The organism is Paracoccus aminovorans (assembly GCF_001546115.1).
Lineage (GTDB): Bacteria > Pseudomonadota > Alphaproteobacteria > Rhodobacterales > Rhodobacteraceae > Paracoccus > Paracoccus aminovorans_B.
In genome coordinates, this window is record NZ_KQ955208.1 from 1134655 (window position 1) to 1241819 (window position 107165).

Genomic DNA, 107165 nt, shown 5'->3' on the forward strand with positions numbered 1-107165 from the left:
CGCTGGAACAGGGGCTGCGCCTCGATGCCGGATCGGACCTGGCCGAGACCGTCCGCACCCTCTCCTGCCCGAATTGCGGCGCCAAGGTCGAGATCACCTCCGACCAGCACGCCTCGACCTGCCCGTTCTGCGCCACGCCCGTGGTCACCGATACCGGCGCCACAAGGCAGCTGAAGCCGCAGGGCGTGCTGCCCTTCGTCATCACCGAGGCGCAGGCGAAATCCGCGCTGGACGACTGGATGAAGGGCCTTTGGTTCGCACCCTCGGGCCTGACCGCCTATGCCAGGCGCGGCAAAAGGATGAACGGGGTCTATTCGCCGTTCTGGACCTTCGACGCCGACACGCGCTCGCAATACAGCGGCGCGCGCGGCGACTGGTATTACGAAACCGTCTATGTCACGCAGACGGTCAACGGCCGCCAGCAGCGCGTGGCGCAGCAGGTGCGCCGCACGCGCTGGACGCCGGTCTCGGGGCAAGTGGCGCGGAATTTCGACGACGTGCTGGTGCTGGCCGCCAGCGCCCTGCCGCGCCGCATCACCGATGCGCTGGCGCCCTGGGATCTGTCGCATCTGGTGCCCTACAGCCCGGAATATCTCGCGGGCTTCCTGGCCGAGGGCTATACCATCCCGCTGGCCGCCGGCCATGACATCGCGCGCCAGGAAATGGCCGGGGTGATCGCCATGGACGTGCGCCGCGCCATCGGCGGCAACGAACAGCAGATCGCCGGCATCCAGACCCGCTATGCGGATGAGAGCTTCAAGCATATCCTGCTGCCGGTCTGGACCGCCGCCTATCGCTACAACGGCCAGAGCTACCGCTTCGTGGTCAACGGCCAATCCGGCCGCGTGCAGGGCGAACGGCCCTGGTCGGTCTGGAAGATCGCCCTTGCCGTGCTGCTTGCGCTGGCGCTGCTGGCGGGGCTCCTCTGGCTGAACGAACGCGGCGGCTATGTGCGGATCGGGACCGGCCCGCTCACGCCGGATATTTCCATCAGCGGCAGTTACCGCTATCAGTCGGACAACGGACCTTGAGGGAGGGGGCGTCATGATCCTGTGCGCCGGCGAATCGCTGATCGACATGGTGCCCGAGGGCGCCCATTACCGGCCGCTGCCCGGCGGCGCGGTCTACAACACCGCCATCGCCCTGGGCCGCATCGGCGCGCCGACCGGCTACCTGTGGCCGATCTCGCGCGACGGCTTCGGCGAGATGCTGCTGCGCCCGCTGGCCGAGGCGAACGTCGACACCGGCCTCTGCCCGCGCAGCGACCGGCTGACCACCCTGGCCTTCGTGACCCTGACCGGGGGCGAGGCGCGCTATGCCTTCTACGACGAAGGCTCGGCCGGCCGGATGCTGGCGCCCGAAGACCTGCCCGAGATCCCCGAATCGGTCTCGGCCCTGTTCGTGGGCGGCATCAGCCTGGTGCCCGACCCCTGCGGCGCGGCGATCGAGGCGCTGGTCGAACGGCTGCACCCCCGCGTCCCGGTCATGCTGGACCCGAACATCCGCCCCTTCTTCATCAGCGACGAGACCGCCTATCGCGCCCGGCTGGAGCGCCTGCTCGCCCGGGCCGACCTGGTCAAGCTCTCGGGCGACGATCTGGAATGGCTGATGCCGGGGGCGCGCTTCGAGGAAGCCGCCGCCGCCATCCTCGCCAAGGGGGCGAAGGTGGTGCTGCAGACCGGCGGCTCGGCCGGGGCCCGGGCGCATTGGCAGGGCGCGCCGCTCGACGCCCCGGCCACGCGGGTCGAGGTCGCCGACACCATCGGCGCCGGCGACACCTTCAACGCCGGAGTGCTGGCGGCGCTGCACCAGTCGGGCGCGCTGAGCCGCGAGGGCCTGACGAACCTCACGCCCGAAACCCTGCTTCAGGCCCTGACGCTCGGTACCCGCGCGGCGGCGATCACCGTCTCGCGCCCCGGCGCCAACCCGCCCTGGCGGCACGAGTTGGACGCCCTGCCCGCCTGATGCCGGAACGGCCGCCCCCGGAAAGCGGCCGCGTGGCTTTTCTTCGTTGTTCAAATACCCATGGGACAGCGCCGCTGGAGCCGCCGCATGGGTATTTAAGCAACAAAGAAGATACTTGCGTTACGCATGACGGGCACCGATCCCGCGAATTACAGCGCCGCGAATTCCGCCTTCTGCCGGGCGGTCCAGCGCACCAGCAGGTGCACGCCGGTCTCGGTCATTTCCTCGGAAACGACGATGCCCTGGCGATGCAGCCAGGCGCGGCGGCGGCCGTCCTCGGCGGGCAGGCGCAGCTCGGCCTCCTCGGCCGGTTCGTCCAGTGCCTCGGCCAGGCGCGCATCGACGGCGGCCAGCAGGTCGGCGATACCCTCGCCCGACAGCGCCGAGATCGCCTGCACGCCCTCGGTGCGGGCATCGGTGCGGCGCAGCGCGGCGCGGGTTTCGGGCGACAGGGCGTCGATCTTGTTCCAGACCTCGATCAGCGGCACGTCTTCCTCGACGCCCAGCGATTCGAGGATCTCGCCCACGTCGCCCGCCTGCTCCTCGGTCTCGGGATGCGAGATGTCGCGGACGTGCAGGATCAGGTCGGCGGCCAGCACTTCTTCCAGCGTGGCGCGGAAGGCGGCGACCAGCTCATGCGGCAGGTCGCTGATGAAGCCCACGGTGTCGGACAGGATCACCCGGCGCCCGCCCGGCAGCACCATCTGCCGCATGGTCGGGTCCAGCGTGGCGAAAAGCTGGTCCTGGGCCAGCACCTCGGCCCCGGTCAGCCTGTTGAACAGCGTGGACTTGCCGGCGTTGGTGTAACCCACCAGTGCCACGATGGGATAGGGCACCTTGGCGCGGGCCTTGCGGTGCAGCTCGCGGGTCTTGACCACGCGCTCCAGCTGCCGGCGCAGCCGCACCATCTGCTCGTCGATGGCGCGGCGGTCGGCCTCGATCTGGGTTTCCCCCGGACCGCCGACGAAGCCCAACCCGCCGCGCTGGCGTTCCAGGTGCGTCCAGGCCCGGACCAGCCGGGTGCGCTGATAGGCCAGCGCCGCCAGTTCGACCTGCAACACGCCCTCGCGGGTCTGTGCGCGATCCGCGAAGATTTCCAGGATCAGCCCGGTGCGGTCCAGGATCTTGACGCCCCATGCCTTTTCCAGGTTGCGCTGCTGGACCGGCGTCACCGGCCCGTCGATCAGCACCAGCTCGGCGCCCTCGCCCTCGGCGACGGCCTTCAGGTGCTCGCCGATCTCCTCGCGCTTGCCCTTGGAAAACAGCATCCCGGCATCGGGGTTGCGCAGCCGCGCCACCTCGGCGCCCGTCACCTCGATGGCGGGCAGGGCATGGGCCAGGGCCACGGCCTCTTCCAGCGCCAGCTCGGGCGAGCGGCGGGTGCGTGCATTGCCCAGGTCCGGATGGATCACATAGGCGCGGGTCGGCCGCTCTTGCGTTTCCGACAGCTCGGCCAATCAGTCCTCGCCGTTGTAAAGGCTGATCGGCTGGCCGGGCATGATGGTCGAGATCGCATGCTTGTAGACAAGCTGCGACTGGCCGTCCCGGCGCAGCAGCACGCAGAAATTGTCGAACCAGGTGATGACGCCCTGCAGTTTCACACCATTGATAAGAAAAATCGTCACCGGAACCTTGCCCTTGCGGACATGATTCAGAAAAGCGTCCTGGAGGTTCTGTTTGTCGCCGGCCATTCGATGCACCTTGTTCTTATCGCTGGTTTTCAAGACTTAGGCGAGGCGCGGGGCGCTTGCAAGCCGGTGATCGGCGCTAACGGCGCCAGTATTCGGGCGAGAACAGCGCCAGAATCGCCAGCGTCTCGAGCCGCCCGACGATCATCGCCGCCGCCAGCACCGCCTTGGTCAGCCCGGGCAGGCCGGCCCAGCCCTCCCAGGGTGCGCCCGCCATGCCGGCCGAGCCCTGGAAGGTCGGCGTCAGCGGAATCGCGCCGGCGAGCGGGCCGGTGTTCGTCAGCGCCGCGATGGACAGGATCGTCGCCGTGTCGAATTCGATCTGCTGGAGCGAGATCAGCATGACCGTCACCGCGATGGAACTGGCAAAGAGCATGAAGAAGATGAAGGCGAGATAGGCCCCCTCGCGCCGCAGCCGCCGCGCCATCAGCCCGCCGCCGCCGATGGAGCTGGGGTGGACGATTTTTTCCAGCTCGCGCTCGGAATGCCGGGCCAGGGCATAGACGCGCAAGAGCTTCACCCCGCCGGCCGTGGTGGCGACGCCGCCGCCCATCATCGCCAGCCCCGCCAGCATCAGCCCGGGCGAGCTGAGCCCCGACCAGTTGCGCGCGCCCTGCCATTCGACCGAGTTCCAGCCGGTCGTGGTCAGGTAGCTGAGCCCGTTGAAGATGCCGCCCCAGGCGGCGGACAGCGCGCTGTCCAGCGTCGCGAGCACGCCCTTGGCGCCCTGGGGTGAAACGCCGATGGCGCCGGCGAAATGACGCAGGAACAGCATGGCCGAGACCATCAGCACCACCCCCGCCGCCATCTGCAGCTCGGGGTCGCCGCGCCAGCTATCGCTGACGGTCAGCTCGCCGCCGCCGGGCCAGAAGCGGCGCGACAGCGCCGGGATCAGGAACAGGAAGATCACCATCTCGCCGGCGATGCCGCTGCCCTGCCCCGCCGGGCCATTGACCGGGCTGATGCCGCTGGTCGAGAGCGTGCCCAGCGCCCGGGTCAGCGCGATGAGCCCGGTCTCGCCCAGCATCAACAGCACCGTCCACATCAGCAGCGTCAGCCCGGCGTAAAGCGGAAACACCGCCCGGGCGGCGCGGATCACCCGATGCACCGGGTCGACCAGCTCGGTCTGGAAGGCCGGCGCCGAGAGATGCGTCACCACCGCAGCCGCCTCGGCCGAGCGCGGCAGCCGCTCGAAGCGCTCGCTGCGGCCATAGGGCGAGGACAGGATCTCGAACCCGCCGACACGCAAGGGCGCCAGCAGGGCCACGGCGGCGATCAGCATGAACAGCCCGCCCATCCAGCCGACCAGCGCCCGCCACAGGTGGAGCGGCGGCGCCAGCAGGTCGGCGGCGTAAAGCGAGGCGCCGGTGGTGGTCAGGCAAGAGATCATCTCCCACCAGGCGTTGAAGAAGCCGGTGTCGGGCAGCGCCAGCGCAAAGGGCACCGCCAGCGCCGCCGGCAGCACCGCCATGGTGCCGAGCATGGCCAGAAGCACGCTGCGCGCCTGCGGCCCGGCCGGCCTTTCGGCGGTGGCCAGCCCCAGGATCGCCGACAAGAGCACGACCAGCCCGGCGCAGCCCAGGAAGATCGAGCCGATCTTGTGCTGGTCGGTGGCATGGGCATAAAGCCCGGGCAGCACCATCGCCGCCCCGCCGATCCCGGTCAGGACCACCATCAACGGCAGGCGCGCCAGCCACCCCATGCCCCGGCCTCAGAAGAAATCGATCGAGACCTGAAGCAGGCGCTCGACCTCGGGGACGTCGGATGTCAGGGCAAAGATCACCACGATGTCGCCCTCTTCGATGCGCAGGTCGCCGGTGGGCTTGACCACGCGCTCGCCCTTCTGGACGGCGCCCATCAGCGCGCCCTCGGGGAATTCGATGTCGCGCAAGGCGCGCCCGGCGATGGGCGAGGTGGACAGCACCTGCGCCTCGATCACCTCGGCCTCGGCATCGCCGATGGAATAGATGTCGCGCACCCGGCCGTGCCGGATATGGCGCAGGATGGTCGAGACCGTGCTGGCGCGCGGGTTGATGAAGGCATCGATGTCCAGGGGCTCCATCAGCGACATCAAGGTCGGGTCATTGACCAGCGAGATCGCAAGTTTGGCGCCGGCCTGCTTGGCACGCACGGCGGCCAGGATATTGGTCTTGTCGTCATCGGTAATCGCCAGCACCGCATCGGCGCGCGGCACGGCCGCCTCCTCCAGCAGCTCGGCCGAAAGCCCGTCGCCGTTCAGCACGATGGTGCGGTTCAGCGCGTCGGCGGCATCCTCGGCCCGGCCGCGCGAACGCTCGATCAGCTTGACGCGCACCCGCTCGGGCCGGGCCTCCAGCGCCTGGGCCACGGCAAGGCCGACATTGCCGGCGCCGATGATGACGACGCTTTCCTGCCGCGCGGCGGGCTTGCCGAAGATTTCCAGCGTGCGCGGCACGTCCTCGGTGCGGGTGAAGACATAGACTTGGTCACCGTCGAACAGCTGGTCGCCCGGTTCGGGCGCGAACAGCCGCCCGCCGCGCCGCACCCCCGAGACGATGGCGCTGAGGCTGGTGAACATCTCGTTCAGCTGCCGCAACGGCGTGTTCAGCACCGGGCTGTCGGGGTCGAGCACGATGCCCAGCAGGTGCAGCCGGCCGTCGAGAAAGGTCTCGGCATCGAAGGTCGAGGGCGCCGACAGCCGCTGGATCGCCGCCCGCGCCACCTCGCGCTCGGGGCTGATGACCACGTCGATGGACAGGTGGTCGGTGCGGTAGAGGTCCGACCAGATCGCATCGAGATAGGCCGGGCTGCGCAGCCGCGCGATCTTTCGCGGCACCTGGAAGACGGAATGCGCCACCTGGCAGGTGACCATGTTCACCTCGTCCGAATGCGTGGCGGCGATGATCAGGTCGGCGTCGCGGGCGCCGGCGCGGTCCAGCACGTCGGGATGGCTGGCGAAGCCGGTCACGCCCTGGACGTCCAGCGCATCGGTGGCGCGCCGGATCAGCTCGGCATTGGTGTCGATGATGGTGACATCGTTGCGCTCGCCGGCGAGATGGCGGGCGATGTGCCAGCCGACCTGCCCCGCTCCGCAGATGATGATCTTCATTCCGGCCCCGGTTCATGCCCTTCGTGAAGCGCGATCCTAGCGCGCCCGGGACGCGACGGATACTGGGAAAGCGCCGGGACCAGCTGGGCAAGCCTGGCGATAGTGGAGATGTCGCATGGGTATTTGTGGAGCAAAGAAGCCGTTAACCGCCCCTTCATGTTTTTCAGCCATATTCCACGAGCGGTACAGGCTGGGGAGCCGATGACCGCGAGCGAAGAAGCCGCCCCGGTCATTTGGCCAAAACCTGTCCCGCCTGATCCGCGGGGGTGGCCGGGGCGCAACCTTCCGGCTTCTTTGTTCCACAAATACCCATGCGACCGTGCAACCGGCGCAGGTCCAGGGTCACTTCCCCATCATCTCTTCCTCGACGCGCACGCCGCCGACGACGCCGAGCGACTTCAGCTTGCGATGCAGCGCCGAGCGTTCCATGCCGACGAATTGCGCCGTGCGGCTGATATTGCCGCCGAAGCGGTTGATCTGCGCCAGCAGGTATTCCCGCTCGAACAGCTCGCGCGCCTCGCGCAGCGCCAGGCTGGTGATCTGCGGGCCCAGCGCCAGGGCCTCGCCGGTGCTGGCGCCGCCGTTCTGGGTTTCCAGCTCCGAGGGCAGGATCGGGCCCGGGCCGTCGCCCAGGATCAGCACCCGCTCGATCACGTTGCGCAGCTGGCGGATATTGCCCGGCCAGTTCATCGCCTGCAGCGCCGCGCAGGTTTCCTCGGGCAGGGCGCGCAGCGGCAGGCCCTGACCGGCATGGAAGCTCTCGATGAAATGTTCGGCCAGCATCGGGATGTCGTCGCGGCGGTCGGCCAGCGACGGCACCGGCACCGGCACCACATTCAGCCGGTCGTAGAGCTCCTGGCGGAAGCGGCCGGCGGCGATCTCGGCCGCGAGGTCGCGGTTGGTCGAGGAAATCACCCGCAGGTCGACCCGCACCTTGTCGGTGCCGCCCGCGCGCTGGAACTGCTGCTCGGTCAGCACCCGCAGGATCTTGGGCTGGGTGCCCAGCGGCATGTCCGCCACCTCGTCGAAATAGATCACCCCGCCATGCGCCTGCTCCAGCAGCCCCGGCTCGATGCCGCGCTCGGGGGTCTCGCGGCCGAACAGCACCTCCTCCATGTGGTCGGGCTCGATGGTGGCGCAGGGCACGGTGACGAAGGGTTCGCGGGCGCGCGGGCTGTGGGCGTGGATATAGCGCGCGGCGCTTTCCTTGCCCGCCCCCGGCTCGCCGGTCAGCATGATGCGGCCGTTCGACTTCGACACCTTGTCCAGCTGTTCGCGCAGCCGCCGGAACGGCGCGGAATTGCCCAGCATCTCGGCCGCCCGCGCCTCGACCCGCTTCAGCGTCGCATTCTCGTGGCGCAGGCGCGAGGCTTCCATCGCGCGGCGGATCACCACCAGCAGCTGGTCGATGTTGAAGGGCTTCTCGATGAAGTCATAGGCGCCCTGCTTGATCGCCGCGACCGCGATCTCGATATTGCCATGGCCCGAGATGATGACCACCGGCACGTCCGGGTTGTTGCGCTTGACCTGCTTGAGGATGTCGATCCCGTCCATCTTGCTGTCCTTCAGCCAGATGTCGAGGATCATCAGCGCCGGCTCCGAGAGGTTCAGCTCGGCCACCGCCTGGTCGGAATTGGCGGCGAGGCGGGTCGCATAGCCCTCGTCGCGCAGGATGTCGGAAATCAGTTCGCGGATGTCCCGCTCGTCATCGACAATCAGAATATCGCTCATTTTGTTGTTTCCTGCTCGTGTTTCTGGCGTCGTGTGGACAGGCGCACCGGCTGGCGCTCGCGCGGCAGGCGGATTTCGGCCATGGCGCCCTGTCCGTCGGGGGCGTCGGTCAGGGACAGGCTGCCGCCATGTTCCTCGACGATCTTCTTGACGATGGGCAGGCCGAGGCCGGTGCCGCCGGGTTTCATCGTCACATAGGGCTCGAAGAGCCGGGTGCGGTCCTCGGGCAGGCCCGGGCCGTTGTCGGTGATGCGGATGGTGACCGCATCGGGCGCGGCCAGCATCTGGACCGCGACCCTGGGCTGCCAGCCCGCGGGCGGGGCGGGGCGCAGCTCGTCCAGCGCCTCGCCGGCGTTCTTCAGCAGGTTGGTGAAGACCTGCCCCATCATCCCCGCATCGGCATCGACGATCACCGGCTGCTCGGGGATCTCGGCGACCAGCGCGCCTTGCAGCGCGTCGCGCTGCATCAGCGCGCTGTCGCGCAGCAGCTTCGCCAGGTCGGTTTCCCTGCGGTCGGGTTCGGGCATGCGGGCGAAGCGGCTGAATTCGTCGACGATGCGGCGCAGGTCGCCCGTCTGGCGGATGATGACGCCGGTCAGCTGCTCCAGCGCCTCGGCATCGTCGCCGGCGACGGGGGCGAACTTGCGCTTCAGCCGCTCGGCCGAAAGCTGGATGGGGGTCAGCGGGTTCTTGATCTCATGCGCCACCCGCCGCGCCACGTCGCCCCAGGCCGCCATGCGCTGCGCCGAGACCAGGTCGGTCACGTCGTCCAGCGCCACGACATAGCCTTCCAGGCCGCCCGCCGCGCCGCGCCGGATCGCCATGCGCACCAGCAGGCTTTCGACGCGGCCCTCGCGGGTCAGGCGGATCTCGTCCTGCACCGATTCGGCGACGGAATGCTCCAGCCGCTGAAACAGCGGGGCGAATTCCGGCACCGCATCGGACAGCAGCCGGTCGTGCGCCGCCGCCGGGTCCAGGCCCAGCAGGCGCGTGGCCGAGCGGTTCAGGAAGTCGATCTCGCCCGCCGCGTCCAGGCCGATCACCCCGGCGGTGACCGAGGACAGCACCGAATCGAACAGCCGGCGCTGGTCGTCGGCGGTGCGATAGCTTTCGACCAGTTCCAGCCGCTGCTGCTTCAGCTGCCGGGTCATGCGGTTGAAGGCCTGGCCCAGGGTCTGGATCTCGTCGCCGGTGTCGGGCTCGGGGATCTGCAGGTCCAGGTTGCCCTCGCCCACCTGCTCGGATGCTTCGGCCAGCCGGCCGATCGGGCGCGACAGCCGGTCGGCGAACCACAGCCCCAGCCACATCGCCGCCGCCACCAGCAAAAGCGCGAAGCCCAGATAGACCAGCGAGAATTCCAGCAGGATGCGGCCGCGTTCCTTTTCCAGCCGCTGATAGTCGCCGACGGTCTGGCGGGTGTCGTCCAGAAGGCCCAGCAGCTTGCCGTCCACGTCGCGGGTGACATAGAGATAGCGGTCGGCCAGCGGCGTCAGCGGCACCAGGGCGCGGAATTCGTTGTTCTGCCAGTCCTCGATCAGCACCAGGCCCTTGGCCGCCGCCTCGTCGAACTCGGCGGGCGTGGGCTGTTCGTACCAGAACTGATAGCTGCGCTCGCCGCGGGCGCGGATGGTGCCGCTGCCGTCGATGACATAGGCTTCGCGCAGCCCGCGCTGGATCTTGCTTTGATAATCCGTCAGCAGCAGCCGCAGGTCGCCGTCGTCCAGCAGCGGCTTGCGCCGCACCTCCTGCATCAGCGCGCCGGCCAGCAGCTTGGCGTCATTGGTCAGGTCGCGGCGATGCTCTTCCTGATAGGCCTCGGCGGCGGAAAGCGAGCTGGCCACCACCGACTGCACCTGCCCCGAGAACCAGCCCTCGAGGCCGATGTTCAGCGTCAGCCCGGCGAACAGCGCCACCAGCACCGTGGGCACCAGCGCGATGGTGGCAAAGACGCCGACCAGCCTGGTGTGCAGCCGCGAGCCGGCGGCGGATTTGCGCCGCGCGGCAAAGATGCGCGCCATGCGCGCCACCACCAGCCCCGTCAGCACGATCAGGTAGAGCAGGTCCGCCAACAGTACCAGCCGCAGCGCCGAGCCGCCCGGCTCGGCGGTCGAGAACGGGCCCATGACCGCGAAGGTCAGCGCCGCCAGCACCGGGCCCAGCAGCGCCAGCCCCAGCGTCGCGGCGTTGCGGTAAAGCCGCACCCGCCGCAGACGCGCGACGCGTTCCCATGTGCCTTTGGACAATGTGCCTGCCACTGTGCCCGCCTTCGCCTTCGCCGCTGTGTCGCGGCCTTGCTGTGGCCGTTCAGCGACTAGCGTGCGGCCATCTGTGGCCGTTTTACATCAGCTTGCGGCGCCTTGTCACTTCGATATTCAGGTCGGTGAGCTTCTTGCGCAACGTATTGCGATTTATCCCCAGCAGATCGGCGCATCTCAGCTGATTGCCGCCGGTGGCATCCAGCGCGATCTCCAGCAGTGGCTTCTCGATCTCGCGCAGGATGCGGTCGTAAAGCCCGGGCGGCGGCAGGTCGTCGCCATGCAGGTCGAAATAGCGTTGCAGATGCATCTCGACCGATTGCGCCAGCCGCATGGTCGCCGGCTCGGCCAGCGCCGCCGGCGTGCCGGGCGCGGCGGGGCCGTGTCCGGGCTGGCTCGGCGGCGGCGGCGTGAGGGGCGCGGCCTGTGCCAGCGGCGCCGATTCGCTCAGCGCGGCGCGGGCCTCGGCTTCCGAGATCTCGGCCCCGGCGGCGGTCAGCGCCATGCGGCGCATCATGTTTTCCAGCTCGCGCACATTGCCCGGGAAGGCATAGGCGCGGATCAGCGCGGTCGCGCCTTCGGACAGGCTGCGCGCGGGCAGGCCCTGCGCGGCGGCGCGGGCCAGCAGGTGCCGCGCCAGCGGCGGGATGTCGTCCACCCGCGCCCGCAGCGGCGGCACGGTGACCGTCACCCCCGCCAGCCGGTAATACAGGTCGGCGCGCAGCCGACCGGCCGCGACATCGGCCTGCGGGTCGGGCCCGGTGGTCGAGACCAGGCGCGGCATCTGGTTGCGGCCGGGGCCGACCTCCCAAGCCTCGATCATACCGATCAGCCGGGCCTGCGCCGCGCTGTCGAAGCCGGCCGGATCCTCGATCAGCAGCGTGCCGCCCTGGGCGCGGTCGCCGGCGCGGTGGATCGCCTCCTCGGACAGGTCGGCCGAGGTCAGTACGACGAAGCCCGCCTCGCGCCGGTCCGACAGGTCATGGAACGAGCGCGCGACCACGGTCTTGCCCACCCCGGCCTCGCCCGCGATCATCACCGGCAGGTCGGCGTTCAGCACCCGCGCCACCATGCGGAACAGGTTCTGCATCGCCGGCGCATGGCCGATCAGCGGCAGGGTCGGGTCGGCGGCGCTTTCCGGCGCGGGCGCGGCCGGCGCCGGGTCCGACTTGCGCACCCGCCGGGCCAACGCCTGCCCGGCCCGCGTCATCAGGTCGGGCAGGTCGAAGGGCTTCGGCAGATAGTCGAAGGCCGCGGCCTCGGTGGCGCGGATCGCGGTCACGATGGTGTTCTGGGCCGAGATCACGATCACCGGCAGGTCGGGCCGCGCCTTGCGGATGGCCGGGATCATGTCGATGCCGTTGCCGTCGGGCATCATCACGTCGGTGATGACCAGGTCGCCCCGACCCTCCTCGACCCAGCGCTGCAGCTGCGCCAGCGAGCCGGTGGCATGCACCCGGCAGCCGGCGCGGGTCAGGGCCTGGGTCAGCACCGTGCGGATGGTGCGGTCGTCGTCGGCGATCAGAACGGTGCCGTCCATGGGGAAACCTCAGGCTTTGGGCAGGGAAAGGCGAAAGACGGTGCGACCGGGGCGGGTATCCAGCGCGATCCAGGCGCCATGGTCGGTGATGATCTTCGAGACCAGCGCCAGCCCCAGGCCGGTGCCGTTCTCGCGTCCCGAGACGAAGGGCTCGAAGACCTCGGCGACGATGGTCTCGGGGATGCCGGGGCCGTCGTCCTCGATCTCGATCTGCAGGGGCAGGCTGCGGCCCTGCGGCTCGGCCTCGGTCGGCGCCAGGCGCAGCGTGCCGTCATAGAAGCTGCGGATGCGGATGGTGCCGCCCTGGCCGGCGCGCTGGATCGCCTCGGCGGCGTTCTTGACCAGGTTCAGGCAGACCTGCACCAGCTGGTCGGCATCGATCAGCGCCGGCGGCAGCGAGGGGTCGTATTCCGGCACGATGCGCAGCCCGCGCCCGAAGCCGACCGAGGCCGAGCGGCGCACCCGTTCCAGCACGTCATGCACGTTCACCGCCGACAGCCGCGGCGCCGAGGTGTCGCCGAAGCGTTCGACCTGGTCCAGCAATTCGACGATGCGGCGCGATTCCGCCACGATCAGGTCGGCCAGGTCGCGGTCCTCGGCCGCGAGGTTCATGCCGATCAGCTGCGCGGCGCCCCGGATACCGGCCAGCGGGTTCTTGATCTCATGCGCCAGCATCTCGGCCATGCCGATGGCCGAGCGCGCGGCCGAGCGTGCGGCCTGGCCGTTGCCCAGCCGGCCGCCGCCGTCCTGCGGCGCGATCAGCACGGCGATGCCGCCCGCGGGGCTGGGCGCGGCGCCGGCGTGGATGGTGCCGAAGCGGTCGGTATGCCCGCCCGAGCGGTCGCCGATCTCGAAGCGCACACCGGCGCGGTTCAGCGCGTCATGGCCTTCGCGCACGCGGTCGAGGATCGAGCCCAGCGTCGGCACGATGCGCAGCCGCTTCAGGAGCTCGGGCCCCTCCAGCGCCAGGCCCAGCGACGAGCGGCAGGACAGGTTCAGGAAGGCCTCGGCCAGGTCGTTCATCGCCGCGATGCGACCCTGGGCGTCCAGGATGATCGCGGGCAGAGGCAGCGCCGCCCAGTTGGGGCCAACCTCGGCCGGGATGAAGCCGGCGCCGGTCTCGACCTCGGGGTCGCGGGCCATGTCGGACCTGGGCCGGGCTGTCACGAGGGCACCTCGGTCGCGGGGGAAAACACCGGCGCCGCATCGCCGAAGCCGGCGCGGATCGCGGTCAGCGCCGCCTCGGGACTGGGCGCGCGCAGCAGTTCGGCGCGGTTCGGGGCGCCGTTCGCCTCGGCATACCAGCCCAGGTGCTTGCGCGCGACGCGCAGGCCCAGCTCGCGGCCGTAAAGCGACAGGATGTCGTCGTAATGCTCGGCCACCGCCTCGGCCAGCGCGGCGCCTTGCGGCACCCGCGGCGCGGGCGTGTTCCATAGTTCATGCGCGATCTGGGCCAGCCGCCAGGGCGCGCCCTGGGCGCCGCGGCCGACCATGACCGCCTCGGCGCCCGATCGCGCCAGCGCCAGCCGCGCCGAGGCCGCATCGACCACGTCGCCGTTGGCGACCAGCGGCGGCCGGCCCGGCAGGTTCGCCACCGCCCGGATCGCCGCCCAATCGGCGCTGCCGGTATAGAATTGAGCCCGCGTCCGGCCGTGCACGGTCAGCATCCTGATCCCGGCCCCGGCGGCGCGGGCCGCCAGTTCCGGGGCGTTCAGGCAATCGCCATCCCAGCCCAGCCGCATCTTCAGCGTCACCGGCAGGTCTGGCACGGCGGCGACCACCGCCTCGATCAGCCCCAGCGCGTGGTCGAGGTCGCGCATCAAAGCCGCCCCCGACAGCCCGCCGGTGACCTTCTTGGCCGGGCAGCCCATGTTGATGTCGACGATGCGCGCGCCCATGTCGGCGACGATGCGGGCGGTCTCGGCCATGGCCCCGGCCTCGCGCCCGGCGATCTGGACGCTGACCGGCGCCGCGCCCTCGGTCAGCGCCTTGGCGCGGACGGCGGCGCGGGTGGACGGGCGCGGCGTCACCATCTCGGTCGAGGCGACCATCTCGCTGACCATCAGCCCGGCCCCGCCGTGGCGCTGGACGGCGCGGCGAAAGGCCAGGTCGGTGATGCCCGCCATCGGCGCCAGGAAGACCGGGGCGCCAAGGGCGATATCGCCAAGAAGGATCGGTTCGGGTCGCGTCATGAAAGAACTCGTAGGCCGGGCAGTGGGAATGCGAAAGAAAACGGCTGCTGCCCGATCCGTGGGCGGTCGCATGCCGGGGAGATTTGCCGTGATTTTATGCTTGATGCCGAAATAACGTGCAGGCGGCGACTCGTCAAATGTCGCGACGGTTCCTAAGTGCCGTCGCAGCCGCGCTGGCCGCAGGGGCGCGGTCCGGCTAGACTGGGGCGCTACTGACAACGGGAGCCGGCGCATGTTTCTTTCGGTCTTCGACATCTTCAAGATCGGGGTCGGCCCCTCGTCCTCGCATACCATGGGGCCGATGGTCGCCGGCGGGCGCTTCCTGGATGCGCTGCGGGCGCAGCCGTTCAAGGCGCATGGCCTGCGCGCCAGCCTGCACGGCAGCCTGGCCTTTACCGGCAAGGGCCATGCCACCGACCGCGCCACCATCCTGGGCCTGGCCGGATTCCTGCCCGAGACCATGGATGCCGAGGCCGCCGAGGCCGTGCTGGAGGCGAACCGCCAGAGCCACCTGCTGACGCCGCGGGACCTGGGCGAGCTGCATTTCGACCCAGGCCGCGACCTGGTCTTCGACTTCGACCGGGCGCTGGCCGGCCACGCCAACGGCATGATCCTGATGGCGACCGACGCCCAGGGCGACGTGATCTTCAGCGAGACCTATTATTCCATCGGCGGCGGCTTCGTGCTGACCGAGGCGGAACTGGCCGCGCGCGGCGACGACACCCGCACCGATGCCTCGCCCAAGGTGCCCTATCCCTTCGCCCAGGCCGCCGAGATGCTGGAGATGGCCGCGAAATCGGGCAAGTCCATCGCCCAGATGAAACGCGACAACGAGCGCGTGTTCCGCAACGACGCCGAGATCTCGGCCGGCATCCACCGGATCTGGCAGGTGATGCGCGACTGCATGGACCGGGGCCTGGAGGCGCGCGGCATCCTGCCCGGCGGGCTGTCGATCCGCCGCCGCGCCGCCGGCATCCACGAGGCGCTGAAGGCCGAGGCCGGCATGAACCTGACCGCGCCGCATGTCATCAACGACTGGATGTCGATGTATGCCATGGCGGTGAACGAGGAGAATGCCGCCGGCGGCCAGGTCGTCACCGCGCCGACGAATGGCGCGGCGGGCGTGGTGCCGGCGGTGATCCGCTATTGGCTGGACCATGTCCCGGGCGCCTCGGAACGCCAGCTTGACGATTTCCTGCTGACCGCCTCGGCGGTGGGCGGGCTGATCAAGCACAATGCCTCGATCTCGGGCGCGGAATGCGGCTGCCAGGCCGAGGTGGGCAGCGCCTCCGCCATGGCGGCGGCGGGGCTTTGCGCCGTGCTGGGCGGCAGCGTCGAGCAGGTGGAGAACGCCGCCGAGATCGCGCTGGAGCATCACCTGGGCATGACCTGCGACCCGGTCGCCGGCCTGGTGCAGGTGCCCTGCATCGAAAGGAACGGCCTGGGCGCGATCAAGGCGGTCAGCGCCGCCAGCCTGGCGCTGCGCGGCGACGGCAAGCATTTCGTGCCGCTGGACGCCGCCATCGAGACCATGCGCCAGACCGGCCGCGACATGATGGACAAGTACAAGGAAACCTCGCTGGGCGGGCTGGCGGTCAACGTGCCGAACTGCTGAGGGGCGCGGATCTTTGCTGAAATCCCTGCGCCGGCTGGCCGAAAGCCCTGTCGGCGCTTGCCCAATCCCGGGCCTTCCTGTAGCCAATAAGGCATAAGGAAAACCCATGGAACCGGGACAGAGCAGATGAAATTCCGTTCGGCTTTCGCCGTTCTCTCGATGACTGTTGCCTTGGCCGCTTGCGGAAACCTGCCTTGGCAGCAGGAAGACCGCGCCGCCGACACCCCCGCCCATTCCGGCCCGCCCGGCGTGTCGCCGCTGGAGCAGCCGATCGAAACCGGGGCCGACCAGAAGCCGGTCGCCACGGCCGAGGCCAGCACCATGGGCACCGCGATCTTCCGCGCCGCGGGCGCCGGCTGGACCGCCACCGCCGGCGACAAGACCGCCGTCTATGAGCGTCCGGGCGCCAAGTCGGTGGGCGTGACCGTGCGCCGCATGACCTATGCCAAGGGCGTCGAGTTCATCGGCAACATGAACGGCCAGGTCTTTGCGCTGAACATCCGCGCCGAAGGCTGCGAGGTCGGCGGGCAGAAGACCCCGTTCACCGCCAACCTGCGCGTCGGCAGCCAGCGCCTGACCGGCTGCGCCATGCCGACCGACAGCCTGCCCAAGGCGCAGGTCAAGGCCTCGTCCGCCGCGCCGAAGCCGAAGTCGACGCCGAAGCCCGCCGCCCCGGCCGCAAAGCCGGCCGAGCCGAAGCCCGCGCCGACCACCGCGCCGGCGACGCCGGAAACCCCGGCGACCACGACTCCGGCCACGACCGCGCCGGAAACCGCGCCGACGACGACCCCGGCCACGACGACGCCCGCCACGCCGGCCCCGGCGACCGAGGCGCCGGCGGCCTCGACGCTCCCGGCCACGACCGAGGCCCCGGCCGCAACCACGACCGAGACCCCGGCTCCGGCCGAGACCGCTCCCGCCACCACCGAGACGCCGGCGGCGCCTTCGACCGGCAGCGGCACGACCGACAGCGCCACCACGCCGGCGCCGGTCCTGCCGGTGCCCGAGGCGACGGATTCGACCACGACCACCGAGTAAGCCCGACGATCCCGGCGCCGCGCGGACAGATCCCGCGCGGCGCCGGCCCCTCCGCCAGCACCAGGCTGCGCGCCATGACCTGAAAGGATCCGCCGATGCGCGCCCATTCGCTTCTTACCCGCCGCCTGCTGGCCACGACCGTGCCGGCCCTGCTGCTTCTGGGCCTTGCCGCCGGTCCGGCCCGGACCGATCCGATGATCGGCGACGTGATGAACAGCTACGGCCTGGCCGGCGGCGTCGAGACGCCGACCGCCGAGATGCTGCCCGACGCCACGCTGGGCGGAACCGTGTCCTACAACAAGGCGGCGCGGCGCCATAACGTGATCTTCCAGCTGCATCCGCGGATCACCACCGCGCTCCGCTATTCCCGGGTCGAGGGCATCAACGACCACAACGAGCTGGGCCACCTGTGGGACCGTTCGTTCGATGTGCGCTTCCAGTTCCTCGACGAATCCGGCTGGCGCCCCGCCGTGGCCATCGGCCTGCAGGACTTCCTGGGCACCGGCATCTATTCCGGCGAATACATCGTCGCCACCAAGACCATCACGCCCCGGCTGCGCGCCAGCGTCGGCATCGGCTGGGGCACGCTGGGGGGCGATCCGCGCCTGATCGAGATCGGCGACACCGGCGGCAAGCCGCAGGTCGACGAATGGTTCCGCGGCAAGGCCCGGCCCTTCGGCTCGGTCACCTGGCAGGCGACCGACAAGCTGCGACTGGTGGCGGAATATTCCAACGACAAGTATCTGGTCCGCAACCTGTTCCCCGACGGCCATGTCGAGGAGATCCCGCAGGGCGACGGCGAGCCGGGCAGCAAGCTGAACCTGGGCGCCTATTACACCTTCAGCCCCAGCTATCAGGTCGGGCTCTATACCATCGGCGGCGACATGTTCGGCGCCCAGTTCAGCTTTGCGCTGAATCCGCGCAACGCGCCCTTCCCCTCGGGCCTGGAAAAGGCGCCGGCGCCGGTGAAGCCGCGCCCCGCGCCCTCGGCCGATCCCGAGGGCTGGTCGGGCGCCTGGTCGGCCGATCCGACCGCGCAGCCGGCGATCCAGACCGCGCTGGCCGGGGCGCTGAAGGACGAGGGCCAGATCCTCGAATCCATGTCCCTGTCTGGGAACCGGGCCGAGGTGCGCATCCGCAACACCCGCTATATCCAGCAGTCCGAGGCCGTGGGCCGCACCGCCCGGTTGATGACCCGCGCGCTGCCGCCCTCGGTGGAAACGCTGGTCATCACCTCGAACACCGACGGCATGGCGACCTCGTCCGTGGTGCTGAAGCGTTCGGACGTCGAGCGGCTGGAGAATACCGAGGCCGGCCGCATCGCCGATGCCTCGCAGCTGGTCGATGCCGATCCGCGGCCGGGCGACCTGGTGACGACGCCGGGCCTGTTCCCGCGCTTCCGCTGGAACCTGGCGCCCTATCTGGACATCGGGCTGTTCGATCCGCAGGACCCGCTGCGCTATGAGACCGGCGCGCAGTTGAAGGCGAGCTACGAGTTCATGCCGGGGCTGATCGTCTCGGGCACCATCCGCCAGCGCGCCTTCGGCAGCATGGAGCAGCGCGGCCCCGGCATTCCGCCCGAGCTGAACGGTGGCGTGCGCGGGGACCATTACACGCCCGATGAATATGTCTCGGACCCGGCGAACGAGTATTTCCGTGGCGTGCCGCGGGTCCGCTCCGACACCCGCATGTACACCGGAAACGAGAGCCCGACGGTCCCCGAGCTGACGCTGGCCTGGTATGCCCAGCCGACCGAGGCGATCTATTCCCGCGTCACCGTCGGCCTGCTGGAGCGCGCCTATGGCGGCGTCTCGACCGAGGTGCTGTGGAAGCCGGCGAATTCGCCGCTGGCCTTCGGCGCCGAGGTGAACCGGGTGAAGAAGCGCGACTTCGAGGATGTCTTCGGCTTCCGCGACTACGAGGTCACCACCGGCCATGTCTCGGCCTATTACGAATTCGCCAATGGCTTCACCGCGCAGCTGGACGTCGGCAAATACCTGGCCGGCGACAAGGGCGCGACCTTCACCCTGACCCGCGAATTCGCCAATGGCTGGCGCATCGGCGCGTTTGCCACCAAGACCGACCTCAGCGACGAGGAATTCGGCGAAGGCTCCTTCGACAAGGGGCTGACGATCTCGATCCCGGTGGCCTGGGCCATCGGCACGCCGACCCGCGACCGCGCCGGCAGCACGCTGCGTTCGCTGTCGCGTGACGGCGGCGCGCGGCTGAATGTCGATGGCCGGCTCTACGACAAGGTCCGGGACGCGCAATCGGTCAAACTCTATCAAGGCTGGGGGAGGTTCTGGCGATGATTTCGGCCCGCATGACCAAGGCGGCGCTGTCCGCGGCTCTGATCGCCGGCCTGGCCGCCTGCGGCAACGACGACAGCGGCAACCAGACCAACCCGGTGCTGATCGCCGCCAAGGCGGCCGGCAGCACCGCGGCCCGGATCCGCGGCGACAAGGCCGAGGCCCCGGCCGAAGCCCCGCGCACGCCCGAGCAGATGGCCGCCGAGGCGCTGCGGGTCAACCCGGCGCCGCTGGTCATGGTCGGCTTCGAATCGCTGGGCCGCACCCAGGTCATGGCGATGACCGGGCAGAACGGCGGTTTGCGCACCTATATGGCGCCCTCGAAAGAGGCGCTGATCCTCCGCGACGGCATGGTGGTCGGCACGCGCGGCTTCGGCCACGACCTGTCGGTCGCCGAGCCGCAGACCGAGCCGCTGATCCGCGCCGGCCGGGCCGGCAGTGCGTCGCGCGTCATGCGCTATTTCAGCGGCGACGGGCTGGAGCGGCCGCTGAACTTCGACTGCGCGGTGGCGCCCGGCCCCAAACCGGGCGTGGTGGTGGAAAGCTGCGAGGGCCATGGCGCGCGGTTCCAGAACAATTACGCGCCTCAGGGCGGGCATTTGCCGGTGTCGCGGCAATGGCTGGGCCCGCAACTGGGCTATGTCACCATCCAGACCCTGCGGCCCTGACAAGGGCCGGGCGGCAGCGCAAAACCGGCCTCTTGGGGCCGGTTTTTTCATGGGTGCGGCGTTGCGACGGTGGCACCGCCGGCCGCTGGGGTATCTGGACAACAACGAAGGCACGAGGCCGGGCCTTGCAGTGGCGGGTCCGCGCAAAAAGAAAAGGGGCCGGCACGAGGCCAGCCCCTGTACGCTTACGGAACCGAAGCCCCGTTGAGCGATTAGCTGTCGTCGTCGTCCGAAGCGACGGCGGCGATGACGCCCAGCAGCAGCAGGGCCGGGACGACGAGGCCAGCGTTCGACGAAGCGGGCTTCTCGTCGACGACGACCGGCTCAACTTCCACGACGGGGGCAACGTAACCGCCGGCCAGAGCCGACGAAGCCGTCAGGCCGAGGGCCAGGGCGAGGGTAGCGAATTTGGTCATGATCATGCTCCGTTCAGTACTTTGAAGGCTGCCGTTTCCGGCAACATCATTGGGACAGTCGCATAAACCCAAGGACTTGGAAAGCGGTCTTGATGGGAAGCTTCTGCGCGCCACAGGCAACTGTTGCATAATAGCCAACACCTCGCGCTCTAGGCGAGATGCCGCCGGCCCGCCGGCCGAAACCTGCCGGCCGCCGGGACGGGTCAGCATGGGGTCATTTCCGGCAAAGCACCAGAGTAAAAGCATAAATCAGCGCGGAAATCGCCACGATGGACGGGCCGGCCGGCGTATCGAGCCACAGGCTGGCCCAAAGCCCGCCCAGCACCGCGACGGCACCGATGGCGGTGGCGGAACCGGCCATCTGTTCGGGCGTTGCAGAGAATCCCCGTGCCGCCGCGGCCGGCACGATCAGCATGGCCGAGACCAGCAGCGCCCCCACGATCCGAATCGCGATCGCCACCACCAGCGCCAGCGCGAGCGACAGGATCAGCCGCTCGCGCGCCGGGTCGATGCCGGCGGCCATGGCCAGTTCCTCGTTCACCGAGGCCGTCACCAGCCGCTGCCAGCGCCAGGCCAGCAGCGCGATCACCGCCGCCGCTCCGCCCCAGATCCAGGCCAGGTCCGCCTTGCCCACCGCCAGGATGTCGCCGAACAGGAAGGCGTCGAGCCCGGTGCGCAGCGCGGGCACGAAGCTGACCGCGACCAGCCCCAGCGCCAGCGCGCTATGCGCCAGCACCCCCAGCACCGTGTCCATGGACTGGCCCCGCCCGGTCAGATGCGCCACCGCCAGCGCCATGGCCAGCGCCACGCCCAGCGTGCCGAGATAGACCGGCAGCGAAAAGGCAAAGCTCAGCGCCACGCCCAAGATCGCCGCATGCGCGGTCGAATCGCCGAAATAGGCCATGCGCCGCCAGACCACGAAGGAACCCAGCGCGCCGGTCGCCAGCACAAGGCCAAGCCCGGCCAGCACGGCACGGGTCAGGAAATCGTCAAGCATGGGGCCTCAGTGTTCATGGGCGCAGGCCGGGCCGTGGTGATGGCCCTCTGCGACGTGATCGTGATCGTGATCGTGGTGATGCTGGTAGAGCGCCAGCGTGCCCTGCGCCTCGGCGCCGAAAAGGGCGCGATAGGCGGGCGCGGCGCTGACCGCCTGCGGCGTGCCCTCGCAGCAGACATGGCCGTTCAGGCAGACCACCCGGTCCGAGGCCCGCATCACCACCAGCAGGTCGTGGCTGACCATCAGCACGGCGGCGCCGGTCCGGGCGCGGACCTCTTCGATCAGCTTGTAGAAGGCGACGATGCCGGGCTGGTCCAGCCCCTGCGTCGGCTCGTCCAGCACCAGCAGCTGCGGATCGTTGAGCAGCGCGCGGGCCAGCAGCACGCGCTGGAACTGCCCGCCCGAAAGCTGGGTGATCTGGCGCGATTGCAGGCCCGGCACGCCGGTGCGGTCGAGCACCGCCGCCGCCTCGGCATCACCGACGCGGCGCGGCAGCGACAGGAAGCGGCGCACGGTCATCGGCATGGCGCGCTCGATGTTCACGCGCTGCGGCACGTAGCCGATGCGCAGGCCCGGCGCGCGCTCGACGCGCCCCGAATCCAGCGCCAGATGGCCCAGCAGCGCCCGGATCAGCGTCGACTTGCCCGAGCCGTTCGGGCCGACCACGGTGACGATCTCGGCCGGGGCGATGCGGAAATCGACATGGCTCAGCACCGGCAGGTCGGCGCCGGCATGGCTGACCGACAGGTCGGCGGCGCGGATCAGCGCCGTCACAGCCCGGCCTCGCGGCAGCGGGCGCAAAGCCCCAGCAGCTCGACCGTGCTGCGCTCGATCCCGAAGCCGGCGCTGGCGGCGAGGCCGCTGAGCGCGGCGCGAAGCTCGGCCGAATCGGCCTCGGCCACCTGCTCGCAGCCGCGGCAGATCAGGAAGGCGGGCGAATGGTCGCGCTCGGCCGAGAGGCAGGCGGCATAGGCGTTCAGCCGCTGCACGCGATGGGCAAGCCCTTGTTCGACCAGGAAATCCAGCGCGCGATAGGCGACGGGCGGCTGCTTGCCGAAACCCTCGGCCGAGAGGCGCTCCAGCACCTCATAGGCGCCCATGGCGCGGTGCGATTCCAGCAGGATTTCCAACGCACGCCGGCGCACCGGGGTCAGGCGCACGCCCTCGGCCTTGGTCTGGCTTTCGGCGCGGGCCAGGACGGCGGCGGCGCAATGCGCGTGGTCGTGGTCGTGGAACGGGTCGGCGGGGTCATCCTGCATGATGTGATACTATTACAATTTCACTTGACGAGTTACGATATAACATAAATAACTCTGGCGTTTCCGCAAGAGAGCCCAGACATGACCCGACACGCCCTTCTTCTTTCCGTTGCCCTGGCCGCCCCGGCCCTGCCCGCCCTGGCCGAGGTGCCGCGCGTGCTGGCGGATACGCCGGTCACCGCCGCGCTCGTCCAACAGGTCATGGGCGAGCTGGGCCAGCCCGAGGCGCTGCTGGCGGCGGGCAGCGATCCGCATCACTATCAGCTGCGCCCGAGCCAGGCGCGCAGCCTTCAGGACGCCGACCTGCTGGTCTGGGTCGGCCCGGCGCTGACGCCCTGGCTGGAGCGGCCGGCCGCCGGCCTGGCCGCCAGGGGTGCCGCGCTGGCGCTGCTGGAGCAACCGGGCACGCAGCTGCGGGATTTCGCCGGCGGGGACGAGCATGAGCATGAGCATGAGCATGAGCATGAGCATGAGCATGAGCATGAGGACCATGCCGGGCACCACGGCCATGACCACGGCGACGACGGCCACCATCACAGCGGGCTCGACCCGCATGCCTGGCTTGACCCCTACAATGCCGCGACCTGGGTGCAGGGCATCGCCGCCGCCCTGTCGCAGCGCGACCCCGACCATGCCGAGACCTATGCCGCCAATGCCAGCAAGGCGGCGGCCGAGATCGCCGCGCTGGACGGCGCGCTGAAGGCGCAGCTGGCGCCGGTGCAGGGCAAGCGATTCGTGGTCTTCCACGATGCCTATGGCTATTTCACCGATCATTACGGGCTGCAGCCGGCCATCGCAGTCAGCCTGGGCGATGCCTCGACGCCGTCGGCGGCGCGGCTAAAGACCATTCGCGACCAGATCGCGGCCGAGGGCGCCGCCTGCGCCTTTCCCGAGGCGAATCACGACCCCCGCCTGATCGCCGCCGTGACCGAGGGCAGCGCCACCCGGGCCGGCGCCGCGCTGGACCCCGAGGGCAGCACGGCCGAGCCCGGCGCCGCGCTTTATGCCACGCTGCTGCGCGGCATGGCTGCGGCGCTGGCGGATTGTCTTGGACAGGAATGAATCATTATCTCCGGCCAAACCAAACGGGCGCCGCATCGGCGCCCGTTTTATTTATATAGAACAGCCGGTTACTGAATCCGAAAATTCCCGACTATTTTCCTTTGACATCTCTTAGCGAATTTGTCAGGTTACGCTTACCGCGACAGAAACCAACACGAGGACATGGACATGACCGCGACCCGCCCCGCCGAATTCACGCGTCCCGGCGTCATCGCCCTGCAGCGCCTGCCCGAACATGATGCCGAAGCCCTGACCGCGGGCGGCAACCAGGCGCTGATCGTCCTGGGCGACCAGGTCTATAACCTGCGCATCACCCGCGCCGGCAAGCTGATCCTCACCAAGTAAGCGTCCACGCCGCGCCAGCACCGCAGCCAGCATGCGCCTTGGGTCGCGCGGCCGGCGCCTGCGCAGGGCCGTGAAATTCCGGGCGGCGCGGTTTCCCGACGCCACCCGCCATGCCGATGCGGTCAGCCGCGTCTCGGCCCCTTTCCCTCAGGCCGCGCTCCCTTGCCGGGGGCGCGGCCGCTTTTTGCCGGGCCGCCCGGACGTTGGCCGGTTTTGGGGCCGGGTTTGCCGCCGGGCTTGGGGCCGCGCATCGGCTTGCCCTCGCCCCGCGGCTTGAAGCCACCCTCGGAACGCTCGCCGCGCGGCTTGAAGCCGCGGCCGCCCTCGGCCGGGCGCGGGCCGGATTTGAAACCGGGCTTGCCGGGGCGCTCGGGACGATCCGAATCGTCGCGGCGGGCGAAGGGCTTGCGGTCGGCGTCGCCCCGCTTGGCGAACGGCTTGCGGTCGCCGTCCTCGCGTTTGGCATAGGGCTTGCGGTCACCGTCCTCGCGACGAGCATAGGGTTTGCCGTCACCGTCCTCGCGCTTGGCGAAGGGCTTGCGATCACCGTCGCCGCGCTTGGCGAATGGTTTCCGGTCACCGTCCTCGCGCCGCGCGAACGGCTTGCGGTCGCCATCCTCGCGCTTGGCATAGGGCTTGCGGTCGCCGTCCTCACGACGGGCAAAGGGCTTCCGCTCGCCGTCCTCGCGCCGCGCGAAAGGCTTGCGCGGCCGCTCATCAGCCTCGCCGCGCGCGGCGCCGCGTTCGCGGAAGCTGCGCGGCTTTTCCTCGGTCTCGCCGGTCAGCAGCCCGCCCAGCTGGTCGCGCAGCACCTTGCGCTTGACCTCGCGCACCTCGTTCTCCTCGAGCCCGGTCAGCTTGAACGGCCCATAGCCGATGCGGATCAACCGGTTCACGATCAGCCCGACATGGGACATGGCGCGGCGGATCTCGCGGTTCCTGCCCTCGCGAATGCCGACGGTCAGCCAGGCATTGGCGCCCTGCTGGCTGTCCAGGCTGATCTCCATCGGCGCGAATTCCTCGCCCTCGATGGTCACGCCCCGGCGCAAAGGCGCGAAGGTCAGGTCGTTCGGCGTGCCGTTCACCCGCACGCGGTAGCGGCGCAGCCAGCCGGTGGTCGGCAGTTCCAGCCGCCGCTTCAGCTCGCCGTCGTTGGTCAGCAGCAGCAGCCCCTCGGAATTCAGGTCCAGCCGGCCGACGGTCATCACCCGCGGCAGGTCGCGCGGCAGGGCGTCGAACACGGTCTGGCGGCCCTTCTCGTCGCTTTCGGTCGTGACCAGGCCCAGGGGCTTGTAATAGAGCCACAGCCGCGTCTCCTGCGGCGCCTCCAGCGGCTTGCCGTCGACGCGGATCTTGTCCTGGGGCGTCACGTCCAGCGCCGGGCTGTCGATCTTTTGCCCGTTCACGGTCACGCGGCCCTCGACGATCATGCGCTCGGCCTCGCGGCGGCTGGCGACGCCGGCGCGGGCCATCACCTTGGCGATGCGATCGGATTGCGGATTGGCGGACGGAGTCTGGGCGGTCTCGGGGGTGTCTTCGGTCATGGCGATCTCCTGCGCATCGCTGCGGTGGCAAAGCGGGCAATCTAGGCCGAACGCATGAGGATGGAAAGCAGTTCTTGCACGGGCGCCGCACGCGCGCGAAAAGCACCGCCATGGATTTCGCCTCGCATATGCCCGATGCGCTGGAGGAGGCGCGCGCCGCCGCCCGCCGCGACGAGGTGCCGGTCGGCGCTGTGCTGGTCGGCGCCGATGGCCGCGTGCTGGCGCGGGCCGGCAACCGCACGCGCGAGCTTTGCGACCCGACCGCCCATGCCGAGATCCTGGCCATCCGCGCGGCCTGCGCCGCGCTGGGGTCGCAACGCCTGCCCGGCACGCGGCTGTGGGTGACGCTGGAGCCCTGCCCGATGTGCGCCGCGGCGATTTCCGCCGCCCGCATCGCCGTGCTCTACTACGGCGCCGAGGACCCGCGCATGGGCGGGGTGCGCCATGGCGCCCGGGTCTTCGACCATCCGCAATGCCACCACCGGCCAGAGATCATTGACGGCATTTCGGCAGGAGAATCGCGCATTCTGCTGAGAAACTTCTTTATCGCGCGGCGATCTGACGACATGACCGGCGCATGACACTGCCGAAACAGACTGCTTGCGCTGCAGCGCAGCATCTCTAATGTGCCCGCTCGGGCGAACACAGGGGGGCGATATGTTCCGCAAGATCTTGGTTGCGAACCGTGGCGAGATTGCGATCCGCGTGATGCGGGCGGCGAACGAGCTGGGCAAGAAGACGGTGGCGGTCTATGCCGAGGAGGACAAGCTGGGCCTGCACCGCTTCAAGGCGGACGAGGCTTACCGCATCGGCGAGGGGCTGGGGCCGGTCGCGGCTTATCTGTCGATCCCCGAGATCATCCGCGTCGCGAAGGAATCCGGCGCCGACGCCATCCATCCGGGCTATGGCCTGCTCAGCGAGAACCCCGATTTCGTCGATGCCTGCCAGGCCGCCGGCATCGCCTTCATCGGGCCGAGCGCCGACACCATGCGCGCGCTCGGCGACAAGGCCAGCGCCCGGCGCGTCGCGATCCAGGCCGGCGTGCCGGTGATCCCGGCGACCGAGGTCCTGGGCGAGGACATGGAGGCGATCAAGCGTGAGGCGGCCGAGATCGGCTATCCCTTGATGCTGAAAGCCTCCTGGGGCGGCGGCGGGCGCGGCATGCGCCCGATCATGGGCGAGGGCGAGCTGCCCGAGAAGGTGCGCGAGGGACGGCGCGAGGCCGAGGCCGCCTTCGGCAATGGCGAGGGCTACCTGGAAAAGATGATCCTGCGCGCGCGGCACGTCGAGGTGCAGCTTCTGGGCGACAGCCACGGCGGGCTTTACCATCTTTACGAACGCGACTGCACCGTGCAGCGCCGCAACCAGAAGGTCGTCGAACGCGCGCCCGCGCCCTATCTGACCGAGGACCAGCGCGCCGAGGTCTGCGCGCTGGCGCTGAAGATCGGCCGCGCCGTCGGCTACCAGAACGCCGGCACCGTCGAATTCCTGATGGATATGGACAGCCAGCAGTTCTACTTCATCGAGGTGAACCCGCGCGTCCAGGTCGAGCATACCGTGACCGAGGAGGTCACCGGCATCGACATCGTGCAGTCCCAGATCCTGATCGCCGAGGGCGCGACCCTGGCCGAGGCCACCGGCGCCGCCAGCCAAGCCGATGTGCATCTGAACGGTCACGCCCTGCAATGCCGGGTCACGACCGAGGACCCGCTGAACAACTTCATCCCGGACTACGGCCGCATCACCGCCTATCGCTCGGCCACCGGCAACGGCATCCGGCTCGACGGCGGCACCGCCTATTCCGGGGGCGTCATCACCCGCTTCTACGATTCGCTGCTGGTCAAGGTCACCGCCCATGCCCAGACCCCGGAAAAGGCCATCGCCCGCATGGACCGGGCCTTGCGCGAATTCCGGGTGCGCGGCGTGGCGACGAATATCGAATTCGTCATCAACCTGCTGAAACACCCGACCTTCCTCGACGACAGCTACACGACCAAGTTCATCGACACCACGCCGGACCTGTTCGCGTTCCGCAAGCGCCGCGACCGGGCGACGAAGCTCCTGGTCTATATCGCCGACATCACCGTCAACGGCCATCCCGAGACCGCCGGCCGCCCCCTGCCGCCGGCCGAGGCCCGCGCCCTGGTGCCGCCCGCAGCCAAGGCCGAGCCGGCGCCGGGCACGCGGCAACTGCTGGAGAGCCAGGGCCCGAAGGCCGTCGCCGCCTGGATGCTGGCGCAAAAGCGGCTCTTGATCACCGACACCTCGATGCGCGACGGCCACCAGTCGCTTCTGGCGACGCGGATGCGCTCGATCGACATGATCCGGGTCGCGCCCTCTTACGCCGCGAACTTGGCCGGCCTGTTCTCGGTCGAATGCTGGGGCGGCGCGACCTTCGACGTCGCCTATCGCTTCCTGCAGGAATGCCCCTGGCAGCGGCTGCGCGACCTGCGCGCGCGCATGCCGAACCTGATGACGCAGATGCTGCTGCGGGCCTCGAACGGGGTGGGTTACACCAATTACCCCGACAATGTGGTGCAGGAATTCGTGCGCCAGGCGGCCAAGACCGGCGTGGACGTGTTCCGGGTCTTCGACAGCCTGAACTGGACCCCGAACATGCGCGTCGCCATGGATGCGGTGATCGAGGCCGGCAAGATCTGCGAGGGCACGATCTGCTATACCGGCGACCTGCTGGACCCGGCGCGATCGAAATACGACCTGCAATACTATCTGAAGATGGCACGCGAACTGCGCGACGCCGGCGCGCATGTGCTGGGGCTGAAGGACATGGCGGGGCTGTTGAAGCCGGCCTCGGCGCGGGTCCTAGTCAAGGCGCTGAAGGACGAGATCGGCCTGCCGGTGCATTTCCACACCCATGACACCGGCGGCATCGCCGGGGCGACGATCCTGGCCGCGGCGGCGGCGGGGGTCGATGCGGTCGACTGCGCCATGGACGCGCTGTCGGGCAATACCTCGCAGGTCTGCCTGGGTTCGGTGGTCGAGGCGCTGCGCCACACCGAGCGCGACACCGGGCTCGACATCCGCGCCATCCGCGAGATCTCGAACTACTGGGAGGCGGTGCGCGAGCAATATGCCGCCTTCGAAAGCGGCTTGCAGGCCCCGGCCTCCGAGGTCTGGCTGCACGAGATGCCGGGGGGCCAGTTCACCAATCTCAAGGCGCAGGCGCGTTCGCTGGGGCTGGAGGAACGCTGGCACGAGGTCGCCCAGGCCTATGCCGATGCGAACCGGATGTTCGGCGACATCGTCAAGGTCACGCCCAGTTCCAAGGTGGTGGGCGATATGGCGCTGATGATGGTGGCGCAGGGTCTGTCGCGCCAGCAGGTCGAGGATCCCTCGGTCGAGGTCGCCTTCCCCGACTCGGTCGTCGACATGATGAAGGGCAACCTGGGCCAGCCGCCCGGGGGCTGGCCCGCGGCCTTGCAGAAGAAGGTGCTGAAGGGCGAGGCCCCGCTGACCACCCGCCCCGGCGCCAGCATGCCGCCGGTGGACCTGGAGGCGACCCGGGCCGAGGTCGAGGCGCTTCTGGAAGGCAAGGCGGTCGATGACGAGGACCTGAACGGCTATCTGATGTATCCCAAGGTGTTTTTGGACTACATGGGCCGGCACCGGATGTATGGCCCGGTGCGGACGCTGCCGACGCGGACCTTCTTCTACGGCATGGAGCCGGGCGAGGAGATCGCGGCCGAGATCGACCCCGGCAAGACGCTGGAGATCCGCCTGCAGGCCATCGGCGAGACCGACGAGACCGGCGAGGTCAAGGTGTTCTTCGAGCTGAACGGCCAGCCGCGGGTGATCCGGGTGCCGAACCGTCTGGTCAAGGCGCAGACCGCCGCCCGTCCCAAGGCCGACCCCGCGAACGAGGGCCATATCGGCGCGCCGATGCCCGGCGTCGTCGCCTCGGTCGCGGTCGCGGTCGGGCAAAAGGTCAATGTGGGCGACATGCTCTTGACCATCGAGGCGATGAAGATGGAAACCGGCCTGCACGCCGACCGCGCCGGCACGGTCAAGGCGCTGCACGTCACCCCAGGACAGGCCGTCGACGCAAAGGACCTGCTCGTCGAAATCGAATAGGGCGCCGTTTCGGCGTCAGCAGAACGGGCCGGATGCCGCGCGCATCCGGCCCTTTTTCATGCGCGAGGCCCGCGACCGCGACGAAGCCGCGCAGGTGTCGCGGTCTCTTGCATACATTCGCATAATCGAATATATCACGGATGAAATTCCGTATCCCGCCCGCCAAGCACGAGGTTTTCCCATGAATGCGCATCCGGAAGTGACAGGGTTCTACGAGGCGCGGACCGGCTCGGTGCAATATGTGGTGGCCGACCCCGCGACCGGGGATTGCGCGATCATCGACCCGGTTCTGGACTATGACGAGAAATCCGGCGCCACCGCCACCATCGAGGCGGACCGCATCCTGAACTTCGTCGCCGACAAGGGCTATCGGGTGCAGTGGATCCTGGATACCCATCCCCATGCCGACCATTTCTCGGCCGCCGACTATCTGCGCCGCAAGACCGGCGCGCCGGCCGCCATCGGCGAAAAGGTGGTCGAGGTGCAGAAGCTGTGGAACGGCTTCTACAACCGCGAGATGCCCGCCGACGGCAGCCAGTGGGACCGGCTGTTCGCCGAAGGCGACGGCTTCAGCGTCGGGACCATCCCGGCGCGGGTCATGTTCTCGCCCGGCCATACGCTCGCCTCGGTCACCTATGTCATCGGCGACGCGGCCTTCGTGCATGACACGCTGTTCATGCCCGACAGCGGCACGGCGCGGGCCGATTTCCCCGGCGGCAATGCGGCGGTGCTGTGGCGCTCGATCCAGGCCATTCTGGCCCTGCCGGACGACACCCGCATCTTCACCGGCCACGACTATTGTCCGGGCGGGCGGCCGCCGCGCTGGGAATCGACCGTGGCCGAGCAGAAGCGCCAGAACCCGCATGTCGCCGGCATGGACGAGGCCGGCTTCGTCGCCACGCGCGAGGCGCGCGACAAGACCCTGCCGATGCCCAAGCTGATCCTGCACGCCTTGCAGGTGAACACCAATGCCGGCCGGCTGCCCGAGCCGGAATCGAACGGCCGGCGCTATCTGAAAATCCCGCTCGACCTGCTCGACGCGGCCTGGGACTGAGGAGGGAGACGAGGATGAAGACGAATATCGGCGGTATCGACCGCAGCCTGCGCATCGCCCTTGGCGGCGCGCTGATCCTGCTGGGCCTGCTCGCTGGGCTGACCGGGCTGGCGAAATGGGCGGCGCTGGTCGTCGGCGCCGTGCTGGTGCTGACCGCGCTGGCGCGGGTCTGCCCGGCCTATGCGCTGTTCGGCATCAGCACCTGCGGGCGGCGGTGACGGATTTCACGCCCCTGCACTCGGCGCTGGGGGGCGCGCTGATCGGGCTGGCCGCCGTCCTGCTGATGGCGGCGCTGGGGCGGGTCGCCGGCATGACCGGCATCCTGTCCGGCGCCATCTTCGAGCGCGGGCGCGGCTGGCGGCTGGCCTTCCTGCTGGGCGCCGTGGCGGCGCCGGCCCTGATGCGGGCGGCGGGCGTCGAGATCGCCTTCGACAGCCCGGTGCCGCAACCCTGGCTGGTGGTCGGCGGATTGCTGGTCGGGATCGGCGTCAGCTATGGCGGCGGCTGCACCTCGGGGCATGGCGTCTGCGGCAATGCCCGGCTGTCGCCGCGGTCGCTGGTGGCCACCGGCTGCTTCATGGCGGCGGCCTTCGCCACCGTCTTCGTCATCCGCCACCTGATCGGAGGGTTCTAGGATGCCGATCCTCGCCGCCCTGCTGTCCGGCCTGGTCTTTGGCGCCGGCATCGCGCTTGCCGGCATGATCAACCCGGCCAAGGTGCTGAATTTCTTCGATCTTGCTGGGGCCTGGGATCCGTCGCTGGCCTTTGTCATGGCCGGCGCGCTGCTGGTCACGTTCATCGGCTACCGGCTGGCGCTGCGCCGCCCGCGCCCGGCTCTCGCGCCCGCCTTCCAGCTGCCGGCGCGGCGCGATCTCGACCGCGGGCTGGTCGGCGGCTCGATCCTGTTCGGCATCGGCTGGGGCATCGCCGGCTTCTGTCCCGGAGGCGCGATTCCCGCGCTGGGGCTGGGCCAGCCCGACGCGGTGATCTTCGTCGCGGCGATGCTGGCGGGCATTGCGCTGGCGCGGATCCTGCGCGGATGAGGTTGCCGGCGCTGGACTGGGCGCGGGGCTATGACGGGGCCACGCTGTCCTCGGACCTGCTGGCGGCGGTGATCGTGACCATCATGCTGATCCCGCAGAGCCTGGCCTATGCCATGCTGGCGAACCTGCCGCCCGAGGTCGGGCTTTACGCCTCGATCCTGCCGCTGGTCGCCTATGCCGGCTTCGGCACCTCGCGGGTGCTGGCGGTCGGGCCGGTGGCGGTGGTGTCGCTGATGACCGCCTCGGCCATCGGGCCGGTGGTGGCGCAGGGGTTGGCCGGCCCGCTGGTCGCGGCGGCGGCGCTGGCGCTGATCTCGGGCGCGATGCTGCTGGCGGCGGGGCTGTTCCGGCTGGGGTTCCTGGCGAATTTCCTCAGCCATCCGGTGATTTCCGGCTTCATCACCGCCTCGGGCATCCTGATCGCCGCCGGGCAGGTGAAGCATCTGCTGGGCATCCAGGCCGGCGGCACCACGCTGGTCGAGATCCTGCCCGCGCTGCTGGCCGGGGCCCGCCAGGCGAACGGCTGGACGCTGGCGATCGGCTTCGGCGCGCTGGCCTTCCTTTACGCGGCGCGGCGTTGGGCGCGGCCGGGCCTGGCCGCGCTTGGCCTGCCGGCGCGGCTGGCCGACATGCTGGCACGGTCGGCGCCGATCCTGGCCATCGCGGTCGCGGTCCTGCTGGTCAAGGCTTTCGACCTGGGCGCGCGCGGCGTGGCGCTGGTCGGTGCCATCCCGCAGGGCTTGCCGACGCCCGCCCTGCCCGCCCTGTCGCTGGAGCTGCTGGCCGCGCTGGCGCCGGCGGCGGCGCTGATCTCGGTCGTGGGCTTCGTCGAGTCGGTCTCGGTCGGGCAGACGCTGGCGGCGCGCAGGCGCCAGCGCATCGCCCCGGACCAGGAGCTGATCGGCCTCGGCGCGGCCAATCTCGCCGCCGGGCTCAGCGGCGGCTATCCGGTGACCGGGGCTTTGCCCGCTCGGTGGTGAACGACGATGCCGGCGCGCGGACCCCGGCGGCGGGGATCTTCACCGCCATCGGCATCGCCGGCGCGGCGCTGTTCCTGACGCCGCTTCTGGCCGACCTGCCGCAGGCGGTGCTGGCCGCGACCATCATCCTGGCGGTGCTGTCGCTGGTCGATCTGCGCGCCATCGCTCGCACCCATGCCTATTCCCGCCGCGATTTCGCCGCCATGGCCGCGACTATCCTGGTCACGCTGCTGGTGGGGGTCGAGCAGGGCATCAGCGCCGGCGTCATCCTGTCGCTGGTCATGCAGCTTTATCGCAGCGCGCGCCCGCATATGGCGGTGGTGGGCCAGGTGCCGGGCACCGAGCATTTCCGCAATATCGACCGCCACCGGGTCGAGACCTGCCCCGGCATCCTGTCGCTGCGCGTGGACGAAAGCCTGTATTTCGCCAATTCGCGCTTTCTCGAGGACCGCATCGCCGCGCTGGTGGCGGGCGATCCGCGCATCCGCCATGTCGTGCTGATGTGCCCCTCGGTCAGCGACATCGACGCCAGCGCCCTGGAAAGCCTGCAGGAGATCAACCGCCGGCTGGCCGAAGCCGGGGTCAAGTTCCACCTGTCCGAGGTCAAGGGCCCGGTCATGGACCGGCTGGGCCGCAGCGATTTCCTGCGCCACCTCTCGGGCCGGGTGTTCCTGTCGCAGCACGAGGCGACCTGCGCGCTGCGCGGCGACTGCGCTCAGGCGCAGAAGCTCTCATAAAGCACGGCCATCACCCGCCGCGCCGGCTCGCTTTCGATGCGATACCAGATCACCTGCCCGGCGCGCCGCCCGGCGATGATGCGGTCGCGGCGCAGAAGCGCCAGGTGCTGCGAGACGGTGGAATCGCGGATGCCCAGGAAGGCCGCAAGCTGGCCCACCGATTTCTCGCCCGAGCTCAGCGCGCAGAGGATCATCAGCCGGTGCGGATTGCCCAGCATCTTCAGGAACTCGCCCGCCTCGGCCGCCGCCTGGCGCATGGCTTCGGGGTCGATGCCTTCCGGCAGCGGCAGGGTCTGGGGCAGGGTCTGGGTGGTCATGGCTTCATACCTACAATATTTCGAAGATATCGTCAAGCCACGCCCCGGTTGCCGACGCGGCGCGGCGGGCTATGCTGGGGCGGCAGGCAGCAAGCGGGGGACGGCATGGGACAATTGGTGGACGGCACCTGGCACGACGAATGGTATGACACCGAAAGCACCGGCGGGCGGTTCCAGCGCAGCGTGACGGCCTGGCGCAACTGGATCACCCCGGACGGCAGCCCCGGCCCGACCGGCGAGGGCGGCTTTGCCGCCGAAAGCGGGCGCTATCACCTCTATGTCTCCTATGCCTGCCCCTGGGCGCATCGCGCGCTGATCTTTCGCGCGCTGAAGGGGCTGGCGCCGCATATCGACGTCTCGGTCGTGCATCCCGACATGCTGTCCGAGGGCTGGACCTTCGGCACGGATTTCGCCGGCGCGACCGGGGACCGGCTGTTCGGCCTGCCCTTCCTGCGCGACATCTACCTGAGGGCCGACCCCAAGGCCTCGGGCCGGGTGACGGTGCCGGTGCTGTGGGACAAGGCGCGGAACACCATCGTCAGCAACGAAAGCGCCGAGATCATCCGCATGCTGAACGGCGCCTTCGACGGCCTGACCGGCAACCGCGACGACTATTGCCCGGCCGATCTGCTGCCCCGCATCGACGCGCTCAATGCCCGCATCTACGACCGGGTGAATAACGGCGTCTACAAGGCCGGCTTCGCCACCTCGCAAGCCGCCTATGACGAGGCGGTGTTCCCGCTGTTCGAGACGCTGGACGGGCTGGAAAACCAGCTGGCCGAAAACCGCTATCTGTGCGGCGACCGGGTGACCGAGGCGGATTGGCGGCTGTTCACCACCATGGTCCGGTTCGACCCGGTCTATCACACGCATTTCAAGTGCAATCGCAAATGGTTGCGGGAATATCCCAACCTCTGGGGCTGGACGCGCGAGCTGTATCAATGGCCCGGCGTTTCCGAGACGGTGCATTTCGACCATATCGTGCGGCACTATCACTATAGCCACGCCACGATAAACCCGCATCGCATCATCCCGATCAACCCGCTGATCGACTGGCAGCAGCCGCACGGGCGGGGCTGAGGCACGGCGTCGCGGAACTTTCCTAGCGTTTCGCTCTGGATTGACTTTGCCGATTTCCGTCTTAATGACTCGGGAAAACCGGGCCATGTCGGTCCGGTCCATTGCCGCCAAGCCCGCCCGACTGGCCCTGCCAGCGGACCCGCTGCGTGACAAAGCTGGGAAAGGCCGATGCTCGCACCATTCCTCATCATGCTGCGCGAGGGACTCGAGGCCGCGCTGATCGTCGGCATCATCGCCAGCTACCTGCGCCAGACCGGCCGCCGGCAATGGCTGCCGGCGATCTGGGTCGGCGTGTTCCTGGCGGTGGCGCTGTCGCTGTTCGCCGGCGCCGCGATCCAGCTGCTGGCCAGCGGCTTTCCGCAAAAGATGCAGGAGCTGTTCGAGGCGGTGATCGGCCTGATCGCCGTCTGCGTGCTGGTCGCCATGGTGTTCTGGATGCGCCGCGCCGCCCGCTCGATCAAGGCCGAGCTGCATGCCGGCATCGACGAGGCCTTGGCGCAGCAGGGCAGCGCCGGCACCTGGGCGCTGATCGGCATGGTGTTCCTGGCCGTCGCGCGCGAGGGGCTGGAGTCGGTGTTCTTCCTGCTGGCGATCTTCCAGCAAAGCCGGGACGGCGCGGCGCCGATCGGCGCGGCGCTTGGCGTGCTGGTCGCCGTGGGCGCCGGCTGGGGGCTTTACGCCGGCGCCTTGCGGCTGGACCTGCGCCGCTTCTTCCGCTGGACCGGCATCTTCATCCTGCTGGTCGCGGCGGGGCTCCTGTCCGGCTCGGTCAAGGCGCTGCACGAGGCGGGGCTGTGGAACGGCTTGCAGGACCGGGTCTATGACCTGGGCCGCTTGCTGCCCGAAACCAGCCCGCTGGGCACGGTGCTGTCGGGCCTTCTGGGCTATCGCGAGGCGCCCACGGTCGGCGAGGCGCTGGCCTGGGCGATCTTCCTGACGGTGACGCTGTATCTTTTCCTCAGGCCGATGAACGGCGCCATGCCGGCCCGGCCGCAGACTGCGGGACGTAAATGAGTTCTCCGTCGAAAGGCCTTGCCCTGGCCATCCTGGGCGCGGCGGTGCTGGCCGTGGCCGGGGGCGCCGCCTTCTGGTATGCGACGCAAAAGAATGCCGGCAGCCAGACCGCCGCCGACCAGCTGGTCACCGTCGGCGCCACCACCTGCGATCCGAACGCCATCACCGTCGCCGGCGGCCGGCGCAGCTTCGAGATCGTGAACGCCTCGGACCGTCCCATCGAATGGGAGATCCTGGACGGCGTCATGGTCGTGGCCGAGCGCGAGAACATCGCCCCGGGCTTCCGCGCCACGCTGGAGGTGCAGCTGCAACCGGGCGAATATGCCATCACCTGCGGGCTGCTGTCGAACCCGCGCGGCACGCTCAGCGTCACCGCCTCGGACGAGGCCAGCGCCGCCGCCTCCGAGGTGACGCTGCGCAAGTTCCTGGGGCCGCTGTCGGAATACCGGGTGTTCCTGGTCATGCAGGGCAATGCCGCCGTGAAGGCCGCCGAAACCCTGCGCGAGGCCATCGCGGCGGGCGATGTCAAGGCCGCGCAAGCCGCCTGGCGCGAGGCGCGCCTGCCCTATCGCCGCATCGAGCCCTTGGCCTATCGCTTCTCGGATCTCGAGGACCGGATCGACCCGCGCGCCGCCTATCTGGAAAAGCGCGAGCAGGATCCGGGCTTCACCGGCTATCACCGCCTGGAATACGGGCTTTTCGCGCAAGACAGCACCGAGGGGCTGCTGCCCGTCGCCGATGCGCTGCTGGCCGACCTCAAGGAACTGGCGCAGCGGCTGAAACAGGCGCCGCTGGACCCGGGCCTGCTGATCGAGATGCCGGGCGCCAGCGCCTTGCAGATGGCCCAGGCCCAGGTGCCCGAGGGCGAAAACCTCTATGCCGGAAACGACCTGCAGGATTTCGCGGCCGGGGTCGAGGGCATCGGCAAGCTGGCCGGCCTGCTGCGGCAGGTCGTGGCCGGCGTCGATCCGGCGCTGGACACGGTCATCGGCCAGGACCTGGACGCGCTGGACGCCCGGCTGGCCGCGCTGCGCGACAAGGGCTTTGCCAGCTATGGCGACGTGCCCAAGCCCGAGCGCGAGGCGCTTTCCGCCGACCTGACCCGGCTCTCGGAATCGCTGGGCCGGCTGCAAACCGCCATCGGGATGAACTGACATGGACGACCACCGCACCCTGCCCCGCCGCGCCTTGCTGAAGGCGCTGGCCCTTGGCGCGGCGGCGGGGGCGATGCCCGCCCTGCCCGCCCGCGCCCAGCAACCCGAACAGGCCCGCAACGTCGATGCCGCGCCGCACGGCCATGCGGAATCGGCCAAGCAGAGCGTGCCCTTTCACGGCCCGCACCAGGCCGGCATCACCACCCCGCGCCCGGCGAACGGCATCGTCGCGGCCTTCGACCTGGTGCTGGGCTCGCTCGACGATTTCGAGCGCATGCTGCGGCTGCTGACCGAGCGTGCCGCATTCCTGACCGCCGGCGGCCCGGTGCCGCAGCGCGACCCCAAGCTGCCGCCGGCCGATTCCGGCCTGCTGGGCCCGGTGATCTCGCCCGACAACCTGACCATCACCGTGGCGCTGGGCGACAGCCTGTTCCAGAACCAGCCCTGGCTCGCGGGCCTGAAGCCGGCGCGGCTGCAACGCATGGTGCAGTTCCGCAACGACGCGCTGGACCCGGCGCTGTGCCACGGCGACATGTCGATCCAGTTCTGCGCCAACCTGCAGGACACCTGCCTTTACGCGCTGCGCGACATCCTGAAGAACCTGTCGGAATTCGTGGTGCTGCGCTGGATGGTCGAGGGCTCGGTCCCGCCCGAACTGCCGGGGCCGGACGGCACCACCCCCAGCGCGCGCAATTTCCTGGGCTTCCGCGACGGCTCGGCCAATCCCGACGCCACCGACGCGGCGGCGATGGACCGCATCGTCTGGACCGGCGGCAAGGACGAGCCGCAATGGGCGCATGGCGGCAGCTACCAGGCGGTGCGCATCATCCGCAACCTGGTCGAACGCTGGGACCGCACCCCCCTGCGCGAGCAGGAGCGGATCTTCGGCCGCATGAAGGACAATGGCGCGCCGCTGGACGCGCCCGAGGCGGGCGAGCGCCATGTGCCGGACTATGCCGCCGATCCCGATGGCGATACGACACCGCACAGCGCGCATATCCGGCTGGCCAATCCGCGCACGCCGGACAGCCAGAAGCACCTGATGCTGCGCCGGCCCTTCAACTATTCGCGCGGCGCGCTGAAGAACGGCCAGCTGGACCAGGGCCTGCTGTTCATCGCCTGGCAGGCCGATCTGCAGGCCGGCTTCATAGCCGTGCAGGAAAAGCTGAACGGCGAGCCGCTGGAGGAATACATCAAGCCGATCGGCGGCGGCTATTTCTTCGCCCTGCCCGGCGTGCAGCCCGGGGACTATCTCGGTTCGGCCCTTGTCACCGCAGCCAGGCGGAGCTGATCCGCCCAGCCGTCACCTTGCATCAACGGGAGATCTGAACATGCTTGCAAGACATCTGAGGAGCACGGCGCTGGCGCTGGCCCTGACCGGCTGGGGCGGCGTCGCCCTTGCCGCCGACCCGTCGCTGGACCTGGTCGCGCCGCTGGCGGATTATAAGATCTATGTCGCGGAAAACACGGCGAAACTGGTCGAGGACACCAAGGCCTTCACCGCGGCCGTCAAGGCCGGCGACGTCGAGAAGGCCAAGTCGCTGTTCGCGCCCACCCGCATGAGCTATGAGCGCATCGAGCCGATCGCCGAGTTGTTCTCGGACCTCGACGTGTCGATCGACGCCCGCGCCGACGATTTCGAGAAGGCCGAGGCGGACGACGCCTTCAGCGGCTTCCACCGCATCGAGCACGGGCTCTGGGAAAAGGGCTCGACCGAGGGTCTGGAGGGCTATGCCGACAAGCTGCTGGCGGACGTGACCGACCTCGACGCCCGCATCAACGGCCTGACCTTCCCGCCCGAGGTGGTGGTGGGCGGCGCGGCCGTGCTGATGGAGGAAGTCGCCGCGACCAAGATCTCGGGCGAGGAAGACCGCTATTCGCACACCGACCTGTGGGATTTCGACGCGAACTTCGAGGGCTCGCAAAAGATCTACGAGCTGCTGCGCCCGCTGATCGCCGAGAAGGAGGCCGATTTCGTCGCCAAGGTCGACGGCAATTTCAAGGCGGTGGACGAGGTTCTGGTGAAATACCAGAAGGACGGCGGCTATGTCTCCTACGAGGAGCTGACCGACGCCGACCGCAACCTGCTCTCGACCAAGGTGAACACGCTGGCCGAGGACCTGTCGACGCTGCGCGGCAAGCTGGGCCTGGGCTGATCGCCCGCCGGAGGCGCGCCCGCCGCGCCTCCAGCGCCTGTGGGGGGCGCCTGGAAAAGCGTTGCATTTCAGTTGGAAGCGAGGGTTTTCGGATTTTTTCCGGCGCGGGGTGTTTTTCCGCTTGCACCCCTTCGGCGGCCCTTCTATACGACCCCTCACACGGGCGACGGAGACGCCGCCCGAGACCTCCGGTGGGGCCATAGCTCAGTTGGTAGAGCGCTTGAATGGCATTCAAGAGGTCAGGGGTTCGACTCCCCTTGGCTCCACCAGTTATTTCGCGCATCATATTTTATGAAGAGAAATCAAGGCGCTAGAGCCTGTTCCTACCTTCTCCCCTTCCTTCATTCTGACCAGCCATTCTGACCAGTTTTAGGACGCCTCCTCGGCATCCGGTCGGGCCCCAAAGGAATCACCTCTGGTCATCCTGCGTCGCCGCTGGAAGCGTTGCGGCTGGACCAGCCCCGGTGCCTGACTGAGCCTTTCAGCACCTTCTCGGCCTGTTTCCGCCAAGCATGATTTTGTGATGCAACGGAGTGTGCATCCGCTGGTATATGCCTACGAAACGACCTCGGATTGTGAACGATGAAACTGACAGCAAAATTGACGACTGCACTGGTGCTAGCCGCCCTTGGAGTTAGCCCGGTTGCCGCTGATCCCGGACGCGGTAATGGGAACGGGAAAGGTGCTTTGGCCCACCGCCAACAGAATGAGCACGGTCCCAAGGTCATCCACCGCGTTCAAACGCGCTATGTAAGCAACTGCCCTCCCGGCCTTGCCAAGAAGAACCCGCCCTGCGTTCCGCCGGGGCAGGTCGGCAAGCGGTACGGCACCCGAGTGGGGGACACGCTGCGCATCGGGGATTACCGGATCATCCGCGACTTCGACCGCTATGATTTGGAGCGCCGCCGGGGGTGGGACTATTATCGTGACGAGGATCGGGTCTATCGGGTTGACAGCGGCACCCGGAAGATTCTTGCCGTCCTGAACCTGATCGACGCTTTCTCGCGGTGAGACGACCAGATTGCCACAGGAGGGCTGTGGAGGCGATCCTTCCCCATCCCCTTACCCCACCCTAGCAGAGAACCTTCACGCCCCTGTACGGCCCTCTCCGTGACTCTGTGGGGCTATCGCAGTTAGGGCCTGCCATAGGTTCGGCCAGGGTTCACCAAGGGGAACAGGAGGCGGGAACAACGTGCAGGCCACAGGAGCCCCGGAGAGCGCCGTAGAGAGGCATCTCCGGTCCTTGGCTGGGCTGGTACCTGAACCCCTCTCATCGCCCTGTACGGCTCACCAGTGCAGGCCGGAGAGGGGCATCTGGGGCGGAGCAATTACCCCTCCCTATAGGACAGACAGACTGTTCAACCAGATCCCAGCCATGGCCCGCAGTTACCTTCCCTATAGCACCAGACAGGCTGATTAGGCCGTACTATAGCTCAGCCTGAGGGGCTCAGGAATTAGGGCACCCTATAGGACAGCCCAGGGTTCAGCCATGGTTCTGAGGGGTGAGGGAGGAGGGAGGGAATTATGACCACCTATAGCTCCAGGCTGGGTTGATACAGGACCCCAAGGTGAACTGAGGAGCAACCTAAGGAGCACCTAGGTCATGTTGACAAATGGCGGAGCCAGAGGCGGATCGACGTGATATCGATGAAGCCAAGGAAGCTTTCGGCGGTCTTGTCGTAGCGGGTGGCGACACGGCGAGCGTTCTTGAGCTTGTTGAAGCACCGCTCGACAAGGTTCCGCAGCCGGTAGAGCCTGCGATCGACAGCGACACGGAGCCTGCGAGACTTGCGCATCGGGACCACCGGCAGGATGCTACGCGCCTCCATGGTTTTGCGAACCTTGTCGGAGTCATAGCCGCGATCGGCCAGCAGGATGCAAGGCTCCGGCAGGTTGTCGTCCATGACCAGATCAAAGCCCAGGTAGTCCGATGTCTGGCCCGGCGTGATGTCCGACCTCATTGGCAGCCCGGCAGCATTGACGCGCAGGTGGACCTTGGTCGTGAAACCACCTCTTGAACGGCCAAAACCCTGTCTTGGAGTCCCCCTTTTGCGCCCGCTGCCTGATGATGGGCGCGGATCACGGTGCTGTCGATCATCTGGAGCGCATCCGGCACGATCCGACTTTCGTTCAGCGCTTCGAGGATCTGCTCCCACAACCCCGCCAGGGTCCAGCGCCGGAACTGGCGGTAGACACTGGACCACTTCCCGAACTCTTCTGGGAGGTCGCGCCAAGGAGAGCCGGTCCGCGCGATCCAGAAAATCCCATCAAGAACAAGGCGGTGATTTGCGGGCTTGCGCCCGTTCGGGGCGCGCACGGCCAGAATGAAGCGCTCATGAAACGCCCATTCCTCGTCCGACATCAGGTCTCGTGCCAAGCTGGTCTCCATTGCAGGTACCAGCTTGAATCACGATCAGGCCACCCTGTGAATCCCTTTTGTCAACACCACCTAGCGGAGGCTCATCGACCTGCTGCGCCACGAGAAAGGGCCGGTGGTATGAGAAGAATCCGGCTCGTCTCGGCGCTCACCGGCGCAACCGCAACGAACAGGGCAAGGATAGCGCAGGTTCCGCATGCGAGGACAAATGATCTTCATGCCGGTTGGTGCGCCGAAGCGATTCCCCCTTTGACCGGGAAGAGCAGCTTGCGCCCGGTCCCGTCGCGGTTCCAGCCCGCCGCAGGACGATGGCAAAGCCCTGCCTTACCCCGTCTTCAACCGGCTTTCGATCAGCAGGTCGGCCTCGTCCAGGATCGGATGCGCGACCGACACGATATGCGCGTTCACCCGCTTCAGGTCGCGCAGGATGTCGAGATGCAGCGACGAGGTCTGCTGGCTGTCCTCGCGCCCCTCGCGCAGCCGCATCAGGTGGCGCTGCGCCGACAGGCGCTCCAGCCGGCGGATCTCGACCTTTTCCTCCATCAGCTGCCGCGCCAGGTCGCGGTCGCGGGTCATGAAGACGGTCTGCGCCACGCGCAGGTTCTCGATCGTCATCAGGAACAGCCCGTCGAGTTCGCGATAGCCCTCCTCGGAAAAGCGCAGCGCCAGGCCCGCCTTCTTGCGGATCTCGGGCGCGAGGCCCTTGTCGATGATGTCGCCGACATGCTCCAGGTTGATGACGTAGTCGAGGATGGTGATGGCCTGGCGCCGCTCGTCCTCGCCCGCCTCGCGGCCCAGGCGCGACAGGAAGCCCTTCACCTCCTGCTGCATGCGGTCCACCCGATCCTCGAGCACGCGGACCTCGGCCAGGGGCGCGTCGTCGCCATGCGCGAATGCGGTCCGGGCCTGCTGCAGCATGCGCTCGACCACGTCGCCGATGGCGAGCGCGGCGCGGCTGGCGCGGGCCAGGGCCACGGCGGGCGCATCCAGCGCCGAGCCGTCCAGCAGCTGCACCTCGATCGGCGGGGTCTGCTCGGCCTCGGGCATCAGGATGGCGGTCAGCCGGGTCAGCAGCTCGGCAAAGGGCCAGATTGCCGCCGCCAGCACCAGGTTGAAGGCCAGATGCGCCTCGACCGCCAACCCGGTCTCGGGCAGCGGCAGCGCGGTCAGCAGCGCCGCCGCCTGGCCGGCGAGCGGCAGCGCCAGAAGGCAGCCGATGCCGCGCACGATCAGGTTGCCCAGGGCCACGCGCCGCGCCGCCACCCCCTGCCCCGCGGTCGCCAGCAGCGGCGGGATCGCCCCGCCCAGGTTCGCGCCCAGCACCAGCACCACCGTCAGCGCCGGCGCCATGCCCAGGGACAGCACCAGCATCACCACCGCCAGCGACGAGGAACAGACCACCGCCAGCCCGGCCGCGAAGGCCAGCGCCACCGGCCAGGCATCGCCCAGCATGGCAAGGAACGCGGCCATGGCCGCCGAGTCGCGCAGGGGTTCGGTCGCCCCGGTCAGCAGCGACAGCGACAGCAGCATCAGCCCGATGCCGATCAGCGCCAGCCCCGCCCCCGACCATGTCCGCTGGTCGCGCCGGCGCAGGACATGGCCCAGCAGCAGCAGCGCCGGCACCAGCGCCTCGATCCCCGAGGCGACGATCCAGGCGGTCAGCGCCGTGCCAAGGTTCGCGCCCAGCAGCACGACCTGGGCCATGCGCGGCCGGATCATGCCGCGATCCACGAAAGAGGCCGTCATCAGCGCCGTCGCGGTCGAGCTTTGCAGCCCCAGCGTCGCGAGCAGCCCCGAGACGAAGGCCCGCAGCCCGGTCCCGGTGCCCCGTCCCAGCGCCACCTTCAGCTTCATCCCGAAGGCGCGCAGCATGCCGTCGCGCACCAGCCCCAGGCCGAACAACAACAGCGCCACGGCACCCGCCAACTGAAGGATCACGGATAGGGACTGCACGGCGCCTCACCTCCTGGCGTCGGGCGAAGGGGCCGGCGCCTGAATGTCATGATAACGTCATATTTGGCCCCTGCCCGGCCTGCGTCAATGGATGCCCTTGATTTTAGGGATTTCACGCCTGCGCGATGGCCGCGGCGCCACAGGATCAGGCAGCGGCCAGAGGCCTGCGCCCCTCATCGGTCAGCAGGTGCAGGCCGGTCTCGTCGAAGACCACCACGCTCAGCGGCCCGCCATGGCCGGCGCCGGTGTCGATGGCCAGGCGGTTGCCGAAATGCGTGACCCGCTCGACCACGGTATGGCCATGCACGACCAGCGGGCCATGGTCGCGGGCGTCGTCAAGAAAGCCCTTGCGGATCCAGACCAGGTCCTGCTCGGTCTGCCGCGCCAGGTCGACGCCCGGGCGGATGCCGGCATGGACGAACAGCGCCCGCGGGGTCAGGTGCCACAGCGGCAGCGCCTCGAGCCAACGCAGATGCGCCTGCGGCACCCGGTCCAGCACCGCGGCATGGGTGCCGGCGTGGTCGCGCAGGTCGATGCCGTATGATGCCAGCGTCTCGGCCGCGCCCAGCTTTTCATGGTCCAGCCAGTGCCGCCCCGAGGCCAGCCCGGCGTCGATCCAGCCCGGCTCGGCGGCAAAGCGCGGCAGGAAGCGGTCGTGATTGCCCTTCAGCACGATCCAGGGCCGGCCCTCGGCCTGGCCCTGCATGAGATAGTCGATGACACCGCGCGAATCGGGGCCGCGATCCAGCAGGTCGCCGACATGGACCAGCTGCGAGACGCCGCCCCGCGCCGCCTCGTCGCGGGCGATGCGCGCATGCGCCTGCTTCAGCAGCCCAAGCTGGCCGTGGATGTCCCCGATGGCATAGGTCCGCATGGCGTCTCCTGAAGGTCGAACCCCCGGGAAACATGCCCCGGGGGTTCGCAAGGTTCAAACCTCGAATTGCAGCGGCCGGACCTGCAGGAACTTGCCGGTGGCCCGCAGCGCCTCGACCGTCTCGGGCGCCATGGCCTCGTCCAGGTAGAGAATGGCGATGGCATCGTCGCCGGCATGGGTCCGGCCCAGGGTGAAGTTGGCGATGTTCACGCCCAGGTCGCCCAGGGTCATGCCCAGCGCGCCGATCACGCCCGGCACGTCCTTGTTGCGGGTATAGAGCATATGCGCGCCGATCTCGGCATCGACATTGATGCCGCGGATCTGGATGAAGCGCGGCTTGCCGTCGCTGAACACCGTGCCGGCGATCGAGCGCTCGCGCTTGTCGGTCACCATGGTCACCTTGATATAGCCGTCGAAGACACCGGTCTTGGCCTGGGTCGTGGTCTGCAGCTGCACGCCGCGCTCGGCCGCCATCACCGGCGCCGAGACCATGTTCACGTCCGGGTTTGTCGCCTTCATCACCCCGGCGATCACCGCGGCATTCAGCGCCTTCAGGTTCATCTCGGCGACCGAGCCGTCGTAGAGCACGTTGATCGCCTTGATCGGCTCGTCGGTCATCTGGCCGATGAACGTGCCCAGATGCCCGGCCAGCTTCAGCCACGGCCCCATGGTCGCAGCCTCCTCGGCGGTGACCGAGGGCATGTTCAGCGCGTTCTGCACCGCGCCGGTCAGCAGATAATCCGACATCTGCTCGGCGACCTGCAGGGCCACGTTCTCCTGCGCCTCGGTGGTCGAGGCACCCAGATGCGGCGTCACCACCACATTCGGCAGGCCGAACAGCGGGCTTTCGGTCGCGGGCTCGGTCGCGAAGACGTCCAGCGCCGCGCCGGCGACATGGCCCGACTTCAATAGCTCGGCCAGCGCCTCCTCGTCGATCAGCCCGCCCCGCGCGGCGTTGACGATGCGCACGCCCTTCCTGGTCTTGGCCAGGTTCTCGCGCGACAGGATGTTCTTGGTCTTTTCGGTCAGCGGCACATGCAGGGTGATGAAATCGGCTTTGGCCAGCAGCTCGTCCAGCTCGACCTTCTTCACGCCCAGTTCCTTGGCCCGCTCCTCGGACAGGAAGGGGTCATAGGCCAGCACCTTCATCTTCAGCCCCAGCGCCCGGTCGATGACGATCGAGCCGATGTTGCCGGCGCCGATGATGCCGAGCGTCTTGTTGAAGACCTCGACGCCCATGAAGCGGTTCTTCTCCCACTTGCCCTCATGGGTCGAGACGCTGGCCTCGGGCAGCTGGCGCGCCACCGCGAACATCAGCGCGATGGCATGCTCGGCCGTCGTCACCGAGTTGCCGAAGGGCGTGTTCATCACGATCACGCCCTTTTTCGAGGCGGCCGGGATGTCGACATTGTCAACCCCGATGCCGGCGCGGCCGATCACCTTCAGGTTGGTGGCATGCTCCAGCAGCTTCGCCGTCACCTTGGTGGCCGAGCGAATGGCCAGGCCGTCATACTGACCGATCACCTCGGCCAGCTTCTCCTTGTCCTTGCCGAGATCCGGCAGGTAGTCCACCTCGACGCCGCGATCGCGAAAGATCTGCACGGCGGTTTCCGACAGCTTGTCCGAAACAAGAACCTTGGGCATTTCTCTATCCTCTGGATATGCAGGGGCCGGCAGCGCACCGCACGCGCTGCAACTCGGCTTCTTTCTTGTCAAAATATCCCGGGGTTCGGGGCAGAGCCCCGGTCCGGCAGATCAAGCCTCGACGGCCTGCGCCTCGATCTCGGCCTCGAAGGCATATTCGATCCAAGGCATCAGCGCCGCGACATCACCGGTCTCGACGGTCGAGCCGCACCAGATCCGCAGCCCGGGGGGCGCATCGCGATAGGCGCCGGCGTCCAGCGCCACGCCCTCCTTCTCCAGCCGCTTGGCGACGGCCTTGGCGAAGGCCGCACCGTCCTTGATGCGCGCATCTGTGAACTTCAGGCAGACCGAGGTGGTCGAGGCGGTGGCCGGATCCTCGGCCAGGTCGGCGATCCAGTCGCGGGTGGCGATGAAGTCGCGCACGGCCCTGGCATTGGCCTCGGCCCGCGCGATCAGCGCCTTGCGGCCGCCCAGGGCTTGCGCCCATTTCAGCGCCACCAGGTAATCCTCGACACACAGCATCGAGGGCGTGTTGATGGTCTCGCCCTTGAAGATGCCCTCGATCAGCTTGCCGCCCTTGGTCATGCGGAAGATCTTCGGCAGCGGCCAGGCCGGGGTATGGCTCTCCAGCCGCGCGACGGCGCGCGGGCTCAGGATCAGGATGCCATGCGCACCCTCGCCGCCCAGCACTTTCTGCCAGCTGAAGGTCACCACGTCGAGCTTGTCGAAGGGCAGCTCCATGGCAAAGGCGGCCGAGGTCGCGTCGCAGATGGTCAGCCCGGCGCGGTCGGCCGGAATGGCGTCGCCGTTCGGCACCCGCACGCCCGAGGTGGTGCCGTTCCAGGTGAAGACCACGTCATTGTCGAAATCGACCTGGGCGAAATCCACGATCTTGCCGTAATCGGCCTTGCGCACCACCGCATCCAGCTTCAGCTGCTTGACCACGTCGGTGACCCAGCCCTCGCCGAAGCTTTCCCAGGCCAGCATCTCGACCTTGCGCGGACCCAAGAGCGACCACAGCGCCATCTCGACCGCGCCGGTGTCCGAGGCCGGCACGATGCCGATGCGGTAATCGGCCGGCACGTCCAGGACCGCGCGGGTCAGCTCGATGGCTTCGGCCAGCTTGGCCTTGCCCACGGCGGCACGATGCGAGCGGCCCAGCGGCGCACCCTCCAGCATGTCCAGCGAAAATTGGGGGATCTTGGCACAGGGGCCCGAGGAAAAGCGCGGATTGACCGGACGCGCGGCCGGAGCAGTCATGCTCATTCTGTATAGCCTTCCAGCTAGATAGCGCCGCGTTGGGGCGGCGTGTCCCACGGACGGCTCTACAACCCGGCACGGATTCCCGCAAGAAGAAATTGCAAGCCCCGGATGCGACAGATCCATGGCACGAATCCGACCGATTGATCCGCCGCCGCGCTTTGGCTAGTGCTGCCCGAAACGACCGCCGAAACGAACCGCCGAAGGGGCAGCCATGTTCACCGTTTCCGTCCTTGCCGCCCCCGACCGCGCCGACCTGACCGCGGCCCTGGTCGACGCCCTGCGCAGCCGCTGGGACGCCGGCCACACCATCTGGCTCGATGACCGCATCGCCGCCGAATTCCCGGTCGAGGCACCGCCGGCCGATTTCTGGGACGCTTGGGAAAGCCTGCAGGCGCAGGGCTTCGACCTGGCCATCCAGCCGACGCGCGGCCGGCGCAAGGCGGTGCTGCTGGCCGACATGGATTCGACCATGATCCAGCAGGAATGCATCGACGAACTGGCGGATTTCGCCGGCGTCGGCGAGCGCGTCGCCGCCATCACCGCCGCCGCGATGAACGGAGAGCTGAATTTCCACGAATCCCTGATCGCCCGCGTCGGCCTGCTGGCCGGCCTGCCCGAATCGGTCATCGGCGAGGTGCTGGACAGCCGCATCACCCTGGCCCCGGGCGGGCGCACCCTGGTCGCCACCATGCGGGCGCAGGGCGCGCATAGCGCGCTGGTCTCGGGCGGCTTCACCGTCTTCACCGGCCCGGTCTCGACCGCGCTCGGCTTTGACGAGCATCGCGCCAACACGCTGCTCGCCGAGGACGGCGTGCTGACCGGCCATGTCAGCCTGCCGGTGCTGGGCCGCGAGGCCAAGGTCGAGGCGCTGGAACAGATCACCGCCGCCCGCGGCCTGACCCCCGCCGATGCGCTGGCGGTGGGCGATGGCGCCAACGACCTCGGCATGCTGCAACTGGCGGGCATGGGCGTCGCGCTGCATGCCAAGCCCGTGGTCGCGGCGCAGGTCGACCTGCGCATCAACCACGGCGACCTGACGGCGCTTCTGTATCTGCAAGGCTACGCGGCCGAGGAATTCGTCCGCTGACCACGCCGCTTTCCTGCACCACCCGGGGCGAAATGCGCGGGGCTGCAACCATCACGAACTTGCGATCATGACCGTTCGGTGACAGAAGCATAGGATGAATTCCCGCCTCAAAGCCCTGTCCGTGCACCTCTTGACCGCCACCGGCGCGGTCCTGTCGATGCTTGCCCTACTGGCCGCGGCCAATGCGGAATGGTCGAAGATGTTCTTCTGGCTGGTGATCGCGCTGATCGTCGACGGCGTCGACGGCCCGCTGGCGCGCCGCTACCACGTCAAGAAGAACTGGCCGACCTATGACGGCGTGTTGATGGACCTGATCATCGACTACCTGACCTATGTCTTCATCCCGGCCTATGCGCTCTTCATGTCGGGCCTGCTGCCCGGCTGGACCGGCTGGATCGCCATCATCGCCATCACCTATGGCAGCGTGATCTATTTCGTCGATACCCGCATGAAGACCAAGGACAATTCCTTCGCCGGCTTCCCGGCCTGCTGGAACATGGTGGTGCTGGTGCTTTTCGCGCTCAAGCCGAACTTCTGGGTCATCCTGCTGATCGTGGTGGCGCTGGCCGCGACCATGTTCACCAACGTCAAGTTCATCCATCCGGTGCGGACCGAGCGCTGGCGGCTGGTCTCGCTGCCGGTCTGCGCGGCCTGGGTCGGCTTCGCGGTCTGGGCGGTGCTGGTCGATTTCCACCCGCAAAGCGTGGCGCGCTGGGGGCTTCTCTTGACCTCGCTCTGGCTGATGTTCGCGGGTCTCGCCCAGCAGCTGACCGAGAAGCGGGCTTGATCGCCGGGCGTTTTGCCCGGAATGTGCCCCGGGAAACCGGCCCAGGGGGAAGGATGTTCGCAAGATTGATGCAGGCGGCGGCCACGGCCGCGCTTCTCGCCACGCCGGCCATGGCCGCGCAGGACGCGATCACGCTGGCCATGGTGCTGGAACCGCCGAACCTCGACCCGACCGGCGGCGCCGCCGCCGCCATCGACGAGGTGGTCTATGCCAACCTTTTCGAGGGCCTGACCCGCATCGGCCCCGATGGCAGCGTCAAGCCCGGCCTCGCCGAACGCTGGGACACGGCGGACGGCAGGACCTACACCTTCCACCTGCGCCCGGGCGTCCGCTTCCACGACGGCAGCGCCTTCGACGCGCAGGACGTGATCTTCTCGCTGAACCGCGCCCGCGCCCCCGACAGCACCAACGCCCAGAAAGCCCTGTTCGAGGGCATCGAGACGGTCGAGGCGCTGGACCCGCAAACCGTCCGCATCACCCTGAAGGCCCCGGACGGCGGCTTTCCCTTCAAGCTGGCCTGGGGCGACGCGGTCATGGTGGACGATGCGAGCATCAAGGATATCGCCACCCGCCCCATCGGCACCGGCCCGTTTCAGTTCGGCGAATGGAAACAGGGCGACCATATCCGGCTTGATGCCTTCGACGGCTATTGGGGCGCGAAGCCGGCGCTGAAGACCGCGACCTTCCGCTTCATCGGCGATCCGACGGCAGCCTTCGCGGCGATGATGGCCGGCGACGTGGACGCCTTCCCGATCTATCCGGCGCCCGAAACCTTGGCGCAGTTGCAGGCCGATCCGCGCTTCAAGGTGCTGGTCGGCACCACCGAGGGCGAGACCATCCTCGCCATGAACCACAAGACCGCGGCGCTCTCCGACAGGCGCGTGCGCAAGGCCATCGCCCATGCCATCAACCGCCAGGAACTGATCGACGGCGCCATGTTCGGCTATGGCACCCCGATCGGCACGCATTTCGCGCCGCACAATCCCGATTACCTCGACCTGACGGCGCAATCGCAATACGACCCCGCGCTGTCGAAGACACTGCTGGCCGAGGCCGGGGCGGAAAACCTGACCCTGCGCCTGGCGCTGCCGCCCACGCCCTATGCCCGCCGCGGCGGCGAGATCCTGGCGGCCGAGCTGCGCGCCGTCGGCGTCCAGACCCAGATCACCAATATGGAATGGGCACAGTGGCTGGAGCAGGTGTTCAAGAATGCCGATTACGACCTGACGATCATCAGCCATGTCGAGCCGATGGACATCGGCATCTACGGCCGCGAAAGCTATTACTTCAATTACGCCAATCCCGATTTCAACGCCGCGATGGCGAAACTCGACGCCGCCACCGACCCGGCGGAACGCGCCTCGCTGCTGAAACAGGCGCAAAAGATCATCGCCGAGGACCACGCCAACGCCTACCTGTTCCAGCTGGCGAAAACCGGCGTCGCCAAGGCCGAGATCGAGGGCCTGTGGGAAAACGCCCCGATGCCCGCCAACGACCTCACGGCGGTGCATTGGCGGGACTAGCGCTTCTTTGCTCCCCAAATACCCACAGCAGCCGCGCCACCGGCACTGTCAGTTCTTCAGCACCAGGCAGCGCCCGCCGACGCCGCGCAGCCGGTTGCAGAAGGCATAGGCCTCGGTCTTCGAAGAATAGCCGATCTGCGCGGTATAGACCTTCCTCGGCCCGCCCGAGATCTTGCGGCGCACATAGCTGACCCGCTTGCCGCCCAGGATCGGCCGCAGCTGCCGGTTCAGCCGCGAAACCTGGGCACTCACGCCCGACTGGCTGGGATGGGTGGCCACGATCACGCCCCAGGGCCAGGGATGCTCGGGCGTGTTGAACTCGCGCAGCTTGCGTTTGCCGGCCAGGTCGATGCAGGCCTCGCGAAACGAGCGCTGCTTGTCCAGCCGGATGTCCAGCACCTTGGGCGGGCTTTCGCGCCAGCTGGCGGCGGTCAGGCCGGTGATGGCCTGGACATAGTCCTGCGTCTCCCAGGGCAGGCTGCCGCCCTGGGCCAGGTAGCGCGCGGCGCGGTTCTCGCCGCCGTTATAGGCCACCGCGGCCATGCCGACGCTGCCGAAACCGTCGGTCAGCTTGCGCAGATAGCGGGCGCTGGCCTCGATGGCCTTGGCCGGGTTGAACGGGTCGTCAAGCCCGACCATCTCGGCCGTGCCGGGCATGAACTGGGCGATGCCCATGGCGCCGACCGGACTGATCGCGCCCGGCTCGAACAGGCTTTCCTTCCACAGCAGCCGGGCAAAGAAATGCGGATCGAGCCCGTGCCGCCCCGCCGCCCGCTCGATCGCCATGCAGACATCGGGGACATAGGTCGCGACCGAGATGCAGAAGGCGCCGTCGTCGGTGCAGCGCAGCCGGTCCGAGAGGCGCGGCGCCTTCAGCCCATGCACCGCATCCACCGCCTCATAGGCCAGGGCGGGGCTCAGGGCGGACAGCAGGGCGGCGACAAGGACCGGAACCAGACGGCGCATCGGGAACTCGAAACGAGGAAGGCTGCGCCCCAGATAGCAGGCAAGGCGCGGCTTGGGAACCGCGCCCGCGCGTTCATTCGGCCTTCTTGCCCTTGGCCTTGCCGGGCTTGCCGGAACCCTTCGCCCCGGCCCCTGCCGCAGCCCCCGCCCCGGCAGGCTTCGCGGGCGTGTCCCCGCCCTGCCCGGACAGTTTCGCGGCCTTGCGCGCGGCCTGCTTCTCGGCCTTGCGGGCGGCCTGGCGCTCGGATTTCTCCGCCTCCCTGACGCGCTTCTTCTCGGCCTGCTCGGCCTCCTTCAGGCGCTTCTTCTCGGCCCGGTCCGCCTTGTCAGCGCCCGCGGGTGCCGGGGCTGGCGCGGCCGCGGCGCCGGCCTCGGACCCCGCACCCTCGCGGCGGCGCTTCTCGGCGGCGATGCGCTGCACCGCCTTGGCCAGCGTCTTGCGCATCGGCTCGTCGGCGGCGGCCTCCTTCATGGCGCGCAGCTCGCGCTGCAGCCCGGTCAGCGCCGCCGGCTCCAGCAGGCGCAGCGCGGCGGCCTGGGTCTGGGTCACGATGGCGTCGAGATCCCGCGATACGGCCGGACTCTGATCGGAAACGGTCATGGCATACTCCTGAAACACGCCTTGCGCGCGGAACCTGCCACGCCGCAGCGGCTCTGGCCAGCGCGAAACGCCCCGGCCTTGCGGACCGGGGCGTCGATTGGCGCATCGCGGCGACGGGCGGTTACTGCGCGGCTTCGGCGGTCTCGACCGCGCCGCCGGCCGGGGCCAGATAGCCGTTCGGCTGCTCGACCAACGGCCCTTCCAGTGCCAGGCTTTCGGCGCGGGTGCGCACCTTGACCGGGGTGCCGCTGGGGATCTCGTGGAACAGGTCCATGATGTCCTGGTTGAACAGCCGGATGCAGCCGGCCGAGGTGGCCTTGCCGATCGAGGACGGATCCATGGTGCCGTGGATGCGATACATGGTGTCGCGGCCGCCGCGGTAGAGATAGAGCGCGCGCGAGCCCAGCGGGTTGTCGACCCCGCCCGACAGGCCGCCCTTCAGCGGGCCGTAAAGCTCGGGCTGGGTGCGCACCATATTGGCGGTGGGGGTCCAGCTGGGCCAGGCCTGCTTGCGGCCGATGGTGGCATTGCCCTGGAAGTTCTTGCCGGCCTGGCCGACCGCGACGCCATAGCGCATGGCCTGGCCATTACCCTGCACGTGATAGAGGAAGCGCGCATAGGGATCGACGACGATGGTGCCGGCGGCCTCCGGGCCGTTATAGGCGACCTGCTGGCGGCGGTTGCGGTCGGTCAGATAGGCGGGGCGGACGGCGTGGATCTCGATCGGCTGGCCGCTCGGGCCCTCGTCGGTGCGGGCGCCATAGGGGCCCATGTCGACGGGCGCGGAGGCCGGGGTCTGCGAGGTGGGCGCGCAGGCGGCAAGGCCAAGGCCCAGGGCCAGCATCAGCGGTGCAAGGCGCATCGGTATTTCCCTTCGTAACGAGCCCCGTCCCGGCAGGGACGCGGCCGTGGCAGCGTGACATTGCGTCGCGGTCGCACCGGCACCGAGCAGCAGGCCAGACACGATCTTGACACGATTCGGATCGGTCCATCAGCCTTCGCGACCCGTCCGCCGTCAAGTGGCCGGCCTTTTCGCGGACGCAATCGTTACCGGACTGTTGCCGAATCGCGCGCCATCAGCGGCTTGCGGGCGGGTGGCGGAACCTGTGCGGCGCAATCGGCGTTTTCCCGCCAGACCGGCTTTCCGCCGCCGCGGCGCGAAACCGCAAGCCATGCAAAGGAAGCCTTCCCATGACTTTGACCGCTCTGCTCATCACCCTCATCATCGGCGCGATCGCCGGCTGGCTGGCCGGGCTGATCGTCAAGGGCCACGGCCAGGGCCTGCTGATGAACATCGTCGTCGGCATCGTCGGCGCGGTGATCGCCGGCTGGCTGTTCCCGATGCTGGGCATCGGCATGGCCGCCTCGGCCCCGATCCTGGGCACGATCATCTTCGCCACCATCGGCGCGGTGATCCTCTTGGCCATCATTTCGCTGATCCAGCGCGCCTGACCTGCGGCAGAACAGAAGCAAAGGGGCCCGCGCGGGCCCCTTTTTCATGCGGCGGGATCAGGCGTTGGCCGGTTGCAGCACGCCCGGAGCGGCGGGTTTGCGGCCCTTCAGATAGCGGGCATAGCCCAGGTCCTCGGACTGGATGTCCGGCCGCCGCCCCGAGATCAGGTCGGCCAGCACCCGGCTCGAACCCGCGGACATGGTCCAGCCCAGCGTGCCGTGGCCGGTGTTCAGGAACAGGTTCGGGATCGGCGTCGCGCCGACGATGGGCGTGCCGTCGGGCGTCATCGGCCGCAGCCCGGTCCAGAACTCTGCCTTGTCGGGATCGCCGGCGCCGACGAACATCTCGCCGACCGATTTCGCCAGCGTGGCGCGGCGGCGCGGGTTCAGGCTCAGATCGTAGCCGGCGATCTCGGCCAGCCCGCCGACGCGGATGCGGTCGCCCAGCCGGGTGATCGCGACCTTGTAGGTCTCGTCCATCACGGTCGAGATCGGCGCGCGGCTTTCGTCCTCGATGTCGATGGTCAGCGAATAGCCTTTCAGCGGATAGATCGGCAGCTTGATGCCCAGGGGACGCACCAGCAGCGGCGAATGCGGGCCCAGCGCCAGCACATAGCGGTCGGCCTGCATGCGGCCCCGGTCGGTGCGCACGGCGCTGATCCGGCCGCCCTCGGCTTCCAGCGCCTCGATGCCGACGCCCCAACGGAAGGTCACGCCCGCCGCCGCGGCCATCTCGGCCAGGCGGTTGGTGAACTTGAAGCAGTCGCCGGTCTCGTCACCCGGCAGGCGCAGCCCGCCGACGATGCGGTCGGCGGCCCCGGCCAGCCCCGGCTCGGCGGCGATGCAGCCGGCGCGGTCCAGCACCTCGAAGGGCACGCCGTCGGCCTTCAGCACTTCGATGTCCTTGCCGGCGCCGTCCAGTTGCTCCTGCTTGCGGAACACCTGCAGCGTGCCCTGGGTGCGCTCGTCGTAGTGGATGCCGGTCTCGGCCCGCAGCTCGCCCAGGCAGTCGCGGCTGTATTCGGCGACGCGGACCATGCGGCTTTTGTTCACGGCATAGGCGGCCGAGGTGCAGTTGCCCAGCATCCGCGCCATCCACGAGAGGCGCTGCCAGTCCAGCCGCGGCTGGATCACCAGCGGCGCGTGGCGCTGGAACATCCATTTCAGCGCCTTCATCGGAATGCCGGGCGCCGCCCAGGGCGAGGAATAGCCGGGCGAGATCTCGCCGGCATTGGCAAAGCTCGTCTCCAGCGCCGGGCCGGTCTGGCGGTCGATGACCGTGACCTCATGCCCCGCCTTGGCCAGATACCAGGCCGAGGTGACACCCAGAACGCCGGCCCCCAGAACGATGACTTTCATGTTCGCGCACCCTGTCGAAGAAGATTTCCGCAAAGATAGCAGCAGCGCCGGAAATGAAATCCCGAAGTTGCGGCGAAATGGCGCGGTATGCGCAAGAATCGATGCATCTTGGACCGATTTTCCGCAGCTTCTTCGGCGTATATCGGATATGACACAAGATATGGCGGATGGACGCGGAATCGGCGGCGGCGATTGCGGCCCGGGCTGGGGCTGCCTAAGGTTGGGGCCAAGCGAACCAGGTTACCCCGATGCCAGCGACTGCCCGCAAGAACCCCTTTGCCCCGTTCCGCCACAACGACTTCCGCCTGCTGTGGTCGGCGACGCTGATCTCGAATTTCGGCGCGCTGGTGCAGGCGGTGGGCGCGGCCTGGATGATGACGCAGCTGACCGACTCGGCCACGCTGATCGCGCTGGTGCAGGCCTCGAACACGCTGCCGATCATGCTGTTCGCGCTGCTGTCGGGGGCGCTGGCCGACATTCTGGACCGGCGCACGCTGCTTCTGGGGGCGCAGCTGTTCATGGCGGCGGTCTCGGTGCTGCTGGCGGTGCTGACCTGGCAGGGCTGGATGACGCCGCTGCTGCTCTTGTCGCTGACCTTCCTGATCGGGGTCGGCCAGGCGATCTACAACCCGCCCTGGCAGGCCAGCATGCAGGACCTGGTCCCGCGCGAGGACCTGCCGGCGGCGGTGTCGCTGAACTCGGTCGGCTTCAACCTGATGCGCAGCGTCGGCCCGGCGGTGGGCGGCATCATCACCGCGGCCTTCGGCGCCGCCGCCGCCTTCGCGGTGAACGCGGTCAGCTATATCCCGCTGCTGGGCGCGCTGGCGCGCTGGCATCCGGTCACGCCGCCGCGCACCACCACGCCCGAGCCCTTCGTCGCCGCCGTCGGCGCCGGGCTGCGCTATGTCGCGCTGTCGCCTAACCTGGTCCGGGTGATGTCGCGCGGCGCGCTTTTCGGCTTTTCCGCCATCGTCATCATGGCGCTGCTGCCGCTGGTCGCCAAGCAGAACCCCTCGGGCGGCTCGCTGCTGTTCGGCCTGTTGCTTGGCTGCTTCGGGCTGGGGGCGATCGGCGGCGCGCTGATCAACCCGATGGTGCGCGAGCGGCTGAACAACGAAAACGTCGTGCGCCTGGCCTTCGCGGCCTTTGCCGGCGCGGCGCTGCTGCTGGGGCTGACCGAACAGACCTGGGTCCACGCGCTTGCCATGCTGCCCGCCGGCGCCAGCTGGGTGCTGGCGCTGTCGCTCTTCAACGTCACCGTGCAGCTGTCGACGCCGCGCTGGGTGGTGGCGCGCGGGCTGGCGCTCTATCAGACCGCGGTCTTCGGCGGCATGGCGGCAGGCAGCTGGATCTGGGGCTCGGTCGCGAACAATTACAGCGTGAATACCGCGCTGATCGCCGCCTCGGTGCCGCTGATGCTGGGCGCCGTCGCCGGCTATTGGCTGCGCATCCCCGAGTTCGGCACGCTGGACCTGGACCCGGTGAACCGCTTTCGCGAGCCCGAGCTGGCGCTGGACCTGCGCGGCCGTTCCGGCCCGATCATGGTGATGATCGACTATGAGATCGACCAGCTGGACGTGCCCGAGTTCCTGCGCCTGATGGCGCTGCGCCGCAATATCCGCCGCCGCGACGGCGCGCGCGGCTGGGCGCTGCTGCGCGACCTGGAACACCCCGAGCGCTGGACCGAAAGCTATCACATCGCCACCTGGGACGAATATGTCCGCCACAACCTGCGCCGCACCAAGGCCGATTTCCAGACCTATGAGGACCTGCACCGCCTGCACCGCGGCGCCGAGCCGCCGCAGGTGCATCGCATGATCGAGCGTCACAGTATCAGCCTGGACGACGACGTGCCGTTGATCGGCAAGATCGAGGTTCCTTGAACCTTATAGCCACCTTTACCGCCGCCCGGCCGCGGATTAGCGTTTGGCCATGCTGCGCTATGTGACCAGACGCCTGATCTCGCTTGGCCTGAGCCTGCTCGTGGCCTCGGCGCTGATCTTTGCGGTGGTGGAACTGGTGCCGGGCGACCCGGCCAGCTTCATGCTGGGCACCGGCGCGCAGCCCGAAACCGTCGCCGCGCTGCGCGAACAGCTGGGCCTGGATCTGCCGCTGCCGCTGCGCTACCTGCACTGGCTCGGCGGCGTCGTGACCGGAGACATGGGCCACAGCTTCACCTACAAGACGCCGGTGGCGGGGATGATCCTCGACCGGATGCAGGTCTCGCTGCCCCTGGCGCTGCTGGCGCTGGTGCTGGCGGTGGCGGTGGCGCTGCCCATCGGCATGTTCGCCGCCGCGCGCCGGGGCCGGGCGGCCGAGACGGCGGTGATGGGCGCGACCCAGATCGGCATCGCGCTGCCGAATTTCTGGTTCGCCATGCTCTTGGTGCTGGTCTTTGCGGTGAACCTGCGCCTGCTGCCCGCCGGCGGCTTTCCGGGCTGGAGCCACCCCGGCGCGGCGCTGAAATCGCTGATCCTGCCCGCCGTCGCGCTGGCGCTGCCGCAGGCGGCGATCCTGGCGCGGGTGCTGCGCTCGGCGCTGGTGGAAACGCTGGGCCAGGACTATATCCGCACCGCCCGCGCCAAGGGGCTGACCGCCGGGCAGGCGCTGTCGCGCCACGCGCTGCGCAATGCGCTGATCCCGGTGCTGACCATTCTCGGCATGCAATTCTCGTTCCTGCTGGCCGGGGCGATCATCATCGAGAACGTGTTCTACCTGCCCGGCCTCGGCCGGCTGATCTTTCAGGCCATCACCCAGCGCGACCTGATCGTGGTGCAGGGCGCGGTGCTGGTGCTGGTCGCCGCCGTGATCCTGGTCACCTTCCTCGTGGACCTCAGCTATGCGCTGGTCGACCCCAGGCTGCGCAGATGAGGTGGTCGCTGATCTTCGGCGGCACCTTGGCCGGGCTGGCGCTGGCCGCGGCGCTGCTGTCCTTCGTCTGGACGCCGGGCGACGTGACGCAAATCGCCATTGCGCAGAAGCTGCAACCGCCCTCGGCCGCGCATTGGCTGGGCACCGACCATTTCGGCCGCGACATGCTGGCGATGATCATGGTCGGCGCGCGGACCTCGATCGCGGTGGCGCTGGTCGCCGTCGGCATCGGCATGGGCTTCGGCGTGCCGCTGGGCCTGCTTGCCGCCGCGCGCGCGGGCGGCTGGATCGACGAGGTGGTGATGCGTGGCAACGACCTGGTCTTTGCCTTTCCCAGCCTGGTCATCGCCATCCTGATCACCGCGGCGCTGGGGCCGTCGGCGCTGAACGCGATCATCGCCATCGGCATCTTCAACATCCCGGTCTTTGCCCGGGTGACGCGCGGCGCGGCGCTGCCGATCTGGACGCTGGACTATATCCGCGCCGCGCAGGTGGCCGGCAAGGGCCGGGCCCGCATCAGCACCCAGCACATCCTGCCCAATATCGCCAACCTGCTGATCGTGCAGGCGACGATCCAGTTCAGCCTGGGCATCCTGGCCGAGGCCGGGCTCAGCTATGTCGGGCTTGGCGCACAGCCGCCCACCCCCAGCTGGGGCCGCATGCTGGCCGAGGCGCAGACCATGATCTCGCTGGCGCCGCATGTCGCCATCGTGCCGGGGCTGGCCATCGTGCTGACCGTGCTGGGGCTGAACCTCTTGGGCGATGGCCTGCGCGATGCGCTGGACCCCCGGCTGCGCAGGACCGCGCCATGATCGAGGTGAGCCGCCTGACCCTGCGCATCGGCCGGCACGAGGTCCTGCAAGGCATCGACCTGGCGCTGCCGCCCGGGCAGGTCACCGGGCTGGTCGGCGAATCCGGCTCGGGCAAGTCCATGGCGGCGCTGGCGATCATGGGGCTGCTGCCGCAGGGCGCGCAGGCCGGCGGCCGCGTCGACCTCGATGGCCGCAACCTGCTGGACCTGCCGGAAAGCGCGCTGTGCCGGATCCGCGGCAACCGCCTCGGCATGGTGTTCCAGGAGCCGATGACGGCGCTGAACCCGCTGATGAGCATCGGCGACCAGGTGGCCGAGGCGCTGCGCATCCACCAGTCCCTGCCCCGCGACCAGGCGCTGGCCCGCGCCCGCGACCGGCTGGACCGCGTCGGGCTGGAAGCGCCGCGCTTTCCGCTGACGCTTTATCCGCACGAGCTGTCGGGCGGCCAGCGCCAGCGCGTCGCCATTGCCCTGGCCATCGCCCAGCGCCCCGACCTGCTGATCGCGGACGAGCCGACCACGGCGCTGGACGTGACGACGCAGGCCCGCATCCTCGACCTGCTCAAGGGGCTGGTGCGGGACGAGGGCATGGCGCTGCTGCTGATCACCCACGACCTCGCGGTGCTGGCCGGCATCACCGACCGCGTGGCGGTGATGCAGCGCGGCCAGATCGTCGAGCAGGGCCCGACCGAGACGCTGTTCCGCGCGCCGGCGCACCCCTATACGCAGGCGCTCATTGCCGCCTCGACCCAGCAGGCGCGGCTGGTGCTGCCGCCCGCCCGGCCGCACCGCCTGCTGCAGGTCGAGGATGCGGTGCGTGATTATCCCCTGCCCCGCGCCGGGCTGATGGCGCCGCCGGGGCGCCTGCGGGCCGTGGACGGGGTCAGCTTCGACATCGCCGCCGGGGAATCGGTCGGGCTGGTCGGCGAATCCGGCTGCGGCAAGTCCACCCTGACGCGGGCGATCCTGGGCCTCGATCCCTTGCAGGGCGGCCGCATCCTGCTGGACGGCCAGCCGGTCCAGGCCGGCCGCGCCATGGCGCCCGAGTTGCGGGCACGGATGCAGGTGGTGTTCCAGGACCCTTTCGGCAGCTTCGATCCGCGCTGGCGGGTCGAGCGGCTGGTGGCCGAGCCGTTCCACCTGACCGGCCTGCCGCGCGACTGGCGCGAACAGGTCGCCGAGGCGCTCTATGAGGTCGGCATCCCCGGCGACGCCATGCGCCGCTATATCCACGAATTCAGCGGCGGCCAGCGCCAGCGCATCGCCATCGCCCGCGCCCTGATCATCAGGCCGCGGCTGATCGTGCTGGACGAGGCGGTCAGCGCATTGGACGTGCAGGTCCGGGCGCAGGTGCTGGACCTGCTGGCGCGGCTGCGGGTCAGCCATGGGCTTGCCTATCTGTTCATCAGCCACGACCTGGCGGTGGTGCGCCAGGTCACCGACCGGGTGCTGATCATGCAGCAGGGCCGCATCGTCGAATCCGGCCCGACGCATCAGGTGCTGGAGGCGCCGCAGCACGCCTATACGCAAGGCCTGCTGGCGGCGAGCCCGCGCATCCCGGCGGCATGGCAGGCTCACATTCCCGCCAGCCCCCTTGCGCTGCCCCCGCCCGGCCCATAACTGCTGCGGGCTTGTTCGAAGCGAGACGCAAGATGGAAGCCAAGGCCCCAGACCCCGCGCCCGTTGGCGCCCGGAAAGCATTCCGCGGCGTCGCCGGCACCGGCCTGCCCGCCATGCCCGAATCACCGATTCCCGACCTGGCGCCGCGCAACCGCACCCCGGACCCGGCCCAGCGTCACGCCAGGCCCGAGCCGGTCGAGGGCTGAAGCCCGTCGCAGCCAGCCAAGTATCTGCCGCCGCCGAGCGCATAAATGTATTGAATTTCTATGACAATTTCATGACCCGGCAAGGCCGGTGCCCTGAATGACAACAGGCCCTGCCTGCGGCAGAGCCTGTTGCTCCTCCCCTGTCATGGCGACCAGCCTCCCCGCGTGGTCGCCCAGGTATTCCGTTGTGGTCAGGCGCCGATCAACTCTGCCTGCCGCACGATCACTTGTGCCTGACGGATCGACGCGATGTCAACCAGTCGGCCCTTGTAGACGGTGGCGCCGGCGCCGGTTTTCGTGGCTTCTTCCATCGCGGCCAGGATCTCGCGCGCCTCGGTGACGGCCTTGTCGCTGGGCGAAAACACCTCGTTCGCCAGTGCCACCTGCTTGGGATGGATCGCCCATTTTCCGACCATGCCCAGCGTGGCCGAGCGCCGCGCCTGCGCCCGGAAGCCCTCGTCGTCGCTGAAATCGCCGAAGGGGCCGTCGACCGGCAGCACGCCATGGGTGCGGCAGGCGGCGACGATGGCGGCCTGCGCCCAATGCCAGGGGTCGGACCAGTATTTCGCGCCCTCATGCGCCATGTAGTAGTTTTCCTGCGTCCCGCCGATGCCGGTCGTGGCCATGCCCATGCTGGCGGCGAAATCCGCGGCACCCAGGCTCATCGCCTGCAGGCGCGGGCTGCTGGCCGCGATCTCTTCGACATGGGCGATGCCGGCGGCGGATTCGATGATCACCTCCAGGCTGATGCGTTTCGAGCGGCCCTTGGCGGCCTCGATGGCGGAGACCAGCGCATCCACGGCATAGACATCGGCGGCATTGCCGACCTTGGGGATCATGATCTGGTCCAGCCGCTCGCCCGCCTGTTCCAGCAGGTCAACCACGTCGCGATACCAATAGGGCGTGTCGAGCCCGTTGATGCGCACCGACAGCGTCTTGTCGCCCCAGTCGATGTCGCCGATGGCCTGAATGATGTTGCGGCGCGCCTGCGCCTTGTCGTCCGGCGCCACCGAATCCTCGAGATCCAGGTTGATCACGTCGGCGGCCGAGCCGGCCATCTTCTGGAACAGCGCCTCGCGCGAGCCGGGACCGAACAGCTGGCAGCGGTTCAGGCGGGCGGGAGCGGCGGGTTGCAAACGAAACGACATGGCTTGCCTTTCGGGTAAGGATATTTCAAAGGTGTCCCGCAAACCGATAGATAATTGCTGCGGCTGCATCAAGCCTGTTTTGCAGCCGCGAAAGAGCCAAGGCCGTGCCGCCCATCTTGACGCCCCGCCGCTTTGGGCGCAGGACCGCGCCAGCAGCCGTTGCGAATGGAGAGAATGATGACCCGCACCGTCTATCTGAATGGCGAATATCTGCCGGAAACCGAAGCCCATGTGTCGATCTTCGACCGCGGCTTCGTGATGGGCGACGGCGTCTATGAGGTGACGAGCGTGCTGCAGGGCAAGCTGCTGGATTTCGACGGCCACTGCTTGCGGCTGAACCGCTCGCTGGACGAGCTTGGCATGAAGAACCCGCTGTCGCGCGAGGCATGGCTGGAGATCCACCGCAAGCTGGTCGAATTGAACGGGATCGACGAGGGCATGGTCTATCTGCAGGTCACCCGCGGCAATCCGGGCGACCGCGACTTCGCCTATCCGCCCGAGGGCACACCGCAGACCGTTGTGCTGTTCACGCAGGCAAAGCCGGGCCTGGCCGACAATCCGCAGGCGCGTCAGGGCATCCGGGTGATCTCGATCCCCGACCTGCGCTGGGCGCGGCGCGACATCAAGACAGTCCAGTTGCTCTATCCCTCGATGGCCAAGATGGAGGCCAAGCACCGCGGCGTCGACGACGCCTGGTTCACCGAAGACGGTTTCGTGACCGAGGGCACCTCGAACAACACCTATATCGTCAAGGGCGGCAAGATCATCACCCGGCCGCTGTCGCAGGACATCCTGCACGGCATCACCCGCGCCTCGCTCTTGCGCTATGCCGCCGAGGCGCAGATGCAGATCGAGGAACGCCCCTTTACCATCGCGGAAGCACAGGCCGCCGACGAGGCCTTCTTCACCTCGGCCTCGGCCTTCGTCATGCCGGTGATCGAGGTCGACGGCGTCACCCTGGGCGCGGGCCGGCCCGGGCCGGTGGCGACGCGGCTGCGCGAGCTTTACCTGGAGGAATCGCTGAAGTCGGCGATCTGAGGCGGCGTCGCGCCGGGGGCTGTCTGCCCCCGGACCCCCGGGGGTATTTGCAGAACGAAGAAAAATGGAGAGCGCGGTCCGGGCAAGGGCCGCGCTTTTTCGCGTCAGGTGGCGGTGGCGCTGACCACGTCGATCGTGCCCACCGCATCGACCAGCGTGTCGCGCAGCACCGCGACGGCATTGCCGTCCAGCAGCACCTGCACGTCGTCGCCGTCCTGCTCCAGCGTATAGTCGCCCTCGCCGGCATAGCCCTCGGCCAGGGTGATGGTGATGGTGTCGTCGGTGCTATAGGTGATGACCGCCGCACCGCCCGCCTCGGAGCTGAGCATATAGCTGTCGTCGCCGTCGCCGCCGTCCACAAGGTCGTTGGCACCGGCATGGATGGTGTCGTTGCCGTCGCCGCCCAGCAGCGTGTCGGGCGCATCGGCAACGGAATCGTCGGGCGACAGGATCAGGTCGTCGTCCTCCTCGCCGTCGATAGAGACCGTGCCGCCATTGTCGGTGATGGTGTCGTCGCCATCGCCGCCGGTGATCGCGTGATTGCCCAGGTTGGTGGTGATGCTGTCGTCGCCGTAACCGCCGTCGATGGTGTCGTCGCCCTCAGCCGCGCCGTCGTCCTCGGCGCCATAGAGGTCGTCGCCATAGCCTAGGTAGATCTCGTCGTCGCCGGCATCGGCGCTGACGCTATCGTCGCCATAGCCGGTCCAGACCAGGTCGTCGCCGGCGCCGGCATCGACGGAATCGTTGCCGTCATAGGACTGGATCGCGTCGTCGCCGGCGGTGCCGGCGATGGTCTCGGCCTCGTCCGTGCCTTCGATCAACTCGCGGTCGCCATAGGGATCGCCCGGATCCTCGGGGGCATGGTCGTCGTCGTTGCTCGCCACCAGCGAGCCGATACCGACAAGGCCCAAAAGGCCCAGCATCAGGAAAATGGTCTGGTTCATCGTCGTTCTCCGAAGCGCTTGCCGGCACGATAGACCGGCCGCACCCCGGCCCGCAACCGGCGCCACAAGGTGTTTCTCCGTTTCGCAAATACCCCGCAGGGGGAGTCCGCCGCGCCAGCGGCGGGCGGGGGACGCGAAGTCCCCCCTTTCAGTGCCCCAGGATCTGCGACAGGAACAGCTTGGTCCGCTCGCTCTGCGGATTGTTGAAGAACTCGCGCGGCGTGTTCTGCTCGACGATCTGGCCCTGGTCCATGAAGATCACCCGATGCGCCACCGCCTGGGCGAAACCCATCTCGTGGGTGACGCAGAGCATGGTCATGCCATCCTCGGCCAGTTCGATCATCGTATCCAAAACTTCCTTGATCATCTCGGGGTCCAAGGCCGAGGTCGGCTCGTCGAAGAGCATGATCCGCGGCCGCATGCAAAGCGCGCGGGCGATGGCCACCCGCTGCTGCTGCCCGCCCGACAGCTGGCCCGGATATTTCAGCGCCTGGTCGGGGATCTTGACCTTGGTCAGGAAATGCATGGCGGTCTCCTCGGCCTCGCGCCGGGGGATCTTGCGCACCCAGATCGGCGCCAGCGTGCAGTTTTCCAGGATGGTCAGGTGCGGAAACAGGTTGAAATGCTGGAACACCATCCCGACCTCGGAACGCACCTTGTCGATGTTCTTCAGGTCATGGGTCAGCTCGGTACCGTCGACGATGATCTTGCCGGACTGGTGTTCCTCCAGCCGGTTGATGCAGCGGATCAGCGTCGACTTGCCCGAGCCCGAGGGGCCGGCGATGACGATGCGCTCGCCCCGGCTGACGGTCAGGTCGATGTCGCGCAGCACGTGAAAGGTGCCGTACCACTTGTTCAACCGGCTGATCTCGATGGCCGGGGTGTCGGTCTGGCTCTGGGCTTGCGTCTGCATGGGAGGGCCTCAGCGATGGTCGCGCTTCAGGCGGCGTTCGAGATACATCGAGTAACGCGACATGCCGAAGCAGAGGATGAAGAAGATCGAGCCGACGAAGATATAGGGCTCCCAATAGGCGCCCTTCCATTCGAAGCTCGCGCGGATGGTGTCGGCCATGGCCTTCAACGGGTCGAATAGCCCGACGAAGACCACCAGGGTGGTGTCCTTGAACATGCCGATGAAGGTCGAGACGATGCCGGGGATCGAGATCTTCAGCGCCTGCGGCAGCACGATCAGCCGCTGCGCCTTCCAATAGTCCAGCCCCAGCGCGTCGGCGGCCTCGTATTGGCCCTTGGGCAGGGCTGCGAGCCCGCCGCGGATCACCTCGGCCATATAGGCGGCGGCGAAGAGCGTCACCATGATGATGACCCGCAGGATGATGTCGAAGCTCGTGCCCGGCGGCAGGAAGTAGTTGAGCAGCAAGGAGGCCACGAACAAGAGCGTGATCAGCGGCACGCCGCGGATGAACTCGATGAACATCACCGCCAAGAGCTTGATCACCGGCAGGTCCGAGCGCCGCGCCAGCGCCAGCACGATGCCTAGGGGCAGCGACAGGGCGATGCCGGCGACGCCGATGGTGATCGACAGCACGAAGCCGCCGAACTGGTCGGAACTGACCGGCTGCAGCCGCAGCGGCAGCATGCCGGCCAGCGCAGCGGCGACCGGCCCGGCCAGGAACAGCCACCACAGCACCGCGACCACGGCGGCCGCGGCGACGGCGAAAAGCCCGAAGCGCGCCCCTGCCCGCCAGACCCCGAAGCCGATGCCGAAACCCGCCAGCACGGCGATCTCGCTCCACAGCGAGCCGCCCCAGAGCAGCCAGACCGCCAGCAGCGGATAGACCAGGCTCGCCAGTAGCGCCCAGGCAGGCCGGATCTCGATCAGCACCGCCCAGGCCAGCATCAACAGGGCCATGCCCGCGAGCGCCGGCATCGGCGCGCCCAGCACCAGGGCGATGGCAAAGCTCAGCACGGTCGCCAGCGCCAGCACGATGCGCCGCGCGCGCCGGCTTTCGGAAAACAGCACCGGCGCCAGCGCCAGGAACAGCAGGCCGAAGGCCAGCACCGGCCGCCAATACAGCGCCGCCGGATAGAAGCCGAAGACGAACTGGTTCCAGCGATGCTTGATCAGGGCGAAGCAGGCGCCCGTGGCGTCCGGCCCCCAGGTCTCGGCGATGATCTTGCGGCAATCGGCCATGCCATTGGCGTTCCAGACCGAATGCGACAGCCAGGGCCCGATGGTGCTGACCAGAAGCCATAGGATGCCGAGCCCGATCAGCGTCAGCACGATGTTGAGCGGCCCCGAGAACAGGTTCTCGCGCAGCCATTTGATCGCGCCGCGCTCGGTCACCGGCGGCGGCGCCGGCGGCAGCATGGTGTCGCGGACATAGGCGACGGTCTGGGCGTGGGTCTCGCTCATCTCACCGCTCCCTCAGCTTCACGCGACTGTTGAAGACATTCATCCCGCCCGAGATCAGCAGGCTGAGAACCAGGTAGATGCCCATCATCAGCACCATGCATTCCATCTCGCGCCCGGTCTGGTTCAGCGTGGTGCCGCCCAGCGTGCCGCGCAGGTCCATGTAGCCGACCGCGATGGCGAGCGAGCTGTTCTTGGTCAGGTTCAGGTATTGCGAGATCAAGGGCGGGATGATGACCCGCAGCGCCTGCGGCAGGATCACCAGCGACATGGTGCGGCGCGGGCGCAGGCCCAAGGCAAAGGCGGCCTCGGACTGGCCGCGGCTGACGGCCAGGATGCCGGCGCGGACGATCTCGGCGATGAAGGCGCCGGTATAGAGCGTCAGCGCCAGCCACAGCACCACCAGCGCGTTGTCCATGTTGATGCCCTCGGCGAAGTTGAAGCCGCGCAGCACCGGCGGGATCAGGTGCAGGCCGAACCACCAGGTCAGTAGCAGGAGCGGCACCGCGAACATCGCCAGCGTGATCCACCAGGTCGTCGGGCGCTTGCCGGTCGCGTCCTGGATGCGCTGCGCCCGGGTGCGCAGCAGCCGGTTGCCGATGAAGGCCAGCACGATCACCGCGACATAAGCCACGAAGGCCCAGCTGATCCCCTCGCGTCCCAGGGCGATGGTGCCCGGCGGGTTGGTCATGCCCAGCGAGGGGATGGCGGTATAGCGGTTCGTCGGCGCGATGGTGTCGAACAGGATCATGCTCGCGGCCGGGTTTTCGCCGCGATAGGCGTTGGGCGGCGGCATGACCTCGGTGAAGATCGCCAGGATCACCAGGATCCACAAGAGCAGCGGGATATTGCGGAACACCTCGACATAGACCGTCATCAGCCGCGCGATCAGCCAGTTCGAGGACAGCCGCAAGACCCCCACCACCACGCCCACGATGGTCGCCGCGATACAGCCCAGAAGCGAGACCAGCAGCGTGTTCAGCAGCCCCACCACCGTGGCGCGCAGATGCGTGTCATCGGAATTATAGGGGATCAGCTGCTGCGGAATGTCATAGCCCGCGCGGCGGAACAGGAAGTCGAAGCTCAGCGTCTTGCCCATGGCGGACAGGTTGCGCAGCGTGTTGTCGATCAGCCAGCTGGCCAGCAGCATCACCAGGATGAAGACGATCGCCTGCAAGGTCAGCGAGCGATAGCGCCGATCATAGATCAGCATCGACCATCGGAATGGTGGATTGTCCACCCCCGGATAGGAAACCATGTTGTAACCCCCTGTGCCGGACGGGATGCGGGCCTTGTGGCCTCTGTGCGCCGGCGTCGTTCATGCGGCGGGCGGAGGTCTTGCGCCCCGCGCCGCCCGTTCTTCAACCGCGATCAGCGGAAGGGCATGGCATACATCAGCCCGCCCTGGGTCCATTGCGCGTTCAGGCCGCGCGCCAGGCCGATGGGGGTCTGCTCGCCGATGGTGGCGGCGAAGATCTCGCCATAGTTGCCGCTGGCCTTGATGGCGCGCTTGGCCCATTCGGCGTCCAGGCCGATCATCTTGCCCAGCTCGTCGGTGGTGCCCAGCAGGCGCTGCACCTCCGGGTTGGTCGAGGATTTCGCCAGTTCCTCGATATTGGCCGAGGTGACGCCGTATTCCTCGGCCGCGATCAGCGCGAACAGCGTCCAGCGCGCGATGTCGCCCCAGTTGTTGTCGCCATGGCGCACCGCCGGCCCCAGCGGTTCCTTCGAGATGATCTCGGGCAGGATGATGTGGTTTTCCGGGTCGGCGAAGCTGGCCCGCGTCGCGGCCAGGCCCGAGGCGTCGGTCGTATAGGCGTCGCAGGCGCCGGCCATGTATTGCTGCTCGCCCTCGGCGTTGCTGTCGATGTTGACCGGCTGATAGGTCATGTTGTTGGCCTTGAAGTAGTCGGCCAGGTTCAGCTCGGTCGTGGTACCGGTCTGGATGCAGATCGTCGCGCCCTCGAGCTCCTTGGCCGAGCTGACGCCCAGGTCCTTGCGCACCATGAAGCCCTGGCCGTCGTAATAGTTCACGCCGATGAAATCCAGCTTCAGGTCGGTGTCGCGCTGGAAGGTCCAGGTCGAGTTGCGCGCCAGCAGGTCCACCTCGCCCGAGCTGAGCGCCGTGAAGCGGGTCTGGCCGGTGGTCGGGACGTATTTCACCTTGGCCGGGTCGCCCAGCACCGCGGCGGCCACGGCCTTGCAGAAGGCCACGTCGAAGCCCGACCAGTTGCCGTTCGCATCGGGGGCGGCGAAACCGATCAGGCCGGTGTTGACGCCGCAGTTCAGCACGCCGCGCGACTTCACCTCTTTCAGCGTGTCGCCTTCGGCGGCCATGGCACCCGAAGCCGCAAGGGCCAGCGCCGTAACCGAGCCGAAGAGTGCAGTATGTTTCATGAATTTCCCCTCTGTTGTTCCCGGGTCGGGTCACGGGTCCATCCGCAGACTGCCCGTGGCGAGCCCGTGTTGAAGGGGGCCAGGACTGCCCCCCTTGCAGGCATTGTGCCGATGCAGGGCGAAGCGTCAAGAAAGAAGAAAAACGATCTCCTCAGCGCCGGCTGAGCTGCCAGAAACGCTCAGAATCGCGCATGGCGGCCAGGCGGGCGGCGGCGGCCGCGTCGGCCTCCTCGTCGCGGCCCCAGCGTTGCGCCTGAAATTCCTCGTCAATTCGCGACAGGGCATGGGCGGTTTCGGCGTCGATGCGGCCGCGGATCACCGCCAGCCCCAGCACCAGCGAGCCGGGCAGCGTCACCAGATCGTGCAGCGCCGTCAGCCCGAAGGCATCCAGCGCCGCGACCTCGGCATGCAGTTTCAGCAGCGCCGCCGGATCCTGCGGCACCGGGATGACGCCATGGGTGATGCGCAGGAGCGCGCGCAGCTCGGTCGCGGCCCAGTCGATCAGCGGATCCCAGCCCTCGGCCTGGGCGCGGGCCAGCTCCTCGGGCGCGTCGGCGCGATAGGACAGAAGATCGGTGCCGCCGTATTCGGCCAGCATGGTGGCGACGTCATGGAACTGCGGCGTCACCTTCTCGATGGCGGAATTCGCCGCGCGGGTCAGCGGCATCCGGTTCGGGTCGATCACGTCGGCCTGGGCGTCCCATTCCGCGGCAACGGCGCGGGCCAGCGCCTCGGTCGGCAGGACCAGGGGCTGCTTGCCCGGCGTGCGCAGCGGGCGGTCGTCCAGCACCACCTCCCAGCCCGCGCCGGCCGGCCGCACCGAGGCGGCCTTCCAGAATCGCCGCGCCTTCCATTCGCTCATGGCTGCCCTCCTTCGGCCCAGTCCAGCAGCGCCAGCGTCAGGTTGGCATAATCCGGCGCGATCAGCACCGCCCCCGCCGCCCGCAGGTCGGACGCTGAATGAAACCCCCAGCCGACGCCATAGCCGGCCACTCCGGCCGACTGTGCCATCGCCATGTCAAAGGTACTGTCGCCCACCATCACCGCGCGGCCCGGCGGCACGCCGGTTTCGGCCAGCGCGCTTTGCAGCATCGCCGGATGCGGCTTGGAGGGATGGCCGTCCGCCGTCTGCCGGGTCGCGAAACGTTCCGTCAGCCCATGCGCCGCAAGGATCGCCACCAGCCCCCGCATCGGCTTTCCGGTGGCGATGCCTAGCGTGACCCCCCGCAGCCCCGCCAGCGTGTCGAGGCAGTCCAGCGCGCCGGGATAGAGCTGCGGCAGATGCCCGGCCTCGCGCGAGGCGATGAAATGGCGGCGATAGCCCTCGACCACGCGGTCGCGCAGTTCGGGGGCGGCGGCGGGCAGCAGGTGCGCCACCGCGACCGGCAGCGACAGGCCAACGATGGACAGGATCGTCGCCCGCTCCATCTGCGGCAGGCCGGCGGCGCGCAGCCCGGCGTTCATCGACTGGACGATCTCGTCCTGGCTGTCGATCAGCGTGCCGTCCACGTCAAAGACGACCAGCCGCATTACGCCTCCTCGAACGGGTCTTCGGGCACGTCGTTTTCCGACCAGCCGAGCGTGTCCCAGGTGCGCCGCATGTGATCGGGCAAGGGCGCGGTGACGGTGACCGGCTTCTTGCTGATCGGGTGCTCGAAGCGGATCATCCGGGCGTGCAGGTGCAGCTTGCGGCTGATCTCGCCGCCCAGCTGGGCGCCCCAGCCGTCGCCCAGGTTCTCCTGCCCCGAGCCGCCATATTTGCCGTCGCCGACGATCGGGTGGCCGATCTCGGCCATATGGGCGCGCAGCTGGTGGGTGCGGCCGGTGACCGGCACCATGGCGGCCCAACTGACCCGGCCGCCAAGCGCCGACAGCACGGCATAGTCGGTATGGGCGCGCTTGGCGCCCTCGGTCGTCGCCACCTCCGAAGGGTGGACGGCGACCATCTTCTCGCCCTCGCCCATACGACCGCGGCCCGGCGCCTTCACGAGGCCGTATTTGATCGAGCCCATGCGCGGATGCGGCACGCCCGCCACGGCGGCCCAATAGATCTTGCGGGTCAGCCGGTGCCGGAACGCCTCGGACAGCGCGCGGGCAATGCGGTCGGTGCGCGCCAGCAGCAGGACGCCCGAGGTGTCCTTGTCCAGCCGGTGCACCAGCTTCGGCCGGTCCTTGTAGCCGAACATCAAGGCCTCGGTCAGCCCGTCCACATGGCGGTCGCCCTGCCCCGAGCCGCCCTGCGAGGGCAGGCCCGGCGGCTTGTTCAGCGCGATGATATGCTCGTCGCGCCACAGCACACAGGACTGGATCATCTCGGCATCGGATTGCTTGACGCGGGCCTTGGGCGTCGGCGCCGGCGCCTCGCCGTCCGGGATCGGCGGGATGCGAACCTCCTGGCCCGCCTCGATGCGGGTATTGGCCTTGACCCGGCCGCCGTCGACGCGCAGCTGGCCGGTGCGGCACATCTTTTCCACCGCGCCCTGCGTCAGCTGCGGGAACCGCTTCTTCAGCCAGCGGTCGATGCGCTGCTCGCCCTCGTCGGCGCCGATGCGGAGGATCTGCACGCCGCTCATGCAAAGATCCCCCGGCCAAGCGCCAGGCCCGCCGTCACCGCCGCCAAGGACAGCAGGACCGAGGCCGCCACATAGCCCAGGGCCAGCCCCGCCGCGCCGCGTTGCCACAGGGTCAGCGTGTCCAGGGAAAAGGCGGAGAAGGTGGTGAAGCCGCCCAGCACGCCGGTCAGCAGCAAGGGCGCCAGATGCTGGCCGCCCCGCAGCGCCAGGACCGAGGCCAAAAGCCCCATGGCAAAGCAGCCGGCGATGTTCACCGTCAGCGTGCCCAGCGGCAGGCCGGTCACGCGCCCGGCCAGGATGTTGACGCCGTAACGCGCCATCGAGCCCAGGGCGCCGCCAAGCGCGACCTGGAGGAATGTGTGTTTCATGCTTTGCCCTCTGTCTGCCGCTTCTGCCGCAGGCTGGCGAACCATTCAACGCGCTTTTTCAGGTCGCGCTCGAATCCACGCTCGACCGGCAGATACAGCACCGGCCGCTTCATCCCCTCCGGGAAATAGTTCTGGCCCGAGAAGGCGTCCTCGGCATCATGGTCATAGGCATAGCCGGCGCCATAGCCCTGGTCCTTCATCAGCCCGGTCGGCGCGTTCAGGATGTGGGCCGGCGGCATCTGGCTGCCCGACTGGCGCGCCAGCGCCCGCGCGCCCTTGTAGGCGACATAGCCGGCGTTGGATTTCGGCGCGAGCGCCAGATAGATCACCGCCTGCGCCAGCGCGAGTTCGCCCTCGGGGCTGCCCAGGCGTTCGTAAAGCGCCCAGGCGTCCAGGCAATGGCGCTGCGCGGCCGGGTCGGCCAGGCCGATGTCCTCGACCGCCATGCGGGTGATGCGGCGCGCAAGATAGCGCGGGTCCTCGCCGCCCTCGAGCATGCGCGCGAACCAGTAAAGCGCGGCATCGGGGTCGCTGCCGCGCACGGATTTGTGCAGGGCCGAGATCAGGTTGTAGTGCTCGTCGCCCGACTTGTCGTATTTCGCCGCCCGCCGCATCAGCCGCTGCGACAGCTGGCCGGGGGCGAGCTTGCCGGTGACCTTCCAGGCCATGACCTGCTCGATCAGGTTCAAGGCGGCGCGGCCGTCGCCGTCCGCCATCTCCAGCAGCCGGTCGCGCGCCTCGGCGGTCAGCGGCAGGGCGCGGCCCAGCTCCTGCTCGGCGCGCTGCGCGAGGCGTTCCAGATCGGCAAGGCTCAACCGCTCCAGCACGATGACCTGGGCGCGCGACAGCAGCGCGGCGTTCAGTTCAAAACTGGGGTTTTCGGTGGTGGCACCGACCAGGGTGATGGTGCCGTCCTCCATATGCGGCAGGAAACTGTCCTGCTGCGCCTTGTTGAAGCGGTGGATCTCGTCCACGAACAGCAGCGTGCCGCGGCCCTGGCTGCGGCGCAGCCGGGCGGCGTCGAAGACCTTGCGCAGTTCCGGCACGCCGGAAAAGATCGCCGAGATCTGCACGAAGGCCAGGTCGGTCTGCTGCGCCAGCAGCCGCGCGATGGTGGTCTTGCCGACCCCCGGCGGCCCCCAGAGGATCAGCGACGACAGGCTGCCGGCGCCAAGCATGGCGCCCAGCGGTCCCTCGGGGCCAAGCACCTTGTCCTGGCCGATGACGTCGGAAAGCCGTGCCGGACGGATCCGGTCGGCCAAGGGGCGCGTCGCGTTGCGCGCAGGGTCGCCCTCGGCGGGCGCGGTGTCGAACAGGTCTGCCATGCGGGCGGTATGTTACGCCGCCCGCATCACCTGCGAAAGGCCCTCCTCCTGGCGGCGGGCATCAATGCATCTTGGTCGCCAGGTTGATCGAGACGCATTGGAAATAGCCGTCGTCGATCCAGATCACCGGGCCCATGGCCTGCGCGTCAAGGCCGCAGGGCTTGAGCCAGCGCGGCCAGGTCGAGGCGACCAGGCAGACGAGCCGCGTCGCCCCCAGCGCCCGGGCCGAGTTGGTCATTTCCTGCACCAGGGCCAGCTGCACCCGGCGGCGGTCGCGCTGCGGGATGGTGTGATCGACGAAGAGCCGGCTGGCTTCCCAGGTGCCCGGCTCGACCGGCGCGGGGCCGTCGAGCAGGTTCTGCGGGATCGAGCCGCCCAGCAGGTCCAGCTGTGCATCGCGGATCATGTAGGAATACATGCCGCAGCTGGCCGTGGTGGGGGTCAGCCGCACGCCGGCCATCACCCGGCCATGCTCGTGGATCGCGACCCAGCGGCTCATGGGCGTGTCGTACTGGTCGAACTCCATGTCGTCCGTCTGGGGCAGGTTCCAGCGCTTCTGGACGATGAAGCTCTGCTTGCGGGCGCGGAAGATGTTCGCGAAGAGTTCGCCGTGGTTGTGCAGGTTGGCGAAGGAAAGTGTGGTGGTCTGCATTGGTCTTCTCCTGGGGTTTGTGGTGGTGGTGGCCCCCAGGTGTAAACCGCAACGGTGGACGGACCGTTTATAGCAAGCGGTAGTCCTTGGCCCGTTGCAGCGCCTCGGCAGTCGTGCGCGCCATCAGTCTTTCACGCGCCGAAATGAGACGAGCCTTGAATGCGCTTTCCGTAATACCAAGTTTGGCAGCCGCCGCTGCATGACGATCCCCCTCTGCGATACACCGAAGGGCCTCTTGCTGAGCCTTCGTCAGGCTCTCCGGCGGCTCCGTGATCTCGTGAAGCCGGCGTAGCGTGGTCGAGATCGCTTCGATCTCGTCATCCGTGAATTCCCGTTTGTCATGGGCGAAGTCGGCGATGGTGCGCGACTTGATCGGGCCATGGGCGACCGCCAGCCCGTAGCGCAGCCCGTGATCCGCCGCATCCTGCAGGATGGAAAACGGGTCGGGAATCGGCAGCACGCTCCACCGGCAGGTGCCGGTGGTCGAGAAGCCCCAGGCGATGGTGGGGTCGCGGAGCGCATAGGCCCGCTCGGAATAGCGCTGCGCCCATTCCTTGTTATAGGTCTGGAACTGCATCAGCGGTGCAGCGAAGCGAATGTGAAGCCCGATGAAATACCCCGCGGGAGCGAGCTTTTTCAGCTTGGCGAGTGCTGCATTGATTTCCGCGCGAGATGACATGACTTTTTGGACAGATTGCGTTTTTTCAGGGTTACCACGAAAAATGGCACGGTTCGCAATGTATTCAAGCAATACCGTGCTTGTACGCGACGTTTTTCGGGACGCCGCAGGGTCACCCTGCCGGCGCAACCATCCTTACCTGCATGGTGCGCCAAAAGGCAAGCGCCCGGCCGGAAGCACAATTCCCGTTAGTTTTCTGCGCCCGCACGCTCAGCCAGGGGGTGAAAGCCCTTCGCACCCACCCTGCCCCGGGTCGGAAAGTTTCGCTTTCATGTGGCAAAAATGCCCGCAGCCATCGACTGGCTGCGGGCATGAACCTTCGCTTAACCCTAAGTAAGAGTTAATTTTCTTACGATTCGTCGGCGGCCGATTCGGCTTCCAGGCGGGCGTGGTCGGCGGCACCCTTGGCCGAGGGATCGCGGTCGACCAGTTCGATGATCGCCATCGGCGCCATGTCGCCATAGCGGAAACCGGCCTTCAGGATGCGGACATAGCCGCCCTGGCGGTCCTTGTAGCGGGCGCCGAGAACATCGAACAGTTTCGCGACATGCTGGTCTTGTTTCAGCTGCGCATCGGCCTGACGGCGGGCGTGCAGATCGCCGCGCTTCGCCAGCGTGATCAGTTTCTCGACGATCGGGCGCAATTCCTTGGCTTTCGGCAGCGTGGTCTTGATCTGCTCGTGCTCGATCAGCGAGCCGGCCATATTGGCGAACAGCGCCTTGCGGTGTTCGTGGGTGCGGTTGAGGCGGCGGTAGCCACGGGCGTGACGCATGATTGATCTCCTATGACGTCTTTTGCTTTGTCCGGCAGCCCATGCGTGCGGGCCGCTCTCCTTGGGGCGGGATTGCCCAGATTTCCGGGGGCGCGCATCGCGTACACCGCGCGTACACAGGCCGTGCACCGGGCGTATGACGCCCCCGGATAGTTCTTAGAACTGGTCGTCGAAACGCTTGGCCAGGTCCTCGATGTTCTCCGGCGGCCAGTCCACGACATCCATGCCGAGGTGCAGGCCCATGCCCGAGAGCACTTCCTTAATCTCGTTCAGCGACTTGCGGCCGAAGTTCGGGGTGCGCAGCATCTCGGCTTCGGTCTTCTGGATCAGGTCGCCGATATAGACGATGTTGTCGTTCTTGAGGCAGTTCGCCGAACGCACCGACAGCTCCAGCTCGTCGACCTTCTTCAGCAGGCGCGGGTCGAATTCCAGACCGTCCTCGGCATCCGAGCGGGTCGCGGTTTCCGGCTCGTCGAAGTTCACGAACACCGAAAGCTGGTCCTGGATGATGCGCGCGGCATAGGCCACGGCGTCTTCCGGGGTCAGCGAACCGTCGGTTTCGACCTTCATGGTCAGCTTGTCATAGTCCAGCACCTGGCCCTCGCGGGTGGGCGTGACTTCGTAGCTGACGCGCTTGACCGGCGAGAAGATGGCGTCGATCGGGATCAGGCCGATGGGCGCGTCCTCGGGACGGTTCTTGTCGGCGGCGACATAGCCCTTGCCGTTCGCCACGGTCAGTTCCATGTGCAGCTCGGCGCCGTCGTCCAGGTGGCAGACGACGTGGTCGCGGTTCAGGATGGTGATGCCGGCGGTTTCCTGGATGTCGCCGGCCTTGACCTCGCCCGGGCCCTTGGCCGAGAGCGTCAGGCGCTTGGGCGCGTCCACGTCCATCTTCAGCGTCACGCCCTTGAGGTTCAGGACGATGTCGGTCACGTCCTCGCGCACGCCGGGGACGGACGAGAATTCATGCAGCACGTTGTCGATCTGCACCGAGGTGATGGCCGCGCCTTGCAGCGAGGACAGCAGCACGCGGCGCAGGGCGTTGCCCAGCGTCAGGCCGAAGCCGCGCTCGAGCGGTTCCGCCACCACGGTGGCGACGCGGGACGAATCGGCGCCCGGCTTGACTTCAAGCTGGGTGGGCTTGATGAGTTCGGCCCAGTTCTTGTGGATCATGCGTTTGCCTCCATACCAGTTCCCGACCCATGACCATTGGCCGGAAACGCCCGAGGTGAAATGCGAAAAGCGCGCCCCGCACGGGACAGCCCCGCGCGGAACGCGTCAAAATCCCGAAGGTTCAGACCCGGCGGCGTTTCGGCGGACGGCAGCCGTTATGCGCGATCGGGGTGACGTCGCGGATCGCCGTGATGTTGAAGCCGACGGCGGCCAGCGCGCGCAGCGCCGATTCGCGGCCCGAGCCGGGGCCCTGGACTTCGACTTCCAGCGTGCGGACGCCGTGTTCCTGCGCCTTCTTGCCGGCGTCTTCGGCGGCCATCTGCGCGGCATAGGGGGTCGATTTGCGCGAGCCCTTGAAGCCCATGGTGCCGGCCGACGACCACGAGATCGCGTTGCCCTGCACGTCCGAGATCAGGATCTTGGTGTTGTTGAAGGACGAGTTCACATGCGCCACGCCGGTGGCGATGTTCTTGCGTTCCTTGCGCTTGATACGGGTTTTATCGCGTGCCATGTCCGTTCCCCCTTATTTCTTCTTGCCGGCGATGGGCTTCGCCGGGCCCTTGCGGGTGCGGGCATTGGTGTGGGTGCGCTGGCCGCGGACCGGCAGGCCGCGACGGTGGCGCAGGCCACGATACGAGCCCAGGTCCATCAGGCGCTTGATGTTCATCTGGGTTTCACGGCGCAGGTCGCCTTCGACGGTATAGTTGGCGTCGATATATTCGCGGATCTTCAGAACTTCGGCATCCGAGAGTTCGTTCACGCGGCGGGCCGGCTCGATGCCGACGGCGGCAACGATCTCATCGGCGAATTTCGGGCCGATCCCGTGGATATAGGTCAGTGCGATCGGGACGCGTTTCCCGGTCGGAATGTTGACGCCAGCAATACGAGCCACGCGTTTTCCTTTTCCTTGTTGCGGTTCCGTAGCACCGGAACCTTTTTTCACAACCAAAGACCCGAAAGCATCGCCTTCGGGCCTTCAACGGCCACCCCTCGCGAGGTGATTCTCATGCGAGATGCTGCGAATTAAGGGATTCGCGCGGGGGCGTCAACCCCGGCCCGCCTCCTTGTCGAGGATGGCGCCGATCTGGGCCGCCACCGCGTCCATCGCCGCCATGCCGTCGACATGGCGCAGCTGGCCCTTGGCGTAGTAATAGCCCAAGAGCGGCGCGGTCTTCTTGTAATATTCGCGCAAGCGGTCGGCAAAGACCTCGGGCGTGTCGTCCGGCCGCACCGGCTGGCCGGCGGCGCGCATCTCGTCGGCGCGCTTGACGATGCGCGAGACCAGCGCCGCGTCGTCCACGCGCAGCTCGATGGCCGCGTCGATGCGCTGGTCCATCTCGGCCATCAGCGCCTGCAGCGAATCGGCCTGGGCCAGGGTGCGCGGGAAGCCGTCGAAGATGAAGCCCTTGCCGCCCTGCCCCAGCTTTTCGCGGATCAGGCCCACGACGATCTCATCCGTGACCAGCTCGCCCCGGTCCATGACCTCGGCCACGCGCTTGCCCATCTCGGTGCCCGAGCTGCGGGCCTCGCGCAGCATGTCCCCGGTGGACAGCTGCACCAAGCCGCGTTCCTGGATCAGACGCTGGGCCTGGGTGCCCTTGCCGGCGCCGGGCGGGCCCAGCAGAATGATGTTGATCGCCATGTAATCGTCCCTCTCCTACCCTTTTGGTGGGCTTAACCCCTCAGCGACGTGCCGGTGCCTTGCGCGGCTTGGCCGCGCCGGGCTTGCCGCGTTTGCCGCGCAGCTGCGATTTCTCGATCAAACCTTCGTATTGATGGGCAAGCAAGTGGCTTTGCACCTGGTTGATCGTATCCATCACGACACTGACCACGATCAGAACGGAAGTCCCACCAAAGTAGAAGGGGATCGCCAGCTGGTGCCGGATCACCTCGGGCAGCAGGCAGACCGCGGCCAGATAGGCCGAGCCGATGACCAGCACCCGGTTGACGACATAGGTCAGGTAATCCTCGGTCCGCTTGCCGGGCCGGATGCCCGGGATGAAGCCGCCCTGGTTCTTCAGGTTCTCGGCCACGTCATCGGGTTTGAAGCTGACGTTGAAGGTGTAGAAATAGGCGAAGAACACGATCATCGCCGCGAAGAACACCAGATACAGCGGCTGTCCGGGGCCGAAATAGGCCAGGATCGTCGACATTACCGGGCCGGTCTGGTTGCCCGAGAAGGTCGAGATGGTGATCGGCAGCAGCAGGAGCGAACTGGCGAAGATCGCCGGGATCACGCCGGCCGGGTTGACCTTGATCGGCAGGTGCGAGGACTGGCCGTCATAGATCTTCATCCCGACCTGGCGGCGCGGATACTGGATGTGGATCTTGCGCAGGGCGCGTTCCATGAACACCACGAAGGCGATCACGGCCACCACCATCACGATCACCCCCAGGATCACCGGGGTCGAGATGGCGCCGGTGCGGCCCTGGGCCAGGAACTGCGCCAGATGGCCCGGGATCTCGGCGACGATGCCGACGAAGATGATCAGCGAGATGCCGTTGCCGATACCGCGGGCGGTAATCTGCTCGCCCAGCCACATCAGGAACATGGTGCCGCCGACCAGGGTGATGACCACCGAGGCGCGGAAGAACAGCCCCGGCTCATGCGCGAGGTTGCCGTGTTCCAGGCTGACCGCAAGGCCCCAGGCCTGGAACAGCGCCAGCGCCACGGTGCCGTAGCGGGTATACTGGTTGATCTTCTTGCGGCCGGTCTCGCCCTCTTTCTTCAGCTGCTCGAGCGCCGGCACCATCGAGGCCATCAGCTGCACGATGATCGAGGCCGAGATATAGGGCATGATGCCCAGCGCGAAGACCCCCATCCGCCCCAGCGCGCCGCCGGTGAACATGGAAAGGATGCCGCCGATGCCGGCCTGGGCCTGGTCCATGAAGTTGCGCAGGCTCGCGCCGTCGATGCCGGGCACCGGGATATAGGTGCCGAGGCGGTAGATGATGAGAAGACCAAGCGTGAACCAGATCCGCTGGCGCAGCTCGGTCGCCTTGCCGAGCGCGCCCCAGGACAGGTTCGCGGCCATCTGTTCTGCGGCTGACGCCATTGATGTGCCCCTTCATGGCAGCGCCGCCGGATCGTTTTCCGATCCCGCGGCGCTAAGGAAAACTTGGATAGCTATCTATTGGGCGCGGGCGGCCCCTTCAACAGCTTATTCGGCCGCGGCTTCTTCTTTCGCCGCGCGGGTGACGGTGATCTTGCCGCCGGCCTTCTCGATCGCCTCGGCGGCGGCTTTCGACGCACCGGCGACGGTCAGGGTCAGGGCAGCCGTCAGCTCGCCCTTGGCCAGCACGCGCACGCCGTCCAGCTTGCGGCGGATGACGCCGGCCGCGACCAGCGCGTCCTCGGTCACCTCGGCTTTCGCGTCCAGCTTGCCGGCATCGACGAAGGCCTGCAGCTGGCCCAGGTTCACCACGGCGAAGTCCAGGCGATTCGGCTTCGAGAACCCGCGCTTCGGCAGGCGGCGATAGAGCGGCATCTGGCCGCCTTCATAGCCGTTCAGCGCGACGCCCGAACGCGAGGTCTGGCCCTTGATACCACGGCCGGCGGTCTTGCCCTTGCCCGAGCCCGGGCCGCGCGCGACACGTTTCTTCTTGCGGTTGGCGCCTTCGTTGTCGCGGATTTCATGCAGTTTCATATCGCTTCTCCTTGAGCCGGAAGCGCCCCATGAAGCGTAAGGGGGCGGACACGGCATTTCTTGCTTGTTGAGTCGTGGCCTGTAAAACCACCCGCTGCACCTATCCGATCCCGTCAGCCGAGGCAAGCATGATGCACGACGACCACGACGACACCCCGGCCGAGACGCTGCGCGAGATCGTCCTCGCACGCCGGCCCGCGCTTGCCGATGCGCCGTGGCAGTTGCATGAGCGCGGCTTCGATTCCCGCGCGCTCTCGATCGGCACGCAGCTGTTCAAGTTTCCGCGCCACGCCGCCGGCGCGGCCAGTCTGCGGCGCGAGGCGGCGATTCTGCAAGTGATCGCCCCGCATTTGCAGATGCGGGTGCCTGACATGGTCCTGCACGAGGAACCCCGGCTGCATTCCGAACATCGGCGGATCCCTGGCGGAATGCTGACGCCGCAGGTCTATGCCGGGCTGCCCGAATCCGACCGGCAACGGCTGGCCGAGCAACTGGCAGGCTTCTATCGCGACCTGCACGGAATCGATGCCGCGCCGCTGCGCGCGGCCGGGGCCGGGCCGGTCGGGGACTGGAACCCGACCAAGCAGATCGAAGCGCAGGCTCTGCCACTGCTGCCCGCCGCGTTGCGCGACCGGGCGGGCAGGCTGCTGCGCAGACAGGCCGCGCTCGGCCCCGACCCGCTGGGCCAGACTTTCGGCTTTTTCGACGGCCACGGCTGGAACATGGCCTTTGCCGACGACCGATTGAACGGCATCTACGACTTTGCCGATTCCGGCTTCGGACCGCTGCACCGCGAATTCATCTACAGCGACTTCATCTCCCGGGACCTGACGCGGCGCATCGTCGCAGCCTATGAGCAATTGCGCGGACTGGCCCTGGACCGCGCCCGGCTCGAGGCCCATATGGCCACCCTGCTGCTGGACGAGCTTGCCGGGACGCTGGAAGAGCCGGAACGACGCGGCGAAACCCTGGAGATCGTGCTGCGCTGGTTTGCCGAGGGCTAGAACTTCAACCACGTTCCCAGCTTCACCGCCCGCTCGCCCTGCCCCGTGAGCGGCTCGATCAGTCCCAGCTCCAGCTTCGCCGGCCCCCAGAGGTCGCGCACCGCCGAGATCGCCAGCTTGCCCGAGAAGCCGGTATCGTCGCGCTGCTCGAAGCGGAACTGGTTGATCAGCATCAGATCGTCGCGCGCGTGCCAGCCCAGGGTCAGGTCCAGCTTGTGCGTGGTCTCGGGGGTCAGATAGGTCGGGTCCTCCCAGATCACATTGGGCTCCTCGGGGTATTCGCGGGTGATGGCGGCGAGTTTCGAGCGGGTCTCGACCGCGAGCCAGCCGCCGCCGGGGATGCGGCGCAAAAGCGGGATGCTGTCGAAGCCCCTGCCCCAGGCCGTCATTATCTGCCCCATCGGGTGATAGCGGCCGTCGCGTCGGATCGCGCCGAGGCCGAGCGATACCGCCCAGCGGTTCGGCCCCTCGGCCCGGCCGAGCGCGCGCTGCCACCAGAGAAGCAGCGTGGTCTCGTCCCGGGTCCGGCCCAGTTCCAGCCCCAGCGTGTTGCGCGGGCCGAGCCCGTATTCGGCATAAAGCCCGCTGTGGCGATTGTTGTCGCGGTCCTGCTCGACCGAAAGCGCGGCGAAGAAGCCGCCGGGGTCGCGCGCCCAGGGGCCGGCCGCGGCGGCCGAGGCCAGCAGCCACAGCGCCGCCAGACAGCAGATTATGCCGCGCATGTCCTGTCCTTTCACTCCCGACCCGACGCCAGACTAGGCGCGGCGTGGTTAGCAAAAGGTTAACGCGGCAAAGAAAAACGCGCCCCGGATTGCTCCGGGGCGCGTTTCCATGAAACCGGGGCTGAAATCAGCCGCGTTCCTCGATGATGGTGGCCAGATGCGGGATCTTGGCGACCATGCCGCGCACGGCCGGGGTGTCTTCCAGCTCGCGGGTGCGGTTCATCTTGTTCAGGCCCAGGCCCTTCAGCGTCTCGCGCTGGATGGCGGGGCGGCGGATCGGCGAGCCGATCTGCTTGACGACGATGGTTTTGGCCATTGTTGCCTCTCCTTACGCTTCGACAGCGGCGTCAGCCGGCTTGTCGTTCGAGGGCAGGATCTCGGCCACTTTCTTGCCACGACGCTGGGCGACGTTGCGGGGCGAGGCCTCTTTCTTGAGACCGTCGAGCGTGGCGCGGATCATGTTGTAGGGGTTCTGCGACCCCTGCGACTTGGCGACGACGTCCTGGACGCCCAGCATCTCGAACACGGCGCGCATCGGGCCGCCGGCGATGATCCCGGTCCCCGGAACGGCGGTGCGCATGATCACCTTGCCGGCGCCGTGGCGGCCCTCGATGTCGTGGTGCAGGGTGCGGCCGTCGCGCAGCGGCACGCGAACCAGCGAGCGTTTCGCCTGTTCGGTGGCCTTGCGGATCGCTTCCGGGACCTCTTTGGCCTTGCCCTTGCCGAAGCCGACGCGGCCACGCTGGTCGCCGACGACCACCAGAGCGGCGAAGCCGAAGCGCTTGCCACCCTTGACGGTTTTCGACACACGGTTGATCGCGACCAGACGGTCGGCGAATTCCGGGGTTTCTTCGCGCTCTTCGCGGCGGCCCCGACGGTTTTCACGTTCTGCCATGAGGCATTCCTTATCAGGTTGGCGACAAGCGCCGGTTCATGCAATCCAGGTGGGCGCCCACGCAGGAGCGCCCCCGGATCATCGGGGCGGCAGGGTGCCGCCCACAGGATCAGAACTTCAGGCCGCCTTCGCGGGCTGCGTCTGCCAAGGCCTTGATCTTGCCGTGGAACAGGAAGCCGCCACGGTCGAAGATGACTTCCTCGACACCGGCTTTCTTGGCCCGCTCGGCAATCGCGGCGCCGATTTTCGCGGCGGCCTCGACGTTGTTCTTGCCGACGACGCCCAGGTCCTTCTCGAGCGACGAGGCGGCGGCCAGGGTGACCCCCTTCGCGTCGTCGATCAGCTGGACGCTGATGTTCTTGGAAGAACGGTGAACGGACAGACGCGGACGGCCGTCCGAGATCTTCCGCAGTTTGTTCCGCACGCGCAGGCGGCGCTTCAGGAACAGCTCTCGTTTGTTCAGTGCCATTTCTCGCGCCCCTTACTTCTTCTTGCCTTCCTTGCGGAAGACGACCTCACCCTTGTAGCGGATGCCCTTGCCCTTGTAGGGCTCGGGGCGACGCCACTCGCGGATGTTCGCGGCGACCTGGCCGACCAGCTGCTGGTCGATGCCTTCCACCACGATTTCGGTCTGCTTCGGCGAGGTGATCGTCACACCGTCCGGCGTTTCGAAGTTCACGTCATGCGAATAGCCCAGAGCCAGTTTCAGGGTCTTGCCCTGCATCGAGGCGCGGTAACCCACGCCCTGGATTTCCAGCTCTTTCTTGAAGCCTTCCGACACGCCGACGGTCAGGTTCTCGACCATCGAGCGGGTCATGCCCCACTGCTGGCGGGCCCGCTTCGAGGTGCCGCGCGGCGTCACCTTGACCGAACCTTCTTCCAGCGACAGGGTCACGTCGTCGGTCGCGGTGAACGTGCGGGCGCCTTTCGGCCCCTTCACCTCGATCGTCTGGCCCTTGATCTCAGCGGTCACGCCTTTCGGGAGGGCGACCGGTTTCTTACCAATCCGAGACATCTCTGCCCTCCTTAGAACACGGTGCAGAGCACTTCGCCGCCGACGTTGGCGTTGCGCGCTGCTGCATCAGACATGACACCCTTCGGCGTCGAGACGATGGAAACGCCCAGGCCGTTGCGGACCTGCGGGATTTCCTTGGCGCCGGCATAGACGCGGCGGCCGGGTTTCGACACGCGGGCCAGTTCGCGGATGACCGGAGTGCCTTCGTAATACTTCAGGCTGATTTCCAGTTCCTTGTGACCGGCTTCGGTCGTGGTTTCTTCATAGCCGCGGATGTAACCTTCGGCTTTCAGCACGTCCAGAACCCAAGCGCGCAGCTTGGAAGCCGGAGTGCGAACGGTCGATTTGCCGCGCATCTGAGCATTGCGGATGCGGGTCAGCATATCGCCGAGAGGATCGTTCATCGACATATTGCCCCCTTACCAGCTCGATTTGACCATGCCGGGGATCTGGCCGAACGAGCCGAGCTCGCGCAGCATGATCCGCGACAGTTTCAGTTTACGGTAATACGCATGCGGGCGGCCGGTCAGCTGGCAGCGGTTGTGCAGGCGCGTCGCCGAGGAGTTGCGCGGCAGTTCGGCCAGTTTCAGGCTGGCCTTGAAGCGCTCTTCCATCGGCAGGGACTGATCGTGGACGATCTCGTTCAGCGCGGCGCGCTTGGCGGCGTATTTCTGAACCAGACGCTCGCGCTTCTTCTCGCGCTCGACCATGGATTTCTTAGCCATATCTTCTTCCCTCCGCGATCAGCTGTTGAACGGCATGTTGAAATGCTTCAACAGCGACTTCGCTTCCGCGTCGGTCGGCGCGGTGGTGCAGATGATGATGTCCATCCCCAGAACTTCGTCGACCTTGTCGAAGTTGATCTCCGGGAAAACGATGTGCTCCTTGAGGCCCATGGCATAGTTGCCGCGGCCGTCGAAGGAGCTGCCCTTGACGCCGCGGAAGTCGCGGACGCGCGGCAGCGCGATGTTGACCAGGCGGTCCAGGAATTCATACATCCGGTCGCCGCGCAGGGTCACTTTCGCGCCCAGCGGCATTTCCTCGCGAACGCGGAAGCCGGCGATGGATTTCTTGGCATGGGTCACCACGGCCTTCTGGCCGGCGATGAGCGAAAGCTCCTCGGCGCCCTGCTTGACCTTCTTGGTGTCCTTGACCGCTTCGCCGATGCCCATGTTCAGGACGATCTTGTCCAGGCGCGGGATCTGCATGTCGTTCTTGTAGCCGAACTCTTCCTTCAGGGCAGCGCGGATGCTGTCCTTGTAGAGCGACTTCAGACGCGGGGTGTAGGTGGCTTGGTCCAGCATCAGATCACGTCTCCGGTGGTCTTGGCGAAACGGACCTTCTGGTCGCCTTCCACGCGGAAGCCGACGCGGGTCGCTTTGCCGTTCTTGTCCAGCAGCGCGAGGTTCGACAGGTCGATCGGCATGGCTTTCGCCACGCGGCCGCCCTGCGCGGTCTGCGTCTGACGCTGGTGACGGATGGCGATGTTGACGCCGTCAACCACGGCCTTGTTCTCTTTCGGGAACACCGCGGTGATCTCGCCCTGCTTGCCCTTGTCCTTGCCGGCCAGCACGACGACCTTGTCGCCTTTTTTCAGCTTGGCAGCCATCACAGCACCTCCGGCGCAAGCGAGATGATCTTCATGAAGTTCTTGGCGCGCAGCTCGCGCACGACCGGCCCGAAGATACGGGTGCCGACCGGTTCGCCCTGGTTGTTCAGGATGACGGCGGCGTTGCGGTCGAAACGGATCGAGGTGCCGTCCTCGCGCTTCACTTCTTTGGCGGTGCGCACGACGACGGCCTTGCGGACGTCACCTTTCTTCACGCGGCCGCGCGGGATGGCCTCCTTGACGGAGACGACGATGATGTCGCCCACCGACGCATAGCGACGGTGCGAACCACCCAGGACCTTGATGCACTGCACCCGGCGCGCGCCGGAGTTGTCAGCGACATCCAGATTGGTCTGCATCTGGATCATAGGGTTACTCCCGACCTTTGGGGACCGGCCTGACCGGCCCCAGGGTATCGATTAAACTGGTGTCAGGCTTGGGCTTCGGCAGCGTCAAGCAGGACGGTCCAGCGCTTGGTCTTCGAGATCGGCGCGCATTCGACGATGCGAACGGTGTCACCGACCTTGAACTGGTTTTCCGCGTCATGGGCGCGGTATTTCTTGGACGACCGCACGGTCTTGTGCAGCAGCGGGTGCTTGAAGCGGCGTTCGACCAGAACGGTGACGGTCTGTTCGTTCTTGTCGCTGACCACACGGCCTTGCAGGATGCGTTTGGGCATGGACCGGACTCCTCAGTTCGCCGCCGCGGCTTCCGCCGCTTTCTGGTTCAGAATGGTTTTCACACGGGCGACGTCGCGACGGACGGCGCGCATGCGGGCGGTCGATTCGAGCTGGCCGGTGGCCTGCTGGAAGCGCAGGTTGAACGCTTCCTTTTTCAGCGACAGAAGCTGCTCGCGCAGCTGTTCCGGCGTCTTTTCTTTCAGTTCCTGCGCTTTCATGCGCCTGTTCCTTTCAACATCACCGGAGAGCCCCTGCATCCGCAGGGCCACCCTGATTCCGGTGGAGTTTCGTGATGAAGCCGTGCCTATAGGCGCGTTTCCCCGCAAACACAAGGGAAAACTTGGGCGCCTGGCGATGCCGGGCGGGCTTGCAGCCGCTCACGCCGCTGTTAGCATCTGCCGGCATATTGCACGAAAGGATATTGCAATGGAACCTGCTGGCCTGTTGATCGGCGGCATCCTGGCGCTGGCGCTGGGGTTTGCCTTTTTCGGCGACGACGATGACGAAGCCCCCGCGCAGCCCGAGCCCGAGATGGACGACGAGGGCCGCGTCACCGGCACCGATGGCGGCGACGAGATCGCCTATGACTATACGGACCACCCCTACCCGACCGAGATCCGCGCCGGCGCGGGCGACGACAGCGTCAGCCTGGCCATGGGCGTCGACACCTATGGCGAGGCCGGAGATGACGTGATCCGGATGGAAGACGCCAATGTGAACGTGATCGACGGCGGCGACGGGAACGACCGGATCGTCCTCGACCGGGCGATCCGGGCCGATGTCCGGGGCGGCGACGGCGATGACACCATCAGCATGAACGACCGCTCGGTCGAGGGGACGAGCAGCATCGACGCCGGCGCCGGCGACGATATCGTCCAGATCGGCAAGGATCCGTCGCTGAGCAGCGACTGGAACCATACCATCCCCGTGGAACTGGGCGCGGGCGCCGACAGCCTGCAGATCGACTTCACCGCCGGCACCATGAGCCCGGGCCAGGCCGGCTCGGGCACCAGCGCCGAGGTTTCGGACTTCGACCCCGCCGAGGACATTCTAACCATCAACATCGCCGAGGGCGACGAGTCCTTCCTCGGCTATGAGGTGGTCGAGCGCGACGGCAATTCCGAGGTGGTACTGACCTATCGCGGCATCGGCTCGGACGAGCAGCCCATGGAATACAGCGCCGTGGTGCGACTGCTCGGCGTGTCCGAGCTGCCGGCCTCGAGCCTGCAGGTGGTGACCGGCCAGGCGGCCTGACGAAACGGGAAAGCCCCGCCATTCGCATGGCGGGGCCTTTTTCTGTGACGCGGGGCCGGAGATTACCAGTCTTCGCGGGCGACGATGCGGGTCAGCACCGGCAGCTTCTGCGCGCCCAGGCGCAGGGCCTCGCGGGCGATGACATCGTTCACGCCGTCGATCTCGAACATGATCCGGCCGGGGTGGACGCGGGCCGCCCAGTAGTCGACCGAGCCCTTGCCCTTACCCATCCGCACTTCAGTCGGCTTCGACGAAACCGGCACGTCCGGGAAGATCCGGATCCAGACCCGGCCCTGACGCTTCATGTGGCGGGTGATCGCGCGGCGGGCCGCCTCGATCTGGCGCGCGGTGACGCGCTCGGGCTCGATGGCCTTCAGCGCGTAGGAGCCGAAGTTCAGGTTAAAGCCGCCCTTGGCTTCACCGTGGATGCGGCCCTTGAACTGTTTGCGGAACTTGGTCCGTTTCGGTTGCAGCATCTTCTTCTCTCCTTAGCGCGCGTCGCGGTCGCGATCACGGCGCGGACCACGCGGAGCCGGGCCGTCCTGCGCCTCGGTGGCGCGGCGGTCGCGGGCCTGCGGGTCGTGTTCCATGATCTCGCCCTTGAAGATCCAGACCTTCACGCCGATGATCCCGTAGGGGGTCGTGGCTTCCGACAGCGCATAGTCGATGTCGGCGCGCAGGGTGTGCAGCGGCACACGGCCTTCGCGATACCACTCGGTGCGGGCAATCTCGGCGCCGCCGAGGCGGCCCGCGACGTTCACCCGGATACCAAGCGCACCCATGCGCATGGCGTTCTGCACGGCGCGCTTCATGGCGCGGCGGAACGACACCCGGCGCTCGAGCTGCTGGGCGATCGACTCGGCCACCAGCTGGGCGTCCAGCTCGGGCTTGCGGACCTCGACGATGTTGAGGTGCAGTTCCGAGGCGGTGAAATTCGCCAGCTTCTTGCGCAGGGTCTCGATATCGGCGCCTTTCTTGCCGATGATGACGCCCGGACGCGCGGCATGGATCGTCACGCGGCACTTCTTGTGCGGACGCTCGATGATCACGCGGCTGACGCCGGCCTGCTTGGCTTCATCATGGATGAAGTCGCGGATCTTCAGGTCTTCCAGCAGCAGATTGCCGTAGTCCTTGTCGTCCGCATACCAGCGGCTGTCCCAGGTGCGGTTGACCTGAAGACGCATCCCGATGGGGTTGACTTTCTGACCCATTACGCGCGCTCCCCTGCTTCGACGGCCTCGACCTGACGAACCTTGATGGTGATTTCCGAGAACGGCTTCATGATCTTGCCGTAACGGCCACGGGCGCGCGGACGGCCGCGTTTCATGACCAGGTTCTTGCCGACCCAGGCCTCGGCGACGATCAGGTTGTCGACGTCCAGGTTATGGTTGTTCTCGGCGTTGGCGATGGCCGATTGCAGGCACTTCTTCACGTCGCCGGCGATGCGCTTGTGCGAGAAGGTCAGGTCGGCCAGGGCCTTGTCCACCTTCTTGCCACGGATCAGCGCCGCGACGAGGTTCAGCTTCTGCGGCGAGGTGCGAAGCATCTTGGTCTTCGCAAACGCCTCGTTCTCCGCCACGCGGCGCGGATTCTGTTCCTTACCCATGGGGATTACTTCCTTTTCGCTTTCTTGTCGGCGGCGTGACCGTAATAGGTCCGGGTCGGCGAATATTCACCGAACTTTTGGCCGATCATCTCCTCGGTCACGGCGACCGGGATGTGCTTGTGACCATTGTAGACGCCGAAGGTCAGGCCGACGAACTGCGGCAGGATGGTCGAACGACGCGACCAGATCTTGATGACGTCGGACTTGCCGGCTTCGCGGGCTTTCTCGGCCTTGCGAAGCACATAAGCGTCGACAAAGGGGCCCTTCCAGATAGAACGTGCCATGGATTAACGCCCCTTCTTCGCGTGACGCGACCGCAGGATATACTTGTCGGTCGATTTGTTCGAGCGGGTCTTGGTGCCCTTGGTGCCTTTGCCCCAGGGGGTCACCGGGTGACGGCCACCCGAGGTCCGGCCTTCACCACCACCATGCGGGTGGTCGATCGGGTTCATGGCGACACCGCGCACGCTCGGGCGGATGCCCTTGTGACGGTTGCGGCCAGCCTTGCCGAGGTTCTGGTTCGAGTGGTCCGAGTTCGACACGGCGCCGATGGTGGCCATGCATTCCTGACGGACCAGGCGCAGCTCGCCCGAGGACAGGCGGATCTGGGCATAGCCGCCGTCGCGGCCGACGAACTGGGCATAGGTGCCCGCCGAGCGGGCGATCTGGCCGCCCTTGCCGGGCTTCAGCTCGACGTTGTGGACGATGGTGCCGATCGGCATGCCGCTGAAGGGCATGGCGTTGCCAGGTTTCACGTCGACCTTGGCGCCGGCGATGACCTTGTCACCCACGGCCAGACGCTGCGGGGCCAGGATATAGGCCTGCTCGCCGTCTTCGTATTTGATCAGCGCGATGAAGGCGGTGCGGTTGGGATCGTATTCGATCCGCTCGACCGTGGCCGAAACATCGAACTTGGTGCGTTTGAAATCGACGATGCGATAGAGACGCTTCGCCCCGCCGCCCTTGCGGCGCATCGTGATCCGTCCGGTGTTGTTCCGGCCGCCGTTCTTGGTCAAACCCTCGGTGAGGGATTTGACCGGGCGCCCTTTCCAAAGCTCCGAACGGTCGATCAGAACCAGCCCACGCTGGCCAGGCGTCGTCGGCTTATACGACTTGAGTGCCATGCTCTCTGTCTTCCGTTGCTTTGGACCGTAGCTGGTCCGTTTCAGTCAAAAATGGACGGCCCCGCTGCCGGGGCCGTCGATTCGCGGCTGTTTATCAGAGGCCGGTCGAGACGTCGATGCTGTTCCCAGCCTCCAGCGTCACATAGGCCTTCTTGACGTCCGAGCGCACGCCCGGGCGACCGCGGAAACGCTTGGTCTTGCCCTTGGTGATGGTCGTGTTCACGGCCTTCACCTTGACGTTGAACAGGGCCTCGACGGCCTGCTTGATCGCCGGCTTGTTCGAATCCTTGGCCACTTGGAAGACATAGGCGTTGGCATCAGCCACCAGCGTCGCCTTCTCGGTGATCAGCGGCTTCACGATCACGTCGTAATGTTCGGGTTTCACGCTCATTTCAGGCGAGCCTCCAGAGCTTCGACACCGGCGCGCGTCAGCACGAGCGTGTCGCGACGCAGGATGTCATAGACGTTGGCACCGATCGAGGGCAGCACATCGACGCCTTCGAGGTTGCGGGCGGCGCGGGCGAAGTTTTCGTTCACTTCGGCACCGTCGATCACCAGCACGCGCTTCCAGCCGTTTTCCTTGACCGCCTTGGCGACGGCCGAGGTCTTGGCTTCGGCAATGTTCAGGCTGTCCACGATGACCAGCTCACCCGCCGCGACTTTCGCCGACAGCGCGTGTTTCAGGCCAAGCGCGCGGACCTTCTTCGGCAGGTCGAAGGCGTGCGAGCGCGGGGTCGGGCCCTTGTAGACGCCGCCGTGACGGAAGGTCGGCGCCTTGCGGGAACCGTGGCGGGCGCCGCCGGTGCCTTTCTGGCGATAGATCTTCTTGGTCGAATAGCTGACGTCCGACTTGCCCAGCACCGAATGGGTGCCGGCTTGGGCTTTCGCACGCTGCCAGCGCACCACGCGGTGCAGCAGGTCGGCGCGGGGCTCCAGACCAAAGATGTCGTCGCTCAGGTCGATGTCGCCGGCCTTGCCGGAATCGAGCGAGATCACATCGAGTTTCATTTGCTCTCTCCTTCGGGCGCAGCATCGTCGGCGGACTTGTCCGCTTCGATCGAGGCCTGGGCTTCGGCCAGAGCAGCCTCTTGCGCGGCGGCTTCGGCTTCAGCGGCGGCCTTGCGGGCGGCTTCTTCCTCGGCGGCAGCGGCAGCGGCGGCTTCTTCGGCCAGACGCGCGGCTTCCTTGGCCTTCGAGCGGGTCGCGGCGGGGAAGATCGTGGTTTCGGCCAGCGGCTTCTTCACGGCGTCCTTGATGGTGACCCAGCCACCTTTCGAGCCCGGAACCGAGCCCTTGACCATGATCAGGCCGCGGTCGGCATCGGTGCGCACGACTTGCAGGTTCTGCGTGGTGACGCGAACGGCACCCAGGTGACCCGCCATCTTCTTGCCCTTGAACACCTTGCCGGGGTCCTGGCACTGGCCGGTCGAACCATGCGAGCGGTGGCTGATCGACACGCCGTGCGAGGCGCGCAGACCACCGAAGTTGTGGCGCTTCATCGCACCGGCAAAGCCCTTGCCGATCGAGGTGCCGGCGATGTCGACATACTGACCCGCGAAGTAGTGGTCGGCGATGATCTCCTCGCCCACTTCCACCAGGTTTTCCTCGGCGACGCGGAATTCCGCGATCTTGCGCTTGGGCGCGACATTCGCCTTGGCGAAGTGACCGCGCAGCGCGGCGGTCGTGCGCTTGGCTTTCGCCTCGCCCGCGCCGAGCTGCAGCGCCACGTAACCGTCTTTGTCGGTCGTGCGCTGAGCGATGACCTGCACGTTGTCCACGTGCAGGACGGTCACGGGCACCTGACGCCCGTCTTCCAGGAACAGCCGGGTCATGCCCAGCTTCTTGGCGATAACACCAGTCCGAAGCATGATGACCCCCTTAAACCTTGATCTCGACATCCACGCCGGCGGCGAGGTCGAGCTTCATCAGGGCGTCAACGGTCTGCGGGGTCGGGTCGACGATGTCGAGCAGACGCTTGTGGGTGCGGATTTCCCACTGGTCGCGCGATTTCTTGTCGATATGCGGGCCGCGCAGAACGGTGAATTTCTCGATCTTGTTCGGCAGCGGGATCGGACCACGAACCGTAGCGCCGGTGCGCTTGGCGGTGTTCACGATTTCCTGCGTGCTGGCATCCAGGACGCGATAGTCGAACGCCTTCAGCCGGATGCGGATATTCTGGCTTTGCATAGACTTCCCTCTTGCGGGGAGTTCCAGTCGAGAGGCTGACAGCGCACCATGCCCCGCCAGCGTCGGACCGTATAAAACAACAGCAGGCCGCCTTGGCGGCGGCCCTGCCCGATGGCCGCCGATTCTCGAGAAACCGGCAGCGATGCGGTCCTATGCCGGAAAAGCGGGGTGGCGTCAAGCAATGTGTTCTGCTTGCCGGCCGGGTATGGGCCGGCTACCTCCGAGAGCAATACTTCGCCCCTTAATTCAAGCGCAAGAATCATGTCAATCGCCCCGTTCCACCTCATCAGACGTTACCCGGGCTTGCTGCGGACCGCCCGCGCTGCACGTGACCTCGTTCGCCTGGACTGCCCCCACCGAGTGGTCCGGGTTGATTGTTAGTGCATCGTCGGCCGCTGGTCTATTGGGATGACGGCTTCCGGTGCGGGTGGGCGGTATCCCAGGGAGCTGTGCGGCCTGACAGTGTTGTAGTGGCTGCGCCATCGCTCGATGAGGATCTGGGCCTCCCTGAGCGAATAGAAGACTTCTGCATCCAGGAGTTCGTCGCGGAATCGAGCGTTGAAGCTCTCGCAATACCCGTTCTCCCAGGGTGAACCCGGCTCGATGAACGCGGTCTTGGCACCAACTGCGCCGATCCAGCCCTGCACCTTCTTGGCAATGAATGCCGCGCCATTGTCGGACCTTATGAACGCAGGCGGGCCACGCAAGATGAACAGATCCGTCAGGGCGTCGATTACGTCGGTGGAATTGAGCCTGCGGTTTACACGGATCACCAGCGCCTCCTTCGTGAATTCGTCGATGATATTGAGCGTCCGAAACAGCCGTCCGTCATGTGTCCGGTCCTGAACGAAATCATAGGACCAGACGTGGTTCGGGTGCTCCGGCCGGAGACGGACGCAGGACCCGTCGTTCAACCAGAGCCGACCCTTCTTTGCCTGCTTTTGCGGGACCTTCAGCCCTTCACGCCGCCATATCCGTTCCACGCGTTTATGATTTACATGCCAACCGGCGTTGTTCAGCAATCCGGTGATCATCCGATAGCCATATCGCCCGTAGGTGCGAGCGAGCGTGATGATGTCTTCCGTCCGCCGTTCTTCGTCCGGGGCGCCGCAAGGAACCTTGCGCTGCGTCGAGCGGTGCTGCCCGAGGATGCGGCAGGCGCGGCGCTCGGATATGCCGAGCGCCTGCCGCACATGGTCAATGCACTGACGACGGCGCGAAGGGCTTAGAAGTTTCCCCGTGCAGCCTCGCTCAGGATCATCTTGTCCAAGGTCAGATCTGACACCGCGCGCCGCAACCGCTGGTTCTCCGCCTCAAGCTCCTTGAGACGCTTCAGCTGATCCCGGTTCATGCCGCCATACTGCTTGCGCCAGCGATAATACGTCGGCTCGGTCACGCCGATCTGCCGCACCGCGTCGGAAATTGCCATTCCCTGTCCATGAAGCACTTCAATCTGTCGAAGCTTCAGAACGATGTCTTCCGGTTTGTCTCGCTTGCCTGCCATCTGATGGTCCTCCTGAACAGGATATTTCTATCCCAGTGGGTGGACCACTTCAGTGGGGGCACTCCAGGGGCACTCCACGCCTTCGGTTCATGGACTGCCTGGCCCAAGATGGCGCGACCGGGATCGAGGGGATAGTTTTCGATGATAAAACTCCGGACGATATGCTGGATCGGTCGAAGTTCCTTCGGGGCTCGGCTTGCTGACAGCCAGTGGTAAAAGACCCCCAGATCGGCGGCATGCTGGAAGCCGCCTTTGCGGATCACATCGCCTTTCAAACCCTCAAGACGGAGTCTCAGCGCTGCCGGGCCGTCCTTGATTGCTGCAAAACCGGATCCCCCCGCTCGATGCAGCATGTCCTCGGTCAGATCTACGGCACGGACCGAAGGGCCAAACTCAATGCGGGAACCCAGCATCTCGGAGAGGCGAGAAACAACATGCAGCGGGAATGCGTCCAGCCAAAAGCCAGGCCGGGTACCATCGAGCCGCCGCCTCAGGTACGCCTCCAGCGGGGTCGAAAAGGCACCGTCGCTTGCCTCATCAACCAGTGTTCTATGCCGTTCGATGCAGCGAACGACATCGTAGTTGTCGATCGTGTACTTTTCGTGTGGCAACGAGGTCAGCCAGATCCCGTGCCGCTCGCAAGTTCTGATTGAGACAAGCTGCCAGTCGGCTGAACGAAACGCGCCGGAGATGCCGTGCCGACGCAGACCTTCCGCGACACACTCGATGCAGATCTTTGTACGCGACCTGTGAATGGTTGCGATCGTCCCCGTTTCCCTGCCAATCCGGAAGCACGAGGGGCCGGCCGTCCGCAGAGCGTAGCGCTGAAGCTCACGACGATCTGCTCCCGCAAGTGCCGCAAGTTTGTCGATCTCAACCGCTGAACCCCTGATGACAGCCTTCCAGTCGAGACCGATATCGAGGCAGAAGTCACTGGCTGTAGGGCACAGGTTGAGTACAGCGAGGCGCGACACGAATGAAGTGGGTGTCTCCCGAAGCATCGGCACATGCGTCAGGGCCAGTTTTCTGCCGCTCATGTATCTTCCCCATCATCAAGAAGGCGCCGAACATCAATCCTTTCAAAATCGTCGGCAACGAAGACGTTGAGGCCGTCCACGCAGCCGGTTCGCTTGCGGAACATCGACGTGAAATGCCCTCGTGAGAGCCCCTCGTCGCCTGCGTTCATGGCTTCTTCCAACGACGCGATGATCATCTCGATCATCAGGCCGAACTCGCGATCCGCCGCATGGGCGAGCCGCGCAGCGATGTCCGGATTAAGGATGTGGGCAGAAACAGCGATCCCGGCAGCTTCCGCATAGCGATTGATGGCCTTTAGGATGCGGTCGCTGTCCAGGAGGATATTCAGCCGGGCGAACTCGATCGGATAGACCCGCCGCGCCAGTTGCGGATCGTGATTGATCAGCGTTTTCAGTTCGGCGGTGCCGGTTAGGATCAGCCCCACCGGCCAGGATTTGTGCTGCAGAAGGGATTTCAGCGTGCTGACGACAGCGTTGAGCTCCCTGGGCGTCTGGTGACGCATGAGATGCCGTAACGGGGCCTGCGTCGCGACCCGCCCGTTACCGTTGCAAGATTGAGGGCAAGCTGGCGCCATTCCCGTATCGGATCTACATGGAGGACTGCGGGATGAAGCTGTTTGTCGGGCTGGATGTGTCGCTGGAGAAGACCGCGATCTGCGTGATCAGCGAGCATGGGAAGATCGTGAAGGAGGCGCAGGTGGCCAGCGAGCCCAAAGCGCTGTCGTGCTGGATCTGCGACCAGGACGGCGCAATTGCCGCCGTCGGGCTTGAGGCTGGCCCCTTGTCGCAGTGGCTGCATCGCGGGTTGTCAGATGCGGGACTACCTGTCGTTCTAGGTGGTGTTGACAAAAGGGATTCACAGGGTGGCCTGATCGTGATTCAAGCTGGTACCTGCAATGGAGACCAGCTTGGCACGAGACCTGATGTCGGACGAGGAATGGGCGTTTCATGAGCGCTTCATTCTGGCCGTGCGCGCCCCGAACGGGCGCAAGCCCGCAAATCACCGCCTTGTTCTTGATGGGATTTTCTGGATCGCGCGGACCGGCTCTCCTTGGCGCGACCTCCCAGAAGAGTTCGGGAAGTGGTCCAGTGTCTACCGCCAGTTCCGGCGCTGGACCCTGGCGGGGTTGTGGGAGCAGATCCTCGAAGCGCTGAACGAAAGTCGGATCGTGCCGGATGCGCTCCAGATGATCGACAGCACCGTGATCCGCGCCCATCATCAGGCAGCGGGCGCAAAAGGGGGACTCCAAGACAGGGTTTTGGCCGTTCAAGAGGTGGTTTCACGACCAAGGTCCACCTGCGCGTCAATGCTGCCGGGCTGCCAATGAGGTCGGACATCACGCCGGGCCAGACATCGGACTACCTGGGCTTTGATCTGGTCATGGACGACAACCTGCCGGAGCCTTGCATCCTGCTGGCCGATCGCGGCTATGACTCCGACAAGGTTCGCAAAACCATGGAGGCGCGTAGCATCCTGCCGGTGGTCCCGATGCGCAAGTCTCGCAGGCTCCGTGTCGCTGTCGATCGCAGGCTCTACCGGCTGCGGAACCTTGTCGAGCGGTGCTTCAACAAGCTCAAGAACGCTCGCCGTGTCGCCACCCGCTACGACAAGACCGCCGAAAGCTTCCTTGGCTTCATCGATATCACGTCGATCCGCCTCTGGCTCCGCCATTTGTCAACATGACCTAACAGAGCTTGGGTGCCTTGCTGAAACACTTGTGATCCTGCGCCACCGACTGTGGGAGTAGACCCAGGAGCACTTGTCAAAAAACTTTAACCGACTTGTAGCCGATCTGACATCTCTACGTGGAACACGCTCCTTCGAAAAAGGAGCGCGCATGTCGCAACAATCCATCGACCTCCGAGGCATACGCAAAAGCTTCGGAGCCACGCAGGTTCTGACGGATATCGACCTTTCGGTGAAGGAGGGTGAGTTCCTCTCTCTGGTCGGAATGTCCGGCTGCGGGAAATCGACGCTGCTGCGCGTCATTGCCGGTCTTGAAGCGCCCGACCATGGCTTGGTCTTCATTGGCGCCGAGGATGTGACCTCACGCGATCCGTCCGACCGAAACCTTGCGATGGTGTTCCAGTCCTACGCGCTCTATCCGCATATGAGCGTCCGTCAGAACATTGCGACGCCCTTGCGGATGCGGCTTCTGACATTGCCCGCCCGGCTGCCGCTGTTGGGCCGGCTGCTGGCGCCGAAGGCGGTGATGGCCCAGATCGACGCGGCCGTCGCAAAGGCTGCCGAGACGCTTCAGATCACCCATCTTCTGGACCGCAAACCGGGGCAGCTGTCGGGCGGGCAGCGGCAACGGGTCGCGCTGGCGCGGGCGCTGGTCCGCCAGCCGGCGGCATTTCTGATGGACGAGCCGCTGTCGAACCTCGACGCGAAGCTGCGGGCGCATATGCGGGATGAGCTGGCGGCCCTGCATCGCCGCCTTGGGGCGACCTTCGTCTATGTCACCCACGACCAGACCGAGGCCATGACGATGTCGGACCGCATCGCGCTGATGATCGACGGAAGGATCGAGCAGCTAGGCACTCCCGACGATCTTTACCAGCGACCGGCGACCCTGGCGGTGGCGCGGTTCATCGGCTCGCCCGGCATCAACCTGCTGCCGGCCGAGGCAGATGCCGAGGGCCGCGTTAACATCGCGGGACAGGCGACGGGCATCCGAGCGCGGCCGGGCCCCCTGACCGTCGGCATCCGCCCCGAGGACCTGCAGGCCGGGGACGAGGGACTGGCCGCCGAGGTCCTCCGCGTCGAGACGCACGGCCCCGACCGTTTCCTGACCTGTGCGCTGCAGTTTGATCACGCAACCCTCGTGTTGCGACAGGGCGCCAGCGCCCGGCCGGCGCGGGGCGACATGCTGCGGCTGAGCATCCCGCCCGAGCGGGCGCATCTGTTCGCGGCGGACGGGCAGCGGCTGTCCGCATGGGCTGCCGGCCAGGTGGCCGCATGACCGACGCCGTCCTGCCCGCCGCCGCACCCGCCCACCGTGCCATCGCCCTGCCGCGGGGTCTGTTCTTTGTCGCGCCCGCGGTGCTTCTGATGCTGGCGATCTATATCCTGCCGGTCCTCGTGCTGACCGGATTTTCCATCACCGATTACCGGCTTGGCGCACTGGAGTGGCGGTTCGTGGGTCTCGGTAATTTCCGGGCCGCCTTTCAGGACCCGGTGTTTACCCGCGCGCTGGCGAACACCGCCCTTTATGCCGTCTTGGTGATCCCCGCCGGAGTCTTCCTCGCCTTGGGCATCGCGCTGCTGGTGCATGGGCGCCGGCGGTCCCGCGCGCTGTGGGAGACGGCATATTTCCTGCCCGTCACCGCGACGCTGGTCGCGATGGCCACGGTCTGGCAGTTCCTGCTGCACCCGACCCTGGGGCCCGTCAACGCGGCGATCACCTGGGCGGGTTTCGATCCGGTGTCTTTCCTCGGCAATCCGGCGCTGCTGATCCCGACGCTGGCGCTGATCGGCATCTGGCAAGTGCTTGGCTTCAACATGGTGCTGTTCCTCGCGGGGCTGACCGCTATCCCGAACGACCTGATCGACGCTGCGCGCATGGACGGGGCCCGCAGCCCCATCGACCGATTTCTGACAGTCACCTGGCCGATGCTGGGCCCGACGACGATGTTCGTGATCGTCACAACATCGATCTCGGCCTTCAAAGTTTTCGAGACCGTGGCCGTGTTGACCAAGGGCCGCTCGGGGTCTGAAACGCTGCTCTATGCGCTTTATCTTGAGGGGTTTGAGTATTCGAACACGGGCTACGCTGCCGCGCTGACGCTGATCTTTCTGGCAATCGTGCTGGTCCTGTCGATCGGCCAGACCATGCGCATGGACCGGAAGGTGCATTACTGATGCGGCGGTTTTTTCCCCACCTGGTCTTGGGACTTGGCGCGGCGCTGATGCTGCTGCCCTTCTACTGGATGATCCTGACTTCGATCCGCGCGCCGGCCGAAATCTTTGATGTCTCTCTCTGGCCAATCCCGCGCGAGTTCAGCGCAGTGCAGAACTACAGTCAGGCCGCCAGCACGGTGCCAATGGCGCGGTTCATGCTGAATGGCTTGATCGTCTGCGGTGGCATTTTGATCGTGCAGGTCCTGACGGCGGTGCCGGCTGCCTATGCCCTGGCCAAGCTGCGCTTTCCTGGCCGGCGTCTTCTGATGGCGCTGGTCATCGGCGCGCTGTGCATCCCGATGCAGGCCCTAGCGCTGCCACTGTTCGTCGGCCTCGCCCGCACCAATCTTCTGAACACCTACTTCGCGCAGATGATGCCGTTCTTCCTGTCGGTCTTTGCGATCTTCCTGTTCCGCCAATCGTTCCGTTCCTACCCCGACGAGATCATCGAGGCTGCCCGCATGGACGGCTTTTCCGAGATGGAGATCTGCTGGTGCCTTGTGCTGCGTGGCTCGCTGCCCTCGTTGGCGGCCTTCTCGGTCTTCTCGGTCGTGGCGCATTGGAACGACCTCTACTGGCCGCTGATCGTCGTCTCGGACATGGCGATCGCCCCGCCGCCCCTGGGAATGCTGTTCTTCTCGGATGTCGAATCCGGCGCGAATTACGGCGCCTTGATGGCGGGCGCGGCCATGATCACCGCCCCGATGATCGTCTGCTTCCTGCTGGCTAGGCGCAGCTTCATCGCGGGCATCACCATGACCGGGGTCAAATAGGGCCCCCGACCCGGAGAGCAAAGATGACTTTATCCCGCCGTTTCACCCTGGGCGCCGCCGTCTGCGCGCTGGCGCTGCCAAGCCTCGCCCAGGCCCAGCAGGTCACGCTGGACGTGCTTTACAACCTGCCCGGCTTCACGCGCTTCCACCAGCCGCTGGCCGATGCGTTCATGGAAAACAACCCTGACGTGACCATCAACTTCCTGGCCCCCGCCGTCGGCTATAACGAGGGCCAGCAGCAGATCCTGCGCTCGGCCGTGACCGGCAACCTGCCGGATGTCTACTTCTCGGGTTACAACCTGACGGCGGAGCTGGTCGAGGCGCTGGCCCCGCGCGATCAGATCGTCGATCTGGCCCCCTTCATCGAGGCCGAGGGCGGGCAGACCTTCCTCGACGAGAACTTCGCACCCAGTATGCTGGCGCTTGGCGTGGTGGACGGCAAGCAATACGGGCTGCCGGTCAACGCCTCATCGCCCATCATGTATGTGAACGCCGATCTGGTGCGCGCCGCGGGCGGCGATCCCGAAAACATGCCGACCACCTTCCCCGAGCTGATCGAGTTGGCCAAGACCATCCACGAGGCCGATCCCCGCGTCGCCGGCATGTCCTATGACATTGCGGGCTGGCCCGATGACTGGCTGTGGCAGGCGATGGTCTACCAGCAGGGCGGCAAGCTGATCGACACCGAGACGAATCAGGTCGCCTTTGACAACGAGATCGGCCTGAACGGGCTGACGATGATCCGCCAGATGGCGGCCGAGGCCGGCGCGCCGACCTTTGACTGGGATCAGGCCCGCCAGCAGTTCGGCGCCGGCATGACGGGCTTCCTGTTCTCGACCCCCGCCCATGTCCAGACCATCGAGGGTCTGGTCGGCGACCGCTTCGAGCTGATCACGACCACCTTCCCGCTGGACGATCCCGAAAACGGCGGCGTGCCGACCGGCGGCAACTCGGCCGTGATGCTGACGCAGGACGAGGCCAAGCAGCAGGCGGCGTGGGACTACATCAAATGGGTGACCGGCCCCGAGGCGCAGGACATCATCGTGCGCATCACCGGCTATCTGCCCACCAACAAACGCGCCACGGGCGAGGATTACCTCGCGCCCTATTACGCCGAGCATCCGAATGTCGCGACAGCCGCGCGCCAGGCCGACCGCTCGCTGCCCTGGGCTGGCTATCCGGGCGGCGACTCGGTCCGCGTCTGGCGCACGCAGCGAGACATCATCGGCACCGTCATGCGCGGCGAGGTCTCGCCCGAGGACGGGCTGGCCCAGATGGTCGAGCAGACGAATGCGCTGATGCAGTAAGGCGCGTTCGCGCCGTCACGGATGCGGGGCGCGCTGCCCCGCATCTTTTCTTTCGCAGGGACCACCATGAAGATCATCCAGCTGACTGACACGCATCTGATGCCGCCGGGCATCCCCGCCAATGGCGTCGATCCCGAGGCGCGGCTGCGCGCGGCGATGGCCGACATCCTGGGGCGGCACGCCGACGCGGACCTTCTGGTGATCACCGGAGATCTCTGCAATCACGGCGATGCCGAAGCCTATGCGCTTCTGCGCGAGATCCTTGCGCCTGCGCCCTTTCCGGTGCGGCTTCTGCTGGGCAATCACGACCGCCGCCCCGAATTCGTCGCCGCCTTCCCCGATCACCCGCGCGACGCGAACGGTTACATCCAGTCCGTCCTTGATACCGATTCCGGCCGGCTCCTGTTCCTGGACACGCACGAGGCCGGGGTGATCGGCGGCATCTACGGCGCCGATCGCCTTGCCTGGCTGGACGCGGCGCTGGCCGAAGCGGGTCCGGCGCCCGTGACGGTCTTCGTCCACCATCCCCCCGTCGCGGACGGCATCCGCCATTTCCGCGACATCAGCCTGCATGACGACGGCGCCCTTCTGGCGCGCCTTGTCGCCCATTCGGCTGGGGTGCGCCACATCGTCTTCGGCCATATCCACATGCCCCTGTCGGGCACCAGCCCCGAGGGAATCCCCTACAGTTCCGGCCAGTCCTGCACGCATCGCTTCATCACCGATCTCACCCTGCCAGACCCTTGGTGGACCGACGGCAACCCCACCTATCGCATCCTGTTGATCGACGAACTCGGCTTCCGGGCGTTCACGGTCGAGGTCGGACAAGTCCCGACAGTCCGCGCTCCTATCTGCGAGGGACCGTGAGACATGGTCAACGGGGATAGAATCAGGCGCCTGTGGGCGATCACGATCTACGCGTCGGGGTTAAGCTGTCGATTGCCGTGGTGGCCTTCACGCCGGTGTCGCTACGGGCGGTCGTAGTCTGGACGCGGCAAGCGAGAACATTCGGCAGTTGCTCCAGACAAGCGGTGGTTTCAGGTCTTTAATCTAACGATCGCAGCATGCGGTCGCATGTGATATTCGCAGCTGGCATGACCTTGATGCTCCGTGCCGAGGTAACCGGACATGGCCCGATGGTCCACGCTGCGACCTGCACCAATGTCTGGTCTGGGAAAGCCGCACCGCGGCGTTGCTGCTCTCCCGACCGACCGCAAAGGGCCGAGGACGCGGGTCGGAGCCTGCCGCGCCTCCGTGCCGTCGCCGTGAGCGGTTGATCGACGTGGGGAGCCAAAGCTGACGTTTATCAATCAATCGTATTAGCGCATAGCTCGACCGTTCGAGACATGCGCTCCATTGGCAAGGCGCCGCCCTGTAAGCCGGCGCCTCAATCCGTTCGCGCCTATGAACCCACGGCATCCTCTTCCACGGGAATGTAAAGATCGCCTCCGTCGCGATACCGTTTCGCCATCTCGACCATCCCCGCCTGCGCCCGCGCCTCTTCTCGGATGTCGTGGCTGATCTTCATGGAGCAGAACTTCGGCCCACACATCGAACAGAAATGCGCGACTTTGTGCGCCTCCTTCGGCAGGGTCTGGTCATGGAAAGACCGTGCGGTATCCGGGTCCAGCGAAAGGTTGAACTGGTCCTCCCACCGGAACTCAAAGCGGGCCCGTGACAACGCGTCGTCGCGGATCTTCGCCGCGGGATGCCCTTTGGCAAGGTCGGCGGCGTGCGCCGCGATTTTGTAGGTGATGACCCCGGTTTTCACGTCGTCACGGTCCGGCAGACCCAGATGTTCCTTTGGGGTCACGTAGCAAAGCATCGCGGTGCCGAACCAGCCGATCATAGCGGCCCCAATGCCGGAGGTGATGTGATCGTAACCCGGCGCGATGTCGGTTGTCAGCGGCCCAAGCGTATAGAAAGGCGCTTCGCCGCACACCTCCAGTTGCTTGTCCATGTTCTCCTTGATCTTATGCATGGGCACGTGGCCCGGGCCTTCGATCATGACTTGGCAATCGTGCTTCCAGGCGATCTGGGTCAACTCGCCCAGCGTCTCCAGCTCCGCGAATTGCGCCGCATCGTTGGCATCGGCGATGCAGCCTGGCCGCAGCCCGTCCCCGAGGCTGAACGTTACGTCATACGCCCGCGCAATCTCGCAGATTTCCTCGAAGTGCTCGTAAAGAAAGCTCTCGCGGTGATGGTGCAGGCACCATTTGGCCATGATTGAGCCGCCACGACTGACGATCCCCGTCACGCGGTTCACCGTCAGCGGAATGTGCCGGAGCAGCACCCCCGCATGGATGGTGAAGTAGTCCACTCCTTGCTCGGACTGCTCGATCAGCGTGTCGCGAAAGATTTCCCATGTCAGGTCCTCAACCACGCCGCTGACCTTTTCAAGAGCCTGATAGATCGGCACGGTTCCGATCGGAACTGGCGCGTTGCGGACGATCCATTCGCGAATATTGTGGATGTTACGGCCCGTCGAGAGGTCCATCACGGTGTCGGCCCCCCAGCGGATGGCCCAGACCATCTTCTCCACCTCTTCCGCCATCGAGGAGGTGACGGCCGAGTTGCCGATGTTGGCGTTGATCTTTACGAGAAAGTTCCGGCCGATGATCATCGGCTCCAGTTCCGAGTGGTTAATGTTGGCAGGAATGACCGCACGGCCGCGGGCCACTTCGTCACGGACGAACTCCGGGGTCACGTAATCGGGCACCGAGGCACCATACATCTCGCCGTCACGGGCCATCTTCTCTCGGATAGCCTTGCGGCCGAGGTTCTCGCGGATCGCGACAAACTCCATCTCCGGCGTCACGATACCCGCCCGGGCGTAGGCGATCTGTGTGACGGCCTTGCCCTCCTTCGCACGCATCGGTCGATGCGGCGCCGGGAACACGGGAGTCAGCCCATCTGGTGAAACGAACCCGTTATCCGCAGGTTGAACCGGGCGGCCTTCATAGGCCTCGGTATCCCTGCGCGACGCAACCCAGCCTTCCCGAAGACGTGACAAGCCGCGCTCGATGGCAATCTCCGCCCCCGGATCAGTGTAAGGGCCGGAGCAGTCGTAGACGGTCACCGGCGGCTCGGCTGCACTCGGATGCAATGCGATCTCGCGCATTGGCACCCGCATGTCGGGATAAAGAACACCCGGCCTGAACGCCTTGGTCGAAGCGGGCAGCGGTCCAGTGGTAACGGTGAGGGTGGGGTGGGATGTCATGTCAGGCTCCTGGCTTTGTAAAGCATCGGAGACCCAGCACGAACTGGAAGGGGGAATGAGTGCTGCCAACGCGTGACCGAAGCCGGCCACCAGAGCACCCGCACCGTCCCTACGCCAGTGTGAACTGGATCAGGTTCATAGGGTCCCTGCGCTGCCTCGCGGCCTAGCAGTATCTCAGCTCCTTGTCGGAACACCCCTGGTGGAGACGCGAAATTGCCGGCTGCGCGGATCAATGTCAACGGCCGACCAAAAGGTTGCGGCGCTTGCAGACGCAGCCCCGGCCTGCCAATGGCTAACCTTGTGTGCGCCACATCGCGACTGCAAGCCTTCACGACCGAATTGATCAGGGCAGTGTAACGCAACGCTGAATGTCCGGATTGTCCCGTAATAGCAGCCTGTAATTCGTCAATCTCGCTGCACCGAGCGCGAATGTCCGGTCTGGGGATGCCGCAAGGCAGCGCCCGACAGGGGCCGTCTGGCAGCTAAGGGCCGGGCGTGCCATGTCGCTCTGCCAGGATGGTCACACGGCCTGCCGCACCGCCGCATGACCGCATCGAGCCCGTAGCGGACAGTCATCGACCAGTCGCTGGACTTCGCCCTGACACTGCGGTCAAGCGACCTGAGCGCGTATCCAGCTCAGCAGCAGGTCGGTCGCGGGGGTCATGCGGCGATCCTCGGGGATGGTCAGCCAGTAGCCGCCCAACGTGACTGAAGCAGGAAAGGGCCTTACAAGCCGTCCTGCAGCCTGGTCGCGTTCGAACATCGGCAGCGGCAAGAGCGCGATGCCCAGACCTTCGGCCGCGATATCCGCCATTGCCACCGAACTGTCGAGCACCGGGCCGGTCAGCGGCGGACAGGTCTCGCCAGCTTCTGCAAACCACTTCGGCCACTCATCGGCGCGATAGCTGCGCAGCAGGGTGTGTCGCCGCAGGTCTGATGGCGAGCGCAGATCCAGATGCGGGGCGCAGAGCGGCCCCATTGGAGCATCAAGGATGTGATGCGCCTCGAGCCCCGGCCAGCGACCGGAGCCGAAACGGATCGCGGCATCCAATCCCTCCCGCACAATCTCGACACGGTTGTTGTTGGTGGACAAACGCAAGGTGATTTCAGGATGGTCGCGGCGCAAATTTTTGAGTCGGGGGATCAGCCAGCCAGTCGCAAAAGTTGTCACTACGCCGAGGCTCAGCACCTCGGCCCGTTGCCCGCCCGTCACACGGTCCAGCATGCGGGCAATATCGTTCAGACCGCGCTCCATCACCGGAAACAGCTCTTTTCCGGCATCGGTCATCACCAGCCCGTTCGGCGTGCGGCGAAACAACGTGGCGCCTAAAGTATCTTCCAGCCGCGCGATCTGGTGACTGACGGCAGCCTGCGTCACGCGCAACTCTATCGCGGCGCGTGTAAAGCTGCCCTGACGGGCGGCGACCTCAAAGGTGCGAAGGGCGTTTAAGGGGATGTCGGGACGGTCAGGCATGAGTTGATCTTATGTGCAGTCCAATGCTTTGTCGTCTCCCTTATGCGAAAAGATCTGAATATCCGGGATGCAGATCATTTCGGAGCTGACATGAAACATGTTCCCACCTGCCTCGTTCTCCTGACGACAACCTTCTCTGCGCCTGCGCCTGCGCTTGCACAGGACAGTCAGCAGCACTTCGAAGACATCGCGAGTGCGGCATTTGAAAGCGCGATCAGGGAATACGATATTCCTGGTCTGATCGTGGGCGTGACCCGCGACGGCAAGCACAGCTTCTATCAGACCGGGCTGGCATCGAGAGAAGATCAGCGGCCTGTAACGCCCGACACCCTTTTCGAACTCGGTTCCATCAGCAAAATCTTCAATGTGACCTTGGCCGCCATCGTCGAAGGGCTCGGCAGGCTGTCACTCGATTCCCCGCTCGCGACCTATCTGCCAACCCTGAAGGGGACCTCGGCCGGAGGGCTGCGTCTAATGGATCTTGCGACACATCATTCCGGCGGATTGCCTGTGCAGGTGCCGGATGAGGTGGAGAATGTCGATCAACTGATCGACTGGCTCGCGGGCTGGCAACCACCGGAGCCGGGCGCGCGCAGCTACTCCAATATCAGCATTGGCCTCTTGGGGCATATTACCGCAGACGCGATGGGTATGAGCTATGCTGATGCCCTGCAAACGGAGATCTTTCCCGCGCTCGGGCTGTCCAACACATGGATCGATGTTCCGGCCAGTGCGGCGGGAGACTATGCCTTCGGTTATGACCGCAAGACGAACGCACCGATCCGCGTCACAGCCGGTGTGCTTGATGACGAGGCCTATGGTGTGAAATCGTCAGCGCGCGACATGCTGAAGCTGCTCGATGTCGCGCTTGGGAATGGCGAAGCCAGTGCAGAAATCCGCGAGGCAGTGTCCCGCACGCAGCAGGGGCAGTTCCAAACCCGGCTGTTCACCCAAGCCATGATCTGGGAGGCTTATCCCTGGCCAGCCGACGCAGAACATCTGGTCGAAGGGAACGGCTATGGCTTCATCTTCAACCCGCAGCAGATGACTGGAGTTAAAGGGCTGGCCCCCGAGGATGTCATCCTGAACAAGACCGGCGCCACAAACGGCTTTGGTGGTTACATCGTCATGCTGCCTGCTGAGGATCTGGGCGTCGTGGTTCTTGCGAACCGCAACTATCCCAATGAGGCCCGGGTGCGCGCGACCTACGATCTGATCACGCACATTCTGGCCGATTGAGACAATGGCTGGAGCGACTTCGGCGCGGCAGAAAGGGCTCGCCGAAGGTCTGCTTCGTCCGCAGTGCGGACCTCAGACACTAAAGAAATCGAGCACCCGCAGCGAATGGCCGGTCTGGAGAAGCTGCAACGCGGCGCTCGGCGTCGGGATGAAGGTCCGCTTTGGGCCGAACTGTCCGGCGACTCGAGGGATTGCTTGCTGCCGTAGCGACCAGCCCTATCCTGCGAAGCTGCAATGAACTCTGCTCGATCTGCTTTCGCATTCGAGAGCCTCTGATTGCTTCTTCCCATGCCGCTGACTCGAAAATCAAAGCTGGGAGGATAGTAGACTGCTGTCTCAGGTAATTGCTGTAGTGCAGGGTGCCGACTGCAACACTTCCAAACTACGTCAGCCTTGCTGCCGCAAAGGAAGAATTGTGGCCACTTGAGGAAGACTTCAGTGGCAATCAACACACCGGGTGGCAATAATCACAAAGATTTTCCGCTTGCGCGGAAAATTTCCGAACAATATCAACTACAGGCCGAGTGGATCGACAGTTCGTCCTGCCCTTTTTCTCAGATAGCGTTACCTCACCGCGCCCATGAAAAAGCCGGCGCGTGACCAGCTTTGTCAGATCATGGGTTTACGCAACATCGGCGCGTCGAAAGATCATTGTGCTACGTAATCCCAACGGGAGCGGCAGCACGCCATTGGAGATCTGATGGTTGAACTCGTCGTCAGCTGATCGACCTGACCGTTCGATCAGTTCAGTCAGGGAAATATGCACCGCCTGAAACTCCTCAAAAGATTTT

The 107165-nt window shown here is 67.0% G+C and carries 108 protein-coding genes, 1 tRNA gene, 3 pseudogenes and 1 riboswitch (1 of these 113 running past the window's edge); of the genes and pseudogenes, 42 read left to right on the plus strand and 70 right to left on the minus strand.

Annotated features, from left to right (window positions below):
* Nucleotides 1-1031: the 3' portion of a TFIIB-type zinc ribbon-containing protein gene (locus ASV56_RS05905; protein WP_062561183.1), read on the plus strand. 253 nt of this gene lie to the left of the window's left edge; 1031 of the gene's 1284 nt are visible here — the last part of the coding sequence; its start codon lies off the left edge, out of view; it ends in the stop codon at nucleotides 1029-1031.
* Between the two features lie 13 nt (nucleotides 1032-1044).
* Complete coding sequence (locus ASV56_RS05910) at nucleotides 1045-1965, plus strand: carbohydrate kinase family protein (RefSeq protein ID WP_062561184.1); 921 nt, start codon at nucleotides 1045-1047, stop codon at nucleotides 1963-1965.
* Nucleotides 1966-2114: 149 nt separating this feature from the next.
* Here ASV56_RS05910 and hflX read toward each other — a convergent pair whose 3' ends face one another.
* The 9 genes from hflX to dusB all read right to left on the minus strand — a co-directional run bounded on the left by hflX (nucleotide 2115) and on the right by dusB (nucleotide 14459).
* Nucleotides 2115-3422: a GTPase HflX gene (gene hflX / locus ASV56_RS05915; protein ID WP_062561185.1), complete on the minus strand. Its 1308-nt coding sequence runs from the start codon at nucleotides 3420-3422 to the stop codon at nucleotides 2115-2117.
* The gene (hfq, locus tag ASV56_RS05920) at nucleotides 3423-3656 is read right to left on the minus strand and encodes an RNA chaperone Hfq (RefSeq protein ID WP_062561186.1); all 234 of its coding nucleotides are present in this window, start codon (nucleotides 3654-3656) and stop codon (nucleotides 3423-3425) included. It lies immediately after the preceding gene.
* Between the two features lie 76 nt (nucleotides 3657-3732).
* A complete protein-coding gene (locus ASV56_RS05925) occupies nucleotides 3733-5355 on the minus strand; it encodes a TrkH family potassium uptake protein (protein WP_062561187.1) in 1623 nt (540 codons plus the stop codon).
* A 9-nt stretch (nucleotides 5356-5364) separates the two neighbouring features.
* The gene (trkA, locus tag ASV56_RS05930) at nucleotides 5365-6741 is read right to left on the minus strand and encodes a Trk system potassium transporter TrkA (protein ID WP_017999733.1); all 1377 of its coding nucleotides are present in this window, start codon (nucleotides 6739-6741) and stop codon (nucleotides 5365-5367) included.
* A gap of 342 nt (nucleotides 6742-7083) precedes the next feature.
* Nucleotides 7084-8472 carry a nitrogen assimilation response regulator NtrX gene (ntrX, locus tag ASV56_RS05935; protein WP_062561188.1) on the minus strand — a complete coding sequence of 463 codons (1389 nt, stop codon included), beginning with the start codon at nucleotides 8470-8472 and terminating at the stop codon, nucleotides 7084-7086.
* Nucleotides 8469-10727: a sensor histidine kinase NtrY-like gene (locus ASV56_RS05940; RefSeq protein WP_062561189.1), complete on the minus strand. Its 2259-nt coding sequence runs from the start codon at nucleotides 10725-10727 to the stop codon at nucleotides 8469-8471. The genes ntrX and ASV56_RS05940 overlap by 4 nt, the downstream gene beginning before the upstream one ends.
* An 82-nt stretch (nucleotides 10728-10809) precedes the next feature.
* A complete protein-coding gene (locus tag ASV56_RS05945; RefSeq protein ID WP_062561190.1) occupies nucleotides 10810-12267 on the minus strand; it encodes a response regulator in 1458 nt (485 codons plus the stop codon).
* A gap of 9 nt (nucleotides 12268-12276) precedes the next feature.
* Complete coding sequence (locus tag ASV56_RS05950) at nucleotides 12277-13434, minus strand: two-component system sensor histidine kinase NtrB (protein WP_062561191.1); 1158 nt, start codon at nucleotides 13432-13434, stop codon at nucleotides 12277-12279.
* Nucleotides 13431-14459, minus strand: a complete 1029-nt coding sequence (dusB, locus tag ASV56_RS05955) for a tRNA dihydrouridine synthase DusB (protein ID WP_062561192.1) — start codon at nucleotides 14457-14459, stop codon at nucleotides 13431-13433. Before dusB ends, ASV56_RS05950 begins: the two co-directional genes overlap by 4 nt.
* Nucleotides 14460-14691: 232 nt before the next feature.
* Between dusB and ASV56_RS05960 the strand changes: the two genes are divergently transcribed.
* The 4 genes from ASV56_RS05960 to ASV56_RS05975 all read left to right on the plus strand — a co-directional run bounded on the left by ASV56_RS05960 (nucleotide 14692) and on the right by ASV56_RS05975 (nucleotide 20089).
* Nucleotides 14692-16074: an L-serine ammonia-lyase gene (locus tag ASV56_RS05960; RefSeq protein WP_062561193.1), complete on the plus strand. Its 1383-nt coding sequence runs from the start codon at nucleotides 14692-14694 to the stop codon at nucleotides 16072-16074.
* Between the two features lie 126 nt (nucleotides 16075-16200).
* Nucleotides 16201-17112, plus strand: coding sequence for a hypothetical protein (locus tag ASV56_RS05965; protein ID WP_062561194.1), 912 nt, complete (start codon nucleotides 16201-16203; stop codon nucleotides 17110-17112).
* Nucleotides 17113-17207: 95 nt separating this feature from the next.
* Nucleotides 17208-19424, plus strand: coding sequence for a YjbH domain-containing protein (locus ASV56_RS05970; RefSeq protein WP_062561195.1), 2217 nt, complete (start codon nucleotides 17208-17210; stop codon nucleotides 19422-19424).
* Nucleotides 19421-20089 (plus strand): YjbF family lipoprotein, encoded by a 669-nt coding sequence (locus ASV56_RS05975; RefSeq protein WP_062561196.1) that lies wholly within the window; start codon nucleotides 19421-19423, stop codon nucleotides 20087-20089. Before ASV56_RS05970 ends, ASV56_RS05975 begins: the two co-directional genes overlap by 4 nt.
* A 212-nt stretch (nucleotides 20090-20301) precedes the next feature.
* Here the strand turns inward: ASV56_RS05975 and ASV56_RS05980 are convergent, their stop codons facing one another.
* The 4 genes from ASV56_RS05980 to ASV56_RS05995 form a co-directional block, all read right to left on the minus strand.
* Nucleotides 20302-20505: a hypothetical protein gene (locus ASV56_RS05980; RefSeq protein WP_437435911.1), complete on the minus strand. Its 204-nt coding sequence runs from the start codon at nucleotides 20503-20505 to the stop codon at nucleotides 20302-20304.
* Nucleotides 20506-20719: 214 nt separating this feature from the next.
* Nucleotides 20720-21502: a metal ABC transporter permease gene (locus ASV56_RS05985; protein ID WP_062561198.1), complete on the minus strand. Its 783-nt coding sequence runs from the start codon at nucleotides 21500-21502 to the stop codon at nucleotides 20720-20722.
* Nucleotides 21503-21508: 6 nt separating this feature from the next.
* Nucleotides 21509-22276 (minus strand): metal ABC transporter ATP-binding protein, encoded by a 768-nt coding sequence (locus ASV56_RS05990; RefSeq protein ID WP_062561199.1) that lies wholly within the window; start codon nucleotides 22274-22276, stop codon nucleotides 21509-21511.
* Complete coding sequence (locus ASV56_RS05995; protein WP_062561200.1) at nucleotides 22273-22761, minus strand: Fur family transcriptional regulator; 489 nt, start codon at nucleotides 22759-22761, stop codon at nucleotides 22273-22275. The genes ASV56_RS05990 and ASV56_RS05995 overlap by 4 nt, the downstream gene beginning before the upstream one ends.
* A gap of 81 nt (nucleotides 22762-22842) precedes the next feature.
* On the opposite strand from ASV56_RS05995, the gene ASV56_RS06000 reads away from it, so the two are divergent.
* Together ASV56_RS06000 and hemP are read left to right on the plus strand one after the other, a co-directional pair.
* Nucleotides 22843-23823, plus strand: coding sequence for a zinc ABC transporter substrate-binding protein (locus tag ASV56_RS06000; protein WP_062561201.1), 981 nt, complete (start codon nucleotides 22843-22845; stop codon nucleotides 23821-23823).
* 168 nt (nucleotides 23824-23991) lie between these two features.
* Complete coding sequence (gene hemP, locus ASV56_RS06005) at nucleotides 23992-24168, plus strand: hemin uptake protein HemP (RefSeq protein WP_081614994.1); 177 nt, start codon at nucleotides 23992-23994, stop codon at nucleotides 24166-24168.
* A gap of 122 nt (nucleotides 24169-24290) precedes the next feature.
* Here the strand turns inward: hemP and ASV56_RS06010 are convergent, their stop codons facing one another.
* Nucleotides 24291-25712 (minus strand): pseudouridine synthase, encoded by a 1422-nt coding sequence (locus ASV56_RS06010; RefSeq protein ID WP_062561202.1) that lies wholly within the window; start codon nucleotides 25710-25712, stop codon nucleotides 24291-24293.
* 110 nt (nucleotides 25713-25822) lie between these two features.
* Here ASV56_RS06010 and ASV56_RS06015 point away from each other — a divergent pair, with 110 nt between their 5' ends.
* From ASV56_RS06015 to ASV56_RS06045, 7 genes and pseudogenes are all read left to right on the plus strand, one after another.
* Nucleotides 25823-26293 carry a nucleoside deaminase gene (locus ASV56_RS06015; protein WP_062561203.1) on the plus strand — a complete coding sequence of 157 codons (471 nt, stop codon included), beginning with the start codon at nucleotides 25823-25825 and terminating at the stop codon, nucleotides 26291-26293.
* A 76-nt stretch (nucleotides 26294-26369) separates the two neighbouring features.
* Complete coding sequence (locus ASV56_RS06020) at nucleotides 26370-29804, plus strand: pyruvate carboxylase (RefSeq protein WP_062561204.1); 3435 nt, start codon at nucleotides 26370-26372, stop codon at nucleotides 29802-29804.
* A 181-nt stretch (nucleotides 29805-29985) separates the two neighbouring features.
* Nucleotides 29986-30858 carry an MBL fold metallo-hydrolase gene (locus tag ASV56_RS06025; protein ID WP_062561205.1) on the plus strand — a complete coding sequence of 291 codons (873 nt, stop codon included), beginning with the start codon at nucleotides 29986-29988 and terminating at the stop codon, nucleotides 30856-30858.
* Nucleotides 30859-30872: 14 nt separating this feature from the next.
* On the plus strand, nucleotides 30873-31076 hold the full coding sequence (locus ASV56_RS06030) for a YgaP family membrane protein (protein ID WP_062561206.1): 204 nt from the start codon (nucleotides 30873-30875) through the stop codon (nucleotides 31074-31076).
* Nucleotides 31073-31492 (plus strand): YeeE/YedE family protein, encoded by a 420-nt coding sequence (locus ASV56_RS06035; protein WP_062561207.1) that lies wholly within the window; start codon nucleotides 31073-31075, stop codon nucleotides 31490-31492. Before ASV56_RS06030 ends, ASV56_RS06035 begins: the two co-directional genes overlap by 4 nt.
* Before the next feature lies 1 nt (nucleotide 31493).
* Entirely contained in the window at nucleotides 31494-31901 is a 408-nt protein-coding gene (locus ASV56_RS06040) for a DUF6691 family protein (RefSeq protein WP_062561208.1), read from the plus strand.
* Nucleotides 31898-33618: pseudogene (locus ASV56_RS06045) on the plus strand (SulP family inorganic anion transporter). The gene ASV56_RS06040 and the pseudogene ASV56_RS06045 overlap by 4 nt, the downstream one beginning before the upstream one ends.
* On the opposite strand, the gene ASV56_RS06050 reads toward ASV56_RS06045, so the two are convergent.
* The gene (locus ASV56_RS06050; RefSeq protein ID WP_062561209.1) at nucleotides 33597-33935 is read right to left on the minus strand and encodes an ArsR/SmtB family transcription factor; all 339 of its coding nucleotides are present in this window, start codon (nucleotides 33933-33935) and stop codon (nucleotides 33597-33599) included. The pseudogene ASV56_RS06045 and the gene ASV56_RS06050 overlap by 22 nt on opposite strands.
* Before the next feature lie 105 nt (nucleotides 33936-34040).
* Between ASV56_RS06050 and ASV56_RS06055 the strand changes: the two genes are divergently transcribed.
* The 7 genes from ASV56_RS06055 to ASV56_RS06085 all read left to right on the plus strand — a co-directional run bounded on the left by ASV56_RS06055 (nucleotide 34041) and on the right by ASV56_RS06085 (nucleotide 40350).
* On the plus strand, nucleotides 34041-35015 hold the full coding sequence (locus ASV56_RS06055; RefSeq protein ID WP_062561210.1) for a glutathione S-transferase family protein: 975 nt from the start codon (nucleotides 34041-34043) through the stop codon (nucleotides 35013-35015).
* 168 nt (nucleotides 35016-35183) lie between these two features.
* Complete coding sequence (gene efeU, locus ASV56_RS06060) at nucleotides 35184-36029, plus strand: iron uptake transporter permease EfeU (RefSeq protein WP_062561211.1); 846 nt, start codon at nucleotides 35184-35186, stop codon at nucleotides 36027-36029.
* Nucleotides 36026-37183, plus strand: a complete 1158-nt coding sequence (efeO, locus tag ASV56_RS06065) for an iron uptake system protein EfeO (RefSeq protein WP_062561212.1) — start codon at nucleotides 36026-36028, stop codon at nucleotides 37181-37183. The genes efeU and efeO (ASV56_RS06065) overlap by 4 nt, the downstream gene beginning before the upstream one ends.
* 1 nt (nucleotide 37184) lies before the next feature.
* A complete protein-coding gene (gene efeB, locus ASV56_RS06070; RefSeq protein ID WP_062561213.1) occupies nucleotides 37185-38474 on the plus strand; it encodes an iron uptake transporter deferrochelatase/peroxidase subunit in 1290 nt (429 codons plus the stop codon).
* Between the two features lie 40 nt (nucleotides 38475-38514).
* Nucleotides 38515-39339, plus strand: a complete 825-nt coding sequence (gene efeO / locus ASV56_RS06075; RefSeq protein WP_062561214.1) for an iron uptake system protein EfeO — start codon at nucleotides 38515-38517, stop codon at nucleotides 39337-39339.
* Nucleotides 39340-39532: 193 nt separating this feature from the next.
* A tRNA-Ala gene (locus ASV56_RS06080) sits at nucleotides 39533-39608 on the plus strand.
* 313 nt (nucleotides 39609-39921) lie between these two features.
* Nucleotides 39922-40350 carry a hypothetical protein gene (locus ASV56_RS06085; protein ID WP_062561215.1) on the plus strand — a complete coding sequence of 143 codons (429 nt, stop codon included), beginning with the start codon at nucleotides 39922-39924 and terminating at the stop codon, nucleotides 40348-40350.
* Nucleotides 40351-40940: 590 nt separating this feature from the next.
* On the opposite strand, the gene ASV56_RS22585 is transcribed toward ASV56_RS06085, so the two are convergent.
* From ASV56_RS22585 to ASV56_RS06115, 5 genes are all read right to left on the minus strand, one after another.
* Nucleotides 40941-41728 (minus strand): IS5 family transposase gene (locus tag ASV56_RS22585; protein WP_123130128.1). Its coding sequence is split into 2 segments (ribosomal slippage): nucleotides 40941-41392 and nucleotides 41392-41728, totalling 789 coding nucleotides; the frame shifts between segments, so codons are not numbered across the junction.
* A gap of 312 nt (nucleotides 41729-42040) precedes the next feature.
* Nucleotides 42041-43669 carry a Na/Pi cotransporter family protein gene (locus tag ASV56_RS06100; RefSeq protein WP_062561216.1) on the minus strand — a complete coding sequence of 543 codons (1629 nt, stop codon included), beginning with the start codon at nucleotides 43667-43669 and terminating at the stop codon, nucleotides 42041-42043.
* Nucleotides 43670-43814: 145 nt separating this feature from the next.
* The gene (locus tag ASV56_RS06105; protein ID WP_062561217.1) at nucleotides 43815-44543 is read right to left on the minus strand and encodes a metallophosphoesterase; all 729 of its coding nucleotides are present in this window, start codon (nucleotides 44541-44543) and stop codon (nucleotides 43815-43817) included.
* Nucleotides 44544-44597: 54 nt separating this feature from the next.
* Complete coding sequence (serA, locus tag ASV56_RS06110; protein WP_062561218.1) at nucleotides 44598-46187, minus strand: phosphoglycerate dehydrogenase; 1590 nt, start codon at nucleotides 46185-46187, stop codon at nucleotides 44598-44600.
* A 111-nt stretch (nucleotides 46188-46298) separates the two neighbouring features.
* Nucleotides 46299-47453: a phosphoserine transaminase gene (locus ASV56_RS06115; protein ID WP_062561219.1), complete on the minus strand. Its 1155-nt coding sequence runs from the start codon at nucleotides 47451-47453 to the stop codon at nucleotides 46299-46301.
* 208 nt (nucleotides 47454-47661) lie between these two features.
* Between ASV56_RS06115 and serB the strand changes: the two genes are divergently transcribed.
* From serB to ASV56_RS06130, 3 genes are all read left to right on the plus strand, one after another.
* Nucleotides 47662-48537 (plus strand): phosphoserine phosphatase SerB, encoded by an 876-nt coding sequence (gene serB, locus ASV56_RS06120; protein ID WP_062561220.1) that lies wholly within the window; start codon nucleotides 47662-47664, stop codon nucleotides 48535-48537.
* Nucleotides 48538-48631: 94 nt separating this feature from the next.
* Nucleotides 48632-49324 carry a CDP-alcohol phosphatidyltransferase family protein gene (locus ASV56_RS06125; RefSeq protein WP_062561221.1) on the plus strand — a complete coding sequence of 231 codons (693 nt, stop codon included), beginning with the start codon at nucleotides 48632-48634 and terminating at the stop codon, nucleotides 49322-49324.
* Nucleotides 49325-49377: 53 nt separating this feature from the next.
* Nucleotides 49378-50847, plus strand: a complete 1470-nt coding sequence (locus ASV56_RS06130; RefSeq protein WP_062561222.1) for an ABC transporter substrate-binding protein — start codon at nucleotides 49378-49380, stop codon at nucleotides 50845-50847.
* A gap of 48 nt (nucleotides 50848-50895) precedes the next feature.
* On the opposite strand, the gene ASV56_RS06135 is transcribed toward ASV56_RS06130, so the two are convergent.
* The 3 genes from ASV56_RS06135 to ASV56_RS06145 form a co-directional block, all read right to left on the minus strand.
* Nucleotides 50896-51813 carry a lytic transglycosylase domain-containing protein gene (locus tag ASV56_RS06135; protein WP_062561223.1) on the minus strand — a complete coding sequence of 306 codons (918 nt, stop codon included), beginning with the start codon at nucleotides 51811-51813 and terminating at the stop codon, nucleotides 50896-50898.
* 73 nt (nucleotides 51814-51886) lie between these two features.
* The gene (locus ASV56_RS06140; RefSeq protein ID WP_062561224.1) at nucleotides 51887-52414 is read right to left on the minus strand and encodes a hypothetical protein; all 528 of its coding nucleotides are present in this window, start codon (nucleotides 52412-52414) and stop codon (nucleotides 51887-51889) included.
* Between the two features lie 121 nt (nucleotides 52415-52535).
* Complete coding sequence (locus ASV56_RS06145) at nucleotides 52536-53276, minus strand: L,D-transpeptidase (protein WP_062561225.1); 741 nt, start codon at nucleotides 53274-53276, stop codon at nucleotides 52536-52538.
* A 329-nt stretch (nucleotides 53277-53605) separates the two neighbouring features.
* Here ASV56_RS06145 and ASV56_RS06150 point away from each other — a divergent pair, with 329 nt between their 5' ends.
* On the plus strand, nucleotides 53606-53866 hold the full coding sequence (locus ASV56_RS06150; protein WP_062561226.1) for a GlsB/YeaQ/YmgE family stress response membrane protein: 261 nt from the start codon (nucleotides 53606-53608) through the stop codon (nucleotides 53864-53866).
* A 57-nt stretch (nucleotides 53867-53923) separates the two neighbouring features.
* On the opposite strand, the gene ASV56_RS06155 is transcribed toward ASV56_RS06150, so the two are convergent.
* Nucleotides 53924-55225, minus strand: coding sequence for a D-amino acid dehydrogenase (locus ASV56_RS06155; protein ID WP_062561227.1), 1302 nt, complete (start codon nucleotides 55223-55225; stop codon nucleotides 53924-53926).
* A gap of 248 nt (nucleotides 55226-55473) precedes the next feature.
* Here ASV56_RS06155 and ASV56_RS06160 point away from each other — a divergent pair, with 248 nt between their 5' ends.
* Genes ASV56_RS06160 through ASV56_RS06175 form a run of 4 tightly spaced genes read left to right on the plus strand, consistent with a single transcriptional unit; the run spans nucleotide 55474 to nucleotide 60527 of the window.
* Nucleotides 55474-57108, plus strand: a complete 1635-nt coding sequence (locus ASV56_RS06160; RefSeq protein ID WP_062561228.1) for an MFS transporter — start codon at nucleotides 55474-55476, stop codon at nucleotides 57106-57108.
* Nucleotides 57109-57157: 49 nt separating this feature from the next.
* Nucleotides 57158-58096 carry an ABC transporter permease gene (locus ASV56_RS06165; protein ID WP_062562252.1) on the plus strand — a complete coding sequence of 313 codons (939 nt, stop codon included), beginning with the start codon at nucleotides 57158-57160 and terminating at the stop codon, nucleotides 58094-58096.
* Nucleotides 58093-58908, plus strand: a complete 816-nt coding sequence (locus ASV56_RS06170) for an ABC transporter permease (RefSeq protein ID WP_062561229.1) — start codon at nucleotides 58093-58095, stop codon at nucleotides 58906-58908. The genes ASV56_RS06165 and ASV56_RS06170 overlap by 4 nt, the downstream gene beginning before the upstream one ends.
* Entirely contained in the window at nucleotides 58905-60527 is a 1623-nt protein-coding gene (locus tag ASV56_RS06175) for an ABC transporter ATP-binding protein (protein ID WP_062561230.1), read from the plus strand. The genes ASV56_RS06170 and ASV56_RS06175 overlap by 4 nt, the downstream gene beginning before the upstream one ends.
* Nucleotides 60528-60924: 397 nt before the next feature.
* On the opposite strand, the gene ASV56_RS06180 is transcribed toward ASV56_RS06175, so the two are convergent.
* Nucleotides 60925-61881 carry an L-malyl-CoA/beta-methylmalyl-CoA lyase gene (locus tag ASV56_RS06180; RefSeq protein WP_062561231.1) on the minus strand — a complete coding sequence of 319 codons (957 nt, stop codon included), beginning with the start codon at nucleotides 61879-61881 and terminating at the stop codon, nucleotides 60925-60927.
* A 177-nt stretch (nucleotides 61882-62058) separates the two neighbouring features.
* On the opposite strand from ASV56_RS06180, the gene ASV56_RS06185 reads away from it, so the two are divergent.
* Nucleotides 62059-62919 (plus strand): D-amino-acid transaminase, encoded by an 861-nt coding sequence (locus ASV56_RS06185; protein WP_062562253.1) that lies wholly within the window; start codon nucleotides 62059-62061, stop codon nucleotides 62917-62919.
* 104 nt (nucleotides 62920-63023) lie between these two features.
* Here the strand turns inward: ASV56_RS06185 and ASV56_RS06190 are convergent, their stop codons facing one another.
* The 19 genes from ASV56_RS06190 to rplO form a co-directional block, all read right to left on the minus strand.
* Entirely contained in the window at nucleotides 63024-63863 is an 840-nt protein-coding gene (locus ASV56_RS06190; protein ID WP_062561232.1) for a calcium-binding protein, read from the minus strand.
* A gap of 148 nt (nucleotides 63864-64011) precedes the next feature.
* Nucleotides 64012-64776, minus strand: a complete 765-nt coding sequence (locus ASV56_RS06195; RefSeq protein ID WP_062561233.1) for an amino acid ABC transporter ATP-binding protein — start codon at nucleotides 64774-64776, stop codon at nucleotides 64012-64014.
* A 9-nt stretch (nucleotides 64777-64785) separates the two neighbouring features.
* Nucleotides 64786-66237 carry an amino acid ABC transporter permease gene (locus ASV56_RS06200; RefSeq protein ID WP_062561234.1) on the minus strand — a complete coding sequence of 484 codons (1452 nt, stop codon included), beginning with the start codon at nucleotides 66235-66237 and terminating at the stop codon, nucleotides 64786-64788.
* Nucleotide 66238: 1 nt separating this feature from the next.
* Nucleotides 66239-67492, minus strand: coding sequence for an amino acid ABC transporter permease (locus ASV56_RS06205; protein WP_062561235.1), 1254 nt, complete (start codon nucleotides 67490-67492; stop codon nucleotides 66239-66241).
* 113 nt (nucleotides 67493-67605) lie between these two features.
* Nucleotides 67606-68631 (minus strand): amino acid ABC transporter substrate-binding protein, encoded by a 1026-nt coding sequence (locus ASV56_RS06210; RefSeq protein WP_062561236.1) that lies wholly within the window; start codon nucleotides 68629-68631, stop codon nucleotides 67606-67608.
* 151 nt (nucleotides 68632-68782) lie between these two features.
* Nucleotides 68783-69493, minus strand: coding sequence for an ATP12 family chaperone protein (locus ASV56_RS06215; protein ID WP_062561237.1), 711 nt, complete (start codon nucleotides 69491-69493; stop codon nucleotides 68783-68785).
* Nucleotides 69490-70161, minus strand: coding sequence for an HAD-IA family hydrolase (locus ASV56_RS06220; RefSeq protein WP_062561238.1), 672 nt, complete (start codon nucleotides 70159-70161; stop codon nucleotides 69490-69492). Before ASV56_RS06220 ends, ASV56_RS06215 begins: the two co-directional genes overlap by 4 nt.
* Nucleotides 70161-71204 carry an RluA family pseudouridine synthase gene (locus ASV56_RS06225; RefSeq protein ID WP_062561239.1) on the minus strand — a complete coding sequence of 348 codons (1044 nt, stop codon included), beginning with the start codon at nucleotides 71202-71204 and terminating at the stop codon, nucleotides 70161-70163. The genes ASV56_RS06220 and ASV56_RS06225 overlap by 1 nt, the downstream gene beginning before the upstream one ends.
* Nucleotides 71201-71572 (minus strand): fluoride efflux transporter CrcB, encoded by a 372-nt coding sequence (gene crcB, locus ASV56_RS06230; protein ID WP_062561240.1) that lies wholly within the window; start codon nucleotides 71570-71572, stop codon nucleotides 71201-71203. Before crcB ends, ASV56_RS06225 begins: the two co-directional genes overlap by 4 nt.
* A complete protein-coding gene (locus tag ASV56_RS06235; protein WP_062561241.1) occupies nucleotides 71569-72897 on the minus strand; it encodes a replication-associated recombination protein A in 1329 nt (442 codons plus the stop codon). Before ASV56_RS06235 ends, crcB begins: the two co-directional genes overlap by 4 nt.
* A 61-nt stretch (nucleotides 72898-72958) precedes the next feature.
* The gene (locus ASV56_RS06240) at nucleotides 72959-73549 is read right to left on the minus strand and encodes an acyl-homoserine-lactone synthase (protein ID WP_017999582.1); all 591 of its coding nucleotides are present in this window, start codon (nucleotides 73547-73549) and stop codon (nucleotides 72959-72961) included.
* A 67-nt stretch (nucleotides 73550-73616) separates the two neighbouring features.
* Nucleotides 73617-74228 carry a helix-turn-helix transcriptional regulator gene (locus ASV56_RS06245; RefSeq protein ID WP_017999581.1) on the minus strand — a complete coding sequence of 204 codons (612 nt, stop codon included), beginning with the start codon at nucleotides 74226-74228 and terminating at the stop codon, nucleotides 73617-73619.
* A gap of 349 nt (nucleotides 74229-74577) precedes the next feature.
* Nucleotides 74578-75000: a 50S ribosomal protein L17 gene (gene rplQ / locus ASV56_RS06250; protein WP_062561242.1), complete on the minus strand. Its 423-nt coding sequence runs from the start codon at nucleotides 74998-75000 to the stop codon at nucleotides 74578-74580.
* Nucleotides 75001-75156: 156 nt separating this feature from the next.
* On the minus strand, nucleotides 75157-76173 hold the full coding sequence (locus tag ASV56_RS06255) for a DNA-directed RNA polymerase subunit alpha (protein ID WP_017999579.1): 1017 nt from the start codon (nucleotides 76171-76173) through the stop codon (nucleotides 75157-75159).
* A 121-nt stretch (nucleotides 76174-76294) separates the two neighbouring features.
* Nucleotides 76295-76684, minus strand: coding sequence for a 30S ribosomal protein S11 (rpsK, locus tag ASV56_RS06260; protein ID WP_011747123.1), 390 nt, complete (start codon nucleotides 76682-76684; stop codon nucleotides 76295-76297).
* Between the two features lie 12 nt (nucleotides 76685-76696).
* The gene (rpsM, locus tag ASV56_RS06265; RefSeq protein WP_062561243.1) at nucleotides 76697-77065 is read right to left on the minus strand and encodes a 30S ribosomal protein S13; all 369 of its coding nucleotides are present in this window, start codon (nucleotides 77063-77065) and stop codon (nucleotides 76697-76699) included.
* A gap of 153 nt (nucleotides 77066-77218) precedes the next feature.
* The gene (locus ASV56_RS06270; RefSeq protein ID WP_062561244.1) at nucleotides 77219-77815 is read right to left on the minus strand and encodes an adenylate kinase; all 597 of its coding nucleotides are present in this window, start codon (nucleotides 77813-77815) and stop codon (nucleotides 77219-77221) included.
* A 40-nt stretch (nucleotides 77816-77855) separates the two neighbouring features.
* Nucleotides 77856-79229 (minus strand): preprotein translocase subunit SecY, encoded by a 1374-nt coding sequence (gene secY / locus ASV56_RS06275; RefSeq protein WP_082724743.1) that lies wholly within the window; start codon nucleotides 79227-79229, stop codon nucleotides 77856-77858.
* 105 nt (nucleotides 79230-79334) lie between these two features.
* Nucleotides 79335-79820: a 50S ribosomal protein L15 gene (gene rplO / locus ASV56_RS06280; RefSeq protein WP_062561246.1), complete on the minus strand. Its 486-nt coding sequence runs from the start codon at nucleotides 79818-79820 to the stop codon at nucleotides 79335-79337.
* A gap of 131 nt (nucleotides 79821-79951) precedes the next feature.
* Here rplO and ASV56_RS06285 point away from each other — a divergent pair, with 131 nt between their 5' ends.
* Entirely contained in the window at nucleotides 79952-80824 is an 873-nt protein-coding gene (locus tag ASV56_RS06285) for a phosphotransferase family protein (RefSeq protein WP_172823732.1), read from the plus strand.
* On the opposite strand, the gene ASV56_RS06290 is transcribed toward ASV56_RS06285, so the two are convergent.
* The 12 genes from ASV56_RS06290 to rpmC form a co-directional block, all read right to left on the minus strand.
* The gene (locus ASV56_RS06290) at nucleotides 80821-81546 is read right to left on the minus strand and encodes a hypothetical protein (RefSeq protein ID WP_062561248.1); all 726 of its coding nucleotides are present in this window, start codon (nucleotides 81544-81546) and stop codon (nucleotides 80821-80823) included. The two genes, ASV56_RS06285 and ASV56_RS06290, sit on opposite strands and share 4 nt — an antisense overlap.
* 127 nt (nucleotides 81547-81673) lie before the next feature.
* Nucleotides 81674-81862 carry a 50S ribosomal protein L30 gene (rpmD, locus tag ASV56_RS06295; RefSeq protein ID WP_062561249.1) on the minus strand — a complete coding sequence of 63 codons (189 nt, stop codon included), beginning with the start codon at nucleotides 81860-81862 and terminating at the stop codon, nucleotides 81674-81676.
* A 12-nt stretch (nucleotides 81863-81874) separates the two neighbouring features.
* The gene (gene rpsE / locus ASV56_RS06300) at nucleotides 81875-82441 is read right to left on the minus strand and encodes a 30S ribosomal protein S5 (protein WP_017999571.1); all 567 of its coding nucleotides are present in this window, start codon (nucleotides 82439-82441) and stop codon (nucleotides 81875-81877) included.
* 109 nt (nucleotides 82442-82550) lie between these two features.
* Nucleotides 82551-82910 carry a 50S ribosomal protein L18 gene (gene rplR / locus ASV56_RS06305; RefSeq protein WP_062561250.1) on the minus strand — a complete coding sequence of 120 codons (360 nt, stop codon included), beginning with the start codon at nucleotides 82908-82910 and terminating at the stop codon, nucleotides 82551-82553.
* Between the two features lie 12 nt (nucleotides 82911-82922).
* Nucleotides 82923-83456, minus strand: coding sequence for a 50S ribosomal protein L6 (gene rplF / locus ASV56_RS06310; RefSeq protein ID WP_062561251.1), 534 nt, complete (start codon nucleotides 83454-83456; stop codon nucleotides 82923-82925).
* A gap of 11 nt (nucleotides 83457-83467) precedes the next feature.
* On the minus strand, nucleotides 83468-83866 hold the full coding sequence (gene rpsH, locus ASV56_RS06315; protein ID WP_017999568.1) for a 30S ribosomal protein S8: 399 nt from the start codon (nucleotides 83864-83866) through the stop codon (nucleotides 83468-83470).
* 9 nt (nucleotides 83867-83875) lie between these two features.
* Nucleotides 83876-84181 (minus strand): 30S ribosomal protein S14, encoded by a 306-nt coding sequence (gene rpsN / locus ASV56_RS06320; protein ID WP_019351974.1) that lies wholly within the window; start codon nucleotides 84179-84181, stop codon nucleotides 83876-83878.
* An 18-nt stretch (nucleotides 84182-84199) separates the two neighbouring features.
* Nucleotides 84200-84760, minus strand: coding sequence for a 50S ribosomal protein L5 (gene rplE / locus ASV56_RS06325; protein WP_062561252.1), 561 nt, complete (start codon nucleotides 84758-84760; stop codon nucleotides 84200-84202).
* Entirely contained in the window at nucleotides 84760-85065 is a 306-nt protein-coding gene (gene rplX, locus ASV56_RS06330; protein ID WP_017999565.1) for a 50S ribosomal protein L24, read from the minus strand. Before rplX ends, rplE begins: the two co-directional genes overlap by 1 nt.
* The gene (gene rplN / locus ASV56_RS06335; RefSeq protein WP_010400243.1) at nucleotides 85065-85433 is read right to left on the minus strand and encodes a 50S ribosomal protein L14; all 369 of its coding nucleotides are present in this window, start codon (nucleotides 85431-85433) and stop codon (nucleotides 85065-85067) included. Before rplN ends, rplX begins: the two co-directional genes overlap by 1 nt.
* 62 nt (nucleotides 85434-85495) lie before the next feature.
* Entirely contained in the window at nucleotides 85496-85744 is a 249-nt protein-coding gene (gene rpsQ, locus ASV56_RS06340; RefSeq protein WP_017999564.1) for a 30S ribosomal protein S17, read from the minus strand.
* A 12-nt stretch (nucleotides 85745-85756) separates the two neighbouring features.
* Nucleotides 85757-85963, minus strand: coding sequence for a 50S ribosomal protein L29 (gene rpmC / locus ASV56_RS06345; protein ID WP_062561253.1), 207 nt, complete (start codon nucleotides 85961-85963; stop codon nucleotides 85757-85759).
* 208 nt (nucleotides 85964-86171) lie between these two features.
* On the opposite strand from rpmC, the gene ASV56_RS06350 reads away from it, so the two are divergent.
* Nucleotides 86172-86999, plus strand: a complete 828-nt coding sequence (locus ASV56_RS06350) for a hypothetical protein (protein WP_062561254.1) — start codon at nucleotides 86172-86174, stop codon at nucleotides 86997-86999.
* Nucleotides 87000-87061: 62 nt separating this feature from the next.
* Here ASV56_RS06350 and rplP read toward each other — a convergent pair whose 3' ends face one another.
* The 12 genes from rplP to ASV56_RS06410 form a co-directional block, all read right to left on the minus strand.
* Nucleotides 87062-87475 (minus strand): 50S ribosomal protein L16, encoded by a 414-nt coding sequence (rplP, locus tag ASV56_RS06355; RefSeq protein ID WP_017999561.1) that lies wholly within the window; start codon nucleotides 87473-87475, stop codon nucleotides 87062-87064.
* Between the two features lie 12 nt (nucleotides 87476-87487).
* Complete coding sequence (gene rpsC / locus ASV56_RS06360) at nucleotides 87488-88210, minus strand: 30S ribosomal protein S3 (protein WP_062561255.1); 723 nt, start codon at nucleotides 88208-88210, stop codon at nucleotides 87488-87490.
* Complete coding sequence (rplV, locus tag ASV56_RS06365) at nucleotides 88210-88605, minus strand: 50S ribosomal protein L22 (protein WP_017999559.1); 396 nt, start codon at nucleotides 88603-88605, stop codon at nucleotides 88210-88212. Before rplV ends, rpsC begins: the two co-directional genes overlap by 1 nt.
* 5 nt (nucleotides 88606-88610) lie before the next feature.
* Nucleotides 88611-88889 carry a 30S ribosomal protein S19 gene (gene rpsS / locus ASV56_RS06370; RefSeq protein WP_017999558.1) on the minus strand — a complete coding sequence of 93 codons (279 nt, stop codon included), beginning with the start codon at nucleotides 88887-88889 and terminating at the stop codon, nucleotides 88611-88613.
* Between the two features lie 3 nt (nucleotides 88890-88892).
* Nucleotides 88893-89729 (minus strand): 50S ribosomal protein L2, encoded by an 837-nt coding sequence (rplB, locus tag ASV56_RS06375; RefSeq protein WP_062561256.1) that lies wholly within the window; start codon nucleotides 89727-89729, stop codon nucleotides 88893-88895.
* Between the two features lie 94 nt (nucleotides 89730-89823).
* Nucleotides 89824-90120 carry a 50S ribosomal protein L23 gene (locus tag ASV56_RS06380; protein ID WP_062561257.1) on the minus strand — a complete coding sequence of 99 codons (297 nt, stop codon included), beginning with the start codon at nucleotides 90118-90120 and terminating at the stop codon, nucleotides 89824-89826.
* The gene (rplD, locus tag ASV56_RS06385; RefSeq protein ID WP_062561258.1) at nucleotides 90117-90737 is read right to left on the minus strand and encodes a 50S ribosomal protein L4; all 621 of its coding nucleotides are present in this window, start codon (nucleotides 90735-90737) and stop codon (nucleotides 90117-90119) included. The genes ASV56_RS06380 and rplD overlap by 4 nt, the downstream gene beginning before the upstream one ends.
* On the minus strand, nucleotides 90734-91597 hold the full coding sequence (gene rplC / locus ASV56_RS06390; RefSeq protein ID WP_062561259.1) for a 50S ribosomal protein L3: 864 nt from the start codon (nucleotides 91595-91597) through the stop codon (nucleotides 90734-90736). Before rplC ends, rplD begins: the two co-directional genes overlap by 4 nt.
* 10 nt (nucleotides 91598-91607) lie before the next feature.
* The gene (gene rpsJ, locus ASV56_RS06395) at nucleotides 91608-91916 is read right to left on the minus strand and encodes a 30S ribosomal protein S10 (protein WP_042247848.1); all 309 of its coding nucleotides are present in this window, start codon (nucleotides 91914-91916) and stop codon (nucleotides 91608-91610) included.
* Between the two features lie 377 nt (nucleotides 91917-92293).
* A protein-coding gene (locus ASV56_RS06400; RefSeq protein ID WP_156429086.1) for an IS3 family transposase occupies nucleotides 92294-93420 on the minus strand; the annotation gives its coding sequence in 2 pieces (ribosomal slippage) (nucleotides 92294-93156 and nucleotides 93156-93420; 1128 coding nt in all).
* Nucleotides 93381-94457: a TniQ family protein gene (locus ASV56_RS22590; protein WP_082724744.1), complete on the minus strand. Its 1077-nt coding sequence runs from the start codon at nucleotides 94455-94457 to the stop codon at nucleotides 93381-93383. Before ASV56_RS22590 ends, ASV56_RS06400 begins: the two co-directional genes overlap by 40 nt.
* Nucleotides 94454-94960: a hypothetical protein gene (locus ASV56_RS06410; protein WP_062561261.1), complete on the minus strand. Its 507-nt coding sequence runs from the start codon at nucleotides 94958-94960 to the stop codon at nucleotides 94454-94456. The genes ASV56_RS22590 and ASV56_RS06410 overlap by 4 nt, the downstream gene beginning before the upstream one ends.
* 104 nt (nucleotides 94961-95064) lie before the next feature.
* On the opposite strand from ASV56_RS06410, the pseudogene ASV56_RS23460 reads away from it, so the two are divergent.
* The 7 genes and pseudogenes from ASV56_RS23460 to ASV56_RS06445 all read left to right on the plus strand — a co-directional run.
* A pseudogene (locus tag ASV56_RS23460) lies at nucleotides 95065-95292 on the plus strand (IS110 family transposase); the annotation flags it as partial.
* Nucleotides 95293-95380: 88 nt separating this feature from the next.
* Nucleotides 95381-96141 (plus strand): annotated as a pseudogene (locus ASV56_RS22595) (IS5 family transposase).
* 154 nt (nucleotides 96142-96295) lie between these two features.
* Nucleotides 96296-97423, plus strand: coding sequence for an ABC transporter ATP-binding protein (locus tag ASV56_RS06425; protein ID WP_035746430.1), 1128 nt, complete (start codon nucleotides 96296-96298; stop codon nucleotides 97421-97423).
* Nucleotides 97420-98322, plus strand: coding sequence for a carbohydrate ABC transporter permease (locus tag ASV56_RS06430; protein WP_035746485.1), 903 nt, complete (start codon nucleotides 97420-97422; stop codon nucleotides 98320-98322). The genes ASV56_RS06425 and ASV56_RS06430 overlap by 4 nt, the downstream gene beginning before the upstream one ends.
* Nucleotides 98322-99134 carry a carbohydrate ABC transporter permease gene (locus ASV56_RS06435; RefSeq protein ID WP_035746429.1) on the plus strand — a complete coding sequence of 271 codons (813 nt, stop codon included), beginning with the start codon at nucleotides 98322-98324 and terminating at the stop codon, nucleotides 99132-99134. The genes ASV56_RS06430 and ASV56_RS06435 overlap by 1 nt, the downstream gene beginning before the upstream one ends.
* 23 nt (nucleotides 99135-99157) lie before the next feature.
* A complete protein-coding gene (locus ASV56_RS06440) occupies nucleotides 99158-100441 on the plus strand; it encodes an ABC transporter substrate-binding protein (protein ID WP_035746428.1) in 1284 nt (427 codons plus the stop codon).
* Nucleotides 100442-100507: 66 nt separating this feature from the next.
* A complete protein-coding gene (locus ASV56_RS06445) occupies nucleotides 100508-101308 on the plus strand; it encodes a phosphodiesterase (RefSeq protein WP_035746484.1) in 801 nt (266 codons plus the stop codon).
* 535 nt (nucleotides 101309-101843) lie between these two features.
* Here the strand turns inward: ASV56_RS06445 and thiC are convergent.
* Both thiC and ASV56_RS06455 read right to left on the minus strand, forming a co-directional pair.
* Nucleotides 101844-103661, minus strand: coding sequence for a phosphomethylpyrimidine synthase ThiC (gene thiC / locus ASV56_RS06450; protein WP_062561262.1), 1818 nt, complete (start codon nucleotides 103659-103661; stop codon nucleotides 101844-101846).
* A gap of 88 nt (nucleotides 103662-103749) precedes the next feature.
* A riboswitch (TPP riboswitch) is annotated at nucleotides 103750-103869 on the minus strand.
* Between the two features lie 402 nt (nucleotides 103870-104271).
* Entirely contained in the window at nucleotides 104272-105135 is an 864-nt protein-coding gene (locus ASV56_RS06455; protein ID WP_062561263.1) for a LysR family transcriptional regulator, read from the minus strand.
* Nucleotides 105136-105225: 90 nt separating this feature from the next.
* On the opposite strand from ASV56_RS06455, the gene ampC reads away from it, so the two are divergent.
* Nucleotides 105226-106374 carry a class C beta-lactamase gene (ampC, locus tag ASV56_RS06460; RefSeq protein WP_062561264.1) on the plus strand — a complete coding sequence of 383 codons (1149 nt, stop codon included), beginning with the start codon at nucleotides 105226-105228 and terminating at the stop codon, nucleotides 106372-106374.
* A gap of 438 nt (nucleotides 106375-106812) precedes the next feature.
* Nucleotides 106813-106974, plus strand: a complete 162-nt coding sequence (locus tag ASV56_RS23465; protein WP_156429088.1) for a hypothetical protein — start codon at nucleotides 106813-106815, stop codon at nucleotides 106972-106974.
* Nucleotides 106975-107165: the final 191 nt, after the last annotated feature.

Coding starts and splice junctions, on each gene's coding strand:
- serA (WP_062561218.1), bottom strand. CDS start 46,187: ATGCCCAAGGTTCTTGTTTCGGACAAGCTGTCGGAAACCGCCGTGCAG.
- ASV56_RS06050 (WP_062561209.1), bottom strand. CDS start 33,935: ATGACCACCCAGACCCTGCCCCAGACCCTGCCGCTGCCGGAAGGCATC.
- ASV56_RS06205 (WP_062561235.1), bottom strand. CDS start 67,492: ATGGTTTCCTATCCGGGGGTGGACAATCCACCATTCCGATGGTCGATG.
- dusB (WP_062561192.1), bottom strand. CDS start 14,459: ATGACGCGACCCGAACCGATCCTTCTTGGCGATATCGCCCTTGGCGCC.
- ASV56_RS06210 (WP_062561236.1), bottom strand. CDS start 68,631: ATGAAACATACTGCACTCTTCGGCTCGGTTACGGCGCTGGCCCTTGCG.
- ASV56_RS05945 (WP_062561190.1), bottom strand. CDS start 12,267: ATGGACGGCACCGTTCTGATCGCCGACGACGACCGCACCATCCGCACG.
- rplO (WP_062561246.1), bottom strand. CDS start 79,820: ATGAAACTGCATGAAATCCGCGACAACGAAGGCGCCAACCGCAAGAAG.
- efeO (WP_062561212.1), top strand. CDS start 36,026: ATGAGTTCTCCGTCGAAAGGCCTTGCCCTGGCCATCCTGGGCGCGGCG.
- rpsJ (WP_042247848.1), bottom strand. CDS start 91,916: ATGCAAAGCCAGAATATCCGCATCCGGCTGAAGGCGTTCGACTATCGC.
- rpsQ (WP_017999564.1), bottom strand. CDS start 85,744: ATGCCCAAACGCATCCTGCAAGGCCGTGTGGTCAGCGACAAGAACGAA.
- ASV56_RS06040 (WP_062561208.1), top strand. CDS start 31,494: ATGCCGATCCTCGCCGCCCTGCTGTCCGGCCTGGTCTTTGGCGCCGGC.
- ASV56_RS06225 (WP_062561239.1), bottom strand. CDS start 71,204: ATGAGCGGCGTGCAGATCCTCCGCATCGGCGCCGACGAGGGCGAGCAG.
- ASV56_RS06015 (WP_062561203.1), top strand. CDS start 25,823: ATGGATTTCGCCTCGCATATGCCCGATGCGCTGGAGGAGGCGCGCGCC.
- ASV56_RS06000 (WP_062561201.1), top strand. CDS start 22,843: ATGACCCGACACGCCCTTCTTCTTTCCGTTGCCCTGGCCGCCCCGGCC.
- ASV56_RS06255 (WP_017999579.1), bottom strand. CDS start 76,173: ATGATCCACAAGAACTGGGCCGAACTCATCAAGCCCACCCAGCTTGAA.
- ASV56_RS06350 (WP_062561254.1), top strand. CDS start 86,172: ATGGAACCTGCTGGCCTGTTGATCGGCGGCATCCTGGCGCTGGCGCTG.
- rplC (WP_062561259.1), bottom strand. CDS start 91,597: ATGCTTCGGACTGGTGTTATCGCCAAGAAGCTGGGCATGACCCGGCTG.
- ASV56_RS06245 (WP_017999581.1), bottom strand. CDS start 74,228: ATGTCATCTCGCGCGGAAATCAATGCAGCACTCGCCAAGCTGAAAAAG.
- ASV56_RS06430 (WP_035746485.1), top strand. CDS start 97,420: ATGACCGACGCCGTCCTGCCCGCCGCCGCACCCGCCCACCGTGCCATC.
- rplP (WP_017999561.1), bottom strand. CDS start 87,475: ATGCTGCAACCGAAACGGACCAAGTTCCGCAAACAGTTCAAGGGCCGC.
- rpsS (WP_017999558.1), bottom strand. CDS start 88,889: ATGGCACGTTCTATCTGGAAGGGCCCCTTTGTCGACGCTTATGTGCTT.
- ASV56_RS05970 (WP_062561195.1), top strand. CDS start 17,208: ATGCGCGCCCATTCGCTTCTTACCCGCCGCCTGCTGGCCACGACCGTG.
- ASV56_RS06165 (WP_062562252.1), top strand. CDS start 57,158: ATGCTGCGCTATGTGACCAGACGCCTGATCTCGCTTGGCCTGAGCCTG.
- ASV56_RS06125 (WP_062561221.1), top strand. CDS start 48,632: ATGAATTCCCGCCTCAAAGCCCTGTCCGTGCACCTCTTGACCGCCACC.
- ASV56_RS06140 (WP_062561224.1), bottom strand. CDS start 52,414: ATGACCGTTTCCGATCAGAGTCCGGCCGTATCGCGGGATCTCGACGCC.
- rpsC (WP_062561255.1), bottom strand. CDS start 88,210: ATGGGTCAGAAAGTCAACCCCATCGGGATGCGTCTTCAGGTCAACCGC.
- ASV56_RS05925 (WP_062561187.1), bottom strand. CDS start 5,355: ATGGGGTGGCTGGCGCGCCTGCCGTTGATGGTGGTCCTGACCGGGATC.
- ASV56_RS06270 (WP_062561244.1), bottom strand. CDS start 77,815: ATGGCGATCAACATCATTCTGCTGGGCCCGCCCGGCGCCGGCAAGGGC.
- rplB (WP_062561256.1), bottom strand. CDS start 89,729: ATGGCACTCAAGTCGTATAAGCCGACGACGCCTGGCCAGCGTGGGCTG.
- ASV56_RS06160 (WP_062561228.1), top strand. CDS start 55,474: ATGCCAGCGACTGCCCGCAAGAACCCCTTTGCCCCGTTCCGCCACAAC.
- ASV56_RS06425 (WP_035746430.1), top strand. CDS start 96,296: ATGTCGCAACAATCCATCGACCTCCGAGGCATACGCAAAAGCTTCGGA.
- ASV56_RS06030 (WP_062561206.1), top strand. CDS start 30,873: ATGAAGACGAATATCGGCGGTATCGACCGCAGCCTGCGCATCGCCCTT.
- rplR (WP_062561250.1), bottom strand. CDS start 82,910: ATGGCACTGAACAAACGAGAGCTGTTCCTGAAGCGCCGCCTGCGCGTG.
- ASV56_RS05910 (WP_062561184.1), top strand. CDS start 1,045: ATGATCCTGTGCGCCGGCGAATCGCTGATCGACATGGTGCCCGAGGGC.
- ASV56_RS06200 (WP_062561234.1), bottom strand. CDS start 66,237: ATGAGCGAGACCCACGCCCAGACCGTCGCCTATGTCCGCGACACCATG.
- rpsH (WP_017999568.1), bottom strand. CDS start 83,866: ATGTCGATGAACGATCCTCTCGGCGATATGCTGACCCGCATCCGCAAT.
- efeU (WP_062561211.1), top strand. CDS start 35,184: ATGCTCGCACCATTCCTCATCATGCTGCGCGAGGGACTCGAGGCCGCG.
- trkA (WP_017999733.1), bottom strand. CDS start 6,741: ATGAAGATCATCATCTGCGGAGCGGGGCAGGTCGGCTGGCACATCGCC.
- ASV56_RS06410 (WP_062561261.1), bottom strand. CDS start 94,960: ATGCGTCACCAGACGCCCAGGGAGCTCAACGCTGTCGTCAGCACGCTG.
- ASV56_RS05975 (WP_062561196.1), top strand. CDS start 19,421: ATGATTTCGGCCCGCATGACCAAGGCGGCGCTGTCCGCGGCTCTGATC.
- ASV56_RS06455 (WP_062561263.1), bottom strand. CDS start 105,135: ATGCCTGACCGTCCCGACATCCCCTTAAACGCCCTTCGCACCTTTGAG.
- ASV56_RS06010 (WP_062561202.1), bottom strand. CDS start 25,712: ATGACCGAAGACACCCCCGAGACCGCCCAGACTCCGTCCGCCAATCCG.
- ASV56_RS05995 (WP_062561200.1), bottom strand. CDS start 22,761: ATGCAGGATGACCCCGCCGACCCGTTCCACGACCACGACCACGCGCAT.
- rpmC (WP_062561253.1), bottom strand. CDS start 85,963: ATGAAAGCGCAGGAACTGAAAGAAAAGACGCCGGAACAGCTGCGCGAG.
- hemP (WP_081614994.1), top strand. CDS start 23,992: ATGACCGCGACCCGCCCCGCCGAATTCACGCGTCCCGGCGTCATCGCC.
- ASV56_RS06105 (WP_062561217.1), bottom strand. CDS start 44,543: ATGCGGACCTATGCCATCGGGGACATCCACGGCCAGCTTGGGCTGCTG.
- serB (WP_062561220.1), top strand. CDS start 47,662: ATGTTCACCGTTTCCGTCCTTGCCGCCCCCGACCGCGCCGACCTGACC.
- ASV56_RS06115 (WP_062561219.1), bottom strand. CDS start 47,453: ATGAGCATGACTGCTCCGGCCGCGCGTCCGGTCAATCCGCGCTTTTCC.
- ASV56_RS06175 (WP_062561230.1), top strand. CDS start 58,905: ATGATCGAGGTGAGCCGCCTGACCCTGCGCATCGGCCGGCACGAGGTC.
- ASV56_RS06085 (WP_062561215.1), top strand. CDS start 39,922: ATGAAACTGACAGCAAAATTGACGACTGCACTGGTGCTAGCCGCCCTT.
- efeO (WP_062561214.1), top strand. CDS start 38,515: ATGCTTGCAAGACATCTGAGGAGCACGGCGCTGGCGCTGGCCCTGACC.
- rplE (WP_062561252.1), bottom strand. CDS start 84,760: ATGCTGGACCAAGCCACCTACACCCCGCGTCTGAAGTCGCTCTACAAG.
- ASV56_RS06055 (WP_062561210.1), top strand. CDS start 34,041: ATGGGACAATTGGTGGACGGCACCTGGCACGACGAATGGTATGACACC.
- secY (WP_082724743.1), bottom strand. CDS start 79,229: ATGGCGTCAGCCGCAGAACAGATGGCCGCGAACCTGTCCTGGGGCGCG.
- rpmD (WP_062561249.1), bottom strand. CDS start 81,862: ATGGCCAAAACCATCGTCGTCAAGCAGATCGGCTCGCCGATCCGCCGC.
- crcB (WP_062561240.1), bottom strand. CDS start 71,572: ATGAAACACACATTCCTCCAGGTCGCGCTTGGCGGCGCCCTGGGCTCG.
- rplQ (WP_062561242.1), bottom strand. CDS start 75,000: ATGCGTCACGCCCGTGGCTACCGCCGCCTCAACCGCACCCACGAACAC.
- ASV56_RS06190 (WP_062561232.1), bottom strand. CDS start 63,863: ATGAACCAGACCATTTTCCTGATGCTGGGCCTTTTGGGCCTTGTCGGT.
- ASV56_RS06290 (WP_062561248.1), bottom strand. CDS start 81,546: ATGCGCGGCATAATCTGCTGTCTGGCGGCGCTGTGGCTGCTGGCCTCG.
- ASV56_RS06285 (WP_172823732.1), top strand. CDS start 79,952: ATGCACGACGACCACGACGACACCCCGGCCGAGACGCTGCGCGAGATC.
- ASV56_RS05980 (WP_437435911.1), bottom strand. CDS start 20,505: ATGACCAAATTCGCTACCCTCGCCCTGGCCCTCGGCCTGACGGCTTCG.
- ASV56_RS06135 (WP_062561223.1), bottom strand. CDS start 51,813: ATGCGCCGTCTGGTTCCGGTCCTTGTCGCCGCCCTGCTGTCCGCCCTG.
- ASV56_RS06130 (WP_062561222.1), top strand. CDS start 49,378: ATGTTCGCAAGATTGATGCAGGCGGCGGCCACGGCCGCGCTTCTCGCC.
- ASV56_RS06240 (WP_017999582.1), bottom strand. CDS start 73,549: ATGCAGACCACCACACTTTCCTTCGCCAACCTGCACAACCACGGCGAA.
- ASV56_RS06150 (WP_062561226.1), top strand. CDS start 53,606: ATGACTTTGACCGCTCTGCTCATCACCCTCATCATCGGCGCGATCGCC.
- ASV56_RS06220 (WP_062561238.1), bottom strand. CDS start 70,161: ATGCGGCTGGTCGTCTTTGACGTGGACGGCACGCTGATCGACAGCCAG.
- rplX (WP_017999565.1), bottom strand. CDS start 85,065: ATGGCTGCCAAGCTGAAAAAAGGCGACAAGGTCGTCGTGCTGGCCGGC.
- ASV56_RS06215 (WP_062561237.1), bottom strand. CDS start 69,493: ATGAGCGAATGGAAGGCGCGGCGATTCTGGAAGGCCGCCTCGGTGCGG.
- rpsN (WP_019351974.1), bottom strand. CDS start 84,181: ATGGCTAAGAAATCCATGGTCGAGCGCGAGAAGAAGCGCGAGCGTCTG.
- ASV56_RS06445 (WP_035746484.1), top strand. CDS start 100,508: ATGAAGATCATCCAGCTGACTGACACGCATCTGATGCCGCCGGGCATC.
- ampC (WP_062561264.1), top strand. CDS start 105,226: ATGAAACATGTTCCCACCTGCCTCGTTCTCCTGACGACAACCTTCTCT.
- ASV56_RS06180 (WP_062561231.1), bottom strand. CDS start 61,881: ATGTCGTTTCGTTTGCAACCCGCCGCTCCCGCCCGCCTGAACCGCTGC.
- ASV56_RS06155 (WP_062561227.1), bottom strand. CDS start 55,225: ATGAAAGTCATCGTTCTGGGGGCCGGCGTTCTGGGTGTCACCTCGGCC.
- ASV56_RS05985 (WP_062561198.1), bottom strand. CDS start 21,502: ATGCTTGACGATTTCCTGACCCGTGCCGTGCTGGCCGGGCTTGGCCTT.
- ASV56_RS22590 (WP_082724744.1), bottom strand. CDS start 94,457: ATGAGCGGCAGAAAACTGGCCCTGACGCATGTGCCGATGCTTCGGGAG.
- hfq (WP_062561186.1), bottom strand. CDS start 3,656: ATGGCCGGCGACAAACAGAACCTCCAGGACGCTTTTCTGAATCATGTC.
- ASV56_RS06380 (WP_062561257.1), bottom strand. CDS start 90,120: ATGAGCGTGAAACCCGAACATTACGACGTGATCGTGAAGCCGCTGATC.
- rplD (WP_062561258.1), bottom strand. CDS start 90,737: ATGAAACTCGATGTGATCTCGCTCGATTCCGGCAAGGCCGGCGACATC.
- ASV56_RS06195 (WP_062561233.1), bottom strand. CDS start 64,776: ATGCAGACGCAAGCCCAGAGCCAGACCGACACCCCGGCCATCGAGATC.
- rpsK (WP_011747123.1), bottom strand. CDS start 76,684: ATGGCACGCGATAAAACCCGTATCAAGCGCAAGGAACGCAAGAACATC.
- ASV56_RS06025 (WP_062561205.1), top strand. CDS start 29,986: ATGAATGCGCATCCGGAAGTGACAGGGTTCTACGAGGCGCGGACCGGC.
- ASV56_RS06435 (WP_035746429.1), top strand. CDS start 98,322: ATGCGGCGGTTTTTTCCCCACCTGGTCTTGGGACTTGGCGCGGCGCTG.
- ASV56_RS06440 (WP_035746428.1), top strand. CDS start 99,158: ATGACTTTATCCCGCCGTTTCACCCTGGGCGCCGCCGTCTGCGCGCTG.
- rplV (WP_017999559.1), bottom strand. CDS start 88,605: ATGGGTAAGGAACAGAATCCGCGCCGCGTGGCGGAGAACGAGGCGTTT.
- ASV56_RS06145 (WP_062561225.1), bottom strand. CDS start 53,276: ATGCGCCTTGCACCGCTGATGCTGGCCCTGGGCCTTGGCCTTGCCGCC.
- ntrX (WP_062561188.1), bottom strand. CDS start 8,472: ATGAGCGATATTCTGATTGTCGATGACGAGCGGGACATCCGCGAACTG.
- rpsE (WP_017999571.1), bottom strand. CDS start 82,441: ATGGCAGAACGTGAAAACCGTCGGGGCCGCCGCGAAGAGCGCGAAGAA.
- thiC (WP_062561262.1), bottom strand. CDS start 103,661: ATGACATCCCACCCCACCCTCACCGTTACCACTGGACCGCTGCCCGCT.
- ASV56_RS06185 (WP_062562253.1), top strand. CDS start 62,059: ATGACCCGCACCGTCTATCTGAATGGCGAATATCTGCCGGAAACCGAA.
- rplF (WP_062561251.1), bottom strand. CDS start 83,456: ATGTCTCGGATTGGTAAGAAACCGGTCGCCCTCCCGAAAGGCGTGACC.
- ASV56_RS05965 (WP_062561194.1), top strand. CDS start 16,201: ATGAAATTCCGTTCGGCTTTCGCCGTTCTCTCGATGACTGTTGCCTTG.
- ASV56_RS06235 (WP_062561241.1), bottom strand. CDS start 72,897: ATGGCAGACCTGTTCGACACCGCGCCCGCCGAGGGCGACCCTGCGCGC.
- ASV56_RS06170 (WP_062561229.1), top strand. CDS start 58,093: ATGAGGTGGTCGCTGATCTTCGGCGGCACCTTGGCCGGGCTGGCGCTG.
- rplN (WP_010400243.1), bottom strand. CDS start 85,433: ATGATCCAGATGCAGACCAATCTGGATGTCGCTGACAACTCCGGCGCG.
- ASV56_RS06020 (WP_062561204.1), top strand. CDS start 26,370: ATGTTCCGCAAGATCTTGGTTGCGAACCGTGGCGAGATTGCGATCCGC.
- efeB (WP_062561213.1), top strand. CDS start 37,185: ATGGACGACCACCGCACCCTGCCCCGCCGCGCCTTGCTGAAGGCGCTG.
- ASV56_RS05960 (WP_062561193.1), top strand. CDS start 14,692: ATGTTTCTTTCGGTCTTCGACATCTTCAAGATCGGGGTCGGCCCCTCG.